Genomic DNA, 112865 nt, shown 5'->3' with positions numbered 1-112865 from the left:
GCTGCGAGGTCTGCAAGCCGGCGGTGGCGTCGGTCATCGCGTCCCTGGCTCCGACGATCGGCGCGAGCGGCTACGTCCTGGACGGCGAACAGGCGGCGCTCCAGGACAGCAACGACCACTTCCTCGCCAACCTCCAGAAGAACGGCTCGTACTCGGTCGTCCCGCGCATCCCCGGCGGTGAGATCACCCCCGAGGGCCTGATCACGATCGGTGAGATCGCCCGCGACTTCGGCCTCTACACGAAGATCACCGGCGGTCAGCGGATCGACATGTTCGGCGCGCGGGTCGAGCAACTCCCCTTGATCTGGATGCGCTTGGTGGACGCCGGCTTCGAGTCCGGGCACGCCTACGGAAAGGCCCTGCGGACCGTCAAGTCCTGTGTGGGCTCGACCTGGTGCCGGTACGGCGTCCAGGACTCGGTCCGGATGGCGATCGACCTGGAGCTGCGCTACCGGGGCCTGCGCTCCCCCCACAAACTCAAGTCGGCGGTGTCGGGCTGCGCCCGCGAGTGCGCGGAGGCCCAGTCGAAGGACTTCGGCGTCATCGCCACCGCGGCCGGCTGGAACCTGTACGTCGGCGGCAACGGCGGCGCGACCCCGCGCCACGCGGACCTGCTCGCCCAGGATCTCTCCGACACCGAACTGGTCCGTCTGATCGACCGTTTCCTGATGTTCTACATCCGTACGGCCGACCGCCTGGAGCGCACGTCGACCTGGCTGGAGCGGATCCCGGGCGGCCTGGACCACGTCCGTGACGTGGTGGTCGAGGACTCCCTGGGCATCTGCGAGGAGCTGGAGTCGCTGATGGCGGCACACGTGGCCGGCTACGCCGACGAGTGGGCGACCACCATCAACAACCCCGACAAGCTGGCCCGTTTCGTGTCCTTCGTCAATGCCCCCGACACCCCCGACCCGGTCGTCGGCTTCGTCCCGGAGCGCGACCAGATGAAGCCCGACCTGCCGCTGCTGTCCATCGGCATGCGTCCCGCCGAAGACCTTCTGGAAGGAAGCGCCCAGCGATGACCCTGGCACCCGAGACCACCGACCTGAAGGTCCAGCTCCAGCTGGCGGACAGCTGGTTCACGGCCTGTGACCTGAACCTGCTGACCCCCGGCCGGGGCGTGGCCGTACTGCTCCCGGACGGCGGCCAGGTCGCCGTCTTCCGCGACCGCACCGACCGCCTCTACGCCATCGACAACCGCGACCCGTTCGGCGGCGCGGCCGTCCTCTCCCGCGGTCTGACCGGCACCCATCAGGGCCGCCCGTTCGTGGCCTCCCCGCTCCTGAAGCAGCGCTTCGACCTGGAGACCGGCGAGTGCCTGGACGACGAGACGGTACGGGTGACGACGTACGAGGTCCGGACGGCCTGACCCGCCCAAGGGCCCCGGCCGGACGCGTGGGGTGCCGGTAGGGTGCCGGGATGATCGGCATTCCAGAGGCGCTGGTGCGGGGCACGATCGACCGCGAGGGTGACCGCGGAGCGGCATGGATCGCGGAACTCCCGTCGATCGTGGAGGACTTGCTGGAGCGCTGGGACTGCACACCCGACGGCGCGGTGACGCACGGCGGGGTGGGGGTGATCGTCCCCGTCCGGCATCGGCCCACCGCCCGCCTGTGCGTCGTCAAGGTGTCCTTCCCGCACCCCGGCAACGTCCACGAACCGGACGCGTTCGAGGCGTGGGCGGGGCGGGGCGCGGTCCGCCTGCACCGGCGCGACGACGCCCGCTTCGCCCTCCTCCTGGAACGGGCCCGTGTCTCGACCCTGGCGGCGCTGGAGCCCGACGACGAGACGGTGATGGCGGTCGCGGGCCGCCTGAACCACCGCCTCGCCGTCCCGGCCCCGCCCGGCCTGCCCCGGCTCCGGGACCGCGCCGACGAGTGGGCGGCGGAGCTGCGGAAGGACGCCGCCGGCCTGTCCCACGCACTGCCGTCCCGGGCGCTGGACGCGGCCCTCGCCACCACCCGCGAACTGGGCCGGGTCCAGCCGGACACCCTCGTCCACGGCGACCTGCACGCCCGCAACATCCTGCGCGCGGACCGGGAGCCGTGGCTGGCGGTCGACCCGAAGGGCTACGCGGGAGACCCGGCGTACGACGGCGGCACGCTCCTCAAGTCCCGTGCCCTGAACCTCATGGCGGCCGACGACCTGCCGAGGACGGCCCGCCGCCTCCTGGACGTCTTCGCCGAGGCCGCCCAGCTCGACCGCGAACGCGTGCGCCGCTGGGCCCAGTTACACGCCGTCCAGGCGGCGTTCTGGGGCCGCAGGCACGGCTTCCGCATCGCACGCGGCGGCCCCCGCCTGGACCGCGTCACGCAGTTCGCCGACAGACTGGCCGAGTCACTGGCCGGCTAGCACGGACGGTACGACCGCGCCGGGCGCCCACCCCGTCACCGCCGCCCGCCGAACTCCCAGTCGTGCGCCTCGACATGCGCGTACCGGACCGGCGCCAGAACGTCCGTGGCCCGGTCCCGGTCCGCGGCCCGGACCAGCGCCGCCGTACCGACCCAGGTGGTGCCGTCGTCGGAGAGCAGCGGCCCGAAGGCGATCAGGTCGTCGTGGCCGCCGCCGGGCGGCAGGCCGGGCTGCACGGCACCGTCGGCCGCTCGCACCGGCCCCAGACCGAGCACCAGGTAGCGGTTGCCGCCGCTTCGGCCGCCGGGGAACTCCCACATGGTGCGCCCGAGCAGATTGCGCCACCGCCGCAGCAGCACGTCCCGGTACACACCCGCCTGGTAGTTCGGCTCGTCGAAGGCGAACGCCCGCGCAGCGGCGGGGCCGGGCAGGTCGACGATGTGCACGCTCCCGGTGGCCGCCTCCCCGCCCGCCTCGAACGTCGGCCCCCGGCCGATCAGCTCGTCCTCGTACCCGTCCATGTAGGCCCAGTGCCGCTCCACCGACTCCGCCCGCAGCACCTCGGAGCCGGCCCGGTCACGGTGATAACAGAAGAACTCCATGAAGACCTCCTACGGCCGCAACGCCACGTCGACCGCCACGTGCAGCCTGTTCTTGAAGTCCGCGCGGTCGGTGACGCGGTGTTTCCAGCCCTCGCCCGCCGCCTGGAGGACCTCGGCGATCTGGCGGGGGGTGACCCCGCCGGCCGCCGGGCGGGTGGGGGCGGAGTCCGCGATGGCCGCCGCCAGGGTGCCGAGGAAGGCGTTGCGGTGGTCGTCGTACATGTCGTGGAGCTGCGCGGTCCCGTGCTCCAGCAGTTCGTCGACGCCCTCGTTGAGGTGGGTGCCGACGTAGCGGCCCAGGTTCGCGTCGAGCGCGGCCACCAGGCGGGTGCCGAGGTCCGTGTCGGGCGACGCCAGTGCGGTGCGGACGTCCGCCAGCGCCCGGTCCAGTTCCTGCCGCACGGTCTCGCGGAACAGCTCCTCCTTGCCGGAGAAGAGGAAGTACAGGCCGGGGCGCGAGATGTCGGCGGCCCGGGCCACCGCGTCCATCGACGTCTTGCGGTAGCCGAACGTGGCGAAGACGGTCAGCGCCGCCGCGAGCACCTGCTCACGGCGCCGGCCGTCCCCTCGGGTCGCGGTCATGTGCGCACCATACCGACCGGGCGTGCTGTACATGCTCTGTCGATCCTGTTCAGCCGAGAGGCCGACGAGACTCCGCCGAGTCCCGGCCGGCACCGGCCGACAGCACGACCGGGCTGGTCACGGCACGACCGGGCTGGTCACAGCACCCGGCGCAGCGCCTCCGGGGTGAGGTCGGCGAGCGTCGGGTAGCCGTCCACGGCCATGATCAGGTCGGTCTCGGCGAGCAGCGCCCGCAGGACGTGGACGAGTCCGGGTTCACCGCCGTGGGCGAGGCCGTACGCGTAGGGACGGCCGACGCCCACGGCGGTGGCGCCCAGTGCGACCGCCTTGACGATGTCGGCGCCCGTCCGGACACCGGAGTCGAACAGGACGGGCAGGCCGTCGGCGGCCTCGACCACCCCCGGCAGCGCGTCGAGGGCGGGCAGGCCGCCGTTGGCCTGGCGGCCGCCGTGGTTGGAGCAGTAGACGCCGTCCACGCCGGCGTCCCTGGCGCGCCGGACGTCCTCGGGGTGGCAGACGCCCTTGAGGATCAGCGGCAGGTCGGTGAGCGACCGCAGCCAGGGCAGGTCGTCCCAGGTGAGCGGGTTGCCGAAGATCCCCGCCCAGAGCGCGACGACGGCCTGCGGGTCGTCCTGCGGGTTCTTGCCGAGACGGGCCCGGAAGACCGGGTCGCTGGTGTAGTTGGCCAGGCAGTTCCCGCGCAGCTGCGGGAAGTTGCTGACGCTCAGGTCGCGCGGCCGCCAGCCGGTGATCCAGGTGTCCAGGGTGACCACGATCCCCTTGAACCCGGCCCTCTCGGCCCGGTGCACCAGGCTCTCGGCCAGTTCGCGGTCGGTGGGGGTGTAGAGCTGGAAGAAGCCGGGCGTGTCGCCGAACTCGCCGGCCACCTGCTCCAGCGGGTCGACGGTCAGCGTGGAGGCGACCATCGGTACGCCGGTACGGGCGGCGGCCCGCGCGACGGCGAGGTCACCGTGACCGTCCTGCGCGCACAGCCCGATCACCCCGACCGGCGCCATGAACAGCGGCGAGGGCAGCCGCAGTCCGAACAGGTCGACGGACAGGTCCCGTCGCGTGGCGCCCACCAGCATGCGCGGCACCAGCCCCCAGTGCTCGAACGCGCTGACATTGGCCCGCTGCGTCCGCTCGTCGCCTGCACCGCCCGCGACGTACGAGCGCACCGAAGGGGCCATCGCGGCCTGGGCCAGCGGCTCCAGATCGTCGTACGACATCGGGAAGCGCGGCACCACTCCGCCGAGCCCGTCGAGGTAGATCTCGTTCTGGTAGTCGGCGAACGCCATGACCCGGCCCTTCCTCACGACTGCGCCCGCGGGGTACGGGCCCCTCGAAGTACACCAGGGGGAGAGTGGCGTACACCGGCTTCGGGACGCAGGGTGCCGGCTCGTACGAAGGCGGACGCAGGATACCCGCCCCGAGCCCCGGCACCGCGGACCGGGTCGTCACCCCGCGCCGGGACAAGCCCCTGGGCCGCCTCCCGGGCTGCCGTAGAGTGCGCCGTGGTGGGGAAGCGACATCCGTTCGAGGGGGAGCCTGCCATGGACGCGCCGCACAGGATCCGGGCCGGTCTGGCACCGGCGAGTCCCGAGCAGATGATCGCGGAGGCGCGGAAGGCGTTCTTCGTGATGTTCGGCCTGCTCGCGGTCGTCTGGCTCGTGCAGCTCGCCAACTGGGCCGACCACTACGCCCTCTCGCGGGACTACGCGGTGGTCTCCGGCGACGTCGCCACCCTGCCCGACGTCCTGGCCGCGCCGCTGCTGCACTGGAGCTGGGCGCACATCGAGAGCAACTCGGGCCCGCTGTTCGTCTTCGGATTCCTCGCCGCCTACCGGGGCGTGCTGCGGTTCCTCGGACTGACCCTGCTGATCGCGCTGAGCAGCGGCCTGGTGGTCTGGTTCTTCGAGCGCGACGACGTGGCGACGGTCGGCGCCAGCGGCCTGATCTTCGGATACTTCGGCTACGTGGTCGTGCGGGGACTCTTCGACCGGCACCTGATCGACACGCTGGTCGGGATCGTCATGGGCGCGTCCTTCGCCTACCTCCTCACCGTGGCCGTGCCCGGCACACCGGGGGTGAGCTGGCTGGGCCATCTGGGCGGGCTGCTGGGGGGCCTGGTCGGAGCGTGGCTCCTGCGGGACCGGCGCGCGCGGCCGGGCACCGCCGCCGGCGTCACCGGCGGCACCGCTGCGGCCACGACCGACGGCGCTCCGCGGACCCTCCCGGGCTCCCCCCGCTCCGACCTCTACCAGGAGCTCGACGACCTCGGCCTGCTCTGACAGCCGACCGGGGCCGCGCACCACTCCTCTACCACCACACCGCGGACCTGCCGCGGGTGGCCGTCGAAGCCACCGCTAGGCGGCCTTGGACCGCCCCGCACGCATGCCCGGGGCGGGCTCCTGAGCATCCTCCGACCAGAGGATCTCGTCTTCTCCGAAGTCCGGGGCCTGGAAGGGGTCCGTCGTCGGGGGCGGCGACACCGCGGTGGAACGGCGGGGTTGCCCTTCCAGGGCGGAGAACAGCGAGGTCGAGTCGATGAGAGTTCTGCCTTTCGTCACAGGCCCCCGACGGGGCCTGGTGTGCCGTGACCGGGCACAGCGGTTCTAGAGCTTGGTCATCTTGGCGTACGGGCTCAGGATCCGCATCTGCGTTGAGCCGAAATCCACGAGCGCCGCGATTCCGTCCTCGATGCCGATGACCCGGCCGAGACCGTACACGTCATGTGTGACCTGATCGCCCATCGCGAAGTGCTTGGGAGCCGGGGGGACCGGGGCTTTGAAGGGGCTGGTGGGCAGATGACGCTTCGATGCCGCGGGCTTAGTCATGACTCAGTATGAGCCCACGTTGCACCCCGTCGGCTGTGGCCGTCGGCACAGATCTGCCGGCAAACATCAGTGCCACGCCCCTGACCTGGCATTTCGAGACCGGACAAAGCCCAGACAACTGACACGGTTGTGTCACGAACCCCAGCTGACAACAGCGGGCCACCGGGCGATCACCCACGGTACCCGCGAACGACGCACGAAGGGGCGGCACCCCCGCACAGGGTGCCGCCCCTCTTCTTGCGTGCCGGGGCCGCCGGCCGTCGGTTTCGAGGGTCGGGGACGGACGGCGGGCCCGGGGTCCGGAGGTGGTGTGGCTCAGCGGTGGTCGCTGCCGGTGGACTGGGTCGCCGCGCGGCCCGCTTCCAGGCGGGCCACCGGGATCCGGAACGGGCTGCAGGAGACGTAGTCCAGGCCTACCTCGTGGAAGAAGTGGACCGACTCCGGGTCGCCGCCGTGCTCGCCGCAGACGCCCAGTTTCAGGTCCGGGCGGGTGGCGCGGCCGGCCTTCGCCGCCGCCGCGACCAGGGAGCCGACGCCGTCCCGGTCGATCGTCTCGAAGGGGGAGACGCCGAAGATGCCCCGCTCCAGGTAGGCGGTGAAGAAGGAGGCTTCGACGTCGTCGCGGCTGAAGCCCCAGACCGTCTGGGTCAGGTCGTTCGTGCCGAACGAGAAGAACTCGGCCGCTTCCGCGATCTGACCGGCCGTCAGGGCCGCCCGCGGGAGTTCGATCATCGTGCCGATGGAGAGCTTGAGATTCGTGCCCGTCGCCGCTTCCACCTCCGCGATGACCTGGTCGGCCTCCTCGCGGACGATCTCCAGCTCCTGGACCGTGCCGACCAGCGGGATCATGATCTCGGCGCGCGGGTCGCCCTTGGCGTTCCTGCGTTCGGCGGCGGCCTCGGCGATCGCGCGGACCTGCATGGTGAACAGGCCGGGGATGACCAGGCCGAGGCGTACCCCGCGCAGGCCCAGCATCGGGTTCTGCTCGTGCAGCCGGTGGACGGCCTGGAGGAGGCGGAGTTCGTTCTCGTGGGGTTCCTGGCGGGATTCCGCGAGGGCCACGCGGACGGAGAGTTCCGTGATGTCCGGGAGGAACTCGTGCAGCGGGGGGTCGAGGAGGCGGACCGTGACCGGGAGGCCGTCCATCGCCGAGAAGAGTTCGACGAAGTCCTTCTTCTGGAGCGGGAGAAGGGCCCGCAGGGACTCCTCCCGGTCTTCCTCGGTGTCCGCCAGGATCAGGCGTTCCACCAGTTCGCGGCGGTCGCCGAGGAACATGTGCTCGGTGCGGCACAGTCCGATGCCCTGGGCGCCGAACCGGCGGGCGCGCAGGGCGTCCTCGGCGTTGTCGGCGTTGGCGCGCACCCGCAGGCGGCGCTTGCGGTCCGCGAAGGCCATGATGCGGTGGACGGCCTCGACCAGTTCGCCGGCGTCCTGGGCGCCCGCGTGCATCCGGCCCTCGAAGTACTCGACGACCGGGGACGGTACGACCGGGACCTCGCCCAGGTAGACCTTGCCGGAGGAGCCGTCGATGGAGATGACGTCGCCCTCCTCGACGACGTGGCCGCCGGGGACGGTCATCCGGCGGCGCTTGGTGTCGACCTCCAGGTCCTCGGCGCCGCAGACACAGGTCTTGCCCATGCCGCGGGCGACGACGGCCGCGTGGGAGGTCTTGCCGCCGCGGGAGGTGAGGATGCCCTCGGCGGCGATCATGCCGTCCAGGTCGTCGGGGTTCGTCTCGCGGCGGACCAGGATGACCTTCTCGCCGGAGCGGGACCACTTCACCGCGGTGTACGAGTCGAAGACCGCCTTGCCGACCGCCGCGCCCGGCGAGGCCGCGATGCCGCGGCCGACGGGCTGGGCCTTCGCCTGCTCGTCGAAGCGGGGGAACATCAGCTGGGCGAGCTGGGCGCCGGTCACGCGCTGGAGCGCCTCGGTCTCGTCGATCAGGCCCTGGTCCACCAGCTGGGTCGCGATCCGGAAGGCGGCGCCCGCCGTGCGCTTGCCGACGCGGGTCTGGAGCATCCACAGCTGACCGCGCTCGATGGTGAACTCGATGTCGCAGAGGTCCTTGTAGTGGTTCTCCAGCGTCTCCATGATCTGCATCAGCTGGTCGTACGACTTCTTGTCGATGTTCTCCAGCTCGGCCAGCGGGACCGTGTTGCGGATGCCCGCGACCACGTCCTCGCCCTGGGCGTTCTGGAGGTAGTCGCCGTAGACGCCCTGGTGGCCGGAGGCGGGGTCGCGGGTGAAGGCGACACCGGTGCCGGAGTCGGGGCCGAGGTTGCCGAAGACCATCGAGCAGACGTTGACCGCGGTACCGAGGTCGCCGGGGATGCGCTCCTGGCGGCGGTAGAGCTTGGCCCGGTCGGTGTTCCAGGACTCGAAGACCGCCTTGATGGCGAGGTCCATCTGCTCGCGCGGGTCCTGCGGGAAGTCCCGGCCGGCCTCGGCCTTGACGATCCTCTTGAACCTGGTGACCAGCTTCTTGAGGTCGGCGGCCTCCAGGTCGGTGTCGACGGTGACCTTCTTGGCCTCCTTCGCCGCGTCCAGGGCCTCCTCGAAGAGGTCGCCGTCGACGCCGAGGACCGTCTTGCCGAACATCTGGATGAGGCGGCGGTAGGAGTCCCAGGCGAAGCGGTCGTCCCCGGCCTGCTTGGCGAGGCCCTGCACGGACTTGTCGGAGAGGCCGATGTTCAGGACCGTGTCCATCATGCCGGGCATGGAGAACTTGGCGCCGGAGCGGACCGAGACCAGGAGCGGGTCGTCGGCCTGGCCGAGCTTCTTGCCCATCCGCTCTTCGAGGGCGTCGAGGTGCGCACTGACCTCGTCACGCAGTGCCACCGGCTCCGCGCCGCTGTCGAGGTAGACCTTGCAGGCTTCCGTCGTGATCGTGAAGCCAGGGGGAACGGGGAGCCCCAGGTTGGTCATCTCGGCGAGGTTCGCGCCCTTGCCACCCAGGAGGTCCTTGAGGTCCTTGTTTCCCTCGGTGAAGTCGTAAACGAACTTCGCTGCATGGAGATCTTTGTTTTCCGACACGGGTCTCGACTCCCTCGAGGACTCGGTGGCTGCCCTGACGGCCAGGAACATACCCAGATCGAAGGCGCCTGGGTACGTCTACTTGCGTGTCATGCGCCCGTAACCAGTCGTCCGCCACCGGATCGAAAGTCAAAGCTTGGCAAGCGAAGACCGGGCCATGTTTTCACCTCTTGAACGCAGGACCGCTCAACACCACACCTTTCCGCTCAGATGAGCGGGCATCCTGCACGTTTGATTTCGATCGATGAACGATCAAGGGGTGGCACCCAGTGCCACCCCTTGGAGAAGTGCAGTCGCCCATGATCCGCTCATCTGAGCGCAACCCTTATCAAGGGTGGCGAGAATCACGCTGCCACAGACCGCCCGGGTTCACCATGCGGACGCGGGGACGGACACCAGAACCCGTTGGAAACGCGCCGGTCACACGCCCGGCGGCCGGTCAGACCCCCAGCGCCAGCAACCGCTCCTCCGCCCGCTGCGGCGCGTACAGGTGCTCCACGACCAGCGCGCCCGCCCCGATCAGCCCGGCCCGCTCCCCCAGCCGCGACGTCACGACGTCCAGATGAGCGGTGGAGCGGGGCAGCGCCCGCTGGTAGAGCAGTTCGCGGACGCCGGTGAGGAACGGAGTGCCCGCCAGGTCGCCCGCGATCATCAGGACGCCCGGGTTGAGCAGGGTCACGACCGTGGCCAGCACGTCCCCGACCATGCGGCCGGCCTCCCGGGCCAGGGCGGCCGCCTGCGGATGCCCCGAGGCGAGCAGGTCGCGCACGTCCGACCCGGACGCCGCCGGCACCCCGGCCTCCGCCAGTCGCCGGGCCACGGCGCCACCGCTGGCGACGGCGGCGAGGCAGCCGTACGAACCGCACCGGCACTGCGCCTCCGCGCCCACCCGGATATGGCCGATGTCCCCGGCGCCGCCGTCCACGCCCCGGTAGATCGAGCCGTCCACCACGACCCCGGCGCCTATACCCGTCGAGACCTTCACCAGGACGAACGCCGAACAGTCCGGGTACCCGGTGCGCTGCTCGCCGTACGCCAGCAGGTTCGCGTCGTTGTCCACCAGGACCGGGACGGCCGGCGCGCCCGTGTGCTCGGTGAACGCCCTGGCCAGCCGGCCCCTTATGTCGTAGCCGTCCCAGCCCGGCATGATCGGCGGCTGCACCACCCGGCCGGTCTCCGAGTCGACCGGGCCCGGCACCGCGAGGCCGATCCCGCACACCTCCGTCGCGCGGTGGCCCGCCTTCTCCAGCAACTCGGCGAACCAGTGGCCGAGTTCGCCGAGCACGGCCTCCGGTCCGTCCTGGATGACCAGGGTGCCGGAGTGCTCGGCGAGGAGTTCGCCGGTGAGCGAGAGCACGGCCGCGCGGGCGTGCCGGGTCTCCAGGTCGGCGGCGAGGACGACGGCGTGCGAGTCGTCGAATTCGAGGGTGATGGAGGGGCGGCCGCCCAGCGGGGACTCGACCGGGCCGCCGGCGCCCTCGCGCAGCCAGCCCGCGCGGAACAGGCGGTCCAGGCGGTGGCCGACGGTCGCGCGGGAGAGTCCGGTGGCCTGCTGGAGCGCTCCGCGGGTCACGGCCCGCCCGTTGCGCACCAGTTCGAGCAGATCGCCGGCGCTCGCCTGTCCGCCGCCCTTGCCGGTCCTCCCGGGACGTCCGGTCATGCGCACCCCCTTGTGTTTCTCAAGCTTGCATTACATATTGAGTTTTGCGTGTTAAATAGACGTAACCCTACGGTAGCCACTGCCGAACCCGGCCGGCCGAACGTCTTCGGGGAGTCCCGAGTGGATCGCACTGCCCAGCTCACCACCCCTGCGCTCGATCGCGGTATTGCATACGATCCGCCGTCCGTCCGCGCCGCCGGAACCGGCACCGCCGCGCCCACGGGAGCGGGCGCGAGGCGGTCCCTGCACGTCAGAGCCGCACAGGTGCTCGAAGACAACTGGACCGGCAGCTCCACCGTGCCCTCCCGGAGCCTGTATCCGCACCAGTGGTCGTGGGACTCGGCGTTCATCGCGATCGGCCTCAGGCACCTCTCGCCGCTGCGCGCGCAGACGGAGCTGGAGACGCTGCTGGCCGCCCAGTGGGGCGACGGGCGGATCCCGCACATCGTGTTCAACCCCTCCGTGCCCCTCGACGCGTACTTCCCGAGCCCCGACTTCTGGCGCTCCTCGACCGCGGGGCGCGCTGCGGGCGCCCCGCGCACCGTACAGACCTCCGGGATCGTGCAGCCACCGGTGCACGCGCTGGCGGCCTGGCTGGTGCATCTCGCCGACCCGGGCCTGTCCCGGGCCCGCGGCTTCCTGGCCGGTGCCTACCCACGGCTCGCCGCCTGGCACCGCTATCTGCTGCACCGGCGCGACCTGGGCGGCGGCGGGCTGGCCTCCGTCGTCCACCCCTGGGAGCAGGGCATGGACAACAGCCCGTGCTGGGACGCCCCGCTGGCCCGGGTCACCCCGGCGCCCGCGCGCTCCTTCCGCCGGGCCGACCTGGACCACGGCGCCGCCGAGGACCGGCCGACCGACCTGGACTACGGGCGGTACGTGCGGCTGGCGGCCGACTACCGCGACGCCGGATACGCGGACCGGACCAGGGACTTCGCCGTCGAGGACCCCGCGTTCAACGCGCTGCTGATCGCCTCCGAGCACGCCCTCGCCCGGATCGCCGCGGAGCTGGGCGCGACCGGCACGGCCCGGCACACGCGGGCGGAGCGGCTGACGGCGGCGCTGGTGGACCGGCTGTGGGACCCGGAGCGGGAGATCTTCCTCTGCCGGGACCTGCGGGGCGGCGAGGGCGACGAGAGCGGCAAGGGCGGCAAGGGCGGCGGACGTGACAGGGGAGGCCGGCTGATCCCCGAGCGCGGGGTCTCCGGGCTGGTCCCGCTGCTCCTGCCCGAGCTGCCGCGGGAGATCGCCGCCGCGCTCGTCCGCACCCTGGACGGCCCGCACTTCGGCACCGGCACCCGCCTGGTGCCCAGTTACGACCTGCTCGGCGAGGCCTTCGACCCGCACCGCTACTGGCGCGGGCCGGCCTGGTTCAACACCGGCTGGCTGCTGGAGCGGGGGCTGCGCGAGCACGGCGAGGTGGACCGGGCGGACGCACTCGCCGAGGCGGTCGTACGGACCGCCGACGCGAGCGAATTCGCCGAGTACGTCGACCCGTTCACCGGGGCGGCGTGCGGTGCGACCGGGTTCGGCTGGACGGCGGCGCTCGCGCTGGATCTGCACCACCGGCAAAGCGCGACACCGCGCGAAGCACCACACAACGAACGTCAAAACCTGGACAAGAGCTGACAAAACGCGGTGTCCTGGGCGGATACCGCACGTTCGACCTGAGGACGAAGGAGGGGACCGGGAATGACGGACCGGCATCATCTGCTCGTGCGCGGCGCGACGTTCGCGGCCGTGGACGACCGTGGCGACATCAGCGGCGTGAGGGGCGGCGGTTCCCCGGACGGGTTATTCGTACGGGACGCCCGGCACCTCAGCCGCTGGCAGCTGACGGTCGACGGGGCACTGCCCGAGGTGCTCACACCGGTCACCGACGGGGACGGCGCGCACTGCGTGCTGGTCCCGCGCGGCGGCCGCCAGGAACCGCCCGCGCACACGCTCTTCCGTGAACAGGCCGTCGGCGACAACTCGTTCGCCGAGTCCCTGCGGGTCACCAGCAACCGCCCGGTGCCGACCACGATCCGGCTCGCGATCACCGCCGACGCCGACTTCACCGACCAGTTCGAACTCCGCGCCGACCACCGCACGTACACCAAGTCCGGCGCCGTCCGCTCCCGCCATGTCCTCGACGACGGGCTGGAGTTCGGCTACCGCCGGGGCGAGTGGCGGTCCTGTACGACGATCACCGCCGAACCCGCCCCCGACGGCGTGGAGGAGACCGGGACCGGCGCCCGGCGGATGGTGTGGACGCTGGAACTCGAACCGCACGGCACCGTCGAGCTGCTGGTCCGGGTGATGGCGCGGCCGCACGGCGACCGGCGGGCGCTGCGGGTGCCCCGCGACCCGGCCGCGCTGAACGAACAACTCCTCGCGCTGGAGGGCGAGTTCGTGGAGGGCGTGGCCTTCCCGACGGGCTGGCCGGAGCTGGCGGCGGCCTGCGCCCGCGGTCTCTCCGACCTCGCCACCCTCCAGGTGCCGGCCACCGGCCCGGACGGCGAGGAGCTCAAGGTCCCAGCGGCCGGGGCCCCTTGGTTCCTCACCCTGCTCGGCCGCGACGCCCTCCTCACCTCCCTCTTCGCCCTCCCCTACCGCCCGCACCTGGCCGCCGCCACCCTGCCCGCGCTCGCCGCCACCCAGGCCACCGAGACCGGCGCGCACTCCGTGGCCCAGCCCGGGAAGATCGTCCACGAGGTACGGCACGGCGAGCTGGCCCACTTCGGGCAGGTGCCGTACGGGCGTTACTACGGATCGGTCGACGCGACACCGCTGTTCCTGATCCTGCTCGGCGCGTATGCGGAGCAGACCGGGGACACGGCACTCGCCCGGCGCCTCGAACGCAATGCGCGGGCGGCCGTCGGCTGGATGCTCGACCACGGCGGACTGACCTCGCGCGGCTACCTCGTCTACCGCGCGGACAAGGGCGGCCTCGCCAACCAGAACTGGAAGGACTCCCCCGGCGCGATCTGCTCCGCCGACGGCAGCAGGCCGATGGGGACCGTGATGGCGGCGGGGGCACAGGGGTACGCGTACGACGCGCTGCGCCGGACGGCGTGGCTGGCGCGGACGGTGTGGGCCGACGAGACGTACGCGGCCCTCCTCGAACAGGCCGCCGGTGATCTGCGGGACCGGTTCCAGCAGGACTTCTGGATGCGGGACGCGGCCTTCCCCGCGCTGGCCCTGGACGGGGAGGGGCGGCAGGTCGACGCGCTCGCCTCGGACGCCGGGCATCTGCTGTGGTCCGGGCTGCTGGACAAGGAGTACGGGGAAGTGGTCGGGCGGCGGCTGCTGGAGCCGGACTTCTTCTCGGGGTGGGGGGTGCGGACGCTGGCCGCGGGGCAGGCGGCGTACCACCCGCTGTCGTACCACCGCGGGTCGGTGTGGCCGCACGACAACGCGCTGATCGCGCTGGGGCTGGCGCGGTACGGGCTGCACGACGAGGCGCGGGCGGTGGCGCACGGGCTGGTGGACGCGGCGACGGCGGGCGGCCACCGGTTGCCGGAGGTGCTGGCCGGGTACGGCAGGGACTCGCATCCGGAGCCGGTGCCGTATCCGCACGCGTGCGTACGGGAATCGCGGTCGGCGGCGGCGCCACTGGCGTTGTTGACCGCGGTGGGGGGTGCGTAGGGTTGCGTTCCGGCCGCGGGTCGGTGGCGGTTCCCCGCGCACCTTCGGGGCGTCGGCTTGGGACGCAGGTTGGTATCGGTTTGCCCGGTGTTTGCCGAAGGCCCTGAACAGGGGCCTTGTGTGAGCCGTACGGAAAGTTGTCGGGTCCAGGCATCCCCCAGCGTCGACCCGCAGTTTCCGTTTCACGGGTCTCGCATGGAAGGACCTTCGGGTTGCCTCAGCACACGAGCACACGCCAGTCATCCAGTACGGACGGGGAGACCGAGGCTGAGGAGACCGAGAAGGCCTCGGAGAGCAAGGCGGTTTCCGGCGAGGCCGGCCAGACTGCCGTCGCCGACGAGGGCCCGGCCGCACCGAAGGAAGCGGCCGGGGCGGACGAGGCCGCCGGCACCGAGGAAACGACCGTCCCTCGGCAACCGACCGCCGCCGACTCGGAGCCGGGGGCCGAACCGGGAGCGGAAGCCGCGGCGGGAGCGGAAGCCGCGGCGGAGGTGGGACCCGAGTCTGAGCCGGGAGCCGAGGCTCAGTCTGAGGCGATAGCCGAGCCTGAGGCGGAGACCGACCCCAAGGCGATAGCCGAGGCCGAGTCTGAGGCGATAGCCGAGCCCGAAGCGGAAACCGGGCCCAAGGCGATAGCCAAGTCCCCGGCCGAAGCCGAGGCTCAGGCGGAAGCCGAGGCCGACACTGCGTCGGCCACCGAGGACAAGACCAGCACCACGTCGGCTTCTGGAGCCGAGGCCGAGGCCGCGTCGGCCACCGAGGACAAGACCGGCACCACGTCGGCCCCCGCAGCCAAGGGCGACACCGCGTCGGCCACCGAGGACAAGACCGGCACCGCACCGACCTCCGCAGCCGAAGGCGACACCACGTCGGCTGCCGAGGACAAGACCGGCACCACGTCGGCCCCCGCAGCCCAGAGCGACCCCGGACCGGCTTCCGAAGGCGGGGCCGGCACCGCCTCGGCTTCCGCAGCCGAGGCCGGCACCCCGTCAACCTCCGAGGGCGAGGCCGACCCCGCACCGACCTCCGAAGCCGACCCCGCGTCGGCCCCCGAAGCCGAAGGCAACCCCGCACCGGCCCCCGGAGCCGAAGGCGACCCCGCTCGGCGGCGTGGGATCTGGCGGCGCTGGCGCAGGGCGCACCCCGCCGCGGCTCGTGTGCTCTCCATCGCGCTCACCACGCTCTCCGCCGTTCTCGTCTACGCCTGTCTGCTGATGCCGAACACGCTCAGCGGGCTGAAGGCGGTCACGTTCGTGCGGATCCCGGCCGAGGCGATCATGGGCGCGGTGGTGCTGCTGAGCCTGCCGCGGCGGGCCCGGCTGGTGCTGTCGGCGCTGGCGGGCGCGGTGGTCGGGGCGCTGACCGTCATCGACTTCTTCAACATGGGCTTCGTCGACTACCTGGGCCGGCCCTTCAACATCATCCTGGACTGGTCGCTGCTGCCCGACGCCCGCAGCTACCTGAAGGACACCCTGGGCGGGACCGCCGAGCTGGGGATCACCGCGGGTGCGGTGCTGCTGATCTTCCTGCTGATCGGGCTGGTCGCGCTGGCCACCGTACGGGTCGCCAACGAGCTCGCCCGGGTCCGGACGCGTGCCACCCGGACCACCCTGATCATCGGTGTCGTCTGGATCACCTGCAGCGCCCTCGGACTGCAGATCGCCGGGTCGCCGCTCGCCGCGCAGAAGGCGACCGCCGCGCTGAAGACGCAGGTGCGGTCCGTCCGGGAGACGCTGAAGGACGAGGCGGACTTCCGCAAGGTGGCCAAGGTGGACGCCTTCGGGAACACCCCGGGCAGCCAGCTGGTGCCGGCCCTGCGCGGCAAGGACGTCGTCTTCACGTTCATCGAGAGCTACGGCCGCAGTGCGATCGAGGACCCGATCGAGGCGCCCGGGGTCGACAAGACGCTCGACGCGCAGACCGCGATGCTGAAGAAGGCCGGTTACGCCGCGAAGAGCGGCTGGCTGACGTCGGCGACGTACGGCGGCAGCAGCTGGCTCGGCCACTCCACGACGATGTCGGGGCTGTGGGTGAGCAACCAGCAGCGCTACCGCACGGTCATGGCCAGCGACCACCTGAGCCTGACCAAGGCCTTCAAGAAGACCGGTGACTTCGACACCGTCGGTGTGATGCCGGGCATCCAGAAGGGCTGGCCCGAGCAGAGCTTCTACGGCCTCGACAAGGTCTACAACGCCTTCCAGCTCGGCTACAAGGGACCGAAGTTCAGCTGGTCGACGATGCCCGACCAGTACGCGCTCGAACAGTTCCAGGAGCGGGTGCACAGCAAGAAGCCGGCCGACGGCAAGTCCCGGATGTCGTTCCTGATCCTGACCTCCAGCCACCAGCCGTGGGCGCCGATCCCGAAGATGGTGCCGTGGGACCAGCTGGGCGACGGTTCGATCTTCGACGCCATCCAGAAGGCCGGCAACAAGGCGTCCGACGTCATCGCGGACACCACCAAGTCCCGCCAGGAGTACGGCAAGTCGGTGCAGTACACGGTGACCGCGCTCACCCAGTGGCTGCAGCGCTACGGCAACGACAACACGGTGCTGGTCTTCCTCGGCGACCACCAGCCGATCGCCCGGGTCAGCGGCAACCACGCCAGCCGTGACGTGCCGATCTCGATCGTCGCCAAGGACCCGAAGGTGCTTGACGCGATCAACTCCTGGAACTGGACCGACGGTCTGCGCCCGGCGCACGACGCGCCGGTGTGGAAGATGAGCTCGTTCCGCGACAGGTTCCTGACGGCGTACGGCTCGACCCCGCACCCGAAGACGAACTGAGCGCTCACCGGAAAGGCCCCGAAGGCGCCGCCGTTCATCCGCGGCGCCTTCGGGGCGCTCAGCCCCCGGACGTGTCCAGTTCCGCGTCCTCGCCGATGCCCGCGCAGTCGTACGGGTCCTTCAGCCAGCCGTCCGGCAACACCACCCGGTTGTTGCCGGACGTACGGCCGCGGGGCCCGTCGGCGCCGGTGGGCCAGGGCTGGTCCAGGTCCAGTTCGTCGAGACCCGCGCGGAGTTCGGCCAGGGACGACGTGACGGCGAGGCGCCCCCGCATCTCACTGCCGACCGCGAAGCCCTTCAGGTACCAGGCGACGTGCTTGCGGAAGTCGACGACGCCCTTGGACTCGTCGCCGAGCCACTCGCCGAGCAGGGTGGCGTGCCGGACCATGATGTCGGCGACCTGCCGGAGCGAGGGCTTGAGGATCTCCTGCTCCCGGCCTTCGAAGGCGGCGACCAGGTCCGCGAACAGCCACGGCCGGCCCAGGCAGCCGCGCCCGACCACGACCCCGTCGCAGCCCGTCTCGCGCACCATCCGCAGCGCGTCCTGCGCCGACCAGATGTCGCCGTTGCCGAGGACCGGGATCTCGGGCACGTGCTCCTTGAGCCGGGCGATGGCCTCCCAGTCGGCGGTGCCGCCGTAGTGCTGGGCGGCGGTGCGGCCGTGCAGCGCGATCGACGTGACGCCCTCCTCGACGGCGATCCGGCCGGCGTCGAGGTAGGTGATGTGGTCGTCGTCGATGCCCTTGCGCATCTTCATGGTGACCGGGAGGTCGCCGGCGCCGCTCACCGCCTCCCGGAGGATGGCGCGGAGCAGGTGCCGCTTGTACGGGAGGGCCGACCCGCCGCCCTTCCTGGTGACCTTCGGCACCGGGCAGCCGAAGTTCAGGTCGATGTGGTCGGCCAGGCCCTCCTCCGCGATCATGCGGACGGCCTTGCCGACGGTGGCCGGGTCGACGCCGTACAGCTGGATGGACCGGGGCTTCTCGGTCTCGTCGAAGCGGATCAGCTGCATGGTCTTCTCGTTGCGCTCGACCAGCGCCCGGGTCGTGATCATCTCGCTGACGAACAGGCCTTTGCCCCCGCTGAACTCGCGGCACAGGGTCCGGAAGGGCGCGTTGGTGATCCCCGCCATGGGGGCGAGGACGACCGGCGGCCGGACGGTGTGCGGGCCGACCTGGAGGGGGGAGACGGGCTCGGGCATTCCCCCATTGTCCCGTACTCCGCGCGGTGCTCGTCCGGTGCTCGTCCGGTGCTCGTCGCACCTGTGGACAACCGCCCCATCGGTACCCTCCGTCACGATCATGTAGCACTCATTAGTTAGACGCACTATCGAAATGGGCGTACGATGAGAGCCATGCCCGAGCTGAGCCCCCGCCGACGCATGTTCGTCCTCGCGATCTGCTGCATGAGCCTGCTGATCGTGAGCCTCGACACCACCGCCCTGAACGTCGGCCTGCCGTCCATGCAGCGCGAACTGCACGCCTCGACCGCGGGTCTGCAGTGGACGATCGACGCGTACACCCTGGTCCTGGCCTCGCTGCTGATGCTCGCGGGGTCGACGGGCGACCGGGTCGGCCGCAGGAAGGTCTTCATGACGGGCCTGGTCGTCTTCTCGATCGGCTCGCTGCTCTGCTCGCTGGCGCCGAACCTCGACTCGCTGATCGCGTTCCGCATGGTCCAGGCGGTGGGCGGTTCGATGCTCAACCCCGTCGCCATGTCGATCATCACCAACACCTTCACCGACCCGCGTGAGCGGGCCCGCGCGATCGGGGTGTGGGGTGCGGTGGTCGGCATATCCATGGCCGCCGGTCCGCTGGTCGGCGGCCTGCTGGTGGAGTCAGTGGGCTGGCGCGCGATCTTCTGGGTCAACATCCCGGTGGGCCTCGCGGCCGTACTGCTGACGCTGCGCTTCGTGCCGGAGTCCCGGGCGCCGAAGGCCCGCCGCCCCGACCCGGTCGGCCAGGTCCTGGTCATCGCCCTGTTCGGCTCCCTCACCTACGCGATCATCGAGGCACCGACGGCGGGCACCGGTACCGTCCTCCCCTTCGCCGCGGTGGCCCTCGGCGCGCTGCTGGCCCTCCTGTGGTACGAGCCGCGACGCGACGAACCCCTCATCGACCTGCGGTTCTTCCGCTCCGCTCCGTTCAGCGGTGCGACGGTGGTCGCGATCAGCGCGTTCGCGTCGCTGGGCGGCTTCCTGTTCCTCTCCACGCTCTACCTGCAGAACGTGCGCGGCCTGGACGCGCTGCACGCCGGCCTGTGGATGCTGCCGATGGCGGTCCCGATGTTCCTGTGCGCCCCACTGGCGGGCCGCCTGGTCGGCAGCCGGGGGCCGCGGCTGCCGCTGGTGATCGCCGGTGTCGCGATGACCGCCAGCGCCGTCCTGTTCGCCGCGTTCGAGGCGGAGACCTCGGACACCACCCTCTTCGTCGGCTACGTCCTGTTCGGCATCGGCTTCGGCTTCGTGAACGCCCCGATCACCAACACGGCGGTGTCGGGCATGCCGAGGTCCCAGGCCGGGGTCGCCGCCGCGGTCGCCTCCACCAGCCGCCAGCTCGGCCAGACCCTCGGCGTCGCGGTGGTCGGCGCGGTGCTGGCCTCCGGGATCGGCTCGTCGTCGTACACCGGCAGGTTCGTGTCCGCCGCCCGCCCCGGCTGGTGGATCCTCGCCGCCTGCGGCCTCGCGGTCCTGGTCCTGGGCGCGCTGACCAACGGCCGCTGGGCCCGCGCCACCGCCGAGCGGGCGGCGCAGCGGCTGGAGTCACCGGAGATCCGCGCGGCCGTGGGAGCGGCGGAGCGGGTCTAGCGCGGAACGTAGCCGCGTCGCACCGGTTCCCTCGCGTAGGTGGTCCTGCCCCGCTCCCGGAAGCCCGCACGTCAGCACCACCGTGCACGGTCGCCGCGTCACGGAGCCAGGTGTCGTTGTCGTCAGCAGGAGCGGAGGGAGCGGCGGTGCCGGGCCAGGACGGCCTGTCGCAGGGCGCCCAGGGCCAGGGACTGGAGCAGCGCCGAGGCGACGACCGTGCCGACGAAGAACCAGTTCGGGGTGTCCGGGCGCCAGGCCGTCCGGCAGAGCGCCGAGAGCAGCGGGTACACCGGGAAGGTGACCAGGGGCGGCCAGAGCCAGGCGTAGTCGGAACCGTGCTCGTCCGCGTGGGCGGAGTCGACGGCGGCCTTGGCGATGACGACGGCGACCAGGCCGAGGTAGGCCAACGAGAGGCGGTTGGTGAGCATCAGCCGGACTAGGGTGCGGACTGGGCCGGATTCCATCGTCGTCTCCCCCGTGGCCGGTCGGCGAGTGTGCTCTCCCTCACTGCATCGTCGGGGCATGACCGTGCCGCGGTCCTGAGTACGCGTACTCAAGTTGCTCGAACGAATTCCCGTACTCCGGTCAGGAGTTCGCTGCCTCCGCCCGCGCCAGGTCGTACAGCCGGGCCAGGCGCTCGCGTGAGTCGTCGTCCGCCGGGACGTAGGTGACCAGCCGCGCCCCGGATCCCGGGTTCAGGAACAGGTCCGTGTGGTCCAGGGTGAGGAGGCCGACGTACGGGTTGCGGAACTGCTTGGTCCGGTTGCGCTGCTCCACCACCTCGTAGCGCTCCCAGTTCTCCCGGAACTCCGGGGACTCCGCGGTCAGCCGCTTGACCAGCATCTTCCAGGCGGGCTCGGCGAGATGGCCGGCCATGGACGCGCGGAGTTTCGCCGCCATCAGACGGCGGGACTCCTCCAGGTGCACCATCGAACGGCGCCACTCGGGATTGGTGTACACGAGGATCATGCAGTTGCGGTCCTCGGCCGGGACCGCGTCGAGGTCGCCCATCAGGCGGGCGTAGGTCCGGTTGTAGGCGAGGATGTCGTAACGGCTGTTCTGGATGCAGGCCGGCAGGGGTTCCAGGGCGCGGAGCACGTCGTACAGGGCCGGCGTCACGCCCGTGCAGCTGGCGGCGGGGGTCGGGTCGACGGCTTCGGCCAGCTGGAAGAGGTGGGCGCGCTCGCTGCCGTCGAGCCGCAGGGTGCGGGCGAGGGCGTCCAGCACCTGGACGGAGACCTGGATGTCCCTCGCCTGTTCGAGCCAGGTGTACCAGGTCACGCCGACCGCGGAGAGCTGCGCGACCTCCTCGCGGCGCAGGCCGGGGGTGCGGCGGCGGGTACCGCGCGGCAGGCCCACCTCCTCCGGGGTGATCCGCTCCCGCCGGCTGCGCAGGAACGCGGCCAGCTCGTGCCGCCGGATGTCGGCATCCCGGGCCGGGGCGGGGGCCGCGGTCCGCCGAAGGGGCGTCGTCTCCTGCGCGGTGGTCGTCATGGGTCCAGCCTGCCGCGTCGCCGATCCTGTTGCCAGGTACTTCTCCTACCAGGACAAGGAGACTCTGGTACCAGTCTCGGCACGGCCGCAGGCTCGGTGCATGACCGAAACCGTCACCACCGCGACCGTACGGTCCCCGTCCGCGCCGGCGGCGCTCGGCGGGCCCGGACTGTTCACCGTCCTGCTGGCCGCCGCCCTTCCCCTGGTCGACTTCTTCATCGTCAACGTCGCGCTGCCCACCATCGGAGCCGACCTGCACGCGGGCGAGGCGGTCCTGGAACTCGTCGTCGCCGGGTACGGCGTCGCCTACGCCGTGCTGCTGGTGCTCGGCGGCCGGCTCGGCGACCTGTTCGGGCGCCGCCGGCTCTTCCTCGGCGGCATGGCCGCGTTCGGGCTGACCTCGCTGGCCTGCGGACTCGCGCCCGGCGCCTGGACCCTGGTGGCGGCCCGGGTCGCCCAGGGCGCCGCGTCCGCCGCGATGCTCCCGCAGGTCCTCGCCACCATCCAGGCCGCCACCGCCGGCGGCCGCCGCGCCCGGGCCATGAGCCTGTACGGCGCCACCGCCGGCCTCTCCATGGTGGCCGGGCAGATCCTCGGCGGGGTGCTGGTCGCCGCCGACATCGCGGGCACCGGCTGGCGTTCCGTGTTCCTGGTCAACGTGCCGGTCGTGATCGCCGGGCTGGTGCTCGGCGCCCGGTTCGTACCGGAGACGAAGTCGCAGCGGCCCGAACCCGTCGACGGGCCGGGGACGTTGCTGCTGGCCGCCTCCCTCCTCACCCTCCTCGCCCCGCTCACCGAGGGCCGGGCGGCGGGCTGGCCGCTGTGGACCTGGCTGTCGCTGGCCGCCTTCCCGGGGGTGGCCGTCGCCTTCTACGCCGTGGAGCGCCGCGCCGACCGGGCCGGCCGCACCCCGCTGGTGCCGCCCAGCCTGTTCGCGCTCGCCTCGCTGCGCAGCGGCCTGGTGATGATGGTGCCGTTCTCGATCGGGTTCAGCGGGTTCATGTTCGTGATCGCCGTGGCCCTGCAGAGCGGGGAGCACCTGGGTCCGGTCCCGGCGGGGCTGGCGCTCGCGCCGATGGCGGTCGCCTTCCTGTTCGTCTCGCTCGCCGGGCCGCGGCTGATCGCCCGGTACGGCAGCCGGGTGGTCACCGCCGGGTCCGTGATCCAGGCGGTCGGCATCGTCCTCATCGTGCTCGCCGCCCGGCGGGACTGGCCGCACCTGGACCTCGTCGGGCTGCTGCCCGGGGTCGCGGTCGCCGGTGCCGGTCAGGCCCTCCAACTCCCCAACGTGCTGCGGCTGGTGATGTCGGAGGTGCCGCCCGCACGGGCCGGGGTGGGCAGCGGCGTGATGGTCACCACCCAGCAGTCCGCCCTCGCCCTCGGCGTGGCCACCCTGGGCACCCTGTTCCTCTCCCTGGTCCCGCACCAGGGCGTGCGGGACGCCCTGCTGATCACACTGCTGGTGCAGCTGGGCCTGGTGGCACTGACCGGCCTGCTCAGCCTGCGCCTGCCCCGCACGGTGAACTGACCGCCGCCCCACAGGGGCGCGGGGAACTGCGCGACCGGCCACGACGGCGCCGCGGACGAACGACGGCCCCTCCCGGCGCCACCGGCGGCGCCGGCGGCACGCTCACCCGCCCAGCTCGAACCACACGATCTTGCCGGTGCCCAGCCGGGTCGTGCCCCACCTCCGCGCCAGCCGGTGCACCAGATAGAGTCCGCGGCCGTGTTCGTCGGTCGCCTTGGCCTGCCGCACCCTCGGCAGCTGCGGCACGTCGTCGCCGACCTCGCAGCGCAGCACGTCCGTGCGCAGCAGCCGCAGGCTGATCGGGCGGGAGGCGTGCCGTACGGCGTTGGTGACGATCTCGCTGACCAGCAGCTCGGCGGTGTCCCCGAGCTCCTCCAGGCCCCAGCCCGCCAGGGCCTGCCGGGTGAGCCGGCGGGCCCGGCCGGGGGCACCGACCTCCGGCTCCAGGGTCCAGTACGCCACGTCGCTCGGCGCGATGCCGTCGAAGCGGGCGGCGAGCAGCGCGATGTCGTCGTCCCGGTCGCCCGGCCCGAGCATGTCGAGCACCTCGTCGCACAGGGCTTCCAGCGGCGGGGGCCGGTCCGGCCCGGTCAGCTGGGCGGTGGCGGCGAGCTTCTCGCGCAGCTGCTCGATACCGGTCCACACGTCCCGCAGCCGGGACTCGACCAGCCCGTCGGTGTACAACAACAGCGTCGCCCCGGTGGGGGCGTCCAGCTCCACCGCCTCGAAGTCGATGCCGCCGACCCCGATCGGGGCGCCCGGCGGCACCGCGAGGACCTCCGTCTTGCCGCCCGGGTAGAGCAGGATGGGCGGCGGATGGCCGGCGTTGGCGACGGTCATGCGGTGCGAGACCGGGTCGTACACGATGTACAGGCAGGTCGCCATGCGGTCGGTGCCGAGCCGCTGGGCCTGTTCGTCGAGGTGGTGCAGGACCTCCTGCGGAGGCAGGTCGAGGCCGGCCAGGGTCAGCGCGGTGGTGCGCAGCTGGCCCATGACGGCGGCCGAGGTCATGGAGTGGCCCATGACGTCCCCGACGACCAGCGCCACCCGGCTGCCGGGCAGCGGGATGGCGTCGTACCAGTCGCCGCCGACCCGCGCGGTCTCGGCGGCCGGGAGGTAGCGCACCGCCAGCCGGACGCCGGTGGGCCGGGGCAGGGAGTGCGGCAGCATGGCGCGCTGGAGCCGGTCGGCGATGAAGGCCTCCCTGCTGTACAGGACGGCCTTGTCGACGCCGAGCGCGGTGTGGGTGGCGAGCTGGGCGGCGACCAGCAGGTCGGCCGGCTCGAACGCCGGGCGTTCGGGACGGCGCAGGAAGACCACCGCGCCGGTGACCCGGCGGCGGCCGCGCAGCGGGGCGAGGATCGCGTGCGAGCCGACCCAGTCGTTCAACGCGCTGTCCGGGCCGACGAGTTCGCCCAGCGCGGCACGGCTCGGCGGGGTGTCCGCGAACACCGGCCGGACCCCGCGCAGCACCTCGGCGAGGGCACCGCCGGGCACCACCTCGCTCCAGTCGGAGGCGTCCAGGTCGTCCTGCTCGTCGTCCACCGTCTCGGCCGGCCAGACCAGGCCCTCGGCGCCGGGGCCCTTCATCCGGTCGGTGCGGCGCAGCCGCAGCACGGCCGGGCCGCTGGGGCGTTCGTCGCCGACCGGCAGCGGGTCGCGCAGGTAGACGAGGGCCGCGTCGGAGTACGTCGGTACGGCGGCCCGGCACAGGCCGAGCACGATCTCGTCGGTGTCGAAGCCGCGGGCGATCCGCCGGGTGGCCGCGCCGACGTAACGCAGCCGGTCCTCGTCCGGGGCCTTCGGCGCGGCGGGCGGTCCGGAGCCGAGGGCGTCCTCGCGCACTCCGAGCGCCGTCTGCGCCGACAGCGCGTCGGCCAGGGCGATGTCGTCGTCCACGAAGTCCTCCCGGTCCGGGCGCCGCAGGAACACCGCGACGCCCACGACGGCGTCGGGGGCGCGCAGCGGGGCGAGCAGGACCCGGTTGCCCTGCGGGAGCCGGACCACCGTCCCGAGGAGTTCTCCGAGGGCCTCGTCCACCTCGTCCGGGCCCCGGCCGCGCGCTCTGCCGCACCGCAGGAGCGCGGCGAGCGCGCCGTCGGGTGCCACGGGTCTCGACGGCGGGGGCGTTCCGCCCATGGCGCCGCCGAGTTCGGGGGGCGCCCCGTCCAGCCGGAGGAGCTCCGGTTCGGACCGGCCGGGTGGGCTGTCGCCGAGGTAGACGAACATGCCGTCCGCCAGGTCCGGGACCGTCACGCGGTACAGCTCACGGACGGCCTGCTCCGCGCCCTCGGCGCGGGCGATCCGGCGGCCGGCAACGGCCAGGAAACGTTGAGGATCCGGCAGCATCGCCTCTCCGTGCCGGTGGCCGCTTCACAAGGTCGCTTTCATCTTGAGCCAGGGTCAATTCCCTGTCCAGGGTTTCCGCCGGTACACCAAGTCCGGCTCATGATCCGGAGGTTGGGACAGAGGGGTGCACAAGGGGCCTTGTGCGGGTGTGAACTCCGGGGTCGTCCTCGCTAAAACCCGGTGAAGAAGTCCCCGTTGATGTTGGTCTTGCTGCACACTCCTTGCCGTCGGCCCGCCGTCGACACGTGCCGGACAGCGGATCGGGCACAGACTCCGGAGGCGTCATGTCGCAGATCGACGAGAGCAAGGTCAGCCGCTGGGACCGGCACGGCCGGGAACACGTGGTCCGGGTGCGGCGCACGGGGGTGCAGCGCACGATCAGGTGCGACACCTGCGGCTGGCGCAAGGGCGCGCAGTTCCTGCCCTGGCTGAAGGCGGAGGAACACCTGGCCGAGGCCCACCAGGCCACGGTGGACCCGGCGGGCGCCCAGCCCTCACGATGACCTGCCGCCGACGGGAGCAGTGCCGCCGACGACCACCGGCCACCCGCCGCGCCCCCACCACAGCCGCACCTGCCGCTCCCTGAGGGGCCGGGGCCCGGTCGGCGGTGTCGCCGTGCGTGGCGGCCCGGTCGCAGGTACGGTCGCGGGGCTCATGGTCCGGCCGGTCGGACCCGGCCCGGTGCCGGCTTCGTCGGTGCGGGCCTCCGCGGGTCGCCGCCGCACGTGCGCGTTACGCCGTTCGGGTGAGCATCCGGGGCGGAAGCACGAGGTCAGGGCGCCCGTCGCCACCTGCGGACTTTACCGAGCCGAGAGGCGGCGCCCACCCGCGCCCGGAACCGCTCGGGTCGCCGCCGGGCGCGACCCGGCCAACCCTTGTCGAGTCCCCCCGTCACTCGACAGGAGTACGTCCATGCACACCACCCAGCGCCAGATCTCCCGCGCCCTCGCCGCCGGTGCGCTCTCCGTGGCCCTGCTGTCGGCCGGTACCGCCGGGGCCGTCGCCACCGAGGCCAGGCCGGCCCCGTCGCCCACCATGACCGCCAGGCCCCACCCGAAGCCGAGCCCGTCCACCATGCCCTCGATCTCGGTCAGGGCGAGCACGACCTCGATCCACGTCGGCGACTCGGTGACCTTCACCGGCCGTACCCAGGGGCTCAGGGTGGGCTGGCCGCTGGTGCTCCAGCACGAGAAGAACGGCAAGTGGATCCCGCTCAGGGCGAACGCGAAGGTCAAGAACGGCAGCTCCTACGCGCTGACCGCCAAGATCAACAACCCGGGCGCCGAACACCTGCGGGTCGCCGCGGTCGGCAAGAAGGTCTACTCCCCGACCGTGACGGTCAACGTGAGCTGAGGCCCCGCAGCAGCAGCTCCACCAGCGCCCCGAAGTCCGCCTCGGCCTCCGGCCGCTCCCACTCACGGGCATAGCCCGGGTCGTGGAAGCGGCCGGTGGCGTGGAAGACGCTCCGGGCCGCGGCCGCCGGGTCGGGCACGGTGAAGACACCCGTCCCGGCCCCGTCCCGGATGATCCCGGTCAGCTGCCCGATCAGGTCGGCGATGTGCCCGCTGACCGCCGGGCCGCTCTCGTCGGCCAGCACCATGTAGGTGGCGAACAGCTCCGGGTCGGCGCCCGCCTTGCGCCGCTTCGCGTCGAACAGGGCCCGCAGCCAGTCGCGCAGCCGGGCCTCCGGGTCCCCTGCCCCGGCCGCGATCCCGGACAGCAGCTCCGAGGTCCGGTCCAGCCAGCGCTTCGTCACGGCCTCCCGCAGCGCCGCCTTGGTCCGGAAGTGCCGGTAGACACTGCCGTGGCTGACGCCGAGCGCGCGGGCCACGTCCACCACGGTGGCCTTGGCCGGACCGTGCCGGCGCAGCACCTCCTCGGTCGCTTCGAGGATGCGCTCGGCGGTCAGGGCCGGGGCCGGGGTCGGGGACGTCGCTGCCATGACCTAGACGGTACCTGGCGCCGCGGTCAGTGCTCGGTGCCGAGATGGCTCATCTGCGCGGCCGGGTAGCGGGTTCCCGCCGCCGCGTCCGCCGGTACGGCCTCCTCGATCGCCGCCAGGTCGGCCGCGTCCAGCGTGACGTCCAGCGCGCCCAGCGACTCGGCGAGCCGCTCACGGGTGCGGGCGCCGACGAGCGGCACGATGTCCTCGCCCCGGGACAGCACCCAGGCGATGGCGATCTGCGCGACGGTCACGCCCTTCTCGTCGGCGATCTTGCGGAGCGCCTCGACGAGGTCGAGGTTGTGCCGGAGGTTGTCGCCCTGGAAGCGCGGCGAGAGGGCCCGGAAGTCGCCCGCGCCGAGCTGTCGGTCACGGGTGAAGTGGCCGGAGATCAGGCCCCGGGAGAGAACCCCGTACGCGGTGATGCCGATGCCCAGCTCACGGGTGGTCGGCAGGATCTCCCGCTCGATGTCGCGGGTGATGATCGCGTACTCGATCTGCAGGTCGGCGATGGGCGCGGTGGCGGCGGCCCGCCGGATGTTCGCGGCGCTCGCCTCGCTGAGGCCGATGTGCCGGACGTGCCCCTTCTCGACCAGTTCGGCGATGGCTCCGACCGTCTCCTCGATCGGCACGCCGGGGTCGACGCGGGCGATCCGGTAGACGTCGATGTGGTCGACGCCGAGGCGCTGGAGGGAGTAGGCGGCGAAGTTCCGCACCGCGGCGGGGCGGCCGTCGTAGCCGCTCCAGCCGCCGTCCGGGTCGCGCAGGGCTCCGAACTTGACGCTGGTCAGCGCCTTTTCGCGGAGGGCGGCGGGGGCCGTGCGCAGGGCCTCGCCGATCAGCATCTCGTTGTGGCCCATGGCGTAGAAGTCGCCGGTGTCGAGCAGGGTCACGCCCGCGTCGAGGGCGGCGTGGACGGTGGCGATCGACTCGGCGCGGTCGACCTCGCCGTACAGCGGGGACATGCCCATGCAGCCGAGGCCGAGCGCGGAGACCTGGGGGCCGGTGGATCCGAGGGAGCGGGTGTGCGTCGTCATGGCCCCACCTTGGCATGACAGCTGACAGATTTCAATATCTGTCATTCCATAGTTGTCCCCGCATGTTCCGCCGCCCGCTGCGGCTGCTCGCCGCCGGCCTCACCACGGCGTGGTGCAGGGTTGCCGGGAGAACCGGGACGGCTCGGAGAACTGGACGTGCGGCGGCAACGTGAAGTCCCTCCAGCGGTGTTGAGCCCGATCGGTCCCGGGGCGCCCTCCGTTCGACAGGCGCCGTCCGGGCTCCGAGAATGGAACTGCCGGCGAGCAGTCACCGGCGGCGCCTGCCACCGGCCGTTCCGGGTGGTGCTGTCGCGCCGCCGAGGAGGCCCGCCATGACCATCCGCATCGCCACGTTCAACATGGAGAACCTGTTCCGCCGGCCCACGGCATTCCGTCTGGAGAACCCGGCCGACCGGGAGAAGGTCCTCGCGGACTTCGCCAAGTTGGTCGCCGTCCTCGACCTGCCGACGTATTCGGACGCCGACAAGGCGGAGATCCTCCGGATCGTCAAGGCGTACCGGGCGTACGAGGTCGACGACCCGCGGCACCCGGACCCGAAGGGCCCGCCGCCGATCGTCGTCAACCAGTCCCGCCCGGGGAAGCTCACCGGGCTGTTCGAGACGTCCGGGCCACCGAAGACCCCGCACATCGAGATCACCGCCACCGGCCGGGGCTCGTGGACCGGCTGGGCCGAACTCGGGCAGGACGACCTCGACATGAGCATGGTGCGGAACACCGGGCGGGTGGTCGCCGAGGTCGACGCCGACATCCTGCTGACCGTGGAGGTGGAGGACCGGCTCACCCTGGAGCGCTTCAACACCCAGGTCCTGGCGGACGCGCTGGGCAGACGGCCGTACCCGTACAACCTGCTGATCGACGGCAACGACCCCCGGGGCATCGACATCGGGATCCTCAGCCGGCACCCGATCACGTCCGTCCGGTCCCACCTCTTCGACACCGACCCGGACCACCCGGCCGACCGGCTGTTCAGCCGCGACTGCCCCGAGTTCGAGATCCAGCTCGACGGAACGCCGCTGGTGATCCTGGGCAACCACCTCAAGAGCAAGTTCCGCGACGACCCCGAGCTGCGGCTGGCCCAGGCGAAGCGGGTCGCGGAGATCTACCGCGCGGCGGCGGAACGCACCCCGCACGTCATGGTCGCCGGGGACCTCAACGACGACCCGGAGAGCGAGGCGGCGGCGCAGTTGCTGGACACCGGTCTGCGCGATGTCATGAGCCACCCCTCCTACCACGGGGAACCCGGCACGCACGGGCAGTGCTCCCGGCTCCAGGACAAGCTCGACTACCTGCTGCTTCCGCCGCCGTTGTGGCACGAGGTCCAGCACGTGGGCCTTGAGACCCGCGGCATCTTCGCCGACGGCATCAAGTCCTTCGACACGGTGACGTCGAAACTCACGGAGGCGTCGGACCACGCGGCGCTGTACGCGGACCTGGACCTGTAGGGAAGCAGGACGCCCCGCCTCTCCTGCCGCAACGGCGATCGGCCCACAGCGGCGGATGCCGGCGGTGCCGGACACCGGCCGGTGGATCTCCGCGGCCGGCTGCCCTCCCCGGTACCCGAAACGCCCACCCTCCGGCCGACGAGTCGGGTGGGAGGGTGGGCGAGAAAGGCGGAAGGGCCGCGGGCCTAGCAGCCCAGCAGGCGTCCCGCGAGGTAGCCCTCGATCTGGTCCAGGGAGACCCGCTCCTGCTTCATCGAGTCGCGCTCGCGGACCGTGACGGCGTTGTCCTCAAGGGTGTCGAAGTCAACGGTCACGCAGTACGGCGTACCGATCTCGTCCTGGCGGCGGTAGCGGCGCCCGATCGCACCGGCGTCGTCGAACTCGATGTTCCAGTGCCCGCGCAGCGCCTGGGCGAGGCCCTTGGCCTTCGGGGACAGCTCGGGGTTGCGGGACAGCGGAAGGACCGCGACCTTGACCGGGGCCAGTCGGTGGTCCAGGCGCAGCACCGTGCGCTTCTCCAGCTTGCCCTTGGCGTTCGGCGCCTCGTCCTCGACGTACGCGTCGAGCAGGAACGCCAGCATCGCGCGGCCGACACCGGCCGCGGGCTCGATGACGTACGGCGTCCAGCGCTCCTGGGCCTCCTGGTCGAAGTAGACGAGGTCCTGGCCGGAGGCCTTGGAGTGGGCGCTCAGGTCGTAGTCGGTGCGGTTGGCGACGCCTTCCAGCTCGCCCCACTCGTTGCCGCCGAACTGGAAGCGGTACTCGATGTCAGCGGTGCGCTTGGAGTAGTGGGAGAGCTTCTCCTTGGGGTGGTCGTACCACCGCATGTTCTCCTCGCGCAGGCCGAGGCCGGTGTACCAGTTCCAGCGCTGCTCCATCCAGTACTCCTGCCACTTCTCGTCCTCGCCCGGCTTGACGAAGAACTCCATCTCCATCTGCTCGAACTCGCGGGTGCGGAAGATGAAGTTGCCGGGCGTGATCTCGTTGCGGAAGGACTTGCCCATCTGCGCGATGCCGAACGGCGGCTTCTTGCGCGAAGTGGTCTGCACCTGGGCGAAGTTGGTGAAGATGCCCTGCGCGGTCTCGGGACGCAGGTAGGCGACGGAGCCGCTGTCCTGGGTCGGGCCGAGGTGGGTGGAGAGCAGGCCCGAGAACTGCTTGGGCTCGGTGAACTGGCCCTTGTTGCCGCAGTTGGGGCAGTTCACGTCGGCCAGGCCGTTCTCCGGGAGGCGGCCGTGCTTGGCCTCGTAGTGCTCCTCCAGGTGGTCCGCGCGGAACCGCTTGTGGCAGGCGGTGCACTCGGTCAGCGGGTCCGTGAAGGTGGCGACGTGACCGGAGGCCACCCAGACCTCGGGGGCCAGGATGACGGACGAGTCGATACCGACCACGTCCTCGCGCGACGTCACCATGTAGCGCCACCACTGGCGCTTCAGGTTCTCCTTGAGCTCGACACCCAGCGGTCCGTAGTCCCAGGCGGCCTTCTGGCCGCCGTAGATCTCACTGCACGGGAATACGAAGCCACGGCGCTTGCTCAGGCTGACGATGGTGTCGATCTTGTCGGCGGCCACGGTGCTCTCTTCATTACGACGACGGGCGACGAAGCGAGAATGCTTCAGAGCGAATGCTTCAGGTTACCGGCGGGGGCTCCCCCTCGACCAAATCGGTATCGCTTACCGGCCTCTCACCCAGGCTTGTTGACAACGGTTTCCATGTTTGTTGAAAATGACTCTCATGAACGTACGACGAGGCCTCATACCCGCGGCCGCCGCGACCACCGTCACCGCACTCGGCATAGCCACCCTCACGGCCTGCGGCGGCAACGCCACGGCGGCCCAGACCGGCAAGTTCGACGTCGTCGCGTCGTTCTACCCGATGGCCTACCTCGCCGATCGGATCGGCGGCAGCCACGTCCACGTCACCAGCCTCACCCAGCCCGGCCAGGAGCCGCACGACCTGGAGATCAGCGCCCGGCAGACGGCGATGCTCCAGCAGTCCGACGCGGTGCTCTACCTGAAGAACCTGCAGCCCTCCGTGGACGACGCGGTCGCCCAGTCCGGGCTGAAGACGAAGATCGACGCCGCCTCCCTGACCACGCTGGAGAAGCACGGCAACGAGGTCGGCGGGCACGCCGCCTCGCACGACACCTCCAAGAACGAGGAGCTGTCCGGCCTCGACCCCCACATCTGGCTCGACCCGGTGCGCTACGCCCAGGTCGCCGAGGGCGTCGGCAAGGCCTTCGAGAAGGCCGACCCGGACCACGCGGCCGACTACAAGAAGAACACCGCGGCCCTGGTGAAGAAGCTCGACGACCTGAACACGCAGTTCAAGGACGGCCTCGCGGACACGAAGTCCAAGGTCTTCATCACCACCCACGCCGCCTTCGGCTACCTCGCCGAGCGCTACGGCCTGACCGAGGAGGCCATCAACGGCCTCGACCCCGAGTCGGAACCGAGCGCGGCCCGCGTCAAGGACCTCGAGACCATGGCCAAGGCCGACGGCGTCACCACCGTGTTCTACGAGACGCTCGTCAGCGACAGGACCGCCAAGACCATCGCCGCCGACGCCGGGCTGCGGACGGACGTCCTCGACCCGATCGAGGGCATCACGGCCAAGTCCCGCGGCCGGGACTACTTCGCGGTCCAGGAGGCCAACCTCAAGGCCCTGCGGCAGGCGCTGGGCGCCGCATGACGAAAGACGACGAGATGACGACCGGCGAACCCGTCCTGGCGATGCGCGGGGTCCGCGCCGAACTGGGCGGCCGCCCGGTGCTGCGCGGCATCGACCTCACCGTGCGCCGCGGCGAGGTGGTCGCGCTGCTCGGCGCGAACGGCTCCGGCAAGTCGACGGCGATCCGGTCGGTCATCGGACAGGTACCGGTGAGCGCCGGCGAGATCGAGCTGTTCGGCGCCGAGCGCAGGGCGTTCCGGGACTGGTGGCGGATCGGGTACGTCCCGCAGCGCACCACGGCCGCGGGCGGCGTCCCGGCGACCGTGACCGAGATCGTCTCCTCGGGCCGCCTGTCCCGCACCCGGTTCGGCCTCTTCCGCAAGGCCGACCACGCGGCCGTACGGCACGCCCTGGAACTGGTCGGCATGGCGGACCGGGCCAGGGACAACGTCGAGGCGCTCTCGGGCGGCCAGCACCAGCGGGTGCTGATCGCCCGCGCGCTGGTCGCCGAACCCGAACTGCTGGTCATGGACGAGCCGATGGCCGGCGTCGACCTGGCCAGTCAGGAGATCCTCGCCGCCACCCTGCGCGAACAGGTCGCCCAGGGCGCCACGGTCCTGCTGGTCCTGCACGAACTGGGCCCGCTGGAGCCCCTGATCGACCGCGCGGTGGTCCTCCGCGACGGCTGCGTCCTGCACGACGGGCCGCCCCCGCGGGCCGTGGGCCAGCACGCCCTCCCCGGCCACGACCACGTGCACCCGCACGAGCACACCCCCCAGCGCACGGGACTGCTGAACTGATGGAACTCCTCGACTTCGCCTTCATGCAGCGGGCGCTCGTCGCCGCCGTCCTGGTCGGCGTCACCGCCCCCGCGATCGGCATCTACCTGGTCCAGCGCCGCCAGCCCCTGATGGGCGACGGCATCGGGCACGTGGCGATGACCGGCGTCGGCCTCGGCTTCCTGCTGAACACCTCGCCGGTGTGGATGGCGACCGCGGTCTCCGTACTCGGCTCGGTCCTCATGGAACTGATCCGCTGGTACGGCAGGACCCGCGGCGACATCGCCCTCGCCATGCTCTTCTACGGCGGCATGGCCGGCGGCGTGATGTTCGTGAACCTCGCCCCGGGCGGCTCCAACGCCAACCTGAGCTCGTATCTCTTCGGCTCGCTCTCGACGGTGTCCCCGTCCGACGTGACCGCGATCTCGATCCTGGCCGCGTTCGTGGTCGTGGTCACCCTCGGCCTGCGCCGGCAGCTCTTCGCGGTGAGCCAGGACGAGGAGTTCGCCCGGGTCACCGGCCTGCCGGTGCGCGCGCTGAACCTGCTCACCGCGGTGACGGCGGCGGTCACCGTGACCGTGGCCATGCGGGTCGTGGGGCTGATCCTGGTGTCGGCGCTGATGGTGGTGCCGGTGGCGGCCGCCCAGCAGCTGACCCGGAGCTTCACCGCGACGCTCGCGATCGCGACGGCGCTGGGCGTGACGGTGACGATCAGCGGCACGGTGACGTCGTACTACCAGGACGTGCCGCCCGGTGCGACCATCGTGCTGCTGACCATCGCCGCGTTCCTCCTGCTGACCGCGCTGGCCGCGCCGCTGGCCCGCCGACGCGCCCGCGCGGCCGCCGCGCGGCGGCCCGCCGGGGACCCGCCCGAGTGCGCGATTCCGGCCACCCGGGGGGCCGCCGACGAGGTCGGCGTCTGACCGCCCCCGATCCGGGCTGGCACAATGGCCCGGCAGAGGCAGTGACGTGAGGAGGCAACCGGTGACGACCGCTGGACCGCCCGTGAAGGGCCGCTCGACCCGCCAGCGGGCAGCCGTGGCGGCGGCCCTGGACGAGGTCGAGGAGTTCCGCAGCGCGCAGGAACTGCACGACATGCTCAAGCACAAGGGCGACTCGGTCGGCCTCACGACCGTCTACCGCACCCTCCAGTCCCTCGCCGACGCCGGCGAGGTCGACGTCCTGCGCACGTCCGAGGGCGAGTCGGTGTACCGGCGGTGCTCCACGGGGGAGCACCATCACCACCTGGTCTGCCGGGTGTGCGGCAAGGCGGTGGAGGTCGAGGGCCCCGCCGTCGAGAAGTGGGCGGAGGCGATCGCCGCCGAGCACGGCTACGTCAATGTCGCCCACACCGTGGAGATCTTCGGTACGTGCGCGGAGTGCGCCGCGGGCTGAGCCGGTTCTTCGGCCGCGCCCCGGTGGGGGCTGGTCGCGCAGTTCCCCGCGCCCCTGACGGGGCGCTGCCCCGCCGCATCCTCCCAGCTGCGGGCAGGCGTGCCGCAGGGCGATGGGGGTCCCCCCGGTCGAGCGAAGCCGAGAGTGGGGGAGGGTGGGCGCGGCGGCACCCTGCAAGCGCCGGTAAGCGTCCCCACCCCGCCCCCCGCCCGGTTCAGCTTCGGTCGAAGCAGCGCTCCAACTCGTTCAGGTCGTAGAACCTGCTGCCCTTCGAGACGGGCTTGCAGCCCGTCTTGAACGCGATCTCCTTCTCGTTGTAGAGCATGCGGACGAGGTAGTCGTCGCCCTTCCTGTAGACGTCCCACTGGATATTGGAGGCGAGGGAGGCGACCTCGGCGCCGCGCCACGGGTTGTTCGCGTACGTGTACGTCCCGCCCGGCGTCGCCGCCTTCTCGCTGCCCGGCAGCCCCATCAGCGCGGCCAGCGGGATGATCTCCTCGGCGTGGGTGAAGCGGAGTTCGGCGCCGAGGGTGCTGGTGCCGTCGCGCTTGGCCTCGACCTGCTTGAAGAGGTCGTCGAGGAGGGGCTGGGCCATCTTGTAGGTGATGTCGCTGTCGGAGAAGCTCGGGCCCTTCTCGTAGAAGTCCTCGGCGTCGCTGAGGTAGCCGAACCAGGCCGCGTCGCGCGGGGCGAGGTAGCGGCCGAAGTCCCAGCCCCTGCCGTCCGGGCTCTCCTCGCTCATGGCGGGCGCGATGGCGTAGAGGTTGTAGACGGCGGTGGCGGCGGTGATGTCGTCGGCGGTGGCGGCGAACTCGCCGTTCACGATGCGCTGGACGAACGCCGGCTTGAAGATCCTGCCGAGGACCCGGGCCGCCGCCCTGTGCGAGGCCGGCTGGTCGGTGACCGCCTTCAGGGTCGAGGCGAGGCGCTCGTCGTTCGCCAGCCACTTCTGGTAGTCGGCGCCGCCGGCCGACTTGTGGAAGTAGAGCAGGTTCTTGTCGACGCGCGCGGTGCCGAGCGAGGCCTTCAGCGCCGGGTCGGCGTCGGTGAGGGCGGTGGCGAAGACCGTACCGCTGTCGACCGCGCGGCCCTGGCCGGAGCTGACGACGTCGATCTTCTCGCCGTTCGCGGCGATCGAGGAGAACAGACCCGGCAGGCGCTTCTCCAGGCGGACGGCGGTGGCCCGGAGTTCGTCCTTGCCGCGGCCGCTGAGGTTGCCGTAGCCGACGGCGCTCATGGCCGCTTCGAGGGCCTCTACGTCCGGGCCGAACTTCCTGCCGCGGGCGGTGAGTTGGCCGTCGGCCGCGGCCTGGTTCCAGAGCGCGAGGATCGTGTCGCCGTCCTCGCCGTCGGTGGCGGAGCGGGAGCCGTGCCGGGAGACGTTCTCGGTGAAGACTGCGGTGTAACCGGCGGGCGGCTGCTGGTAGGTCCGCGGGTTCTGTCCGGGGGCGTAGACGGCCTTGGTGCCGTAGCTGTCGCGGTGGCCGGGCCCGGAGTCCGTGGCGTGCGCGGGCAGCGCGGTCAGGAGCAGGGCGCCGAGGGAGACAACAGGGATGACGCGCTTCATGAGGACCGTTCCAGAGGCGGGAGACCGGGGGGTGGCCAGGATGGATCTTCCGCATCCTCGACGGCCCTCATGAACGGCGGGTGGCGGTCAGTTGCCCTCCTGGTTGCCCTCCATGGCCAGTAGCTCCTCGTTGGGGACGGCCCCGCCGAACCGCCGGTCGCGGGAGGCGTATTCGACGCACGCGCGCCACAGGTCGCGGCGGTCGAAGTCGGGCCACAGCACGTCCTGGAAGACCATCTCGGCGTAGGCGCTCTGCCAGATCAGGTAGTTGGAGGTGCGCTGCTCGCCGCTGGGCCGCAGGAACATGTCCACATCGGGCATGTCCCCGTAGTAGAGGTGCTTCTGGATGGTCTTCTCGCTGATCTTCGACGGGTCGAGCCGGCCCGCCCTGACCTCCTCGGCGATCGACTGCACCGCGTCGGTGATCTCGGCCCGGCCGCCGTAGTTCATGCAGAAGTACAGGGTGAGCCGGTCGTTGTCCTTGGTCTGCTCCTGGGCGACCTGCAGCTCCTTGGCGACCGACTTCCACAGCCGGGGCATCCGGCCCGCCCAGCGCACCCGGACGCCGAGTCCGTCGAGCTGGTCGCGGGACTTGCGGATGAAGTCGCGGTTGAAGTTCATCAGGAAGCGGACCTCGTCGGGCGAGCGCTTCCAGTTCTCGGTGGAGAAGGCGTAGAGCGAGATGGTGCGGACGCCGATCTCGATGGCGCCCTGCAGCACGTCCAGCACCTGCTCGGCGCCGACCTTGTGGCCCTCGGTGCGCGGCAGCCCGCGCTCCTTCGCCCAGCGGCCGTTGCCGTCCATGACGATGGCCACATGGCCCGGGACCAGCTCGCCCGGGAGCTTCGGCGGGCGGGCTCCGGACGGGTGCGGCTCCGGCGCCTGGTACTCACGCCGCTGGCGCCCCAGGATCCCGCGTACGACCATGTGCTTCTCGTCTCCCTCTAGCTCTTCTCTACATACCTGAGCGAGCGCAGCCCGCGCTCCAGATGCCAGTGCAGATAGGCGGACACCAGCCCGCTGCCCTCCCGGACGTACCGTGCCTCGGCCGCGTCCGCGGTCTCCCAGTCTCCCGTAAGGAGCGCGCCGAGCAGAACCAGGGTCTGCGGCGAGGGCACGACGCTGCCGGGCACCCGGCAGTCGACGCAGACCGTGCCCCCGGAGCCGACCGAGAAGAAGCGGTTCGGGCCGGGCATGCCGCACCTGGCGCAGGCGTCGAAGCTGGGTGCGTAGCCGTTGACGGCGAGGGAGCGCAGCAGGAAGGCGTCGAGGACGAGATGCGGGGCGTGCTCGCCCCGGGCGAGCGTCCGCAGGGCTCCCACCAGCAGCAGGTACTGCTGCACCGCGGGCTCGCCCTCGTGGTCCGTGAACCGCTCGGCGGTCTCCAGCATCGCGGTCCCGGCGGTGTACCGCGTGTAGTCGGCGACGATCCCGCCGCCGTACGGCGCGATGGTCTCGCTCTGCGTGCACAGCGGCAGCCCGCGCCCGACCAGCTCGCTGCCGCGGGCGAAGAACTGCACGTCGACATGGGAGAAGGGCTCCAGCCGGGCCCCGAACTTCGACTTGGTCCGCCGCACCCCGCGGGCGACGGCCCGCACCCGCCCGTGTCCGCGGGTGAGCAGGGTGATGATGCGGTCCGCCTCACCGAGCTTCTGGGTCCGCAGGACGATGCCGTCGTCCCGGAAGAGACTCATCGCGCACCCTCCCTGCCCGGCCGCGGCACGGTCCGGTCCGCCGCACCCGGTCTCCGGGTGCGCGGCACGCCGCCGTCGTCGCGGAACAGGCTCATGCGCCCATTCTGCCCTGCCGCCGCGGGGGGCCGTCGGGCGAGGGAGTCTCAGGGGGCCTCGCCGCGGCCGCGGGCGTCGGCGTGGGCGGTGGCCGCGCCGAGCCGCTCGGCCTGGGTGGCGGCGCGTACGGCGTCCGGGTGCGCGTCCCACTCCCGTCCTCCCCCGTACGGCCGCAACTGCACGTAGGGGCCCTCGTGGCCCATCACGATGCCCAGTTGTCCGGTACGGGTGTCGACGGCACAGGAGCCGATGGGGAGGTTCGTCGCGTTCACCCCACCTGGCTCCCCCGCCCCTGCAAGTTTCACGCTTCGCATCACCGATGTGGCGCTGCGTGCCTAGACTCGGCCGGAGTCTGTCCCCGGGCCCCGTGCGGCCGCTGCCCTCGGCTACGTCAGGCCCGCCGCCGCGAGGTACTTCGCCACGCACTCGGTCTCCTCCTGCGACAGCGGCACCTGGGGTTCGGCGGTGGCCGGGCAGTCGATCACCCCGCGCAGGTGCAGCGCCGCCTTGAACGCCCCGAGCGCCGCCGAACTGCCGCCCATCCGGGCCGGGTCCCCGGCCCCGGTCATCCGGAAGAGGCCGCACAGCCGCTCCTGCTCGGCCCGCGCCCGCTCCCAGTCGCCCGCCCGGCAGAGCCGGTCCAGGCGGACGTAGCCGTCCGGGTCGACGTTGGCCAGTCCCGGTACCGCCCCGTCGGCGCCCAGCGCGAGCGCCGCGTCGACGGTCAGCTCGGCCCCCGTCAGCGCGCTGAAGCCGGACAGGCCGCGGCTGCCGGTGACGACCTCGCGGAAGGCCGCCAGGTCGCCGCTGGAGTCCTTCAGCCCGGCCAGCACCCCGTCGGCGGCCAGCTCCAGGACCAGGCCGGCGGGGAGCTTGGTGTGGACGGCGACCGGGATGTCGTACGCGATCACGGGGACCGGCGACCGGCCCGCGACCAGGCGGAAGTGGCGGGCGATCTCGGCCGGGTGGGTACGGGTGTAGAAGGGGGCGGTGACCACGACGGCGTCGGCGCCGGCCGCGGTGACGGCCGTGACATGGTCCAGGACCCGGGGGGTCGTCATGTCGATGACGCCCGCCAGCACCGGGAGCCGGCCGGCCGCGTGGGAGACCACCGTCTCCGTGACCAGCCTGCGCTGCCGGTCCGTCAGGTAGGCCGCCTCCGACGTCGAGCCGAGCACGAACAGGCCGTCCACCCCGGCCGCCGCCAGATGGTCGACGAGCCTGCGCAGGGAGGGGACGTCCACCTCGCGGTCCGGCGTCAGGGGCGTGCAGACGGGCGGTACGACACCGGTCAGCGGGCTGGGCAGGGGCATCAGGTCTCCCTGGGCAGGCGGTGGTTCGGCTGGTCCTCCTCCAACGGATGGTGACAGCGGTAGCGGTGAGCGGGGCGTGACGCGGCCGTGAAGTCAGGCATGCGGACCGCACACGCGTCGTCCGCCCGCCAACAGCGGGTACGGAACGGGCACCCGGACGGCGGCCGGGTCGCCGACGGGACCGGCCCGGTCAGCGGGATGGGGTCGATCGGACGGAGCAGGCCGGGGGTGGCCGAGAACAGGGCCCGGGTGTACGGGTGCCGGGCGTGGTCGGTGACATCGGCGGCCGGGGTCTCCTCCACGATCCGGCCCAGGTACATGGTGATCACCCGGTCGCTCATCCGCCGTACCGTCTGGATGTCGTGGGAGACGAGGACCATGGCCAGGCCCAGGCGTTCGCGCAGGTCCGACAGGAGGTTGAGGATCTGGGCGCGGACCGAGACGTCCAGCGCGCTGGTCGGTTCGTCCGCGACCAGCAGGCCGGGGTCCAGGGCGAGGGCGCGGGCGATCGCGACGCGCTGGCGCTGGCCGCCGGAGAGCTGGCCGGGCAGCGCCTCGGCGAGCGCCCGGTCCAGGCCGACCAGGCTCATCAACTCCCTTACCCGTTCCTCCCGTTCGGGCTTCGTGCCGCGCGAGTGGACGTCCAGCGGGTCGCGCAGGATCCGGTGCACCGGCAGGCGGCGGTTGAGGGCCGTGGACGGGTCCTGGAAGACCATGCCGGTGCTCGCGCCGACGGTCGACCGGCGGTCGGCCGGCGACATCGCCCACAGGTCGCGGCCGTGGCAGGAGACCGTGCCGGCGGTCGGCCGCTCGACGCCGACCAGGACCTTCGCGAGCGTCGACTTCCCGCACCCCGACTCTCCGACCACCCCGACCGTCTCACCGGCCGCCACGGTGAGGTCGGCGCCGGTCAGCGCGTACACCCGGTCCCGGCCGAACAGGCCGCCGCCGCGGGCCCGGTGGACCACGTGAACGCCGGACAGCTGTACCGCGCTCATGTCACCGCCTCCGTGCCGACCAGGTCGACGGCCGGGTGGTGGCAGGCCGCGGTGTGGGTGGGGGTGCCGGCGAGGGCCGGTGGTGTCGTACGGCAGATCCCGCCCGCGGCCGGGCAGCGGTCGCTGAAGCGGCAGCCCGCCGGGAAGTCGGCCGGGGACGCCACCACGCCCGGGATCTGGGCGAGCCGCTCGGCCCCGGACTCCAGCGACAGCACGCTGCCGAGCAGGCCGCGTGTGTAGTGGTGGGCGGGGGCGCCGACCAGTTCGGCGGTGACCCCGGTCTCGACGAGCCGGCCGCCGTACATCACCACCACCCGGTCGGTGACGTCCGCGACCAGGGCGAGGTCGTGGGAGACGAGGATCAGCGCGAAGCCGAGTTCCTCGCGGAGGCGGAGGAGGAGTTCCATCACCTGGGCCTGCACGGTGACGTCGAGGGCGGTGGTCGGTTCGTCGGCGATGATCAGGCGGGGGTCGCGGGAGAGGGCCATCGCGATCAGGACGCGCTGGCGCTGGCCGCCGGAGAGTTCGTGGGGGTGGCGGCGGAGCGTGCCACCGGGGTCCAGGCCGACGAGGGCGAGGAGCTCGGCCGGGGTGTGGTGGCCGCCGCGTCTCACCAACTGTTTGAGCTGGGCGTCGACGGTCATGGAGGGGTTGAGGGAGGACAGGGCGTCCTGGTGGACCATCGCGATCTCGTGGCCGAGGAGGCGGCGGTGGGGGGTGGTGAGGTCGACGGGCGGCTGCGGGTGGGTGGGGGCTGGTCGCGCCCGCGCGGCGGTGGCCGCATGTTCGACAGGGCCCCGCGCCCCTTCGGGGGCGAACCAGATCTGCCCGCTGACCCGGGCCGTCTTCGGTTGCAGGCCCATGACCGTGAGGGCCGTGAGGGACTTTCCGCAGCCCGACTCCCCGACCAGGCCGAGGACTTCGCCGGGATACAGCTCGAAGCCGATGCCGTCCACGACGTTCACGCCCCGGTGGCGGTCGGCGAAGCCGATGGCCAGGTTCTCCACGGAGAGCAACGGTCGACCGTCCCGGGGCGGCAGCGGGCGGGCCATGGCTCGGAGCCGCTCCCCCGCCTCCGCCAGGCCCGGCAGCTCCAGGGCCTCTCCTCGTTCGACGGCCGCCACCGGATCGGCCCCCACCGGATCGGCCCCCACCGGCCCGGTCCCCTTCGGTGCCGGGGACGCCCACGCGTCCGAGACGCCCTCGGAGAGGATGTTCAGGGAGAGGACGGTGAGGAGGATCAGCAGGCCGGGGAAGACGGTCGCCCACCAGCCGCCCGTCAGGACCATGTTCTTGCCGTCCGCGATGACGCTGCCCCAGGACGGGTCGGGGGGCCGGACGCCCGCGCCGACGAAGGACAGGGACGCCTCGAAGACGATGGCCTCGGCGACCTGGACCGTGCAGAAGACCAGGACGGGGGCGGCGCAGTTGACGGCCACGTGGCGGAGCACGATGTGCGGGGTGCGGGCGCCGATCACGCGTTCCGCGGTGACGTAGTCCTCGCCGTACTGGTCGAGGACGTTCGCCCGGACCACCCGGGCCACCGGCGGGGTGAACAGGAAGGCGATCGCGCAGATCAGGACCGTGATGCCGCCGCCGAGGACGGCGACCAGGACGGCAGCCAGGGCGATGCCGGGGAACGCCATCACGACGTCCAGGCAGCGCATCAGCGTCTCGTCGACGGCCGGGCGGGAGGTGGCCGCGAGGACTCCGAGGAGGGCTCCGGCGACCAGCGCGAGGGCGGTCGCGCCGAGGCCGATCGCGAGGGACCAGCGGGCGCCGTACATCAGGCGGCTGAGGATGTCCCGGCCGAGGCTGTCCTGGCCCATCCAGTGGGCGGCGCAGGGATGGCCGGTGCCGTCGACGGGGGCCTGTTGGGCGAGGGGGTCGTCGGGGGCGAGGAGCGGGGCGAGCAGTGCCGCCAGGACGACCACGGCCAGGAAGGCGAGGGCCGCCTTGGACAGCGGGGACGGCCCGCGCGGTCGTACGCGGGGGCGGGCCGCCCGGGTGGACGTCGTCATGCGGCCTCCCTCAGGCGCGGGTTGACCAGGAGGTAGAGGATGTCGATGACGAGGTTGACGAGGACGAAGCCGGTCGCGGTGGTGAGGACGACGCCCTGGACCACGGCCGGGTCGCCGTTCTGCACGGCGTCGATCATCAGCTTGCCCATGCCGGGCAGGGCGAAGACGGTCTCGATGACGACGGCGCCGCCGAGCAGATAGCCGACCCGCAGGCCGAGCACGGTCAGAGGGTTCACGAGCGCGTTGCGCAGCACGTTGCGGCCGACCACTACGTGCGGCGGCAGGCCGTTGCCGATCGCGGTGCGGACGTAGTCCTTGTCGAGTTCCTCGACCACCGAGGTGCGGACGATCCGGGTGAGCTGGGCGGCCACCGGGAGGGAGAGCGCGAGGGCGGGCAGGGCCATGGTCCGCAGCCAGCCGGTGACGGAGTCCTCCGGGTTGATGTAGCCGCCGGAGGGGAACCAGCCCCGGTCCACGGCCAGGTACTGGATCATCAGCAGCGCCAGCCAGAAGGCGGGGGCGGCGACCCCGACCAGGGAGAGCACCCGGATCACCTGGTCGGCGGCCCGGTCCCGGTGGACGGCCGCGGTCACACCGCCGGCCAGCGCCAGGACGACGGCGATGCCGAGGCCGAGGAAGGTCAGCTGGAGGGTGAGCGGCAGTGCGGTGACGACCTGGTCGAGGACCGGGGTGCGGGTGAGGGCGCTGGTGCCGAGGTCGCCGTGGAGCAGGTCGCCGACGAAGTGGAGGTAGCGGACGGGAAGCGGGTCGAGGAGGCCGTTGCGCTCCCGGAAGGCGTGCAGTTGTCGCGGGGTGGGGTCGGCGCCCTGGAAGAACGCGGACGCCGGGTCGACGTCGGAGAAGCGCATCACCAGGAACACGAACAGGGCGATGCCGAGCAGCAGGGGCACCAGCAGGGCGGTGCGGCGCAGCAGGATGCGCAGGACGGTGGTCATGCGGTCAGGCCCACCGGGCGGTGAGGACGTTGATGCCGGGGTAGGGCTGGGCCCTCATGCCGGTGAGTCTGCGCGGGTCCCAGGCGGTGATCAGCTCGTTGTGGACGAGCGGGTAGAGGACGGCCTGTTCGGCGACGACGTCGATGTAGTCCTGGATCATCGTCTTCTTCTTGTCCGGGTCCGGTTCGCGGGTGGCCGCGTCCATGTCCCTGAAGAGCCGCTTCGCGACGGCGTCGCCGGACCAGCGGGCGTAGCCCGTCCAGAGGTTCTCGGGGCCGTAGTTGTAGTGCATGATCAGGTCGGCGTCGAGGCCGAACTGGTTGGGGTTCGAGGCGGCGGCGACGACCTGGTAGTCCTGTTTCTGGTCCATCTTGGTGAACACGGCCGTGGTCTCCTGCGGGGACAGGGTGGTGGCGACGCCGATCGCGTCCCAGGACGACTTGATGGTGGGCAGGCAGTCGACGAGCCAGCTCACGTTGACGGCGAGGATGTCGACGTGCAGCCCGCTGACTCCGGCGGCCCTGAGGAGCGCCTTCGCCCGGTCCGGGTCGTGGTCGTAGACCGTCCTGGCCCTGCGGTAGGCGGGGTTGGTCTCGTTCAGGAACGAACTCGCCGGTTTTCCGCGGCCCTTGAGGGCGACCTCGACGATCTTCCGTTTGTCGACGGCGTAGTGCAGGGCCTGGCGGACCCGGACGTCGTCGAAGGGCGGGTGCTGCGTGTTGAACATCAGGAACAGGTTGTTCATCCCGGCGCCGCCGCCGACCGACAGTCCGCCCTGTTCCAGGCGGGGGATGTTGGCGTAGGGGATGTTGTCGGAGATCTGGGCACCCGCGCCGGTCCCGGAGATCCGCGCGACGCGTGCGGCCGCGTCGACGATCGTCAGCCAGTTCATCTTCCGGAAGGCGGCTCTGCGGGGGCCGTTGTAGCCGTCGTACGCGGCGAAGGTGGTGTTCGACTTCGGGTGGTGCCCGGTCTGCCGGTACGGTCCCGAGCCGACCGCCAGTCCCCTGATCGCGTCGTCCCAGGCGCCGGGCCGGGCGAACACGTGCCTCGGCATGATCTTGGCGAGGGTGAGGCGGGCGATCCCGTCCGGGAACGGGAACCTGAGGACCAGGTCGACGGTCCGGGTGTCGACCTTGCGGGCCGCCCTGAGCCAGCTCGCGAAGAAGCCGCGGGCGAGGGTCGGGGTGCCGGGGTCGAGGATCCGGTCGAAGACGAAGACCACGTCGTCGGCGGTGACCGGCCTGCCGTCGTGGAAGGTGGCGCCCGGCCGCAGGGTGAACCGCCAGGTGGTGGCGTGGGCGTCGGCGGGCAGCCGGGTCGCCAGCGCCGGGTAGGGGGCGCGGGTGATCGGGTCGGTGTCGGCCAGGCCCTCGTAGATGTGGTTGTTGGCGGCCGTCGCGAACGCGGACGCCGTCTGGGTGGGGTCCCAGCTGCCGTCGTTGCCGTAGCCGATGACGGCGGTGAGGGTGCGGTCGGAGCCGTCCCCGCCGAGGTCGATCGTGGACCTGGGTCCGCATGCCGTCAGGGCGGCCGCCGCGCCCAGCGCGCCGGTGCGGGTCAGGAACGTCCTGCGGGCATGGGTCGCCGCGTCGCGCACGGTGCCTCCAGCGTGGGGGAACGGAGACGTCGGACATCCTGTGTAAACGCGACCATAAGAGGGTGTTCAGGGACGGTCAAGACAACGCGCGCGAATGGCGTACACCATCAGAGGCGGGACCAATCACACCACGGGCCGGACCCCATGACACCGCGCCCGTCCGGGAGTTGGCGCCGCCCGCCCGGGAGGGGCGGCCGCCTCCCGGGTCACCGGGACGTCCCGCGCCGGTCCGCTCGGGCCCTGCCGGACACGGCGCTGCGCGAGGCGGCCGCGGCACGCCGTCAGGCGATGCCGCCGTTCGCGTAGAGCACCTGGCCGTTGACCCAGCGGCCCGGACCGGCCAGGAAGGCGACGGTCTCGGCGATGTCCGCGGGGGTGCCCAGGCGCTCCAGCGGGGCCTGGGCCGCCAGCCGCCGCACCGTCTCCTCGTCCTTGCCGTCGAGGAAGAGCGGGGTGGCCGTGGGGCCGGGCGCGACCGCGTTGACGGTGACGTCACGGCCGCGCAGCTCACGGGCGAGGACGAGGGTCATCGCCTCGACGGCCCCCTTGCTCGCGGCGTAGGCGGCGTAACCGGGGGCGGCGAGCCGGGTCACGGAGGTCGAGAAGGTGATGATCGCCCCGCCGGCCCGGACCCGGCGCGCGGCCTGCTGGGCGACGACGAAGGTGCCGCGGATGTTGGTGCGGTGCATCCGGTCGAGGTCGGCGAGGCCGAACTCCACGACCGGCCCGAGGGTCATCACCCCCGCGGTGTGGACGACCACGTCGAGGCCGCCGAACTCCTTCTCGACCCGGTCGAACGCCTCGGCCATCTCACCCTCGTCGGCGACGTCGCCCCGGACGGCGACGGCGCGGCCGCCGGCCCGCTCGACCGCGGCCACCACCTCCTGCGCGGCCTCGGCGTTGCCGGCGTAGTGGACGCCGACCGCCGTGCCGTCCGCGGCCAGCCGCTCGGCGACGGCGCGGCCGATGCCGCCGGACGCTCCGGTGACCAGCGCGACACGGGCGATCCGGGCGCCCTGGGTGTCCTGGGTGTCCTCGGACATGGTGATTCCGCCTCTCCGGGAGGAGCAGTTAATGAACTCTGAGTCCATATAAGCAGATGGTGGACGCACCGTCCATATGTCACAGTGAGTGGTCGTCGGACACGGCCAGGAGGCAGCGCGGTGGAGCAGCGGACGGAAGGCACGCCGGTGCGGCGGGGGCGCGGGCGGCGGCCCGCGGACGAGGTGCGGGCGGACGTGCTCGGCGCCGCCGGGACCCTGCTCCTGCGGGACGGCATGGCCGCCTTCACCATCGAGCGGGTCGCCCAGGAGGCCGGGGTCAGCAAGACGACCATCCACAAATGGTGGCCCTCGCGCGGCACACTCGCACTCGACGGCTACTTCCACGCCGTCGAGTCCGCCCTCGCCTTCCCCGACACCGGCGACATCCGGGCCGACCTGACGGCACAGGTCCGCGCGTTCGTCCGGCTGCTCACCGGGACGCCGGCCGGCCGGGTCATCGCCGGGCTCATCGGCCAGGCCCAGACCGACCCCGACCTGCTGACCGCCCTCCGCAGGCGCTACTCGGGGCCCCGGCGCGAGCTGGCCGTGGCGGCGATGCGGCGCGCCCAGGACCGCGGCCAGCTACGCGCCGACGCCGATCCCCGGATCCTGGTCGACCAGCTCTGGGGGGCCTGCTACCACCGCCTGCTGCTGCCCGACGAGCCCCTCACCGAGGAGTTCGCGGACCGCCTGGTCGCCAACCTGCTGCACGGGGTCGGCACCGGCTGAGCCGGCCGCCGCCGCACCCGAGCGGCGGCCGTCGACCGGGGTGGGCGGAGCGGGCCCGGAAGACCCGCGGGTCCGCGGCGTGCCGTGCCGGACCCTCCTCAGGGCAGGGTCCGCTCGTACGACGTGTCCTGGTCGGAGTCGTAGACGAGCTTGCCCGTCGCGTCGTAGCCCTTCAGGTGCGGGGCCGCGGTGACCTGCTTGTGCAGGGTGCCGGTGGCGACGAACCAGCCGTGGTCGAGGACCACTTCGCCCGCGCCGCCGCCGTAGGAGACCGTCATCGTGGCCACCGAGGCACGGTAGCCGCCGATGATCCCCCAGCGGAACGGCAGTTTCCAGTTGCCCTTGTCGATGACCGACTCCTGGTACAGCTTGCCGCTGTTGATGTCCGGGGCCACGGGCGTCTTCACGCCGCCGAAGGGGTCGCCGATGCTGGTGTTCAGACCGGAGGCCGTGCCGTCCTTGACGGTGCAGATGAGCCGGGCCGGCACCGGCTTCTCCCGCACCGCGACCACGAAGCGGCCGTCGCCCGGGGCGTTGGAGTCGCCGGTGCTCCGCATCGCCAGCAGGATCCGGTAGTCGGCCGGCCTGCCCAGGTCGGTGTAGGCCGGGTCCTTGGAGAGGCGCTGCGCCTTGTTGTGCTCCAGGCACTTGCCGAGGTCCGCGGCGGCCTGGTCGAAGGTGATCCCGTCCAGCAGCTGGTCCGCCGGGGACGCCGGGCGTGCCGGGGCGGTCGGGGTGGCCGACGGTGCCGGGGGCGACCCGGTGGCCGGCCCGGTGGGTGACGCGCTGGCCGGCCCGGTGGCCGACCCCGTCGGTGCCGGGCGCTCGCTGACCGGCGCGGTGGGGCCGGGCCCGGCCGGGACGTTCGTGGTGGTGCCGCCGCCCAGCGCGTACGCGCCGACCGGCAGCGCCGCCAGCGCCGCCAGCGCCGCCCCGCCCACGGCCAGGCGCCGCCGTCGCTCCAGCACGCCCCGGCGGCGGATCTCCGGGTACGGCACCGACGACGGCCGGACCAGCGCCGCGTCCCCCGCCAGCAGCGCCCGCACCCGGGCCTCGAACTCCGGCTCGGCCGCCCCGCCCTGCTTCTCGCCGCTCACCTGCTGCCTCCTTGCACGGGCGCCGCGTGGCTCATGGCCTGCGCGAGTCCCGGAACCGTACGCAACTTGGCCAGGCCCTTGGACGCCTGGCTCTTGACCGTGCCCGGGGAGCAGCCGAGCACCTCGGCGACCTCGCCCTCGGACAGGTCCTCCCAGTACCGCAGCACCACCACCGCGCGCTGCCTGGGCGGCAGCCCGGCCAGGGCCGCGAGCAGCGTGCCGCGCTCGTCGGCCCGGGACACGGCGTCGTCGTGCCCCGCGCGCTCCGGCGGAGCTGCGGTCAGCGACTCGGTGACCCGGCGCTTGCGGAACCGGTCGCTGTTGCAGCTGACCAGCATGCGACGGACGTACGCCTCCGGATGGTCGGTCCGGGAGACGCGCCGCCAGGACCGGTAGGCCTTCGCCAGCGCGGTCTGCGTCAGGTCCTCCGCGTGGTGCGGGTCACCGGTGAGCAGATAGGCGGTGCGCACCAGATGCGACCACCGTGCTCTGACGAACTCCTGGAACTGGTCCTCTAGTTCGGCCTGCATCAGCCACCCCCTTGCCCTCCAGACCACCGGGTGCCCCGATTCGGTTGCCCGGCGGGCGGGCCGGGGCGGCGGGGCCGGGCGGGCCGGGCCGGGCCGGGTCAGCTCGGTGCGGGGGCGTTCCAGGGGCGGAGCTTGTCGGGGTTGCGGACCGCCCAGATGCGGGTGACCCGGCCGTCGGCGAGGTCGAAGGCGGCCACGGTCACGGTGACACCGGCGTGCCGGGCGACGAGGCCGGGGCGGCCGTTGACGGTCCGTTCGAGGAGGGTGAGGGCCGGGACGCGGTCGGCCATGCCGACCAGGTAGCGGGCGATGCGCTCGCCGCCCTCGACCGGGCGCGGAATGCTGCTCGCCAGGCCGCCGCCGTCGGCGGTCATGACGGCGTCGGGGGCGAGCAGGCCGACGAGCGCCTCGATGTCCCCGGCCTCCCACGCCTCGCGGAACCGCCGTACCAGCGCGGCCTGTCCGGCGGCGGGCCCGGCGGGGGCCCCGGCGGCCCGCACCCGGCGCCGGGCCGAGGCCGCCAGCTGCCGGCAGGCCGCCGGGGTCCGGCCGACGATCGCGGCGATCTCGGCGAAGGAGTAGCGGAAGACGTCGTGCAGGACGAAGGCCACCCGTTCGGCCGGCGTCATCGTCTCCAGGACGACGAGGAAGGCCATGCCGACCGACTCGTCGAGGGTGATCCGGTCGGCGGGGTCGTCCGGTCCGGCGCCGGGCCACTCGGTGCGGTCGGGAAGGGGTTCCGGTATCCATTCGCCGACGTAGCGTTCCCGCCGCATCCGCGCCGAGCCGAGCAGGTCCAGGCAGATCCGGCCGGTCACGGTGGTCAGCCAGGCGCCGGGCGACGCGATGTCCGCCCGGCGCCGCGGTGACAGCGCGTACCAGCGGGCGTAGGCCTCCTGCACGGCGTCCTCGGCCTCGGTGAGCGAACCGAGCAGCCGGTAGGCGAGACCGGTCAGCCGGCGTCGTTCCCCGGCCACCGGTCCCCGGTTCGCCGCGGTCCCGGCATCGCCGCCGGTTCCCGTCCTCGTCACTTCGGCCCCCCGTGACCGTCCGCGTCCGGTCCGCCGGGCCGCCTCACATTCCGCGGGGCTGCGTCGTCGGACTACCGAGACAGTACCGATCACCGCCGCGAGGCGGCGAAGGGAGACCGTGCCATGACCACCACACAGCCGGCGACGAAGCCGCACAGTCCCACGTTCGTGCAGGTCGCGATCGCCCTCCAGACTCTGGCGATATTCTTCCAGGCGGCCACCGCGGGGGTGCTGCTGGCCCACCACGGCGAGCTGCTGCACAGCGTCGGGGCGCGGGTGATGTACGGGGCGTCGATGCTGTACGTGCTCGCGGCGGTGCTGGCCTGGCGGCCGGGCGGCGCGAGCGCGCGTCCGGTCCTGTACGCGTCCGGCTTCCTCGCGCTCGCCTCGGCGCAGGTGGTGCTGGGCATACTGCGGGTGCCGTCGGTCCATGTTCCGCTGGGGGTGCTGATGTTCGGGCTGAGCGTGCTGGCACTGGGCCGGGCGCTGTCCGGACGTTCCGCCGCACGGGACGCCTGAGCGGGCGGCACCGGAGCGAAGAGGGGACGGGGATGGGAGCCGGGACGGATCCGGGGCCGGCCGGCTGAGCCGCCTGCGGCCCCGTGCGGCTGGGGGTGTCGTTCGGATCATGCCGGCGTCGCGGGGTCCGGCACGCACGGGTCGGCCGGTCCGCACCGTTCGTCACAGCCGGCCTGGTCCGGACGACACCCCCTGGTCGGGGCTCTGGATCCGCCGGAACTCGATGGTGTCGTACGCCGTCCTCGTGCCCGTCTCGTACAGCACGCCCACCGTGCTCCTGTTCACCTGCACCAGGTCCGAGTAGGCGGCCTTCTGGCCGGACAGGGTGCGGTACCTGGTGAAGGTGACGCCCTGGTCCGTGCTGGTCCACAGGGCCATGGCCTTGCGGGCCGTCGGGACCGAGGGGCCCGAGAAGAGCAACGAGCCCTCTTTGCCCCGGAGTTGGAGAACCGATCCCTCGACCACGGGGACCCTGGCGAGGGCGGGCTGGACGGTGAAGGCGGCGTCCAGGGTCTCGCCGCCGTCGCTCGACCAGGCCTCCAGGCGGTTGCCGGGGCTGGAGCCGTTCTGGTCGCGGGCGTTGAAGTAGAGCCGGCCGTCCGGGAGTTGGGCGGCGGTGGTCTCGTTGGCGTTGTCGTGGCCGGTGTAGGAGTCGTCGACGAAGCCGAGGTGCCAGCGCAGGCCGCCGTCGTCGCTGTAGATCGCGTGTCCGCCGTAGTACCGGGCCTCCCGGCCGGTGTCCGCGGAGCCGGCGCGCGGGGCGGCGGAGTGGTCGGCGGCCACGACCAGGCGGCCGCGGTGCGGTCCCCGGGTGAGCGCGACGGCGTGCCCGGGGCCGGTGGCGTACCAGCGCCAGCCGGCCGGTTTCACCTGGGCGGTGATCTCGTGCGGGCGGGTGAAGCGGCGGCCGTCGTCGCCGCTGCGCTGCACGTACACCCGGCGGCTCTGCGCCTCGGTGACCTGGCCGCGCATGATCTGCGCCTCGCTCACCGAGCCGTCGTTGTAGGAGGTCACCAGGACGACCTGGCCGCTCCTCGGGTCCACCACCGGCACCGGGTTGCCGCGGGTGTCCCCGTCGCCGTCGGCCACCACCTGGAGCGGGCCCCAGCTGCAGCCGCCGTCGGCGGAACGTCTCAGCACGACATCGATGTCGCCGCTGTCCCCGGTGGTGGTGTGCCGGCCCTCGGCGAAGGCGAGCAGCGTGCCGCGCGGGGTACGGACGACGGCCGGGATGCGGTACTGGGCGTAGCCGCCCTCGCCGGAGACGTACGGCACGGAGGACTCGCAGCCGGCCGCCGCCCAGGCCCTGGGCTCGACCGTGAACGCCCCGAGCAGCAGGGCGGCGGCGAGGGAGATCCGGCTCGCACAGGTCACAGGAGACACTTGGCTCACTCTTCCATGGTTCACCCGCCCGGCTTCACCGCACGCCCACAACGCCCAAACGGGTCACGCGGTTTGTCGTACCGTCAGGTGCGGCACGTCCGGCGCCGGACCGGGAGGACGGCACGGCCGCCGCACGTCGCCGGTGAACGGGCCCGGCGCGAGGCCCACTCGGCGGCCGCGGGCACCGTGGCGGCCGGACGGCACGCGACCGGGGAGCGGACGCCCGGGTGCCACCGGCGACGGCGGCACCGGTCCGCCGCGGCCACCACCCCCGCCACGCCCCGCAGGGCGGCGCTCAGGACGGCAGCCGTGCCGCCGCCAGCAGGCGGGTGACGTCGGTGGCGCAGATGGTGAGGGCCGCGCCGACCGTGCCGAGGACCTCGCGTTCGGCGTTGGTGTAGGGGCCGTCGGCGAGGGCGATCCGGGCGGCCTGGAGGAGGAGGGACTCGCGGCCCGCGGGGGCGAGGTGCGGGGCCAGCGGGTCGAGGGCCTCGTGGAGTTCTATCGCCAGGCTCGCGCGGTACGGCTGTTCGAAGACCCGCCCGGTGTCGGCGAGGAGTGCCTCGACCAGCGCGCCCAGCTGTTCCTCGGTGGCCTCCTCGAACCCGGCCGCGCGGACCGCTCCGGCCGCCGCCTCCAGGGCCGTACGGGAACAGGTGCCGCCCGCGGCGAGGACGGCCAGGGCGACGGTGTGCACGGCGTCGCGGAGCATCGCCGAGAAGCGGGACGTGGTGGGGTGGTCGAGGACCTCGGTGCCGTAGTGGTGGCGGCAGGCGGCGCACTCCACGACCGGCCCGGTGGTGCCGCGCGGCAGCACCGGCACGCCGAGCAGGGTGAAGCGGCGACGGCCGGTGAGCCGCTGGTAGTTGCGGTCGCCGCCGCAGCCGGGGCAGAAGAACTCGCCGTCGCCGACGGGTGTCCACGCGGTGCGGGTGCCCAGGATGCGGGCAGGCCTGACGTCTCGGCCGTCTCGTCCCCGTACTGGCAGCACGTCGCACCTCCGTAACGCCGTGGCAACATCGCCACCGCTGGCGTGATGTTAGCCACATGGAGGAGCCGGAGTCAGTACCTCGTACGAGACCTGTCCGTGACCTGCGCGTCGAGTTGGCCGGGAAACGACCTGGCCCCGACCGCCGGATGGGGCGATCGGGGCCGTGAACTCGCTGGTCAGAAGGGTCAGCGGGCGGCGCGGTTCACCGCGGAGACGACCGCCTTCAGCGACGCACGCGTCGTGTTCGCATCGATGCCGATCCCCCAGAGGATCTTGCCGTCGATCGCGCATTCGATGTAGGAGGCGGCCTGCGCGGAGGCACCCTCGCTCATCGTGTGCTCCTGGTAGTCCAGCAGGCGTACGTCGATGCCCAGGCCCTGCAGTGCGTCGAAGAACGCGGAGATCGGGCCGTTGCCGGAGCCGGTCAGGACGGTGTCCTCGCCGTCGACGGTGGCCTCGACGGTGAGGGTGTCCACGCCGTCGGTGTCGGTGGTCGACTGACCGGTGCGGACCTGGACGCGGCCCCAGGGGTTCTCCGGGTTCGGCAGGTACTCGTCCTGGAAGACCGACCAGATGTCGGCGCCGGTGATCTCGCCGCCCTCGGCGTCCGTTTTCGCCTGGATGATCTTCGAGAACTCGATCTGCATCCGGCGCGGCAGGTCCAGCTTGTGGTCGTTCTTCAGGACGTACGCGATACCGCCCTTGCCGGACTGCGAGTTGACCCGGATGACCGCCTCGTAGGAGCGGCCGACGTCCTTGGGGTCGATCGGCAGGTACGGCACCGCCCACTCGATGTCGTCGACGGTGACGCCCTTGGCGGCCGCGTCGGCCTCCATGGCGTCGAAGCCCTTCTTGATGGCGTCCTGGTGGGAGCCGGAGAAGGACGTGTAGACCAGGTCGCCCACGTACGGGTGGCGCGGGTGGACCTCCATCTGGTTGCAGTACTCCCACACCCGGCGGATCTCGTCGATGTCGGAGAAGTCGATCTGCGGGTCGACGCCCTGGGAGAAGAGGTTCATGCCCAGGGTGACCAGGTCGACGTTGCCGGTGCGCTCGCCCTGCCCGAACAGGCAGCCCTCGACGCGGTCGGCGCCGGCCATCAGTGCCAGTTCGGCGGCGGCGACGGCGGTACCGCGGTCGTTGTGCGGGTGGACGGAGATGACGACGTGCTCGCGGCGGGAGATGTTGCGGCTCATCCACTCGAAGCGGTCCGCGTGCGTGGACGGGGTCGAACGCTCCACCGTGGCGGGCAGGTTGAGGATGATCTCGCGGCCCGGACCCGGCTGGTAGACGTCCATGACCGCCTCGCAGACCTCCAGCGCGAAGTCCAGCTCGGTGTCGGTGAAGATCTCCGGGCTGTACTGGTAGCCGAACTCGGTCTCGGGGCCCAGCAGCTTCTCGGCGTACTCCATCACCAGGCGGGTGCCGTCGATGGCGATCTGCTTGATGTCGTCCTTGGAGCCGCGGAAGACGACCCGGCGGAAGACCGGGGCGGTCGCGTTGTACAGGTGGACGGTGGCCCGCCGGGCGCCCTTCAGCGACTCGACCGTCCGCTCGATCAGGTCCTCGCGGGCCTGGGTCAGTACGGAGATGGTCACGTCGTCCGGGATCGCGCCCTCCTCCTCGATGATCGAGCGCACGAAGTCGAAGTCGGTCTGGCCGGAGGCGGGGAAGCCGACCTCGATCTCCTTGTAGCCCATCTTGACCAGCTGGTCGAACATCCGGCGCTTGCGCTCGGGCGACATCGGGTCGATCAGGGACTGGTTGCCGTCGCGCAGGTCGGTGGAGAGCCAGCGGGGAGCGGCGGTGATCCGGTTCTCCGGCCAGGTGCGGTCCGGGATGTCGACCTGCTCGTAGCGGCCGTACTTGTGGATCGGCATGGTGCTGGGCTGCTGGCGGTTCGCCATGATTGCGGGGCTCCTAGTGGGTGTCCGGAAGGACGGCCGACGACGCAACGCGAAGCTCCGCGGGGAGGGAGTCGACCTGGACTACAGGCCCTCGCCGCGGCAGCTAAGAAGAAGCAGCCCGAAACGCATGATGCTCCGCATGCTAGCCGAGCCCCTTCGGCGGCGGGGCGCCGTATCAGTATGCGGGACCGCAAGGACAAAAGGGACAGAAAGTGCGCTATACCACTTCCGCTCACAGAGCGTTGTCAATTGTCACGGTATTTCACTAATCATGGTTGCGGGTAGTGACAGTGAAGTGACTCAGTGCGAGGGTGCGGTGCATGACGACCAACGGGGGCTTTGAGCCCGTCATCCGCCGCACGCCCGTCTTCTGCGGGATCGTGCCGCCGCATATCCTCGACCACCTCGCCCAGCACGAGGACCAGGCACTCTCCGACTCCGCGCTGCGCACCCTCCAGCACGACTCCGCCGCCCGCACCCGCCGCCGCATCACCGCGGTCCGCACCCTCACCGCCGTCGCCGCCCCGGCGGCCCCCGACGCCGTCCCGCACCGCACGATCTACGACGCGGAGCACGGCACCGCCCTGCCCGGCACCGAGGTCCGCGCGGAGGGCAGCGAGCCCGGCCAGGACGCCACCGTCAACCGCGCCTACGCCGGCCTCGGCGCCACCTTCGAGCTGTACCTGAAGGCGTACGAGCGCAACTCCATCGACGGCAACGGGCTGCCGCTGAACGCCAGCGTCCACTACGACGTCAACTACGACAACGCCTTCTGGAACGGCGACCAGATGGTGTTCGGGGACGGCGACGGCGAGATCTTCACCGACTTCACCAGCTCCGTCGACGTCATCGGCCACGAACTCACGCACGGCGTCACCCAGTACACCGCCAACCTGGAGTACTACGGCCAGTCCGGCGCCCTCAACGAGTCGGTCTCCGACGTCTTCGGCTCGCTCATCAAGCAGTACTCCCTCGGCCAGAGCGCCGAGCAGGCCGACTGGCTGATCGGCGAGGGCCTGCTCGCCCCCGGCGTGCACGGTGTGGCGCTGCGCTCGATGAAGGCCCCGGGCACGGCGTACGACGACCCCCGCCTCGGCAAGGACCCGCAGCCGGCGACCATGCAGCACTACGTGCGCACCAGCCGGGACAACGGCGGGGTGCACATCAACTCCGGCATCCCCAACCACGCCTTCTACCTGCTCGCCACCGCCCTCGGCGGCAACGCCTGGGACCGGGCCGGGCAGATCTGGTACGACGTCCTCACCGGCGGCGAGCTGCAGTCGGACGCCGACTTCGCGGACTTCGCGAAACTCACGGTCGCCGCGGCCAAGGCCCGGTACCAGACGGGCGAGGAGAGCGAGGCGGCCCTCAAGGCCTGGGCCCAGGTGGGGGTGCAGGCCTCCTGACCGCCCGGGGGTGCACGGCACCCGATTCCGTACTACACAGGGACCCATGCGTATTCAGGTGAGGCGCACGGGCGGGTTCGCGGGCATCGAGCGCCGGGCCGAGGTGGACACCTCGGGCCGGCCCGACGCCCCCGAGTGGCAGGCCCTGGCCGAGGGCGCGCTCGCGGCCGGCCGGGGCACACCGCCGCCCGGGGTGCCGGACGGGTTCGCGTACGAGATCACGGTGGACGGACGGACGGTGTACGCGGCCGACCCGCGACTGTCCGAGGAGCAGCGCGAACTGATCTCACGCGTGTTGAAGGAAGGGGCGTGACCAGGTCCCGTAACGGGTAGTTCACGCCCGGGCGTTGACTTACGTTACCCGGGGTAAGGATGATCCCGGCCATGGCGACAGACGCGGTCCATCCGATGCACCCCCTCCCTCGGTTCCCCGACGGCTTCCTCTGGGGCGTCTCGACCTCGGCTCATCAGATCGAGGGCGCGGCCGACCTGCGGGAGCCGTCCGTGTGGGACGTGTTCGAGGCGGAGCCGGGCCGGATCAAGGACGGCTCCACGGCGGCAGTGGCCTGCGACCACTACCACCGCCACCGCGAGGACGTGGCGCTCCTGGCCGGCCTCGGCGTGGACGCGTACCGCTTCTCGGTCTCCTGGCCGCGGGTGCGCGCGGCGGGCGGCCTGGACTTCTACGACCGGCTGGTGGACGAGCTGTGCGCGGCGGGCGTCCGCCCGGTCCCGACCCTCTTCCACTGGGACCTGCCGGTCGCCCTTCAGGAGAAGGGCGGCTGGCTGGACCGGGACACGGCGGCGCACTTCGCCGAGTACGTCTCGGCCGTCGCGGACCGGCTCGGCGACCGGGTCAAGAAGTGGATCACGCTCAACGAGCCCGCCGAACAGACCCTGTTCGGATACGCCCTGGGCGCCCACGCGCCGGGCCGGCAGCTGATGTTCGACGCCCTCCCGGTCGCCCACCACCAGCTCCTCGCGCACGGTCTGGCGGTCCGGGCGCTGCGCGCGGCCGGCGCGGCCGACATCGGCATCGCCAACTCCCACGGCCCGACCTGGCCGGCCTCGAACGCTCCGGCCGACCTGGAGGCTGCCGCCTTCTACGACCTGCTCCTCAACCGCCTGTTCGCCGAACCGGTCCTGCTGGGCGAGTACCCGGACGGCATGGGCGACCTGATGCCCGGGGACGTCGCGGCCGACCTGAAGGTGATCGCCGAGCCGCTCGACTGGTACGGCGTCAACTACTACGCCCCCACGAAGGTCGGCGCCCCGCAGGGCACCGAGATCGAGTTCGGCGGGCTCACCCTCCCCGCCGAACTCCCCTTCTCCGTCCAGGACATCGAGGACGTCCCGGTGACGGACTTCGGCTGGCCGGTCGTCCCGGAGGGCCTCACCGAACTCCTCACCGGCTTCCGGGACCGCTACGGCGACCGGCTCCCGCCGGTGGTCATCACCGAGAACGGCTGCTCCTACGAGGGCGTCGACGACCAGGACCGCATCGCCTACCTGGACGGCCACGTCCGGGCGCTGCACAGGGCGGTCGAGGCCGGCGTCGACGTGCGCGGCTACTTCGTCTGGTCGCTCCTCGACAACTTCGAGTGGGCGGAGGGGTACGCGCGCCGCTTCGGCCTGGTCCACGTCGACTACGCGACCCTGGCGAGGACGCCGAAGTCGTCGTACGCCTGGTACCGGGACGTCCTGCGGGCGCAGAGATGACGACGCTCGGGGAACCCGCCGCCGCCCTGGCCGAGCCGGTCGAGCGGGTCGGGCGGGGCTGGGCCTCGGCGCTCTCCCTCGCCAACGGCGCGATCTGGGTGGGCTGGTACGGGCCCCTGCAGATCCTGCTCGCCTCCCAGGCCAAGGACTTCGCGCCCGGCTCCGGGATGTCGAAGGAGACGATGCTGGCGTGGGTGACCGGCGTCGGCGCGGTGGCGTCGCTGGTGGCGAACCCGGTCTTCGGCGCGCTGTCGGACCGTACGGCGTCCCGCTGGGGCCGCCGTACGCCGTGGATCGTCGCCGGTACGGCGGGCGGGGCGCTGTCCCTGCTGCTGCTCGCGGGCGCCCGCGGGATGTGGACGATGATGCTGGGCTGGTGCCTGGTCCAGCTCACCCTGAACGCGGCCTTCGCTGCGGTCACCGCGGCGGTGCCGGACCGGGTGCCGAGGCTCCAGCGGGGTTCGGTGGGCGGCTGGCTGGGGGCCGCGCAGATCCTCGGCGTGGTCGGCGGCACCGGGCTGGCGACGGCCGCCGGCGGCGTCGGTGCGGGCTATGTCGCGTGCGCGGTGTTCACGGCGCTGGGCGTCCTGCCGTACGTGCTCCGGTACCCGGACCTGCGGCTGGCGGCCGAGGACCGGCCGCCCTGGTCCTGGCGGGGCTTCCTGGCCGGTTTCTGGCTGAGCCCGCGCCGGTACCCGGACCTCGGCTGGGCCTGGCTGACCCGCTTCCTGATCAACCTCAGCAACGCGCTGGTGCTGCTGTACCTCCTCTACTACCTCCGTGACCGCCTCCACTACCACGACCCCGACCAGGGGGTGCTGATCCTCACGGCCGTGAACGGGCTGACGCTGATGGCGACCGTCGTGGTCGGCGGGGTCTGGTCGGACCGGGCGGGCCGCCGCAAGCCGTTCGTGATCTGGTCCGGGATGCTGATGGCGGTGGCGACGGCGCTGCTGTCGGTGTGGCAGACCTGGCCGGGGGCGATCGTGGCCGCGGCGGTGCTGGGCATCGGCTTCGGGGTGTTCACCTCCGTGGACTTCGCGCTGATGACCGACGTCCTGCCGAAGGCGGTGGACCGGGGCAAGGACCTCGGCGTCATCAACGTCGCCAACGCCCTGCCCCAGGTCGCGGCCCCCGCCCTGGCCGCACCACTGGTCACCTACCTCGGCGGCTACCGGGTCCTGTACCTGGTGGCGGCGGTGATCGGCCTGGCGGGGGCGTGGCTGGTGCGGCGGATACGGGGCGTCGACTGAACACGTCCGGCGCCGGCAACGCGCCCCGTAAGGGGCGCGGGGCTGTACCTGATGTGCGGCTCCGCCGCGTGGGCGCGACCAGCCACGACGGCGCCGCAGACGACCGACGACGCATCGCGGCCTCCGGCGAGCCGCGCCCGACTCGCTCCTACAGCGCCCCGGCGTCCCGGGCCGTCCAGGCGCTCGGGTAGATCGGCCGGAAACCGAGATCCCGGCGGATCTTCCGGTTCGACATGATCCCGTGCCAGGGATCGCGGTCGGTATCGGTACGGGTGGACAGGTCCTCGGGCGGCTCGACGCCGGCCAGCCGGTACAGCTCCACGGTCGTGACGGGCGCGTCGTCGGCGATGTTGTAGACCGGGCCGTTCACCGCGGGGGCGTACAGCAGCCGCAGCAGCCCCTGCCCGACGTCCGCGTGGTGGGCCATCTGGAGCCGCTGCTCGGGGGCCCAGCGCGCGGCCCAGGGCAGCGCGTTCGCGATGTGCGGGTCCCCTTCGCCGTAGACGAACGGCAGCCGCCCGATCCGCACCTCCATGCCGCCCGCCAGGGCGAGCAGCTCCCGCTCGGCGGCCGCCTTGGACTCGGGGTACGCGCCCCACAGCGCGCCGCCGGGCCGGCTCTCGTCGTCCTCGGTGAGCGGGCGGCCGCGCCCGGACCCGTACACGTTCCCGGTGCTGACCTGTACGAACCGGCGTACACCGGCGCTCAGCGCGGCCCGCCCGAGGGCCACCGCCGCGTCCCGGTTGACCGCCCAGGCCTCCTCGTCCGGCACCCCGCGGAAGGCCGCGGCGACGTTCACGACCGCGTCCGCCCCGACGACGGCCTTGCTGAGCGCCTCCTCGTCCCGCAGGTCGCCGACGACGACCTCGGCACCCAGCGCGGCGAACGGCTCCCCACGGGCCGCGTCCCGCACCAGCACCCTCACCCGCTCGTCCCCTTCGGCCTGGGTGATCAGCCGCGGCACGAACCGCCGCCCGACCTGCCCGGTCGTCCCGGTGACAAGAGTGATCATGACCTTCTCCTTCGCTCTGGTCCCACCACCCTCGCCCCGGTCCCCCGCCACCGGGAGAGACCTCCCGATCGGGGGACCGGCGGTCCCTGGATAAGCCGGGCGCCGCGGGTCACCCTGGAGACGTGGACCGACCCGAACTCGCCGACTTCCTGCGCCGCGCCCGAGCCCGCCTGGACCCCTCCGACGTGGGCCTGCCGCCGGGCGCCCGGCGCCGCACCCCGGGGCTGCGGCGCGAGGAGGTGGCCGCGCTGGCCGGCATGTCCGCCGACTACTACACGCGCCTCGAACAGTCCCGGGGCCCGCGCCCGTCCCGCCAGATGCTGACGGCGCTGGCCCGCGCGCTGCGCCTGACGGAGGACGAACGGGACCACCTGTTCCACCTGGCCGGCGAGGAGGCCCCGCGGCGGGAGGCGACCAGCACCCACGTCGGTCCGGGGCTGCTGCTGGTCCTGGACCGGCTGCACGACACCCCGGCGCTGGTGACCACCGACTGCGGTGAGGTCCTGGCGCAGAACGCGTTGTCGCGGGCGCTGAGCGGCGACGTCCTGGCCCGCCCGCCGCGCGAACGCAACCTGGTCCGCCGCTACTTCCTGGACCCGTCGACGCACGGCCCCTTCCCGCCGGAGGACCGTCCGGCGCGGGCCCGGGAGCAGGTGGCGAACCTGCGCGCGGTGGCGGCGGCCCGCCCCACCGACCCGGTCCCCGCCGCCCTGGTGGCCGAACTCCTCGCCGGCAGCGAGGAGTTCGCCCGCCTGTGGGCCGAACACGAGGTGGCGGTACGCCGGGTGAGCACCAAGCGCTTCCTGCACCCCGCCGTCGGCCTCCTGGAACTGGACTGCGAGGTCCTGGTCAACGCCGACACCCACCAGCACCTCGTCGTCCACACCGCCCGTCCGGGCACGGAGTCGTACGAACGGCTGCAGCTGCTGAGGGTGGTGGGGATGCAGGACATGAGCGCGGCCGCGCCGGGTCACCAGGTGTGAGCCACGTCCACCACGAGATGGTCGGCCGTCTGGAAGACCCGGAACGGCAGCCGGGCGCGGACGCCCAGGCCCGCCTGCGTGTAGCCCTCGGAGCCGCCGGTGACCTTGAACTCCCGGAAGGTCCGGTACCCGGTGACGTCGACGGCCGGCAGCGCCGGGTAGGGCTGTCCGGTCGCCGGGTCGTAGCGCGGGGCGAACAGCGAGATCTCCAGAATGGCGCCGCCCTTGATCGGGACGACGACGTCGGACGGGTCCTGGTGCAGTTCGTCGACGTAGCGGACGCTGTAGCCGACCGGGTCGGCCGAGGTGCCCTGGGCGTCGAAGACCAGCCGGTCGTAGCACTCGTGCTGTCCGGCGCGCACGTCGGTCAGCCGCCTGCCGGTGACAGCGTCACCGGTCTTGTCCAGGCTTCCCCAGGTCACGGCGCAGTCCGCGGTCACGGCCGTCGGCGCGGCCACCGCCGGAACCGTGCCGGCCAGCAGGCCGCCGCCCGCGAGCGTCATCGCTGCCAGTGCAGTACCTATTCGTCGCATGACTACCCCCCGGTAGTTCGCGCAGGTGTGTGCCTGTTCAGACCGGTGACCGTCCGGAAGGTTGTACACAGGAGAGCGGTCCATCGCGGCGCAGGGGCCCCTTCCGGCACCCGCGACGCCCCGTGGCACCGCGGTTTCACGCGAGGGCGCTAGAAGCCCAGCCGCCGCAGCTGCTTGGGGTCCCGCTGCCAGTCCTTGGCGACCTTCACATGCAGGTCGAGGAAGACGGGCGTGCCCAGCAGCGCCTCGATCTGCTTGCGGCTCTTGATGCCGACCTCCTTCAGGCGCTTGCCCTGGGGGCCGATGATGATGCCCTTCTGGCTGGGGCGCTCGATGAAAAGGTTGGCGTGGATGTCCAGGAGGGGCTTGTCGGCGGGGCGGTCCTCGCGCGGGAGCATCTCCTCCACGACGACCGCGATGGAGTGCGGGAGTTCGTCGCGGACACCCTCCAGGGCGGCCTCGCGGATCAGCTCGGCGATCATGACCTGTTCGGGCTCGTCGGTCAGGTCGCCCTCGGGGTAGAGCGCCGGCCCCTCCGGGAGCAGCGGCACCAGCAGGTCGGCCAGCAGCTGCACCTGCTGGTCCCCGACCGCCGAGACCGGGACGATCTCGGCCCACTCGAAGCCGAGCTCCCTGCCCAGCTGGTCGATGGCGATCAGCTGCTCGGCGAGGGTCTTGGAGTCCACGAGGTCCGTCTTGGTGACGACGGCGACCTTGGGGGTCTTCCGGATCCCCGCCAGCTCCTTGGCGATGAAACGGTCACCCGGACCGATCTTCTCGTTCGCCGGGAGGCAGAAGCCGATCACGTCCACCTCGGCCCACGTCGTGCGGACCACGTCGTTGAGCCGCTCGCCGAGCAGGGTGCGCGGCTTGTGCAGGCCGGGGGTGTCGACCAGGATCAGCTGGGCGTCCTCCCGGTGCACGATCCCCCGTACCGTGTGCCGCGTCGTCTGCGGCTGGTTCGCGGTGATCGCCACCTTCTGCCCGACCAGAGCGTTCGTGAGGGTGGACTTGCCCGCGTTGGGGCGCCCGACGAAACAGGCGAAGCCCGCCCGGTGGGCGTCCTTCGACGATTCCGACGGCTCGGTTGACTGGCTGCGAACGCTCATGGCCCCCATTCTCCCTGATCCACGAGGCCCCGCCGCACCGTGAGATTTCGGTAACCCCGACGCAACGAAACGTCACGGAAACACCGCCGCATGCAACCGGAAACCGGGACCGGTGACCCTCTGACGAGCCCCGACCGACGTTGGAGACGCCCGTGTTCCTCTCCGCCGCGCACGCAGACACCGGCGACACCGCCTGGCTGCTCGCCGCCACCGCCCTGGTTCTGCTGATGACCCCGGGGCTGGCCCTGTTCTACGGCGGCATGGTCCGCACGAAGAGCGTCCTCAACATGCTGATGATGAGTTTCGTGTCGATCGCCCTGGTCACGGTGGTGTGGCTGGCGGGCGGATACACGCTCGCCTTCGGGGACGACCTCGGGGCCGGGCTCCTCGGCGGCCTCTCCCACGCGGGCATGCGCGGCCTCGGCCCGGACAGCGTCCAGGGCACCGTCCCGACCCTCCTGTTCGCCACCTTCCAGCTGACCTTCGCGATCGTCACGGCCGCGCTGATCAGCGGCGCGATCGCGGACCGGGCGAAATTCGGGGCCTGGCTGGTGTTCGTCCCCGTCTGGGCGCTGCTCGTATACGTTCCGGTCGCGCACTGGGTGTGGGGCCCGGGTGGCTGGATCGCGCACCACCTCGGCGCCCTCGACTTCGCCGGCGGGCTGCCCGTCGAGATCACCTCCGGCGCTTCCGGTCTCGCCCTGTGCCTGGTCCTCGGCCCACGGCTCGGTTTCAGGAAGGACGCCATGCGGCCGCACAACCTGCCGATGGTGATCCTGGGCGCCGGTCTGCTCTGGTTCGGCTGGTTCGGCTTCAACGCCGGCTCGGCGATGGGCGCGAACGGGCTCGCCGCCGCCGTCTTCCTGAACACCCTCGCCGCCGGCTGCACCGGCCTGCTCGGCTGGCTCTTCGTCGAGCAGAAGCGCGACGGCCACCCCACCACCCTGGGCGCGGCCTCCGGCGCGGTCGCCGGCCTGGTCGCCGTCACCCCGTCCTGCGGCTCGGTCTCGCTGCTCGGCGCGCTGGTCGTCGGCCTCGCCGCGGGCGTGGTCTGCTCCTACGCGGTCGGCTGGAAGTTCAAGCTGGACTACGACGACTCGCTGGACGTCGTCGGCGTTCACCTGGTCGGCGGAATCATCGGCACCCTCCTGATCGGCCTGTTCGCCGAGAAGGCGATGACCGGCGGCGCCGAGGGCCTCTTCTACGGCGGCGGGCTCGCCCAGCTCGGCAGGCAGGCGGTGGCGGTGGTGGCCGTCGCGGCGTACGCGTTCGCGGTGACGTACGGCATCGGCAGGCTGCTCGACCGGGTGATGGGTTTCCGGGCGGCCGAGGACCAGGAGCACACCGGCCTGGACCTTACGGTGCACGCCGAGACGGCTTACGATCACGGGGTCCTGGGCCACGGCGCCCCGGTCGCCCACTCCGTCCTCCCCACCGCCCAGAAGGTCAAGAGCCAGCCATGAAGCTCATCACCGCCGTCGTCAAGCCCTACCGTCTCGACGCGGTGAAGACCGCGCTCCAGGAGCTCGGTGTGCACGGTCTGACCGTGACCGAGGCCAGCGGGTACGGCAGGCAGCACGGCCACACCGAGGTGTACCGGGGCGCCGAGTACCGCGTCGACCTGGTCCCCAAGGTCCGGATCGAGGTCGTCGTCGAGGACGCCGACGCCGAGCCCGTGATCGAGGCGGTCGTCAAGGCCGCGCAGACGGGGAAGATCGGGGACGGGAAGGTGTGGGCGGTGCCGGTGGAGACGGTCGTACGGGTGCGGACGGGCGAGCGCGGTCCCGACGCCCTCTGAGCAGCGGCGGCAGACCCCGGCCGCCCCGGCGGGTCCGGGCGAACAGCGCGCCGCCCGCCGCCCCGGCGACGAAGACCAGCAGCACCACCAGCCACGGCAGGGCGAGGAACGACGTGCTCGCCGACTCCTCGGTGCCGGTCGCGCTGACCGTCAACGTCACCTTCCCCCAGTCGAGCTGGGGTGCGCTCGGCCAGCGCGCGGTGAGCTTGACCCGCTCCCCCGGCAGCAGCTGGGAGGGGATCTCGGTGAGGTCGCGGCTGAGCAGCGTCCGGCCGAACAGGCCCTCCGCCCGCAACCGCACCTTCGGGTCGAGGGTGACGTTCCCGGTGTTGTGCAGGGTGTAGGAGATCGTCGCGGTGCTGGCGCCGAGGCCGGGCACGAGCGGCTGGTGATGGCTGAGGTGCACGTTCTCGACGGCCAGGGCCGGCAGCGTGGGCCCGCTCACCCGCAGGTAGACACGGGCGCCGACCGCCCGCTGCACGCCGAGGGCCAGCGACCCGGCGCCCGGGTCGACCTTCTCGTCCAGCGCGACGATCGCCCCGGGATGGTCACCGGGCTCGGCCCCCTTGGGCACCCGCAGGGTGAAGGGAACGGTGACCGTCCGGTGCGGCGGGACGGTGACCCGGGCCTTCCCGATCTTCGCCCAGGCCCCCACCCCCCGCATCCTCTCCTTCACGGTCCGGACGGCGAAGCCGCCGTCCCGCGCGGTGTTGTAGGCGTCGGCCGCGTACAGCCGGAAGGTGAGCGGCTTGCCGGTCTTGTTGGCGACGGCCACCTTGTCGGTGATCGTCTGCCCGGGATCGAGGGAGAGATAGAAGTACGGCCGCGCCGCGATCTTCGAGGCGACCGGGTACACGGACCAGCTGCCGTTGTCGGCGGCGCGCGCGGGACCCGCCGTGCACAGGACGCCGAGGATCAGGCTCAGGAGGAGGACATACGGCTTGGCGCGACGCATGGGTGCGGACCCCCGGTCGGAAGCGGGTCGGTGACGACCGGGTCTTTCACTGCTCGAAAGCCCGGTCGTCACAAGGGAGTTGAGTTGGCAGTCGGCTCAGGTGAGCGTCAGGGTCAGGACTCCGGAGTACGACCCCGGAGGCGTGAACGCCGGTACGTCCAGGGAGAGTCCGGCGTCGACCGTGAACTCACCGCCGGCGAGCGTGGCGTCCGGGGTCGACGCGAGGGTCGCTCCGGAACTGCCGACGGTGCCCGCGGAACCGGCCGCACAGGTGCTGGGGCTGCCCGACTTGGTCGCGCAGCTCGGGGTCCAGCTCAGCTTCCCGGCATCGATCTTGGCGCCGGGACCGGTGAAGTCGGTGACCTTGCCGGTGAGCGACCAGCCGGCCGGCCCGCCACGGAAGTCCTTGACGGTGACGGTCTGCAGGTTGCCCGTGGACGCCCCGCCCTGCCCGAAGTCGACCGCCGACAGCGCGACGGAGTCCCCGGCCTGGGACATGGACAGGGTCCCCGCCTTGACGGTGGTCGTCAGCTTCTGGCTCCCGTCGGGAATCGGCGTGGTGTCGTTGACGACGTAGGCGGCAGGTCCCGCCCCCGTGTCAGCGCTCCACGCGCTCCCCTCGTAGGCCACGATCCCGGTCGTCGTCTTGTCGTTGACGGTGATCGGAGCGCTGAAGGAGCCGTCGGAGCCCGCGGTGGCCGTCGCCGTGTCCGCGGTCTGGGTGTCCCCGGACCGCCCGGCGAGGGTCACGGTCGCCCCCGGCGTGAAGTTCTTCCCGCTGACGGTCACGCTGTCACCGGGGTTGCCGGAGGCCTTGTCCAGGCTGATGGCACGGCTGTTGACCGGAGTGGTCGAGGTCGCCGTGACGGTCTGCGACACCGGGGCGGGCGGGTTGGTGACCGTGCACGGGGTGTCCAGCTCCAGGATGTAGCTGGTGTGGATGTTGTAGTCGCTGGGCGAGAGCGTGATGGCGCCCGGCGAGGTGACCGTGAACGTCCCGGTCATGGAGAACGACGGGAAGACGCCGTACCCCGGCACCGGATCGTTCTTCTGCGGCCCGGTCACCGTCACGTCACCGGTCTGCGCCCCGCCGAGCGTGACCTTCCCCGTCGGCGTCATGATGTCGGCCGGCAGGGCGAGCGCGGTGGGGTTGTTGGCGGCGGGCGTGACCACGGTGTAGGTCACGGTGACCGTGTCGCCGACCTTGGGGGTGGTGTTGTCCACCGAGATGTTGGCGGTGGTGGTGCCGTCGATCGGCGGGAGGCCCGCGATGGCCGGCGGGATGCAGTGCGTGGCGAAGTCGACGTTCGTCCCGGCGGCACCGGCCGGACAGGCCAGCGCGCCGCCCGCCGTGACCGCGAGCGCGGTCGCCCCGAACAGTGAGATCCAGCGCCACCGTCGGGATCTTCGTGATCTTGGGGGTGAACCCATGGAAGCCCCCTCCTGAGGGTTGCGGGCGCAGCGGCTCCTCTGCGCCGACAGGGGGCCATTGATGTGGAGGGCGCGTGAGAAGTCAATGGAGATGCCGCAGAAACCTGACGACTCATCAGGTCCTGCGGCATCCGGAAGGAACCGCTCACCCTACGACTAGGGGTACGTGGTGAAGACGAACGGTCCGGGCGACTGGGCGGCGCTGGACGTACAGGTGACGGTGATGCCGAAGACGACCATCTTCAGCGAGCCCTTGTAGAAGTCCAGGCTGTCGCCGACGGCCACGGTGCCGGGGAGCGGACCGATGTCCACCGGGGCACCGGCGGCCATGGCCGGGTTCACGGTCCCGCTGAAGACCCGGTCGGAGCCGGTCGAGTTCTTCATGGTGAGTGTGGAGGTGATGCTGTTCGCCGACAGCGCGAGCGGGGTGGTGATCGCGCTGGAGGTGAGTTCGATGGTGGCCGTGGTGTTGCTGGTCTGAACCGCGGTGAGGGTGGCCGTGCCGCCGCCGAAGAGGCCGCAGCTGGCGGTGATGGTGGCGGAGGTCGGGGTGACGGCGGCGGATGCCGTGGGTGCGAAGGCCAGCGCCGTGGCGGCGAGGGCCCCCGCCGCGAGTGCCGCACCGGTGGCTATTCGTTTCATGGGGATCGGGCTCCCTTCCCGTTGCGCGGGAATGCCATGTAGGGATGGCGACCCCGGGCCGGGTGGGTGCGGACACACCGCGGGGCCGAATCTGACGGTCCGTCGGAACTTACGGTCCCATTGATGCGCGAGCGACACGGACCGACAAGGTTGAAATCTGGCCGACTGCGGAAGGGTGCGCCGACCGGGGGGCCGGGGCGCGTCGACAGCCGCGGGTGCGTGGGCGGCTGGTCGCGCAGTTCCCCGCGCCCCTTTCAGGTGGGACCAGCGCAGGCGCCTCGAAGGGGCGCGGGGAACTGCGCGCGCAACCCCCACACCCCCGCACCCGTCGACGCACCCCGGCCGCTCCGAGTCAACTCGCCCGGGTTCTCTCCCGACGGAGTCAGAGAAGGCCTCGCTGCTCGGCGGAGCGAGTCGGATGGGCGGGTGGGCGAGGTCAGGCGGGGACGGTGCGGCGTACCTCTCCGTCCGGCCCCGCCAGCAGCACCGGCGTCCCCGGCCCCCCGAGATCCCGCACCGCGGCGAGGTCCTGCGCCGAAACCCCCTCGGCCCCCGACACCACCGCCGCCGCCTCCAGCGACTCCGCCCCCGACGCCACCGCCATCGCGACCGCCGTCCGCAGCGCGCTCAGCTTCAGCGAGGCCAGTTCCACGGTCCCCGCCACATAGGTACGGCCCGTCGAGTCCCGTACCGCCGCCCCCTCGGGCACCCCGTTGCGGGCCCGGGCCGAGCGGGCCAGGGTGACGATCTTGCGGTCCTCGGGGTCAAGCGCGTTGCTGTCGGTCATGCCCCCGAGCATACGAACAACCCGCCCCGGCACCGCTCTCCTCCCCCTGTCCCCGGACTGAGTCAGTCTGTCCCCGGACTGGGTCAGTCGAGGGTCTGGACGATCTGACTCCGGCCGGCCGTGTGCAGCACCCGCCCGCGCGCGCCGTTCACCAGCGGCAGGAACGGCGGTACATGCCCGCACTCCACGTCCGCGACGACCGGCACCCCGAGCGGCCCGAGCGCGTCGAGCACGGCCTCGTGCTGGCTGAGACTCGGGCTGTCCGGCGCCCTGGTCCGCCCGACCAGCACGGCGGCCGCCCGGTCGAAGAACCCGGCGAGCCGCATGCCGTGCAGGTTCCGGCAGATGGTGAACGCGTTGTCCTCGCACGCCTCGACATAGACCAGCAGCGGTTCGTCCCCGGCGAAGCCGGCGGTGTCCAGGTACGGCGTCCCGGCGAGGTTGGCGAGGGTCTCGGTGCAGCCGCCGATCAGCCGGCCCTCGACGTCCACGTCCCCGTGCCCGTCGAGCCGGGTCCAGCCGCCCTCGCCGTCCAGGGTGAGGTCCCGGATGCCGGGCTCCCCGATCCAGTCGTCCCGCCCCGCGACCCGGTACCGCCCCGGCGGGGTCTGGGCGAACGGCTTGCCCTGCGGCGCGGCCACCACGTCCAGCCAGGACAGCAGCCCGTCCGGCGGCAGGTAGGGCGTCTCCATCAGGCAGTTGCCGTGCACGGTCGCGACCCCGGTGCGCAGGGTCAGCGGGGTGATGAGGGTCGACAGGTCCGAGTAGCCGACGACCCAGGTCGGTTCGGCCCGCCCGAGGGCCTCGAAGTCCAGCAGCGGGAGGAGGTCGATCCCCGTCTCACCGCCCCACGGGGGTACGACGGCCCGGACCGTCGGGTCGGTCAGCATCGCGGTGAGCTCGGCGGCGCGCTCGGCGGCCGGTGCGCTGAGGTGCGTGGCGCCGTCCATGCACCGGCCGGTCACCACCTCGTACCCGCGCTCCTCGACCGTGCGGACCGCCGCGTCGAGCCGTCCGCGAAGCACCTCGGGCACCCCGCTGGACGGGGAGGTCACACCGACACGGTCACCGGGGCGCAGCGGGCGCGGGTATCTGATGCTCATACGGCACATCCGACCGCTCGAGGGCCGCCACGGGCAACCGGGTTTACGGCCGGTCCAGGCGCAGCCGCTCCGCTCTCGGCAGGCCGGCGACGACGAGGTCGTACGAGTCCTCGATCAGTTCCCTGACGAGCCGCTCGGGCAGGTCGCCGTCCACGGTCACGGTGTTCCAGTGCCGCTTGTTCATGTGGTACCCCGGCGCGATCGCCCCCTCGTGCTCACCGCGGAGCCGGATCGCGTCCTCGGGGTCGCACTTGAGGTTGACCTTGAGGGGCTCGGCGTCCATCCAGCTGAGCGCGAACATCTTGCCGAGCACCTTGAAGACCGAGATGTCCGGATTGAAGGGGAAGTCCTCCTCGGCCGCGTTGAAGGAGAGGCAGAACGCACGCAGCTGGTCCGGGGTCACTGCGCGTCGTCCTCCGGTTCGTCGGGCACCGGCACCGGCTCCACCAGCACCGTCACGATCTTGTTGCGGCGGCCGGCGGCGGACTCGGCGGTGAGCGCCAGACTGCGGCCGTCGGGGAGTTCGACCTGGGCGGCGGCACCGGCGATCGGCACCCTGCCGAGGGCCTTCGCGAGCAGGCCGCCGACGGTCTCCACGTCCTCGTCGTCGTACTCCTCCAGGCCGTACAGCTCGCCGAGGTCCGTGATGTCGAGGCGGGCGGTGACCCGGTAGCGGTCGTCGCCGAGGTCGGTGACGGGCGGGAGCTCACGGTCGTACTCGTCGGTGATCTCGCCGACGATCTCCTCCAGGATGTCCTCGATGGTGACGATCCCGGCCGTGCCGCCGTACTCGTCGATGACGACGGCGACGTGGTTGCGTTCCTTCTGCATCTCGCGCAGCAGGTCGCCGGCGTTCTTGGTGTCGGGCACGAAGAACGCGGGCCGCATCGCGGTGGAGACCAGGTCGGACTCGGCGTCCCGGCTGATGTGCGTCTTGCGGACCAGGTCCTTCAGATACACGATCCCGACGATGTCGTCCTCGCTCTCCCCGGTGACCGGGATCCGGGAGAAGCCCGAGCGCAGCGCGAGGGTCAGGGCGTGCCGGATCGTCTTGTACCGCTCGATGACGACGAGGTCGGTACGCGGCACCATGACCTCCCGGACGAGGGTGTCGCCGAGCTCGAAGACCGAGTGCACCATCCGGCGCTCCTCGTCCTCGATCAGGGACTCCTTCTCGGCGAGGTCGACCAGGGCGCGCAGTTCGGCCTCGGAGGCGAACGGGCCGCGCCTGAAGCCCTTGCCCGGGGTGAGCGCGTTGCCGAGGAGGATGAGGAGGTAGGGGATCGGCCCCATGATCCTCGCCAGCGGCAGCAGCACGTACGCGGCGGCCGTCGCGGTGTTCAGCGGGTGCTGGCGGCCGATGGTGCGCGGGGAGACGCCGACGGCGACGTACGACACGAGCACCATCACGCCGATCGCGGCGAGCAGCGCCTGCCAGGTGGCCGGGATCTCCTGGAGGCAGGCGTAGGTGACCAGGGCCGCGGCCGCCATCTCGCAGGCGACGCGGACCAGCAGCGCCACGTTCAGGTAGCGGGTGGGGTCGGCGGCGACCTGGGCGAGCTTGGCGCTGCCGCGCCGCCCGGACTTCACCGCCTCCTCGGCCCGGAAGCTGGAGACGCGGGCGATACCGGCCTCGGCGCAGGCGGCCAGCCAGCCGACGACGACCAGCACGACCGCGCCGAGGACGATCTGCGCACTCATACGACGACGACCCCGCCTACGAGACCGTCGGCGCCGGCGAGGGCCCGGTCAGGCCCTGCTCCCCGCGCCAGCCGTCCACGATGGCCGCCTGCAGGCCGAACATCTCGGCCTTCTCGTCGGGCTCCTCGTGGTCGTAGCCGAGCAGGTGCAGCACGCCGTGGACGGTGAGCAGCTGGAGCTCCTCGTCCATGGAGTGCTGGGTCTCGGCCTCGGCACCCTGCTTGGCGGCGACCTCCGGGCAGAGCACGATGTCGCCGAGCAGCCCCTGCGGCGGCTCGTCGTCGTCCTTCGACGGCGGCCGCAGCTCGTCCATCGGGAAGGACATGACATCGGTCGGGCCGGGCAGGTCCATCCACTGGATGTGCAGCTGCTCCATGGCGTCGGCGTCCACGACGATCACCGAGAGCTCGGAGAGCGGGTGGATGCGCATCCGTGCGAGCGCGTAGCGGGCGATGTCGAGGATCGCCTGCTCGTCGACCTCGGTTCCGGACTCGTTGTTGACGTCGATCGACATGACGCTGTGCTTGTCTACTTCCCCTTGTGCCCGGACTTCGAGCGGCCGCCCTGGGGCGTGCCGTTCTCCGTGCCGTGCTTGCTGTCGTACTTCTCGTACGCGTCGACGATACGGCCCACCAGCTTGTGCCGTACGACATCGTGGGACGTGAGACGGGAGAAGTGCACGTCCTCCAGGCCCTCCAGGATGTCCTGCACCTGGCGCAGACCGGACTTGGTGCCGCTCGGCAGGTCGACCTGGGTGACGTCGCCCGTGATCACGATCTTCGACTCGAAGCCGAGCCGGGTGAGGAACATCTTCATCTGTTCGGGAGAGGTGTTCTGGGCCTCGTCGAGGATGATGAAGGCGTCGTTGAGGGTGCGGCCGCGCATGTACGCGAGCGGCGCCACCTCGATCGTCCCGGCGGCCATCAGGCGCGGGATCGAGTCCGGGTCGAGCATGTCGTGCAGCGCGTCGTACAGCGGGCGCAGGTAGGGGTCGATCTTCTCGTAGAGCGTGCCGGGCAGGAAGCCCAGCCGCTCCCCCGCCTCCACCGCCGGCCGGGTCAGGATGATGCGGTTGACCTGCTTGGACTGCAGGGCCTGCACCGCCTTGGCCATGGCCAGATAGGTCTTTCCGGTACCGGCCGGTCCGATGCCGAAGACCACGGTGTGCTTGTCGATCGCGTCGACGTACCGCTTCTGGTTCAGGGTCTTGGGGCGGATGGTGCGGCCGCGCGAGGACAGGATGTTCTGCGTCAGAACCTGGGCCGGGGTCTCCTCCGGGCCCTCCCCGTTCTCACTCGCCCGCAGCATGGCGATCGAGCGTTCCACTGCGTCCTCCGTCATCGGCTGCCCGGTGCGGAGCACCAGCATCATCTCGTCGAACAGGCGCTGGACGAGGGCGACTTCATGGGCCTCGCCGACCGCGCTGATCTCATTGCCCCGGACGTGTATGTCGGCCGCCGGGAAGGCCTTCTCGATCACGCGCAGCAGGGAGTCGCCGGATCCCAGCACGGTCACCATCGGGTGCTGGGCGGGAACCTCGAACTGAGCTCGGGCCTGCTGCTGCGCGGGAGTGTGAGCTGTGGGTGTCTGAGTCATGGGCCGGCGCTTAAGGCCTGCGGTTCCTCCTCGTCACGGCCGCGTAGCTGAGGGCGGCCTCGCGGTATCAAGCGTACGACGCGGGGCTGACAACGCCGTAGGGCTTTTCACCGGGAAAGGCGCCCCCGCTGTTTCCGTGAGCCCTGCATGCGCTCCCGCACGCCGGGGCAGAATCCGTGCCGTCACTGCCATCACGTGGTCGGGGGGCCGCGTCCGCTCCACGCCACCTGTCCGCACAGAAAGCAGGTAGCCGTGCAGCTGCGTCTGCCCACGTCGGTGTCCGAGGCCCGGGAATGTCTGGCCGAGGGGGCGATACCCGTCGGCGGAGCGACCCTGATCTGGGCCGCGTGGCAGCGGGACGGCTTCCCGGAACAGGCGGTGTCCCTGCGGAAGGTGCCGGAGGCGACGGCGATCGGGGACGGCGTGCTCGGGGGCGCGGTCCTTCTCCACCAGGTGCTGGACGACCGGGTCCCGGAGGTGCTGCGGCAGGCGGCGAAGGGGGTCGGCACGGGGGCGGTGCGCCGGGCGGCGACGGTCGGCGGGAACATCGCCGGGTCGACGCTGCGGGACCTGCTGCCGGCGGCGATCGTGCTGGACGCGTGGGCCGACGTGCTCACGGCGGACGGGGTGGACCAGGTGGACCTGGCCGAGGTGCAGGCCAAGTCACCGGTGCTGTTGGCGCTGCGCTGGCGGGAGCCGGTGCGGGGCGCGTTCGCGAAGGTGGCGGATCCGGCGGGCGGGGAGGTGCCGACGATCGCCGCCGCGGCGGTGGACACGGAGGGTGTGCTGAGGGTCGCGGTGCGGGAGGGGTATGCGGTGAGCGGCGGTGAGGTGGGCGCCGACGGCGGCGGGGTGGAGGAACTGTTCGCCGGGGCGTTGTCCGGGGTGTCGGAGACGGGGCGGTCGCTGGTGCTTCAGCAGGTCGCCAAGGTGCGGGGAGAGTAGGCCGGGGCCGCACGGTCTCGTCGTCGGCCGCGGGCCGGTGCGGGCTTGTCGCGCAGTTCCCCGCGCCCCTTACGGGGCGCTGCAGTCGCCGCGTCTCCCCAGCCGCGGGCAGGCGTGCCGCAGGGCGATGGGGGTCCCCCCGCTCGAGCGAAGCCGAGAGTGGGGGAGGGTGGGCGCGGCGGCACCCTGTCGGCGCCGGTAGGCGAAACCCCGCCCCAGCCCCGACGCACCTGCACCCGCTCACCCCGCCCGGCCGAACCCGATCGTCGGTACCGCCCTCCGCAAGGGCCACGGCCGTACCTGGTCCTCCTCCGGTACCAGGCTCTCCAGGAACGCGTAGCGCCGCAGCGCCGCCGGGTCCTGGCCCTCGACCGACTGCACCTTGCGCCACCACGCCCCGATCTCCGACCACCCGGGGGCCGAGAGGGAGCCGCCGAACTCCTGGACGGACAGTGCCGCCGTGAGGCCCGCGAAGGCGAGGCGGTCGGCCAGCGGCCAGTCGGCGAGCGTGCCGGTGACGAAGCCCGCGACGAAGACATCGCCCGCGCCGGTCGGGTCGAGGGCCTCCACGGCGATCGCCGGGACCTCCGCGGACTCCCCGGTCCGCCCGTCGACGGCGTACGCGCCCTCCGACCCGAGGGTGACGACGGCGAGCGGCACGTGCTCGGTGAGGGCGTGCGCCGCGGCCCGCGGGCAGTCCGCGCCGGTGTACCGCCGCGCCTCCTCCGCGTTCGGCAGGAACGCCTCGCAGTGCTCCAGGTCGGCCAGGCCCGCCAGGTCCCACGCCCCGGTGTCGTCCCAGCCGACGTCGGCGAAGATCCGGGTCCCCTCGGCGGCCGCCTTCGCGATCCAGGGGTTGCGTTTGCCGGGCGTGAGGGAGGCGACGGCGGCGCGTGCGCGGGCCGGGTGGCCGGGCGCGTTCTGCTGGCGGAACAGCGTGTCGGCGGGCGGCTCGTGCCCGTGCGACACCATGGTCCGCTCCCCCTCGTACGCCATGGACACGGTGACCGGCGAGTGCCAGCCGCGTACCTTCCGGGACGGGGAGAGGTCGATGCCCTCGCCCTGGGCGAGGGCGTCCCAGCAGTACTCGCCGTAGTGGTCGTCGCCGAACGCGGCCGCGAGGGAGGTCTTCAGGCCGAGGCGGGCGAGGGCGGTGGCCATGTTGGCGACGCCGCCGGGGCTGGAGCCCATGCCCCGGGCCCAGGACTCGGTGCCGCGCACCGGCGCGGAGCCGAGGCCGGTGAAGACGATGTCGAGGAAGACGGTGCCGGTGAGGTAGACGTCCCAGGGCGGATCGTCCGGCGTGCGCAGCGCGGCCAGCGGGTCGACCTGCGCGGCGCAGTACGGTGCTGTTGCTCCCCTGTCGTCGTCGAGGTACTCCGGTTCCTCTCCGGCGAACGCGTCGGACGCGGTCACGGTGTGCTCCCTGGCGTGGTGCGGATCCGCACAGTGTGCACCATGGGGGGAGCGGAGGCGGCCGCTGTCGTCGTACGACCGCCCGAACGAGCACTCCTACCAGCGCGGTACCGCCGGTGCGGTCCACCCCGGCTCGGCCACCCGCATGGCCGCCGCGTCGTCGCGGTCGCGCAGCGTCCCGTCGTCGTCCAGCCACCGCCGGTGCAGCCGTCGCAGCCGCTCCCGGTCGAGTTCGACGCCCAGTCCCGGCGCGTCGGGGACGGCGAGCCGGCCGCCCTCGAAGACGAGCCGTTCGGTGAGGACGTCCTCGGACTGCCAGGGGTAGTGGGAGTCGCAGGCGTGGTGGAGGCCGGGGACGGTCGCGGCCACGTGGGTCATCGCGGCGAGGCTGATCCCGAGGTGGGTGTTGGAGTGCATGGAGACGCCGACGCCGAAGGTCCGGCAGACGGCGGCGAGTTGCCGGGTGTTGCGCAGCCCGCCCCAGTAGTGGTGGTCGGAGAGGATCACCTGGACGGCCCCGCGCGTGAACGCCTCCTCGATCTCGCCGAAGGTCGTCACGCACATGTTGGTGGCCAGCGGCACCCCCGTGCCCGCCGCCACCTCCGCCATCGCCGGGGTGCCGAGCGCCGGGTCCTCCAGGTACTCGAGGACGTCCCCGAGTTCCCTCGCGACCTTCAGCGAGGTCGCCACCGACCAGGCGCCGTTCGGGTCGAGGCGCAGCGGGTGGCCGGGGAACGCCTCGGCCAGCGCGCGTACGGCCGCGATCTCCTCCTCCGGCGGGAAGACCCCGCCCTTGAGCTTGAAGGAGGTGAAGCCGTGGCGCTCCGTGAAGCGGCGGGCCTGCGCCACGACCCCGGCCGGGTCGAGGGCGGCGCCCCAGTCGTCGGTCTCGGCCGGCACGCCCGCCGGATGCGCGGCCCACCGGTAGAACAGGTAGGCGCTGTACTCGACCGAGTCGCGCACCTTGCCGCCGAGCAGCGCGTGCACCGGCAGGCCGAGCGCCCTGCCGAGCGCGTCCAGGCAGGCCACCTCGAAGCCGGAGACCACGGACAGCCGCAGCTTGTCGGCGGTCTGCACGCCGCGCAGCCCGCCGACGTCGGTCTGCCCCAAGACCCGGGCCGCGTCCACGGCGACCTCGTCGGCGACCGTGAACAGCCCGTTCAGATCACTGACCTGCCGTCCCCGCAGCCGCTCGGCGAACGGCCGGGCCAGCTCCAGGTACTTGGTGTCCCCGTAGGTCTCCCCGACCCCGACCACCCCGTCCGCGGTCTCCACCTCGACGATCAGCCGGGGGGTGTACGGCTGGTGCACGCCCTGGGTGTTCAGCAGCGGCGGGTCGGCGACCAGGACGGGGGTGAGGCGGACGTCGGTGATCGTGAGGTTCACAGGGACGCTCCCACCAGGTCGAGTCCGGCGCCGAGCAGTGCCCGGAGGTCGGCCAGGTCGGCGGTGGACGGGTCGGTGAGCGGGGCGCGCACCGGACCCACCGGCCGGCCGCGCAGCCGGGCCGCCGCCTTCACCAGCGACACCGCGTATCCGGGCACCCGGTCGCGCAGTTCGGCGAACGGCACGTAGAAGCCGCGCAGCAGCTTGTCGGCGGTGCCCTGGTCGCCGCCCCGGAGGGCGGCGAAGAAGGCGTCGGCGATCTCCGGGGCGAAGGCGTGCACGGCGGAGGAGTAGGCGGGGACGCCGACGGCGGCGTAGGCGCGGGCCTGGATCTCGGCGGTGGCGGCGCCGTTGAAGAAGAGGAAGCCGTCCGGGGCGGCGAGGGTGAGCCGCTGCAGCCGGTCGAGGTCGCTGTGCCCGTCCTTGAGCCCGATGACACCGGGGACGCGGGCGATCCGCGCCAACGAGTCGGCCGTGTAGGTGACCTGGCCGCGCTGGTAGACGACGAGCGGCAGCCCGGTCCGGCCCGCGATCGCCTCGACCTGCGCGACGAGCCCGTCCTGCGGGGCGCCGACGAGGTAGTGCGGCAGCACGAGCAGGGCGTCGGCCCCGGCGTCCTCGGCGATGCGCGCGAAGCGGACGGCCTGCGCCCAGCCGTAGCCCGCCCCCGCGACCACGGGCACCCGCCCACCGGCCTCCTCGACCGCCATGCTCACGACCTGCCGGTACTCCTCCTCGTCCAGCGAGAAGAACTCCCCGGTGCCGCAGGCCGGAAAGAGCGCGCCGGGTCCGGCCGCCAGCTGCCCGGCGACGTACGCCCGGAACCCGTCCGCGTCGAGGGACCCGTCGGCACGGAACGAGGTGAGCGGGAACGACAGCACCCCGCCCGCCATGCCGTCCCGCAGCCTCCGCACCACATGCTCCGCCTGTCCGGCCACTCCAGCCATCTCCCCATGTAGATGTCATCCATGTACTGGAACCGAGACTAGGTATGCGAACGCGCCCCGTCAACGGCGCCCCGCCGCCTTAGGATCTGCACATGTCCGAGACAGCAGGCGTCCGCGAGGTGAAGTCCGCGGCGCGCACGGTGGAGCTGCTGGAACTCCTCGCGGCCCGCGGTGACCGCCCGGCCCGCCTCCAGGAGCTGGCGGACGAACTCGGCGTCCCGCGCAGCTCGATGTACGCCCTGCTCCAGACGCTGATCACCCGGGGCTGGGTCCGCACCGACACCACCGGCTCCCTCTACGGCGTCGGCATCCGCACCCTGCTGACCGGAACGAGCTACCTGGACTCCGACCCGCGCGTCCGCCTGGTACGCCCCTACCTCGACGAGGCCTCGGAGGCGCTCGGCGAGACGATCCACCTGGCCCGCCTGGACGGCCCGGACGTGGCGTACCTGGCGACCCGGGAGTCCCACGAGTACCTGCGCACGATCAGCAGGGTGGGCCGCCGCTTCCCGGCCCACGCGGGCGCACTGGGCAAGGCGCTGCTGGCGGAACGCCCGGACGCCGACCTCCCCGAGGGCCCCTGGCCGGCCCTCACCCCGCACACCCGCACCACTCCGGACGCCCTCGCCGCCGACCTGGCCGGGATCCGCGCCCGCGGCTACTCGACCGACCGCGAGGAAGGCGTCCTCGGCATCACCGGCTTCGGCTTCGCCCTGCGCTACGACACCCCGCCCCAGGACGCGATCAGCTGCTCGGTACCGACGGACCGCCTGACCCCGGAACACGAGGACCGGATCATCACGGTGATGGACGACATCCGCACCCGCATCGGATCAGCGACAACGGGCGGCACGGTCAACTGGCGCTGAGCAGCCGACCGCAGGACCGTGCGGGGGCCCCTGGAGGAGCTGACACGAGCGCCCGCGGCCGGGAAGAAGCGACGGATGCGGCGCCCCGCCAGGGGCGCGGGGAACCGCGCGAGCAACCCCCGCCCACCCGCACCCGCGACACCACCGAACCCCCACGGCGCGCGGCGCCGCTACCCGCTCCCCCGCTTCCAAAACCCCACCGTGCCCCACATCACACCCCCCGCCCTTCTTCCCTCCCCCCGCCCTTGATACAAATTCTCCGCGCGTTCCCGTCCCCCGACGGCCTACGCCCAACCCCCTTCTTGAGCCGCTCCTTTCGCATGCCCTGGGAACGCCCGTGTCCGCCCCCCGCACCACCCCCTGGCCCCTCGTCGCCCTCTTCACGGCCGGGTACCTGGCCCCGTACCTCCTCCCGACCACCGTCGGCAGGCTCGCATCGGGGCTCCCCCTCTCCGCCATCCAGGCAGGCGCCGTCGGCAGTGCCCTGCTGCTGAGTTCGGCGACGGCCGGCTTCCTCCTCGCCGCCCGGGTGGACCGCGCCGGCCCCCGCCCCCTCGCCCGCCTCGGCCTCCTCCTCGCGGTCCTCGGCTACGGCGGCGCGGCCCTGACCACCGCCGTCCCCGCGGTCGTCGCCGGCGCGGCCATCGGCGGATTCGGCTCCGGCACGATCACCGCGGTCGCCGCCACCGGCATCGCCGCCCTGGGGGTCCCCCCGCGCGAGGGTGTTCGAGCGTGGGGGAGCGACCCCCACCGCACCACCACCCTCGGCCTGCTCGGCGTCTCCGCCCTCGCGGGCGCCGTCTACCTGACGGTCCCGCACCTCGGCCCCGGCCACGCGCAGCCCCTCGCCGCGATCGCGCTCACCGCGCTCGCGGTCTGGCCGCTCACCGCCCGCCTGTCCCCCCGAACCGCCCCGGCGGCCGCCCGCACCGCCGCCGGCTCCCGGCTGCCCCACCTCCGCTCGGGCCTGCTGCTGGCCGCCGCGATGCCCTGCTGGTCCGCCGTGCAGAACTCGCTGTGGGGGGTCAGCGGCCGGATCGGCCTGACGCAGGCGCATCTCAGCGAGGCGACCGTCGGCGCGGTGTTCGCGGTGGCGCTCGGCACCGGCCTGCTCGGCGTGATCGGCGCGGGCGCCCTCGGCCCGCGGCTCGGCCGGGCCCTGCCCATCGGTCTCGGCACCGTGCTGATCGCGGGCTGTATCGCGCTCAGCGCGTCCGCCACCGACCTCACGTCCTTCGCGACCGGCGAGATCGCCTGGAACCTGCTCTACCCGGTCGTCCTGTCGTACGTCATCGGCCTCGCCGCCGCCCTCGACCCGCGGGGCCGCTGGGCGGTGCTGGTCGGGTCGGCGTCGTCGCTGGGGACGGCCGTCGGCCCGATGACCGGCAGCCTGCTGGCGGCGCGGGCCGGTTTCCCGGCGATGGGCACGGTCCTCGCGGTGGCCCTGCTGGCGGTCGCGGTGCCGCTGACGGCGGTGGCGCTGCGGCGCAGGACCACCACCGTCGCGACCGGCCCGGCACTCACCGACGGCACCGCGGTACGGCTGGACGTCGCGGCCTGAGCCGGCCCGGCGCGGTCCGCCGCGGACGGCGGACCGCGGCGCCTCCGGCGCTGTGCTCAGCCGTGGGCCTGCCCGAACTCGAACGCGTCGACCTCCGCGAGGTAACGCGCCCGCAGTTCCTCGTCGTCCTCCAGGAAGGACGCGAGGAAGGAGTTGCGGGCCAGTTCCCGCATCTGCTCCCTGGACAGACCCAGGGCGTCGCGCACGGCGTGGTAGTTGTCGGCGACGTAGCCGCCGAAGTAGGCCGGGTCGTCGGAGTTGACCGTGCACAGCAGCCCGGCATCGATCATGGCCGGAAGTGGGTGCTCGGCGAGCACGTCGACCGCGCGCAGCCGGACGTTCGACAGCGGACACAGCGTCAGCGGGATCCGCTCCCGCACCAGTCGGGCGACCAGTTCCGGGTCCTCCATGCAGCGCAGCCCGTGGTCGACGCGCTCGACGCCGAGCAGGTCCAGCGCCTCGGTGATGTACTCCGGCGGCCCCTCCTCCCCCGCATGGGCCACCCGGCGCAGCCCCAGCGCGGCCGCGGCCTCGTACACCGCACGGAACTTGACCGGCGGGTGCCCGACCTCGGCGGAGTCCAGCCCGATGCCGGTGATCCGGTCCAGGTACGGCTTCGCGGCGTCCAGCGTCCGCATCGCCGACTCGGCGGACTCGTCCCGCAGGAAGCACATGATCAGACGGGTGGAGACCCCGTGGTTCTCGACGCTGCTGCCGAGCGCCCGCCACAGGCCCCCGACGACCGTCCCCATGCCGACGCCCCGCGCGAGGTGCGCCTGCGGGTCGAAGAAGATCTCGGCGTGCCGCACGCCCTGCGCGGCGGCGCGTTCGAGGTAGGCGTTGGCGAGGTCCTCGAAGTCCTGCTCGGTGCGCAGGACGGCCATCAGCTGGTAGTAGAGGTCCAGGAAGGACTGGAGATCCTCGAACCGGTACGCCTTGCGCAGTTCGTCGGTGTCCGCGTACGGCAGCTCGACGCCGTTGCGTGCGGCGAGCCGGAACGCCAGCTCGGGCTCCAGGGTGCCTTCGATGTGGAGGTGCAGTTCTGCTTTGGGGAGGGGCATCAAAGCATGGTACGGCCGCTTCACCTGCGCTTCGGAACCGGCACTCGGAGCAGGTCGTAGGCGACGGTCAGCTCGCCCTCGTAGCCGGCGGCCCGCGCCTGCCGCTCGAAGTCCTCGGAGCCGGGGTAGCGCTGGCTGAAGTGGGTCAGCACGAGGTGCCGTACCCCCGCGTCCCGGGCGACGGCCGCCGCCTGTCCGGCGGTCAGATGGCCGTGTTCCGCGGCGAGCCGGGCGTCCTCGTCGAGGAACGTGGACTCGATGACCAGCAGGTCGCAGCCCTCGGCCAGCGCGTGCACGCCGTCGCACAGCCGGGTGTCCATCACGAACGCGCAGCGCTGGCCGCGCCGTACCTCGCTGACCTCGCCGAGGGTGACGTCCCCGAGGACACCGGTGCGCTGGAGGCGGCCGACGTCGGGGCCGGTGATGCCGTGCGCGGCGAGCCGTTCGGGCAGCATACGGCGGCCGTCGGGCTCGACGAGCCGGTAGCCGTACGACTCGACGGGGTGCGAGAGCCTCCTCGCCTCCAGCGTGTAGGACGGAGTGACCGCGAGGTCGCCGTCCGCATCGACCGGGGCCTCGGTGATGCCGACGGTCTCGCGGTAGGCGGTGGCGTACCGGAGCCGGTCGAAGAAGCGCTGTCCGGACCTCGGGTAGTGCGCGGTGACCGGGTGCGGGACCTGGTCGAGGTTGATGCGCTGGATGACCCCGGCGAGGCCGAGGCTGTGGTCGCCGTGGAAGTGGGTGACGCAGATCCGGTTCAGGTCGTGCGCGGCGACCCCGGCCCGCAGCATCTGCCGCTGGGTGCCCTCGCCGGGGTCGAAGAGGATGCCCTCGCCGTCCCAGCGCAGCAGGTAGCCGTTGTGGTTGCGGTGCCGGGTGGGAACCTGGCTGGCTGTGCCGAGGACCACCAACTCACGTACGGACACGGCAGGTCATCCGGGCGGCCACTGGAGGCCGCGGCCGCCGATGACATGGGCGTGGGTGTGCCAGACGGTCTGGCCGGCGCCGCTGCCGGTGTTGAAGACGACGCGGTAGCTCTCCAGCTTGTCCTCGTCGGCGACGGCCTGGGCCTCACGCAGTATGTCGGCGGCGATCGCGGGTTCGCCCGCGGCGAGCTCGGCCGCGTTCCTGTAGTGGACCTTGGGGATCACCAGGACGTGGGTGGGTGCCTGGGGGTTGATGTCCCGGAAGGCGACGGTGGTGTCGGTCTCGCGGACGATGGTCGCGGGGACGTGACCTGCGACGATCTTGCAGAAGAGGCAGTCGTCCTGGGGTTCCCCTGGCATGTTTTCTCCTCGCCCGGTGATCGGTTCCGGGGGCATCGTAGTCGGTTTGGCCACAGGCCGGTGGGGGCTGGTCGCGCCGCTCCCCGCGCCCCTGGGCGGGACCGGGCGCCGCTCCCTACATCGGCAACGCCGGCGGAACCTTCGCAGGCGTCGTCTCCAGTGCCTCAAGCGCGAGCCGGATGGCCTCGTCCAGCTGGGGGTCCCTGCCCGCGCCCCAGTCCTGCGGGGTCTGCACGACCTCCACGTCCGGGTCGACGCCGTGGTTCTCCACGCCCCAGCCGTAGCCCTCCAGCCAGAACGCGTACTTCGGCTGGGTGACCAGGGTGCCGTCGACCAGGCGGTAGCGGCTGTCGATGCCGATCACGCCGCCCCAGGTGCGGGTGCCGACCACCGGGCCGATGCCCAGTGCCTTGATCGCCGCGTTGACGATGTCGCCGTCCGAACCGGAGAACTCGTTCGCGACGACCACCACCGGTCCGCGGGGGGCGTCCCGCGGGTAGCTGTGCGGGCGCATGCCGCGCGGCAGGTCCCAGCCGACGATGCGCCGGGCCAGCTTCTCCACCACCAGTTGGGAGGTGTGCCCGCCGCGGTTCTCGCGGACGTCCACCACGATGCCCTCGCGGGCCATCTCCACGTTCAGGTCGCGGTGGATCTGGGCCCAGCCGGGCGCCTGCATGTCGGGGACGTGCAGGTAGCCGAGGCGGCCGCCGGACGCCGTGTGCACATGGGCCCGGCGGTCGGCGACCCAGGCGTGGTAGCGCAGCGGCTCCTCGTCCGCGACCGGGACGACGACCGGGTGGCGCAGCTCGCCGCCGCCGGCCGGGGACACGGTCAGTTCGATCGCCTTGCCGGCGGTGCCGACCAGCAGTGGGCCGGGGCCGGTCACCGGGTCCACGGGGCGGCCGGCCACGGCCACGATCGCGTCGCCGGGGCGTACCGCGACGCCGGGTGCGGCGAGCGGGGAGCGGGCGCCGGGGTCGGAGGTCTCGGTGGGCAGGATGCGGTCGATGCGCCAGCTGCCGTCCTCGTGCCGGGAGATGTCGGCACCGAGCAGGCCCTGGCGGGCGCCGCCGCCGTGGCCGCCGCGCGGGGTGACGTAGGCGTGCGAGGTGCCGAGTTCGCCCTGGACCTCCCAGAGCAGGTCGACGAGGTCGTCGTGGGTGGCGACCCGGTCGACGAGCGGGCGGTAGCGGTCGAGGACACCGTCCCAGTCGACGCCGCCGAGGTCCGGGCGCCAGAACTGGTCGCGCATGATGCGGCCGGTCTCGTCGAACATCTGCCGCCACTCGGCGGCCGGGTCGACGGTCTGCCGGACCCGGGCCAGGTCGACGGTGATGTTGGTGTCGCTGTCCTCGTCGCCCGAGGCGCGGCGGTCGCTGGGCACCACCCTGAGCTTGCTGTCGGCCCAGAGCAGGACGCGTTTGCCGTCGCCGCTGACCTCGAAGTGGTCGGCGTCGGAGGATAGGTACTCGATGCGCTGCTGGGCGAGGTCGTAGCGCTCCAGCTCGGTCTTGGGCGCCGGGTCCTCGGGGTGGGCGCGGGAGGCGCCGAGCACACCGCGCACCGGGTGGCGCAGCCAGAGCACGCCGTCCTTGGCGGCCCGGAGGGTGGAGTAGCGGCCGGCCTCGACGGGGAAGGGCACGATCCGGTCGGCGAGGCCTTCGAGGTCGATACGGGTGGCGGGGGTGCCCTCGGCGTCCGGGGTCTCGTCCTTGTCGGGGGTCTCGAAGGGGCGGCCGTGCCGCTGCGGGCCGAACGGCGAGGGGGTGGCGGCGGCGAGGGTGATCAGGTGCGGGCGGTCGCCGACCACGAAGGCCAGGTCGAAGACGTGCTCGTCGTAGACCGGGTCGAAGGAGCGGGTGGAGAGGAAGGCGAGGTGTTTGCCGTCGCGGGTGAAGGCGGGGTCGTAGTCCCGGAACCGCAGCGGGGTCGCCTCGGTGACGGTGAGGTCGGTGGTATGGGCGATGCGGAGCTGGCAGAGCCCGCCGGCGCCGGGGTGGGACCAGGCGAGCCAGCCGGAGTCGGGTGAGAAGGCGAGGCCCGAGACGTCGCCGTCCTCGCTGCGGTCGACCTCGCGGACCTCGCCCGTCTCCCGCTCGACGAGGAGCAGCCGGCCGTCGTGGGCGGCGACGGCGACCCGGCCGCCGTCCGGGGCGACGGCGAGTTCCAGGACCCGGCCGAGCCGTCCGGCGGCGATCCGGCGCGCGGTGGCGCCGGGTTCCAGGCCGGTGGCGGGGGCGAACTCCAGGGCGTCGTCGCCCTCGGCGTCCGTCACCCAGGTCACCCACTCCTCGGCGTCCACCCGGAAGGTGACGGGCAGCCGGGCCCGCACCCCGGGCCGGGCGACGAGCGCCCGCGCCGGACCCGAGCGGTGGGTCACCCAGTGCACGCCGCCGCGCACCAGGACGGCGCTGCCGCGCGCGGTGTGGTCGGGCGAGGCGTGGCTGAACCAGCGGGCCGCGTTGACGGGGTACGGCTGGCGGTCCACCCGGGACCCGCCGAGCCGGATGTCCAGGCGGCGCGGCTCGGCGCCCTCCAGGTCGTCCAGGAGCCAGAGTTCACCGGCCGAGGCGTAGACGACACGGCTGCCGTCGCTCGTCGCGTGCCGGGCGTAGAAACCGTCGAGGGGGGTGTGGCGGCGCAGGTCGGAGCCGTCGGCGAGGGAGGAGTACAGCGCGCCGGTGCCCTCGTGGTCGGAGAGGAACGCGATCCGCTCGCCGGCCCAGCAGGGGTACTCCAGGTTGCCGTCCAGCTCGGCGTGCAGCCGTACGAACCCGCCGTCGCCCTCGCCGTCCGTCCCGTCCGGCACGCCCCGGTCGATCCACAGCTTGCCCGCCGTGCCGCCCCGGTACCGCTTCCACCAGGCCGCCTCCCGTCCCATCGGCGCGGACAGCAGCACGGTGGCCGGCCCGAAGGCGACATCGCCGACGGGGCCGTACGGCAGGACGGTGGACGGGCCGCCGTCGAGCGGGACGGTGTGGGCCCAGCTGCGCCGGAGGCTGGCCTGTCCGTGGGTGGTGATCGCGAGGACCTGGCCGTCGGCGGTCCAGCCGCGCACCTGGGTGCGGGCGCTGCCCCAGTGGGTCAGGCGGGTCGAGGAGCCGCCGTCGACGGGGGCGGTGTGGATCTCGGGGGCGCCGTCGCGGGTGGAGGTCCAGGCCACCGTGGTCCCGTCGGGCGAGATACGGGGCAGGGTCACGGGGACGTTGTCGGCGCTGACCCGCCAGGCCCGGCCGCCGTCCAGGGGCGCGAGCCACACGTCGTCCTCGGCGGTGAAGGCGACCAGGTCGCCGTGGACGTGCGGAAATCGGAGGTAGGACCGCGGTCCTGTCGCTGCACCCTGAGTCACTCGCTCAGCCTATGCATCGCGGCGTGTTCCCGGTGACCGATTTCGATCACTTGCCCTGCACCGGCCAGCACTTGGGGTCGCCCTGGCACCAGACGGTCTTCGTGACGGTCACGGTGGGGCCGGGCCGCTGTCCGTAGGTGGGCGGCCGGTAGGTGCTGTACGTCGGTCCGGGCGTGGCGTCGCAGTCGCCCAGCCCGTTCACCCGGAACCACTCCTTGCCGCCGACCTCGGCGACGAGGCTGCCGCGCACACAGGCCCCGCTGACGGCCTTGGTCACCCGGCCGGTGACGGTGATGCTCCGGCCGTCCTTGGTCCGGCCCTGGCAGTCGACGGAGACGACGGTGGTGGCGGTGGCCGACGGTGTCCTCGTGGCCTTGGCGGTCTTCGTGCTCGCCGTGCTCGCCGTGCTCGCCGTGGCCTTCGGCGCCGAGCCGTAGGAGCCGGTGCAGGTGAGCCAGTTGACGTCGACGTGCTGGCGTTTCAGCTCGGCGGTGGCGGTCACGTCGGTGGTGTAGGCGACCGTCGCGGAGTTCAGATCGCTCGGCCGGCAGGCCGCCGCACCACCCACGGCGATCAGCGCGAGCCCTGTCACGGCCGCCACCCTGGTCCCGCGCGGCCGGCGCCAAATCCGCCTCAATGCCCCCATGGAGGGCAGCCTGCCACTGTCTCGCCGGTGGCGGTAGGGGACATACGGCCACTCACGTGTTCGGAGAGGTCCCCGTGCGGGTGGCCCGGCCCTCAGGTGCGCAGCAGCAGCCACTCCTGCAGTTCCACCAGGTTCCCCTCCGGGTCCTTGAGGTGGGCGACCCGCATGCGTTCCGTCATCGGCGCCGGCCCGTGCACCAGGACCGCGCCCCGTCCGACGATCTGCTCGCAGTAGCCGTCGAGGTCGTCGACGCGCAGCACCACCAGCGAACGGTGCCCGCTCGCCGCGTCCCCCAACTCACCCAGTATCGCGGCCATCATGGCCCGGTCCTGGAGGGCGATCCCCGCCGACCCGGCGTGCGGGCTGAACTTCTCGTACGGCCCCTCGCTCGCCCCCGACTGCGGCCTCAGCCCGAGCACCTCGGCGTAGAACCGGTAGCAGGCGGCGAAGTCGGCGACGAGGAGCCGGACTTGGGCGAGTTCCACGGTATGTCCCCCAGGGTGGTGCGGTCGGTTCAGGACCACCGGCCGGTGCGCCCCAGCAGCAGGGCCGCGGCCGCCGTTCCGGCGGTGGACGTGCGCATCACGGTAGGTCCCAGGGTGTACGCCTTGGCGCCCGCCTCCTCGAAAAGCGCCACCTCGTCCCGGGCGACGCCCCCTTCGGGCCCGACGACCAGCACGATCTCGCCCTCGGTGGGCAGCGGGACCTGCGCGAGGGGCTCGCTGCCGTGCTCGAAGTCGGAGTGCAGGACGGCGGCGAGGTCGGCCCCGGCGAGAAGTGCGGCCACCTGCTTGGTCGTCGCGGCGTCCGCGACCTGCGGGAAACGCACCCGGCGGGACTGCTTGCCGGCCTCGCGGGCGGTGGCCCGCCACTTGCCGAGGGCCTTCAGTCCCCGGTCGCCCTTCCACTGGGTGATGCAGCGGGCGGCCTGCCAGGGCACGATCACGTCGACGCCGACCTCGGTCATGGTCTCCACGGCCACCTCCCCCCGGTCCCCCTTGGGAAGCGCCTGGACGACGGTGATCCGGGGCCGCGGCGGGGGCTCCTCGTGAACGCTCTGCAGGCCCGTCACCACCAGCCGGTCCTTGCCCTCGGCGGCCCGCACGACGCCCTCCGCCCAACGCCCGCGGCCGTCGGTGAGGATGACGTCCTCGCCGGGCCGCAGCCGCTTCACGGAGACGGCGTGCCGCCCCTCGGGCCCGTCCAGGACGACCTCCCCACCGGAGAAGTCGGGCACCACCAGCGGATCCAGCACGAACACGGGAGCGGTCATGCCTGCTCGCCCTCCCCCTTGATCGACAACGCTGTCGACGCGGCGGCGAGTTCCTCCGCGAGGGTCTCCACCAGCTGTCCGGCGGGCAGCTCGCGGGCCATCCGGTGCCCCTGTCCGGCCCACAGGGCCATGCCCTGCGCGTCCCCGGCCCGCGCGGCGGCCTTGCGCAGCGGGGAGGTGAGGTGGTGGACCTCCGGGTAGGCGGCGGGCGCGTACGGGCCGTGCTCGCGCATGAACCGGTTGACCAGGCCGCGGGCGGGCCGCCCGGAGAACGCCCGGGTCAGCGCGGTCCGGGTGAACAGCGGGTCGGTGAGCGCCTGCTTGTGCAGGTCGGCGGCGCCGGACTCGGGGGTGGCCAGGAAGGCCGTGCCCAGCTGCGCGGCGCTCGCCCCCGCGGCCAGCACGGCCGCGATCTGGCTGCCGTGCATGATGCCGCCGGCGGCGACGACCGGGATGGCGACGCTCTCCCGTACCTGCGCGACCAGCGACAGCAGCCCGATCCCGGACCCGTCGTTCTCCGGCACGTCCCGGTGGGTGCCCTGATGGCCGCCGGCCTCCACGCCCTGCGCGATCACCGCGTCGGCCCCGGCCCGCTCGACGGCCAGGGCCTCCTCGGCGGTGGTGGCGGTGACCAGGGTGAACGTCCCGGCGCGGCGCAGCGAGTCCAGCGCCTCGGGACTCGGCACGCCGAAGTGGAAGGAGACGACGGCGACCGGGTTGTCGAGCAGCACGGCCAGCTTGGCCTCGTAGCCGTCGTCCCGGCCGCTGTCCGGGTCACCGAGCTCGGTCTCGTACCAGGCGGCCTCACCGGCCAGCTGATGCGCGTAGACCTCCACGGCCCCGGACTCGGCGTACTCCGGCTGCGGCATGAACAGATTCACGCCGAAGGGACGCCCGGTCAGCCCCCGCAGTTGCTTGATCTCCTGGTACATCCCGTCGGCGGTCTTGTACCCGGCAGCGACGAACCCCAGCCCGCCCGCCTCGGACACGGCAGCGGCGAGCTGCGGCACGGAGACCCCGCCTGCCATGGGGGCCTGCACGATCGGAAGGGGGAAGAGATCGGTCAGTGCGGAGGACATGACGGCATGTTGTCACGTCCTCCGAACAAGACCGAATCGGCCCGCCCCCTGTACCCACCCCCACCTCACAGCCGACCGAACCGAGGACGAACCTCGCCTCTCCATCGACCGAGCCGAGGGTGAACCTCGCCTCTTCATCGGCCGAGCCGAGGGGCGGGCTCGCCTCTTCATCGGCCGAGTCGGGTGGTGGGTGGGCAGGGGTCCCGGGGGTCCAGGGGGCGGAGCCCCCTGGTGGGGTCGAAGGGGCGAAGCCCCTTCACGGCGCCCCGTCAACGCCCGTTGAACGCGTCCTTCAACCGGCTGAACAGCCCTTGCTGGCCGGGCTGGAACTGCCCCGTCGGTCGCTCCTCACCCCGCAGCTTCGCCAGCTCCCGCAACAACCGCTCCTGCTCGGGATCCAACTTCGTCGGCGTCATGACCTCGACATGCACGATCAGGTCACCCCGCCCGCCGCCCCGCAGATGCGTCACCCCACGCCCGTGCAGCGGAATCGACTGCCCGGACTGGGTGCCCGGCCGGATGTCGACCTCCTCCAGCCCGTCCAGCGTCTCCAGCGGCACCTTCGTACCGAGCGACGCCGCCGTCATCGGGATCGTCACCGTGCAGTGCAGATCGTCCCCGCGCCGCTGGAACGTGGAGTGCGGCAGCTCGTGGATCTCGACGTACAGATCACCCGCGGGACCGCCGCCCGGCCCGACCTCGCCCTCACCGGCGAGCTGGATCCGCGTGCCGTTGTCGACACCGGCCGGGATCTTCACGGTCAGCGTCCGCCGCGACCGTACCCGCCCGTCACCCGCGCACTCGGGGCACGGCGTCGGCACGACCGTCCCGAAGCCCTGGCACTGCGGACACGGCCGCGAGGTCATGACCTGCCCGAGGAAGGACCGCGTCACCTGCGAGACCTCGCCCCGGCCCCGGCACATGTCACACGTCTGGGCGGAGGTGCCCGGCGCCGCGCCCTCACCGTTGCAGGTGTTGCAGACGACCGCCGTGTCGACCTGGATGTCCTTGGTCGTACCGAAGGCCGCCTCGTCGAGCTCGACCTCGATCCGGATCATCGCGTCCTGGCCGCGCCGCGTCCGCGACCTCGGCCCGCGCTGGGACGCCGTACCGAAGAACGCGTCCATGATGTCCGAGAAGTTCCCGAACCCACCGGCCCCGAAGCCGCCCGCGCCCGCGCCGCCGCTCTGCGACAGCGGATCCCCGCCGAGGTCGTAGACCTGCTTCTTCTGCGGGTCGGAGAGCACCTCGTAGGCGGCGTTGATCTCCTTGAACCGCTCCTGGGTCTTCGGATCCGGGTTGACGTCCGGGTGCAGCTCGCGTGCGAGCCGACGGAAGGCCTTCTTGATCTCTTCCTGCGACGCGTCGCGGCGCACGCCGAGAACGGCGTAGTAGTCCGTGGCCACTTACGACTCCGCCAGGATCTGTCCGACGTACCGTGCCACCGCTCGTACCGCTCCCATCGTTCCCGGGTAATCCATGCGGGTCGGTCCGACCACGCCGAGTTTGGCGACTGCCTCGCCGCCCGAACCGTAGCCGACCGACACCACTGACGTGGAGTTGAGTCCCTCGTAGGCGTTCTCGTGACCGATGCGTACGGTCATGCCCGAATCCCCCGCCTCGCCCATGAGTTTGAGGAGAACGACATGTTCCTCCAGGGCTTCCAGGACGGGCCGGATCATGAGGGGAAAGTCATGTCCGAAGCGGGTGAGATTGGCGGTGCCGCCGATCATCAACCGCTCCTCGTTCTCCTCGACGAGCGTCTCCAGCAGGGTGGAGAGCACCGCCGAGACCGCGCCGCGGTCCTCTGCCTCGAAGGCCTCCGGCAGATCCTCCACCAGCCGGGGCACGTCCGAGAACCGGCGCCCCGCGACCCGGCTGTTCAGCCGTGCCCGCAGATCCGCCAGAGACGTCTCCCCGAACGGCGCCGGGCAGTCGACCATCCGCTGCTCGACCCGCCCGGTGTCGGTGATCAGCACCAGCATCAGCCGGGCCGGAGCCAGCGAGAGCAGTTCCACGTGCCGCACGGTGGACCGCGTCAGCGACGGGTACTGCACGACCGCCACCTGCCGGGTCAGCTGCGCCAGCAGCCGCACGGTCCGCGCCACCACGTCGTCGAGGTCGACGGCGCCGTCGAGGAAGTTCTGGATGGCCCGCCGCTCGGGCGCGCTCATCGGTTTGACACCGGCCAGCTTGTCGACGAACAGCCGGTAGCCCTTGTCGGTGGGGATCCGCCCGGCACTGGTGTGCGGCTGGGCGATGAATCCCTCGTCCTCCAGGGCGGCCATGTCGTTGCGCACGGTCGCCGGGGAGACCCCGAGGTTGTGCCGCTCGGTCAGCGCCTTCGAACCCACCGGTTCCTCGGTGCCGACATAGTCCTGGACGATGGCGCGCAACACCTGAAGCCTGCGTTCACTCAGCATCTCGCGCCACACCTCCAGAAAGTCGTCCCCGTGGCCTTTCGGGTCCTTCGGGCCTTTCGTCTGGCACTCGGCGAGCGCGAGTGCCAGCATCCCCGGCCCAGTGTACGGCCGTGGGGTACTGACTGGGCAAGGTCGGTCGGGACCTACGGCGTTCTACGGCTAGCGTCGCGGCATGACGGTGACTTGGGAAGAGCTGGGCTGGGAGCAGCTGGCCGAAGGGGTCGGCCGCTGTCGGCTGCCGGGCTGGGACTGCACGGCGGGGCTGGTCCTCGGCGCGGGCACGGCCCTGATGGTGGACGCCGGGTCGAGCCTGGCGGAGGGCGCGCGGTTGCGCATGGAGGCGCAGGCGCTGGCCGACCGCCGTGTGACCCATCTCGCGCTCACCCATCCGCACTTCGACCACGTCTTCGGGGCCGCCGCCTTCGCAGGCGCGAACCTGTACGCGGCGGTGGGCACGGACGCCGTCCTCGCGTACGACCGCGAGGAACTCCGTCTGGACGCGATCCGCAACGGCCTGCCGGCCCCGGAGGCCGAGGAGGCGGCGGACGCCCTCCCCCTCCCCCGCCGCCTGGTCTGCGGCGAGTGGACCCTCGACCTCGGCGACGGCCGCCAGGCCCTGCTGGCCGACGTGGGCCCCGGCCACACCCCCCACGATCTCGCCGTCCTCGTCCCCGGCGACCCCGAGGTGGTCTTCTGCGGCGACCTGGTCGAGGAGTCCGGCGACCCGCAGGCCGGCCCCGACGCCGTACCGTCGCGGTGGCCCGCCGCCCTGGACCGCCTGCTGGCGCTCGGCGGCGATCGCGCCCGGTACGTTCCCGGTCACGGAGCGGTGGTGGACGCGGCGTTCGTCCGGGCACAGCGCGACGCCCTGGCGGCCCGCTTCGGCGTGTCGTAGGCGGACCGGATCGGCTTCTCCTATCGTCATCCGAATGCGCCAGTACTCCGCCGATCTGACCCCGCCGTGGAAGAAGCCGAAGCCGGTGCCCGAGGTGGCCGCCGAACCCGGTCTGGTGGTCGAGGAGCCCGGTACCGGCTTCTGCGGCGCGGTGATCCGCTGCGAGGCGGGCACGGTCACCCTGGAGGACCGTTTCGGCAAGCACCGCGTCTTCCCGCTGGAGCCGCGCGGTTTCCTCCTGGAGGGCCGCGTCGTCACCCTCGTACGCCCCACGTCCGCGGGGCCGGTGCGCCCCTCGCGCACCGCTTCCGGCTCGGTCGCCGTCCCCGGCGCACGCGCGCGTGTCGCCCGCGCGGGCCGCATCTACGTGGAGGGCCGGCACGACGCGGAACTGGTCGAGAAGGTCTGGGGCGACGACCTGCGCATCGAGGGCGTGGTCGTGGAGTACCTGGAGGGCGTCGACGACCTCCCCGCGATCGTCGCCGAGTTCGCCCCCGGCCCCGACGCCCGTCTCGGCGTCCTCGTCGACCACCTGCTGCCCGGCACCAAGGAGTGGCGCATCGCCGGGTCGGTCACCAGCGACCACGCCCTGGTCGTCGGCCACCCCTACATCGACATCTGGGAGGCGGTGAAGCCGTCCTGCCTGGGCATCGACTCCTGGCCCCGCGTCCCGCACGGCCAGGACTGGAAGACGGGCGTCTGCCGCGCCCTGGGCTGGCCCACGGACAACACCGGCGCCGTATGGCAGGCGATCCTCGCCCGCGTGAACTCCTACAAGGACCTGGAGCCGGAGCTGCTGGGATGTGTCGAGCGTCTCATCGACCATGTGACCGTGCCCTGAATGATGCCGAGCCGTTGATCCTCCGGGACCGGTGCACTGCTCTCCGCCCGCGCGGAGGTGGTCCGTCGATCAGTTCGTCCACACGGCCGAGCACGTCATGCTCCCCGCTGTCGCGGGGGTGACCCTTCAGTCCACCAGGTCCCGCACCACCGCGTCCGCCAGCAACCGCCCCCGCAGCGTCAGCACGGCCCGGCCCTCCTCGTAAGGGCCTTTCTCCAGCAGCTCGTCCGCGAGCGCCCGGCGTGCAGCCTTCAGGCCCTCCTCCCGCAGGAGCGAGAGCGGCACCCCCTCCCGCAGCCGCAGCTCCAGCAGGATCCGCTCCACCCGCCGGTCCTCGTCCGTCAGGACCTCGCGCCCGGCCCCCGGCGACCGCCCCGACGCCAGCGCCGCCGCGTACGCCCCCGGATGCTTCACGTTCCACCAGCGCACCCCGCCCACGTGCGAGTGCGCCCCCGGCCCGGCGCCCCACCAGTCGGCGCCCCGCCAGTACAGCTCGTTGTGCAGGCAGCGGCCCGCCTGCGAGGTCGCCCAGTTGGACACCTCGTACCAGTCGAAGCCCGCCCCGGCCAGCACCGAGTCGGCGATCAGGTAGCGGTCGGCGTGGACGTCGTCGTCGGTCATCGGGACCTCGCCCCGCCGGATCCGCCGGGCCAGCTGGGTGCCCTCCTCGATGATCAGCGCGTACGCCGACACATGGTCCGGCCCGGCCCCGATCGCCGCGTCCAGCGAGGCCCGCCAGTCGTCGTCGGACTCGCCCGGGGTGCCGTAGATCAGGTCCAGGTTCACGTGCTCGAAGCCGGCCGCGCGGGCCTCCGCGACGCACGCCTCGGGGCGTCCGGGGGTGTGCGTCCGGTCGAGCACCCGCAGCACGTGCTGCCTCGCGCTCTGCATGCCGAAGGAGATCCGGTTGAAGCCGCCCTCGCGCAGCGCCGCCAGGTACGCCGGGTCGACGGACTCCGGGTTCGCCTCCGTCGTGACCTCCGCGTCGGCCGCGAGCCCGAACTCGTCGCGGATCGCGCCCAGCATCCGTACGAGATCGGCGGCGGCCAGCAGCGTCGGCGTACCGCCCCCGACGAACACGGTCCGCACCTCGCGCGGATCGTCGCCCAGGACCTTCCGCGCCAGCCTGACCTCGTCGATCAGCGTGTCCGCGTAGTTGTCCCGGGAGGCGAGGACACCGCCGGTGCCGCGCAGCTCGGTCGCCGTGTACGTGTTGAAGTCGCAGTAACCGCAGCGGGTCGCGCAGTAGGGGACGTGCAGGTAGAACCCGAGGGGGCGGGCGGCGGCACCGGCGAGCGCGGACGCGGGGAGCGTGCCGTCGTCGGGAACGGGCTCGCCGTCGGGGAGTGCGGAAGGCATGTCCTCCATTGTCCCGCACCGCTGTCCCCCACCTGTCCGGTCACTCCGCCTGGAGCACCAGCAGCGCCAGGTCGTCCTCCGGCTGGCCGCCGCCGAACTCGTGGACGAGCCGCCTGATGCGTTCGGCGATCAGGTCGGCGCTCAGCCCCGCACACCCGGCGTACGCCCGCGCGAGCCCGTCGCCGTCGTCGAACTGGCGGCTGCCGGAGCGGCGCTCGGTGACCCCGTCGGTCACGCACAGCAGGCTGTCGCCGGGCGCGAGCTCGATCGTCTCGCTGGTGTACGTCTCGTCCTCGACGACCCCGAGGAGGGTCTGCGGACGGGCGGCGGTGCGGACCTCGCCGTCGGGACCGAGGACCAGCGGCAGCGGGTGCCCCGCGGAGGCGAGGGTGCAGCGGATGCCACCGCCGTCCAGGGGCGTGAGCTCGCCGAACAGCAGGGAGAGGAAACGGGTCTGCGGGCCGTCGCCGGGCGGCAGGGTGCGGCCGCCGGCGGCGACCAGGGCGCGGGCCGCGGCGTCGGCGGCCTCGGTGGCGTCGTCGAGGAGGAGCTGGTTGAGCCGGTCCAGGACGTCGGCCACCCGGTACCCCTCGCGGGCGAGGAGCCGCAGCCAGGGCCGGGCGAGGCCGATCACGACGGCGGCCTCGGGGCCCTTGCCCTGGACGTCGCCGACGGCGAAGCACCAGCGGCCGTCACCGGCCGGGAAGAGGTCGTAGAAGTCACCACTGGGACCGCCCTTGTCACAGGGCTCGTAGACGAGCGCGCTGCGCACACCCGGGATCTCCGCGACCGCGCCGGGCAGCAGCCCGCGCTGGAGCACGGCGCTGATGGTGGCCTGGCGGGCGTACTGGCGGGCCGCGCCGATGGCCAGGGCGACCCGGCGGCCGAAGTCCTCCACCAGCCCGGTGATCTCGTCGGGGAAGCCGTCCGGGCCCGAACGGCCGATGACGAGCGTGCCGAGCGGACGGCCGCCCGCGATCAGCCGGTAGGCGAGCGCCGACCCGAGGACGCCCTGCGGACCGAGCGCCGCGCCGGGCCAGGCATACGGCTCGGGCCCGGACCGTAAGCCGCCCGTCGCGCTCGGCGGGTCCTTCTCCAGGGCTCGGCGCAGCTCCTCGATGCGGTTCTCGCTGCCGTGCCAGACCCGGGCCAGCCGCGGGCCGCCCGCACCCGCCGCATCGCCCCAGCCGCCCCCGCGGACGGTGGCCTCGTCCTCCAGCCACACAGCGCACCAGTCGGCGAGCCGCGGCACGATCAGCTGGCCGGTGAGCGCGGCCACCAGGTTCTCGTCCAGCTGCCCGGCGAGCAGGTCGGAGGCCTCGGCGAGGAAGGACAGCGCGCCCCGGTTGAGCCAGTCCCGGTCACGCTCGGGGCGATGGGAGCAGCCCCCGCCCTCCCCGCCGGCCGCGTGCGGGGGCGGCTCGGGCGCGAGGATCTCGGCGACCTTCAGCTGCTGCTCGTCGGGGAGCGTGCCGCCGCGGCCGGTCAGCCGCGCCCACACCGACTTCGCGCCGGTGCGGTACGTCACCCCCCAGGACTCGGCGAGCGAGGCCACCAGCCGCAGCCCGCGCCCGAACTCCGGGGTCTCGTACGGCGTCTCGCCCGGGTGGTCGCGGGGCGCGCGGGAGGGATGGTGGTCGGTGACCTCGACGACGAACGCCGTCTCCTCCCCGTCCTCCAGCCACCAGTCGACCTCGACCTCCGTGCCGGCGCGCACGACGGCGTTGGTGACGAGTTCGCTGACGACGACCATGGCGTCCTCCGCGACCCGCCGCTGCTCCGGGCAGAGGAGTCCGCGGTCGGTCCACTCCTCGAAGGAGGCGCGCACCAGGGCGCGGGCGGAACCGGGCGCGAGGGGGCTTCCGGGCAGGGTCGCGCGCCCCTGCGCACTCGGGCCCGCTATGTCGTGCGCGGGCGCCGCGTCGTGCGCAGGCGCCTCACGGACCCGGGAGACGATCTCCCGTTGCGTGGGTATGGCCCCCATGTCCAGCTCCCCGGGCAGTTCGGACGAATACATCCCGATCGTTGCGGACAGAGTGACAGACTGACTGCGCCCATAAGCACCGAGTTACCGAAGTGGGCAGCCATGGGTGAGAACAGTGCTACGCGTGTGCTCGAAGACGGACAGAAAACGCAACAACTCCGAGCATCTGGTCGACGGCACGCAGGACAACCCGACGGCACTGAAGGCCGTTTCCGGGATCGGCGGGTCCTCGTCGTAGCAACGCTTAAGAGAAGAAGCCGGGGAGCTGAGCAGAGCTGAGCGGTCCGACGAAAGGGCGTGGGGAGCCGCTCGACCAGCTCCCCACGCCCCGCACCCGACGACGAACCTCTAGGCCTCCCGCGTCCCCGCGTACATCTCGTCGATGAGGTGCTTGTACTCCCGCTCCACGACCGGCCTCTTCAGCTTCAGACTCGGCGTGATCTCGCCGTGCTCCACGTCCAGGTCCCGGGGCAGCAGCCGGAACTTCTTGATGGTCTGCCACTTCTGCAGGCCCTCGTTGAGCTGCTTGACGTACGCCTCGACCATCGCGACGGTCACCGGCGCGGCCACCACGTCGGCATAGGGTTTGCCGTCCAGGCCGTTCTCCTTGGCCCATTCCAGGATCGCGGCCTCGTCGAGGGCGATCAGGGCGGTGCAGAAGTTCCGGTCGGCACCGTGCACGAGGATGTTGGAGACGTAGGGGCAGACCGCCTTGAACTGTCCCTCGACCTCGGCGGGCGCGATGTACTTGCCGCCGGACGTCTTGATGAGGTCCTTCTTGCGGTCGGTGATCCGCAGATAGCCGTCGGGAGACAGTTCGCCGATGTCACCAGTGTGGAACCACCCGTCGGCCTCCAGGACCTCCGCCGTCTTCTCGGGCAGCCCGTGGTAGCCCTGCATGATGCCGGGGCCGCGCAGCAGGATCTCCCCGTCGTCGGCGATCCGCACCTCGCAGCCGGGCAGCGGCTTGCCGACCGTACCGGTGCGGTAGGCCTCGCCGGGGTTCACGAAGGACGCGGCGGAGGACTCGGTGAGCCCGTAGCCCTCCAGGATGTGCACGCCGGCGCCGGCGAAGAAGTAGCCGATCTCGGGCGCCAGGGCGGCCGACCCGGAGACACAGGCCCGCAGCCGCCCGCCGAAGGCCTCCCGCAGCTTGGAGTAGACGAGCCCGTCGGCGACCTTGTGCTTGGCGGCGAGCCCGAAGGGCGCGGTCGCGGCACCGGTGCGGCGGAAGTTGTCCTGGGTGACCTTGGCGTACTCGCGGGCGACCTCCGCCGCCCACTGGAAGATCTTGTACTTGGCGGCACCGCCCGCGCGGGCCTTCGCGGCCACGCCGTTGTAGACCTTCTCGAAGATGCGCGGCACGGCGGCCATGTACGTCGGCTGCACGACCGGCAGATTTTCGATGATCTTGTCGACGCGGCCGTCGACGGCGGTGACGTGGCCGACCTCGATCTGCCCGGAGGTGAGCACCTTGCCGAAGACGTGGGCGAGCGGCAGCCACAGGTACTGCACGTCCTCGGCGCTGATCAGCCCGGTCGCGGCGATCGCCTTCGCCATGTACGACCAGTTGTCCTGCGGCAGCCGTACGCCCTTGGGACGGCCGGTGGTGCCGGAGGTGTAGATGAGGGTGGCGAGCTGGTCCTTGGTGATCGCGCCGACCCGCTCCTTGATCAGCTCGGGGTGCTTCTCCAGGTGCTTGGCGCCGCGCTGCTCCAGTTCGGCGAGCGTGATCACCCAGTCGCCGGTCTCGACGCCGGCCGGGTCGATGACGACGACCTGGGTGAGCTCGGGCAGCTCGGCGCGCTTCTCGACGGCCTTGGCGACCTGCGCCGCGTCCTCCGCGATCAGGACCCGGCTCGCGGAGTCGGAGAGGATGAACGCCGACTCCTCGGCGTTGGTCTGCGGGTAGACGGTCGTGGTGGCCGCTCCCGCGCACAGGATGCCGAGGTCGGCGAGGATCCACTCGACGCGGGTGGAGGCGGCGAGGGCGACCCGCTGTTCGGGCTCGATGCCGAGTTCGATGAGGCCGGCCGCGATCGCGTAGACCCGCTCGGCCGCCTGCGCCCAGCTGAGCGACCTCCAGTCGTCCGGACCCTGACCGGAGGCCGCGGGCACCGGGTAGCGGTAGGCCTCGGCGTCCGGTGTGGCCGCCACGCGATCCAGGAAGAGGGCCGCCACGGACGGCGGTCGGTTCTCGATCAGTGTCTGTGTGTCGGTCACGACATCCTCCGGGGCCCGCGACAGTGCGGCTGGCTCAGTGCGGCTGGGATTTACTCACGGTGGGGTTCGCGCTGGTCGTTCTGGTTGTTTAACTCGCGAGTAACTAGCGAGCAGGGATCAGACTAAGCCGCGACCGGCCCGTACGTAAGGGGCATCGGCCTGTCTGTTTCTCCGCATGACACACGCAGAGCGACGCTACCCACGCGTAGGGGTCCGCCGCACTTTCGTACGGCAGACCCCCGTTGCGGCCGATTTACGGCAGTAACCGATTGTTACCCGTGGTTACTTCTTGCTCTTGGCCGATCCCGCGCTGTCATCGCTGGAGAGCACCGCGATGAAGGCCTCCTGCGGAACCTCCACGGAACCCACCATCTTCATCCGCTTCTTGCCTTCCTTCTGCTTCTCCAGCAGCTTCCGCTTACGCGAGATGTCACCGCCGTAGCACTTGGCGAGGACGTCCTTGCGGATCGCGCGGATGGTCTCGCGGGCGATCACCCGGGAGCCGATGGCGGCCTGGATGGGCACCTCGAAGGCCTGCCGCGGGATCAGCTCGCGCAGCTTGGCGACCAGCCGTACGCCGTACGCGTAGGCCGCATCCTTGTGGGTGATCGCCGAGAACGCGTCGACCTTGTCGCCGTGCAGCAGGATGTCGACCTTGACCAGGCTGGAGGTCTGCTCGCCGGTGGGCTCGTAGTCCAGCGAGGCGTAACCGCGGGTCTTCGACTTCAGTTGGTCGAAGAAGTCGAAGACGATCTCCGCGAGGGGGAGCGTGTAGCGGATCTCCACCCGGTCCTCGGACAGGTAGTCCATCCCGAGCAGGGTGCCGCGCCGGGTCTGGCACAGTTCCATGATCGAACCGATGAACTCCGTCGGCGCGAGGATCGTGGCCCGCACGACGGGCTCGTACACCTCGTTGATCTTCCCCTCGGGGAATTCGCTCGGGTTGGTGACCGTGAACTCGGTCCGGTCCTCCATGACCACGCGGTAGACCACGTTCGGCGCGGTGGCGATGAGGTCCAGCCCGAACTCGCGCTCCAGCCGCTCCCGGATCACGTCCAGGTGCAGCAGACCGAGGAAACCGACCCGGAAACCGAAGCCGAGCGCGGCGGAGGTCTCCGGCTCGTAGACGAGCGCGGCGTCGTTGAGCTGGAGCTTGTCGAGGGCCTCGCGCAGCTCGGGGTAGTCGGAGCCGTCCAGCGGATACAGACCGGAGAAGACCATCGGCTTCGGGTCCTTGTAACCGCCGAGAGCCTCGGTGGCGCCCTTGTTCTGGCTGGTGACGGTGTCACCGACCTTGGACTGCCGGACGTCCTTCACACCCGTGATCAGGTAACCCACCTCGCCGACGCCGAGTCCGTCGGCGGACAGCATCTCCGGCGAGTTGGTACCGATCTCCAGCAGTTCGTGGGTGGCGCCCGTCGACATCATCTTGATGCGCTCGCGCTTGTTGAGCTGGCCGTCGATGACACGGACGTACGTCACGACACCGCGGTAGGAGTCGTAGACCGAGTCGAAGATCATGGCACGCGCGGGCGCGTCGGCGACGCCGACCGGCGCCGGGATCTCCTTGACGACCTTGTTCAGCAGGGCGTCCACACCGAGGCCGGTCTTGGCGGAGACCCGCAGCACGTCCTCCGGCTCGCAGCCGACCAGGTTCGCCAGTTCCTCGGCGAACTTCTCCGGCTGCGCGGCCGGCAGGTCGATCTTGTTGAGCACGGGGATGATCGTGAGCTCGTTCTCCATCGCCAGGTAGAGGTTGGCGAGGGTCTGCGCCTCGATGCCCTGGGCGGCGTCGACGAGGAGCACGGTCCCCTCGCAGGCCGCCAGCGACCGCGAGACCTCGTACGTGAAGTCGACGTGCCCCGGGGTGTCGATCATGTTGAGGATGTGCGTGCTGCCCTGGTCCGGGCCCTCCGTCGGGGCCCAGGGCAGACGCACCGCCTGGGACTTGATCGTGATGCCGCGCTCGCGCTCGATGTCCATCCGGTCGAGGTACTGAGCACGCATCTGCCGCTGCTCGACCACACCGGTCAGCTGGAGCATCCGGTCGGCGAGAGTGGACTTGCCGTGGTCGATGTGCGCGATGATGCAGAAATTGCGGATCAGAGCCGGGGCGGTACGGCTCGGCTCGGGCACATTGTTAGGGGTCGCGGGCACGCAGGGTCCTGTCTCTTGAGGCGCCTTATGCCTCGGGTCGGATCAATACGTAGTCTCCATGGTCCCATGGCGGGCGACCGGAGACCGGTTTGGGCCGTGGTGCTGCTCGCTGGTAACGTGGGCGGCTGTGTCTCATACCCTCTCAGCGCGAGGCACGTCTTCAAGAAATCATCGGCACGGGACCTTCACGGCCCCGCGCCAGAACCTGAAAAGGCTCTTTCGTGGCGAACATCAAGTCCCAGATCAAGCGGATCAAGACCAACGAGAAGGCTCGGCTGCGCAACAAGGCCGTCAAGTCCTCCCTGAAGACCGCGGTCCGCAAGGCCCGTGAGGCCGCTGCCGCGGGTGACGTCGAGAAGGCCACCGAGCTGCAGCGCGCTGCCGCGCGTGCGCTCGACAAGGCCGTCTCGAAGGGCGTCATCCACAAGAACCAGGCCGCCAACAAGAAGTCGGCGCTTGCTTCCAAGGTTGCTTCCCTCAACGGCTGACACTTGATTTGACGCCGGCAGGACCCGGGCGGGCCCTCTCTCATCCGCCCCCGGCCGGCATCCCAGGATCGACGCGCGGCCTGCGTTCGCCACGCGGGCGTCGATCGACAGCCTGAACCGAGAGCCCCGGCGCCTCCCTTCCCCAGGGCGGACGCCGGGGCTCTCGGCATGCCCGGGCACCCCCGCTTCCCCGGCCGGGCGGCCCCTGCTCCCCGCCGCCGCCCGTTACCCCCGCCCTCGCGACCGCGCCGCCAGCGCGATCGTCACCACGGCCTTCTCCAGGGCGTACTCGGGGTCGTCCCCGCCGCCCTTCACGCCCGCGTCCGCCTCGGCGACCGCCCGCAGCGCCACCGCGACCCCGTCCGGCGTCCACCCGCGCATCTGCTGCCGTACCCGGTCGATCTTCCACGGCGGCATCCCGAGCTCCCGCGCGAGATCGGCGGGCCGCCCGCCCCGCGCCCCCGCCAGCTTGCCGATCGCCCGTACGCCCTGTGCGAGCGCGCTCGTGATCATCACCGGGGCGACGCCTGTCGCCAGCGACCAGCGCAGCGCCTCCAGCGCCTCCGCGGTACGGCCCTCCACGGCCCGGTCGGCCACGGTGAAGCTCGACGCCTCGGCCCGCCCGGTGTAGTACCGCCCGACGACGGCCTCGTCGATGGTGCCCTCGACGTCCGCGGCGAGCTGGGTCACCGCCGACGCGAGCTCGCGCAGATCGCTGCCGATGGCGTCGACGAGCGCCTGGCAGGCCTCGGGCGTGGCGGACCGCCCGAGCACCCGGAACTCGCTCCGCACGAAGGCGAGCCGGTCCGCCGGCTTGGTCATCTTCGGGCAGGCGACCTCCCGCGCCCCCGCCTTGCGCGCCGCGTCCAGCAGCCCCTTGCCCTTGACCCCGCCCGCGTGCAGCAGCACGAGGGTGATCTCCTCGGCGGGCGTCCCGAGGTACGCCTTCACGTCCTTGACGGTGTCGGCGGACAGGTCCTGCGCGTTGCGTACGACCACCACCTTGCGCTCCGCGAAGAGCGACGGGCTGGTCAGCTCGGCGAGGGTGCCGGGCTGCAACTGGTCGGGATTCAGGTCCCGTACGTCCGTGTCGGCGTCGGCGGCCCGTGCGGCGGCCACCACCTGCTGCACGGCACGGTCGAGCAGCAGGTCCTCCTGGCCCACGGCCAGCGTCACCGGGGCGAGCGGATCATCATCAGCAGTCTTCTTGGCCATCGCGCCAAGCATCCCACGGCCCACTGACAACGCGGCCGGCCGCGCGCGCCCCGCCCCGGGCCGCCCGCGCTCCTACGGTTCCTCCCGCCACCCGTCCCACTCCCCCGCGAACTCGTCCAGCTCCGCCGGGTCCAGCCGCCCCTGCTCGTCCCGGAGCAGCACCAGCCACTGGGCGTCCTCCGCGTCGTCCTCCCCCGCGAGCGCGTCCCGCACCAGGCGCGGTTCCTCGTCGACCCCGAACCGCTCCCCGAGGGCCTCCGAGGCCTCCTCCGCCGCGTCCCGGTCCGGCAGCACCAGCACATGTCTCACATCGCTCACGGCCCCATTCTCGGGCACCGCCGGCCACCGCGACCGAGGGGGTAAGGGCCGGTGCGGCCGGTTCAGCCCTTCGGGACGATCTGCACGTCCAGGTCGACGCGGATGCTGGGCCCGACCACCGCGATCCCGCGGGCCAGCATGGTCTGCCAGCTCACGGTGAAGTCGTCCCGGTGGAGTTCGGTGGTGGCCCGGCAGGCGGCTCGCACCTCGCCCTCCATGCCGTTGCCGAGCCCGAGGTACTCCGTGTCGAGGGTGACCGTGCGCGTCACGCCGTGCAGGGACAGCGCCCCGGTGACGGCCCACCTGGCGCCGCCCCTGTGCACGAACCGTTCGCTGTAGAACTCCAGCGTCGGAAACCGCTGCACGTCCAGGAAGTCAGCCGACCGCAGATGGTCGTCGCGCATCCGCACGCCCGTGTCGATGGTCGCCGCGTCGATCACCACGTGCATGGCGGACCGCTCCATCTGCTCGGCGATCCGCACCGCGCCCGCGAACGAGTTGAACCGCCCGTGGATCCGGGCCAGTCCGATGTGCCGGGCGGTGAAACCGATCGAGGAATGCGTCTGCTCGATCTCCCAGTCCCCCGGCGCCGGCAGCTCCGGCGGCTGGGCGACCTGGAGGGTCACGTCACCGAGCGAGGCGAGGCTGTTCTCGCCGACCTGCGCGGTGGCCCGGTACGGCGTGAACCCCTCGGCGGACACCGCCAGCCGGTACTCCCCGGCCGGCACGGTCGTCACGAAGGACCCGTAGGGATCCGTGCCCCCGCTGACCACCGTGCGCCCCATGGTGTCGCTGACCGCGAACTCCGCGTTCGTCACCGGTTCGCTGACCGGGTCGAGCACCCGGCAGCTCAGCACCCCCGCGTCGGGCGGAGTCTGCACCGCCGCGAGGGGGCTCGTCCGCTGCACCCGGTTCGTTCGGTTTCCTGCCAAGCGGCCGAACATCCTCGCCACCCCTGTACGCCTCGTCACCGTCCGTTGCCGAAGAAACATTCGATCACTGATGCGGCTTTCGAGGCAACACGGGCCCACATCGCGGGAATCCAGCGCATGCGCCGGAACTACCCATGAGTAGCACGCTACGCGCCAGTAGAACCGTGTTCTCCCACGGCACCCAATTCAGCCATTCTGGCTTCTTTACCCCGGCTTTCGCACAGTCGGCACACGGTCCAGCCCGATCCCGAACCGCTCCCGGTAGACCCCGAGCACCTCCGCGTCCCCTTCCAACTCCCGCACCGCCCGTGCCCCGTCGGCCGCCGTCTCCGTCAGCGTCCGCCCGCCGAGCGTGATCCGCCCGCCGTCCTCGGTGACCCGGGAACAGACCAGCGACTGTGTGAAGTGCGACGACGGCGAGGTGCTGTGCCACCACGCCCCGGCCGTGAAGTCCCCGAGCACCCTCGGCCGGACCTCCAGGCGGTACTGCGGCAGCCCGTCACGCAACACGTCCAGGTCCCCGGCCGACACGCTCTCCTCGCCCCGCGCACCCGCTCCCGCTCCCGCTCCCGCTCCCGCCGCGTCCGGGCCGGCTTCCGTGATCCGGAACGTCCCACCGGGATCGGCCTGTTCACCCCGCTCCGCGAACGCCAGCGGGTAGTGGCTGTGCGTCCCGAACCCCACGTCGGCGAGCCACTCGTCACCGTCCACCGTCCGCACCCGCAGCGCGAGATGGTCGTACGGGATCCCGAGCCGCCCCTCCTCCCCGTACACCCGCGCCGCCAGCGGCGTCACCTCGAAACCCAGCTCCGTCAGCAACACCGAGAAGGCGCCGTTGAGTTCGTAGCAGAACCCGCCCCGGCCCGCACCCACCACCTTGTCCAGCAGCCGCTTCTCCTCCAGCACGATCTCCTCGCCGAGGTGGATCGACAGGTTCTCGAAGGGCACGCTCCGCAGATGCCGCAGATGCAGCTCACGCAGGGCCCCGGCGGTGGGTCGGTCCGGACGGGCCGCCCTGATCCGGCGGAGGTAGGCGTCGATCTGCGCGGGGTTCACGGAGTTCATGCCCTCAGTCTCGCGCCACGCGCAACTCCCCCGCCGCCCCGCCCCTGCCGCCGCCGGTCACGGCCAGCGCCCCGTCCCGGTCGGTGCGCAGCACCACCGCCCCCACGGCCCGCAGTTCGGCCACCGTGCCCGGTGCCGGATGCCCATAGGGGTTGTCCGCCCCGCACGAGATGAGTGCGACCCGCGGCGCCACCAGCCGCAACAACCCCGGATCCTGGTACGCGGACCCGTGATGGGCCACCTTCAGCACATCCACCCGGGACAGTGCGGCGGCGGCCGGTGATCTCAGCAGCTCCTGCTGCGCCGGGGGTTCGAGGTCCCCGAGCAGCAGTATCCGCAGTCCGGCCGAGCGGACCAGCAGGGCGACACTGGCATCGTTGGGTCCGTCCGGTTCGGGGGCCGGATCCGGAGGCGGCCACAGCACCCGCCAGTCCAGCGACCCGGTCCTGCGCCGCTCCCCGGCGACCGCCCGCGTGACCGGGACCCGGTGCTCGGCGGCCTGCCTCCTGACGAACTCTGCCTGGTCCGCGGGCTCCTCGAACCCGGTCGTCTCGATCTGCGCCACCTCACGCCCGCGCAGCACCCCGGGCAGCCCCGCGACATGGTCGGCATGGAAATGGGTCAGGACGACGAGCGGGATCCGGGTGATGCCGAGTTCCCGCAGACAGCGGTCGACCAGCGCCGGATCGGGCCCGGCGTCCACGACCACCCCGGTGCCCGCGCCCGCCGCGAGCACGGTCGCGTCACCCTGCCCGACGTCGCACATCGCCAGCCGCCAGCCGGGCGGCGGCCAGCCCGTGATCACCCGGGTCAGCGGCACCGGCCGCACCACCAGCAGCACGAGCAGCACCCCCAGCGCCCCGCACCACCACGGATGCCGCAGCAACCGGCGCCCCAGCAGGACGACGACCACCGTCACCCCGGCCAGCAGCAGCGCCCCCGTCCAGCTCCCGGGCCAGTCCACTCCCGCACCCGGCAGCCCGGCCCCGGTCCGGGCGATCCACGCGATCCACCCGGCCGGCCAACTCGCGCACCACGCCAGCACCTTGGCCACCGGCATCGCCACCGGAGCCGCCGCGAGCGCCCCGAACCCCAGGACCGTGGCCGGCGCGACCGCGATCTCCGCCAGCAGGTTGCAGGGCACCGCCACCAGACTCACCCGCGCGGACAGCACCGCGACCACCGGCCCGCACACCGCCTGCGCGGCCGCTGCCGCCGCCAGCCCCTCGGCCAGCCGCTCCGGGATCCCGCGCCGCCGCAGCGCCTCGCTCCACCCGGGCGCCAGCAGCAGCAGCGAACCGGTGGCCAGCACCGACAGCAGGAAGCCGTAACTGCGGGCCAGCCAAGGGTCGTACAGCACCAGCAGCAGGACCGCCGTCGCCAGCGCCGGGACCAGGGACCTGCGGCGGCCGGTCGCCAGGGCGAGCAGAGCGACCGCGCCACAGGCCGCGGCCCGCAGCACGCTGGGGTCCGGCCGGCACACGACGACGAAGGCGAGCGTGAGCGCCGACGCGAACAGTGCGGTCGCCCGCAGCGACAGCCCGAGACGCGGGGCGAGCCCCCGGCGTTCGGTCTGCTGGGCCAGCCCCGGCGGCCCGATGAGCAGGGCGAGCAGGATGGTGAGGTTGCTGCCCGACACCGCGAGGGTGTGCGCGAGGTCGGTCGCCTCGAACGCCTCGTCCAGTTCCGGAGTGATCCGTGAGGTGTCCCCGACGACCAGCCCGGGCAGCAGCGCCCGCGCGTCCTCGGGCAGCCCGTCGGTCGCCTCCCGCAGCCCGGCCCGCAGCCGCCCGGCCAGCCGCTGCGGCCCGCTCGGCTCCTCCACCACCGCCGGCGCGGGGCGCTCCCGCACCCGCAGCATCGCCGCCACCCGGTCCCCGCCGGTCGTGGCCGGCGCCAGCCGCCCGCTCACCCGCAGCCGCGTGGAGGGCAGCAGCCGGAGCCACCGCGCCCGGCCGCCACCACCGGGCGCCCGTACCCCCGTGTCCACGACCACCAGCACCGGAGAACGCGTCGTCAGCGCGGTCCCGTCGCCGCGCTCCACCCGCCGCACCTCGCCACGCACCAGCACGGCCGCCGAAGTGGCGTGGTCCCCCCGCACACGCGGCCCGGCGGTCCAGGGGTCGCCCGTCAGCTCCACCTCCGCGGTCACGGTGGCGTACTCGCGGGCCAGCGCGGGAACCGGGCCACGGCGCACGTCCGCCCCGTGCAGTCCCGCGGAGGCGGCCGCCCCGGCGACGCAGAGGAGGAGCGCGCCGACCGAGGCCCGCCGCCAGGCCGGCCGGGCGGACCCGACGCCGGCGGTGGGTGCCCCCGGTCGCGTACGCACCCGGCGGAGCCGCAGCAGGATCAACCCGGCGACCAGGCAGACGACGGCGGTCCCGGCCGTCCATCCCTGCGGCGCGTCCAGCGCCCACGCCGCCGTCGCCCAGACGGCCAGCGCGGGCGGCACCAGCCGCAGGTCGGCCCGCGCGTCCCGCCCGGCGTGCCCGTCCCCGGGCCGCCGCTCCGGGCCGGCGTGCACCGTCCGACGTTCGGCCACCGGTCCCGGTGCCGCACCGTCGGTGACGCGACTCATGGCCGGACCAGGTCCCGCAGGTCGGAGTAGCGGCGGTCGCCGATGCCCTTGACCTGACGCAGTTCGTCCACCGAGCGGAAACCGGCGTGCTGGGTGCGGAAGTCGATGATGTGCTGGGCCAGCACCGGGCCGACTCCGGGCAGGGCGTCGAGCTGTTCCACGGTCGCCGTGTTCAGGGAGACCGGGGCGGTCGGGCCCGCCCCCTGCACGACACCCCCCACGCCCTGGCCGGGTGCGGCCGGCGGGGCGGGGCCTCCGACGACGATCTGTTCCCCGTCCGTCAGGAAGCGGGCGCGGTTGAGTCCGTCGGTGTCCGTACCAGGCCGCACCCCGCCCGCCACCCGCAGGGCGTCGGTCACCCGGGACCCGGCCGGCAGCGTGTGGACCCCCGGGTCGCGGACCTTCCCGGTGACATCCACCACGATCTCCGCACCCGACCTGCCGGTTCCGCCGGACTCACCGGGCCCGCCGGAGCCGTTGTGCGCGCCGGGCGCCGCGGCGGTACCGGCTCCGGCGGCCGGGGCCTGCTCCCCTTCTCCGCTCTTCTCGTACGGTGCCTGCGCGCGCACCACCTCCGGGGCGCTCACGGACTCGGTCCGGCCTGTCCAGAAGTGCTGCACGGCCAGCGCCGTGGCCACGACGAGGACCACCCCGAGGGCGACCGCGCCCCGGCGCTCCAGCCCGCAGCGCGTCTGGAGCCACACCGGCATCCGCTCCCGTACGGCCAGCCCGACCCGGGACCGCAGCCCCGGCAGCGTCGGCTGGCGCCGTGCGGTGGCCTCGCCGGCCAGGACGCGGGCCGACGACATCACGGCCGCCGCCGTGGACAGCGCCGCCGCGGCGGTGCGCACTCCGGCGCCGGCCGTGCGCACCGCGGTGGTGGCCGCGGTCAGTCCGGTCGCCGCACCGGTGCCGGTCACCGTTTCGGCGATGGGCGGCCCTTGTCCCGGCCCCGGCCTGGCGACGGCCCGTTCGCCGAAGAGGAGTTCCGCCCGGCGGCGCAGTTCGTCCGCCGGGGCGGGGCGGTGCCGGATACGGGGCCGGACCGGGGACCGCCGGTGCCGGGTCCGGCCGTCGGAGGTGGGGCCCCGGCCCGGGCCACTGGTCGCATGTGTCTGGTGTGAGCGTGATCGAAGTGCCATGCGACGAGGATCGGGCTTCCCGCCGATCCGCGATGATCTTGATCAGTTTCCGTGGACCGCGGCCGAGTTGTGGATAACTCCGCCACCCGCACGGGTGAGGATGCCGAGGCTCGCGCCCCCGGATCCACAGGTCAGCGCAGTGAGACGACCGCGCCGAGCAGCCCGGGGCCGGTGTGCGCCCCGATGACCGCGCCGACCTCGCTCACATGCAGCTCGGCGAGCCCTGGCACCCGCGCCCGCAGCCGGTCGGCGAGAGCCGCGGCACGGTCCGGGGCGGCGAGATGGTGTACGGCGATGTCCACCTCGGCGCCGCCCGCCCGCTCCGCGGTGAGCTCCTCGAGGCGTGCGATGGCCCGGGATGCCGTACGGACCTTCTCCAGGAGTTCGATCCGGCCGCCCTCCAGCTGGAGCAGGGGCTTCACGGCGAGCGCCGAACCCAGCAGGGCCTGGGCGGCGCCGATGCGGCCACCGCGGCGCAGGTAGTCGAGGGTGTCGACGTAGAAGTAGGCGGACGTGCCGGCGGCCCGTTTCTCCGCTGCCGTGACCGCCTCGTCGACGGTGCCGCCCGCCTCGGCGACCTCGGCCGCCGCGAGCGCGCAGAAACCGAGGGCCATCGCGACCATCCCGGTATCCACCACCCGCACCGGGACGGGTGCCTCACGGGCCGCGACGACCGCCGCGTCGTAGGTGCCCGACAGTTCGGCGGACAGGTGGAGCGAGACGATGCCGCAGGCCCCGGCCTCGGCGACCCTGCGGTAGGTTTCGGCGAACACCTCCGGGCTGGGCCGGGAGGTAGTGACGGGGCGCCGCTTCTGCAAGGCCTGGGCCAGGGAGCGGGTCGAGATCTCGGTGCCCTCTTCGAGCGCCCGGTCGCCGAGGACCACGGTCAGGGGGACCGCGGTGATGCCGTGGCGCTCCACCGTCCGCGGCGGCAGGTAGGCCGTTGAATCGGTGACGATCGCGACATGGCGGGACATGAGCTGGAGGTTACCTGGCGTAGCCCGGGCGCGGCAGCCCGCCCCCGGCCGCCCGGACCAGGACCGGCCGTGTCAAGTGGTGCTCTCCGGCCGGGGCTTCTTCTGCCAGGGATACGCCCGAGGCCGGCCGGGCGGGGTGATCGCGGGCTGCACCGGCTCGTCGGCCGCGGCGGACCGGGGTTGCCCGGGCCAGGTCTGACGGTCACCGGGGCCGGCGGCGGCCTCGGGCCACGGCGGGGTCTGCGTGACCGGGTCCGGCCGGGTCCAGTGCCGCAGGGCGTCCGCCTCGACGCCGATCTGGGTGCTCAAGGTGTCCAGATCGTCGTCGGCGAAACGGCGGGCCCGGTCGCGTGCGGCCCAGCGCAACGCGTCCGCGGACTCCGTGATGCGCTCGGTGCGGCGGCGCAGCTCGGGCAGGCGCGTGGCGAGGGTGGCCCGGTCCGGTTCGGACTCCAGACGCCTGAGTTCGCCGTCCAGTTCCTGGCCGTGTGCGCTCAGGCGCTGGAAGAGGCCGAGGGACTCCTTCAGCGACTCGTCGTCGGCCACGCCCGCGTGCAACGCGTCCTGGGTGGCCCGCATCGAGGTGCGCAGGGTGAGCCGGAGCTGGGCGATCTCGCCCGCCGGGCCGATCTGGACCATGGACTTGGCGCGCAGCGTGTGGTCCTCGACCGTGCGCCGGGCCTGGGTGATCGTACGGTCCACCCCGCGCTTGGCGGCGCCGACCGCCTTGAAGGTGACGTACGCCCCACCGGCGACGAAGAGCAGGAAGAGCACGGCGAACACGGCGATCACTGTTTCCACGGTGCTCCTCCTCGCTGCCCACCACCCCGGCCGTCTCCGGGCACGGCGTGGGTGGCCGTGTCCTCAACGGTAAACGCAAAGGGCAGGCCCGGAGTTCCGGAAAAACCCCGAACCTGCCCGTAGGGGACCACCCGGAGACGGTCGGCGATGTCACGCCGTGACGATGTTCACCAGCTTCGGCGCACGCACGATCACCTTGCGGATCCCGGCACCGCCCAGCGCCGCCACGACCTTCTCGTCGGCCAGCGCCGCCTTCTCCAGCTCCTCCTCGGAGATGGCCGGCGGCACCTCCAGACGGGCCTTGACCTTGCCCTTGATCTGTACGACGCAGGTCACGGTCTCGTCGACGACGTAGTTCGGGTCGGCGACCGGGAAGTCCCGGTGTACGACCGAGTCGGTGTGGCCCAGCTTGCGCCACAGCTCCTCGGCGATGTGCGGGGCCAGCGGCGCGATCATCAGCACCAGCGGTTCGGCGACCGGACGCGACACCGCGCCGCCCGTCTTCGTCAGGTGGTTGTTCAGCTCGGTGACCTTGGCAATGGCCGTGTTGAAGCGCAGGCCCTCCAGGTCCTGGCGGACACCGTCGATCGCCTTGTGCAGGGCTCGCAGCGTCTCCTCGTCCGGCTCGGCGTCGGTGACGGTGATCTCACCCGTGGCCTCGTCGACGATGTTGCGCCACAGCCGCTGCAGCAGCCGGAACTGGCCAACCACCGCGCGCGTGTCCCACGGCCGGGAGACGTCCAGCGGTCCCATCGCCGTCTCGTACAGGCGCAGCGTGTCGGCACCGTACTCGGCGCAGATCTCGTCCGGAGTGACCGCGTTCTTCAGGGACTTGCCCATCTTGCCCAGCAGCCGGGTGACCTTCTCGCCCTGGTGGTAGTACTCGCCGCCCAGCTCCTCGACCTCGGCGGCGGGCACCGGGAAGCCGCGACCGTCGCGGTAGACGTAGGCCTGGATCATGCCCTGGTTGAACAGCTTGTGGAACGGCTCGGCGGACGAGACGTGTCCCAGGTCGTACAGGACCTTCGACCAGAAACGGGCGTACAGCAGGTGCAGCACGGCGTGCTCGGCGCCGCCGACGTACAGGTCGACACCGCCGTGCGGCATACCCTCGCGCGGGCCCATCCAGTACTGCTCGATCTGCGGGTCGACCAGTTGCTCACTGTTGTGCGGGTCCAGGTAGCGCAGCTCGTACCAGCAGGAACCGGCCCAGTTGGGCATGGTGTTGGTCTCGCGGCGGTACTTCTTCGGCCCGTCGCCCAGGTCCAGGGTGACGTTGACCCAGTCCTCGTCGCGCGACAGCGGCGTCTCGGGCCGGGTGTCGGCGTCCTCCGGGTCGAAGGTGCGCGGCGAGTAGTCGTCGACCTCGGGCAGTTCCAGCGGCAGCATCGACTCGGGCAGCGCGTGGGCGACGCCGTCCTCGTCGTAGACGATCGGGAAGGGCTCGCCCCAGTAGCGCTGGCGGCTGAACAGCCAGTCGCGCAGCCGGAAGTTGACGGTGCCCTCGCCGATGCCCTTGCGGGCCAGCCACTCGGTGATGCGGGCCTTGGCCTCGGCGACCGGCAGGCCGTCCAGTTTGACGTCGTCGTTGGAGGAGTTGACGATCTTCGCGTCGTACGAGGCGAAGGCGTCCTCCCACGTCGACGTGTCGGTGCCGCGGCCGTCGGTCGGCTCGACGATGCAGACGATCGGCAGCTCGAAGGCGCGCGCGAACTCGAAGTCACGCTGGTCGCCGGCCGGGACGGCCATGATCGCGCCGGTGCCGTAGCCCATCAGCACGTAGTCGGCGATGAACACCGGGACCTTGTCGCCGTTGACCGGGTTGGTCGCGTACGCGCCGGTGAACACACCGGTCTTGTCCTTGGCCTCGGCCTGCCGTTCCACGTCGGACTTGGCTCCGGCCTGCGCACGGTACGCGGCGACGGCCTCGGCGGGCGTGGCGTGGCCGCCGGTCCACACGTCGTGGGTGGCCTCGGGCCAGGCATCCGGGACGAACCGGTCGACCAGCGGGTGCTCAGGAGCCAGCACCATGTAGGTCGCGCCGAACAGGGTGTCCGGGCGGGTGGTGAAGACGGTGATCTTCTCGCCGTCGATCGGGAAGTCGACACGCGCGCCCTCGCTGCGGCCGATCCAGTTGCGCTGCTGCAGCTTGATGGCCTCGGGCCAGTCCAGCTCGTCCAGGTCGTCCAGCAGCCGGTCTGCGTAGGCGGTGATGCGCATGTTCCACTGGCGCAGCTTGGCCTTGAAGACGGGGAAGTTGCCGCGCTCGGAGCGTCCGTCGGCGGTGACCTCCTCGTTGGCCAGCACGGTGCCCAGGCCGGGGCACCAGTTGACCGGCGCGTCGGAGGCGTAGGCCAGGCGGAACTCGCCCAGGACGTCGCCGCGCTCGGCGGCGGTCAGCTCGTTCCACGCGCGCGTGTGGCCCGGTACGGCGCGCTCACCGGACTCGAACTGGGCGATCAGCCCGGAGATCGGGCGGGCCTTCTTCGCCTCGTCGTCGTACCAGGAGTTGAAGATCTGCAGGAAGATCCACTGGGTCCACTTGTAGTAGTCCGGGTCGATCGTGGCGAACGACCGGCGCTTGTCGTGGCCCAGGCCCAGCCGGCGCAGCTGGACCTTCATGTTCTCGATGTTGGCCTCGGTGGAGACGCGCGGGTGCGTGCCGGTCTGCACGGCGTACTGCTCGGCGGGCAGGCCGAAGGCGTCGAAGCCCAGGGTGTGCAGGACGTTGTGGCCGTTCATCCGCTGGAAGCGGGCGAAGACGTCGGTGGCGATGTAGCCCAGCGGGTGGCCGACGTGCAGGCCCGCACCGGACGGGTACGGGAACATGTCCATGATGAACTTCTTGGGCCTGGCGACCAGCGCGGGGTCACCGGCCAGGTCGCCCGTGGGGTTCGGCGCCGCGTAGGTGCCGTCCGCGTCCCAGAAGTCCTGCCAGCGTGCCTCGATGTCGGCCGCCAGAGCGGCCGTGTAGCGGTGCGGCGCTGTCTCCGCCGAGATGGCGGTGGCAGCGGGGTTCGTCTCGCTCATGATCCTCAAAGCTCCATCGGTCGTCTCTGCCAGCGGCTGCGAACGTTCTAGAAACGAAAAATCCCCTCACACAGGAGGGGACGCCGCGCCGATGCCGACCTGCCGTTTCCTCCGGCGGTCGGGACTGATCAGCGCGGCCCGCTAAGCAGAAGGCGTACGGCACGCATGGCGTCA

General features: G+C 72.3%; 98 protein-coding genes (1 of these 98 cut by a window edge). 31 read left to right on the top strand and 67 right to left on the bottom strand.

What is annotated here, in order from left to right:
* The 3 genes in view from nirB to IEZ11_RS06405 are tightly spaced (at most 50 nt apart) and all read left to right on the top strand, a layout consistent with a single transcriptional unit that may run on beyond the window.
* Positions 1–1022 carry the final stretch of a nitrite reductase large subunit NirB gene (gene nirB, locus IEZ11_RS06415; protein WP_189261584.1) on the top strand. Its footprint begins 1588 nt before the window's first position, so only the last 1022 of its 2610 coding nucleotides appear in the window; the start codon falls outside the window, past its left edge; the stop codon is at positions 1020–1022.
* Positions 1019–1369 (top strand): nitrite reductase small subunit NirD, encoded by a 351-nt coding sequence (gene nirD / locus IEZ11_RS06410; RefSeq protein WP_189261583.1) that lies wholly within the window; start codon positions 1019–1021, stop codon positions 1367–1369. Before nirB ends, nirD begins: the two co-directional genes overlap by 4 nt.
* 50 nt (positions 1370–1419) lie before the next feature.
* On the top strand, positions 1420–2352 hold the full coding sequence (locus IEZ11_RS06405; RefSeq protein ID WP_189261582.1) for an aminoglycoside phosphotransferase family protein: 933 nt from the start codon (positions 1420–1422) through the stop codon (positions 2350–2352).
* A gap of 35 nt (positions 2353–2387) precedes the next feature.
* On the opposite strand, the gene IEZ11_RS06400 is transcribed toward IEZ11_RS06405, so the two are convergent.
* The 3 genes from IEZ11_RS06400 to IEZ11_RS06390 all read right to left on the bottom strand — a co-directional run bounded on the left by IEZ11_RS06400 (position 2388) and on the right by IEZ11_RS06390 (position 4834).
* Entirely contained in the window at positions 2388–2954 is a 567-nt protein-coding gene (locus IEZ11_RS06400; protein ID WP_189261581.1) for a YciI family protein, read from the bottom strand.
* Between the two features lie 9 nt (positions 2955–2963).
* Positions 2964–3536 carry a TetR/AcrR family transcriptional regulator gene (locus IEZ11_RS06395; protein ID WP_229712823.1) on the bottom strand — a complete coding sequence of 191 codons (573 nt, stop codon included), beginning with the start codon at positions 3534–3536 and terminating at the stop codon, positions 2964–2966.
* A 137-nt stretch (positions 3537–3673) separates the two neighbouring features.
* A complete protein-coding gene (locus IEZ11_RS06390; RefSeq protein ID WP_189261580.1) occupies positions 3674–4834 on the bottom strand; it encodes a lactate 2-monooxygenase in 1161 nt (386 codons plus the stop codon).
* Positions 4835–5089: 255 nt separating this feature from the next.
* Here IEZ11_RS06390 and IEZ11_RS06385 point away from each other — a divergent pair, with 255 nt between their 5' ends.
* Positions 5090–5827: a rhomboid family intramembrane serine protease gene (locus tag IEZ11_RS06385; RefSeq protein WP_189261579.1), complete on the top strand. Its 738-nt coding sequence runs from the start codon at positions 5090–5092 to the stop codon at positions 5825–5827.
* 324 nt (positions 5828–6151) lie between these two features.
* Here the strand turns inward: IEZ11_RS06385 and IEZ11_RS06380 are convergent, their stop codons facing one another.
* The 3 genes from IEZ11_RS06380 to IEZ11_RS06370 all read right to left on the bottom strand — a co-directional run bounded on the left by IEZ11_RS06380 (position 6152) and on the right by IEZ11_RS06370 (position 11069).
* On the bottom strand, positions 6152–6373 hold the full coding sequence (locus IEZ11_RS06380; RefSeq protein WP_189261578.1) for a hypothetical protein: 222 nt from the start codon (positions 6371–6373) through the stop codon (positions 6152–6154).
* A 315-nt stretch (positions 6374–6688) separates the two neighbouring features.
* Positions 6689–9409: a pyruvate, phosphate dikinase gene (gene ppdK / locus IEZ11_RS06375; RefSeq protein ID WP_189261577.1), complete on the bottom strand. Its 2721-nt coding sequence runs from the start codon at positions 9407–9409 to the stop codon at positions 6689–6691.
* Between the two features lie 439 nt (positions 9410–9848).
* Positions 9849–11069 (bottom strand): ROK family transcriptional regulator, encoded by a 1221-nt coding sequence (locus IEZ11_RS06370; RefSeq protein WP_189261576.1) that lies wholly within the window; start codon positions 11067–11069, stop codon positions 9849–9851.
* A 120-nt stretch (positions 11070–11189) separates the two neighbouring features.
* Here IEZ11_RS06370 and IEZ11_RS06365 point away from each other — a divergent pair, with 120 nt between their 5' ends.
* From IEZ11_RS06365 to IEZ11_RS06355, 3 genes are all read left to right on the top strand, one after another.
* Complete coding sequence (locus tag IEZ11_RS06365) at positions 11190–12698, top strand: MGH1-like glycoside hydrolase domain-containing protein (protein WP_189261575.1); 1509 nt, start codon at positions 11190–11192, stop codon at positions 12696–12698.
* A gap of 63 nt (positions 12699–12761) precedes the next feature.
* Entirely contained in the window at positions 12762–14699 is a 1938-nt protein-coding gene (locus tag IEZ11_RS06360) for an amylo-alpha-1,6-glucosidase (protein ID WP_189261574.1), read from the top strand.
* Between the two features lie 1214 nt (positions 14700–15913).
* Positions 15914–17482: a sulfatase-like hydrolase/transferase gene (locus IEZ11_RS06355; protein ID WP_308426460.1), complete on the top strand. Its 1569-nt coding sequence runs from the start codon at positions 15914–15916 to the stop codon at positions 17480–17482.
* 58 nt (positions 17483–17540) lie between these two features.
* On the opposite strand, the gene dusB is transcribed toward IEZ11_RS06355, so the two are convergent.
* A complete protein-coding gene (gene dusB, locus IEZ11_RS06350; protein WP_189261573.1) occupies positions 17541–18683 on the bottom strand; it encodes a tRNA dihydrouridine synthase DusB in 1143 nt (380 codons plus the stop codon).
* A 153-nt stretch (positions 18684–18836) separates the two neighbouring features.
* Between dusB and IEZ11_RS06345 the strand changes: the two genes are divergently transcribed.
* Entirely contained in the window at positions 18837–20288 is a 1452-nt protein-coding gene (locus tag IEZ11_RS06345) for an MFS transporter (protein WP_189261572.1), read from the top strand.
* A 122-nt stretch (positions 20289–20410) separates the two neighbouring features.
* On the opposite strand, the gene IEZ11_RS06340 is transcribed toward IEZ11_RS06345, so the two are convergent.
* Together IEZ11_RS06340 and IEZ11_RS06335 are read right to left on the bottom strand one after the other, a co-directional pair.
* Positions 20411–20752, bottom strand: a complete 342-nt coding sequence (locus tag IEZ11_RS06340; protein ID WP_189261571.1) for an SCO4225 family membrane protein — start codon at positions 20750–20752, stop codon at positions 20411–20413.
* Between the two features lie 121 nt (positions 20753–20873).
* Positions 20874–21782, bottom strand: coding sequence for a helix-turn-helix transcriptional regulator (locus tag IEZ11_RS06335; protein WP_189261570.1), 909 nt, complete (start codon positions 21780–21782; stop codon positions 20874–20876).
* 100 nt (positions 21783–21882) lie between these two features.
* On the opposite strand from IEZ11_RS06335, the gene IEZ11_RS06330 reads away from it, so the two are divergent.
* Positions 21883–23310, top strand: coding sequence for an MFS transporter (locus tag IEZ11_RS06330; protein ID WP_189261569.1), 1428 nt, complete (start codon positions 21883–21885; stop codon positions 23308–23310).
* A 102-nt stretch (positions 23311–23412) separates the two neighbouring features.
* Here IEZ11_RS06330 and IEZ11_RS06325 read toward each other — a convergent pair whose 3' ends face one another.
* Entirely contained in the window at positions 23413–25659 is a 2247-nt protein-coding gene (locus IEZ11_RS06325; protein WP_229712822.1) for a SpoIIE family protein phosphatase, read from the bottom strand.
* A gap of 284 nt (positions 25660–25943) precedes the next feature.
* Here IEZ11_RS06325 and IEZ11_RS06320 point away from each other — a divergent pair, with 284 nt between their 5' ends.
* Positions 25944–26162 carry a hypothetical protein gene (locus IEZ11_RS06320; protein ID WP_189261568.1) on the top strand — a complete coding sequence of 73 codons (219 nt, stop codon included), beginning with the start codon at positions 25944–25946 and terminating at the stop codon, positions 26160–26162.
* Positions 26163–26571: 409 nt separating this feature from the next.
* Positions 26572–27012 carry a hypothetical protein gene (locus IEZ11_RS06315; protein WP_189261567.1) on the top strand — a complete coding sequence of 147 codons (441 nt, stop codon included), beginning with the start codon at positions 26572–26574 and terminating at the stop codon, positions 27010–27012.
* On the opposite strand, the gene IEZ11_RS06310 is transcribed toward IEZ11_RS06315, so the two are convergent.
* Both IEZ11_RS06310 and IEZ11_RS06305 read right to left on the bottom strand, forming a co-directional pair.
* A complete protein-coding gene (locus IEZ11_RS06310; protein ID WP_189261566.1) occupies positions 26999–27601 on the bottom strand; it encodes a TetR/AcrR family transcriptional regulator in 603 nt (200 codons plus the stop codon). The two genes, IEZ11_RS06315 and IEZ11_RS06310, sit on opposite strands and share 14 nt — an antisense overlap.
* A 26-nt stretch (positions 27602–27627) precedes the next feature.
* The gene (locus IEZ11_RS06305; protein ID WP_189261565.1) at positions 27628–28638 is read right to left on the bottom strand and encodes an aldo/keto reductase; all 1011 of its coding nucleotides are present in this window, start codon (positions 28636–28638) and stop codon (positions 27628–27630) included.
* A 332-nt stretch (positions 28639–28970) separates the two neighbouring features.
* On the opposite strand from IEZ11_RS06305, the gene IEZ11_RS06300 reads away from it, so the two are divergent.
* Positions 28971–30101 carry an endonuclease/exonuclease/phosphatase family protein gene (locus IEZ11_RS06300; protein ID WP_189261564.1) on the top strand — a complete coding sequence of 377 codons (1131 nt, stop codon included), beginning with the start codon at positions 28971–28973 and terminating at the stop codon, positions 30099–30101.
* A gap of 185 nt (positions 30102–30286) precedes the next feature.
* Here the strand turns inward: IEZ11_RS06300 and IEZ11_RS06295 are convergent, their stop codons facing one another.
* Positions 30287–31669 (bottom strand): glycine--tRNA ligase, encoded by a 1383-nt coding sequence (locus tag IEZ11_RS06295; protein WP_189261563.1) that lies wholly within the window; start codon positions 31667–31669, stop codon positions 30287–30289.
* Positions 31670–31832: 163 nt separating this feature from the next.
* Here IEZ11_RS06295 and IEZ11_RS06290 point away from each other — a divergent pair, with 163 nt between their 5' ends.
* From IEZ11_RS06290 to IEZ11_RS06275, 4 genes are all read left to right on the top strand, one after another.
* On the top strand, positions 31833–32789 hold the full coding sequence (locus tag IEZ11_RS06290; RefSeq protein WP_189261562.1) for a metal ABC transporter substrate-binding protein: 957 nt from the start codon (positions 31833–31835) through the stop codon (positions 32787–32789).
* Positions 32786–33568, top strand: coding sequence for a metal ABC transporter ATP-binding protein (locus tag IEZ11_RS06285; RefSeq protein ID WP_189261561.1), 783 nt, complete (start codon positions 32786–32788; stop codon positions 33566–33568). Before IEZ11_RS06290 ends, IEZ11_RS06285 begins: the two co-directional genes overlap by 4 nt.
* Positions 33568–34470 (top strand): metal ABC transporter permease, encoded by a 903-nt coding sequence (locus IEZ11_RS06280; RefSeq protein ID WP_189261560.1) that lies wholly within the window; start codon positions 33568–33570, stop codon positions 34468–34470. Before IEZ11_RS06285 ends, IEZ11_RS06280 begins: the two co-directional genes overlap by 1 nt.
* Positions 34471–34531: 61 nt before the next feature.
* Positions 34532–34942 (top strand): Fur family transcriptional regulator, encoded by a 411-nt coding sequence (locus IEZ11_RS06275; RefSeq protein ID WP_189261559.1) that lies wholly within the window; start codon positions 34532–34534, stop codon positions 34940–34942.
* A gap of 214 nt (positions 34943–35156) precedes the next feature.
* On the opposite strand, the gene IEZ11_RS06270 is transcribed toward IEZ11_RS06275, so the two are convergent.
* The 10 genes from IEZ11_RS06270 to IEZ11_RS06225 all read right to left on the bottom strand — a co-directional run bounded on the left by IEZ11_RS06270 (position 35157) and on the right by IEZ11_RS06225 (position 46230).
* Entirely contained in the window at positions 35157–36509 is a 1353-nt protein-coding gene (locus tag IEZ11_RS06270; protein WP_189261558.1) for a histidine-type phosphatase, read from the bottom strand.
* An 87-nt stretch (positions 36510–36596) separates the two neighbouring features.
* Positions 36597–37436, bottom strand: coding sequence for an isoprenyl transferase (locus IEZ11_RS06265; RefSeq protein WP_189261557.1), 840 nt, complete (start codon positions 37434–37436; stop codon positions 36597–36599).
* Positions 37437–37453: 17 nt separating this feature from the next.
* On the bottom strand, positions 37454–38203 hold the full coding sequence (gene recO, locus IEZ11_RS06260) for a DNA repair protein RecO (RefSeq protein ID WP_189261556.1): 750 nt from the start codon (positions 38201–38203) through the stop codon (positions 37454–37456).
* Positions 38204–38346: 143 nt separating this feature from the next.
* On the bottom strand, positions 38347–38571 hold the full coding sequence (locus IEZ11_RS06255) for a hypothetical protein (RefSeq protein ID WP_229712849.1): 225 nt from the start codon (positions 38569–38571) through the stop codon (positions 38347–38349).
* Between the two features lie 114 nt (positions 38572–38685).
* A complete protein-coding gene (locus IEZ11_RS06250; RefSeq protein ID WP_189261554.1) occupies positions 38686–39612 on the bottom strand; it encodes a dihydrodipicolinate synthase family protein in 927 nt (308 codons plus the stop codon).
* Positions 39612–40610, bottom strand: a complete 999-nt coding sequence (locus tag IEZ11_RS06245) for an oligopeptide/dipeptide ABC transporter ATP-binding protein (RefSeq protein WP_189261553.1) — start codon at positions 40608–40610, stop codon at positions 39612–39614. Before IEZ11_RS06245 ends, IEZ11_RS06250 begins: the two co-directional genes overlap by 1 nt.
* A complete protein-coding gene (locus IEZ11_RS06240; protein ID WP_189261552.1) occupies positions 40607–42631 on the bottom strand; it encodes a dipeptide/oligopeptide/nickel ABC transporter permease/ATP-binding protein in 2025 nt (674 codons plus the stop codon). Before IEZ11_RS06240 ends, IEZ11_RS06245 begins: the two co-directional genes overlap by 4 nt.
* On the bottom strand, positions 42628–43587 hold the full coding sequence (locus IEZ11_RS06235) for an ABC transporter permease (RefSeq protein WP_189261551.1): 960 nt from the start codon (positions 43585–43587) through the stop codon (positions 42628–42630). Before IEZ11_RS06235 ends, IEZ11_RS06240 begins: the two co-directional genes overlap by 4 nt.
* Positions 43588–43591: 4 nt before the next feature.
* Positions 43592–45187: an ABC transporter substrate-binding protein gene (locus IEZ11_RS06230; protein ID WP_189261550.1), complete on the bottom strand. Its 1596-nt coding sequence runs from the start codon at positions 45185–45187 to the stop codon at positions 43592–43594.
* 281 nt (positions 45188–45468) lie between these two features.
* Positions 45469–46230, bottom strand: a complete 762-nt coding sequence (locus IEZ11_RS06225) for an SDR family oxidoreductase (RefSeq protein ID WP_189261549.1) — start codon at positions 46228–46230, stop codon at positions 45469–45471.
* Positions 46231–46350: 120 nt separating this feature from the next.
* On the opposite strand from IEZ11_RS06225, the gene IEZ11_RS06220 reads away from it, so the two are divergent.
* Positions 46351–46959: a TetR/AcrR family transcriptional regulator gene (locus tag IEZ11_RS06220; protein WP_189261548.1), complete on the top strand. Its 609-nt coding sequence runs from the start codon at positions 46351–46353 to the stop codon at positions 46957–46959.
* 98 nt (positions 46960–47057) lie between these two features.
* Here IEZ11_RS06220 and IEZ11_RS06215 read toward each other — a convergent pair whose 3' ends face one another.
* The 3 genes from IEZ11_RS06215 to sigJ form a co-directional block, all read right to left on the bottom strand.
* Positions 47058–48056: a hypothetical protein gene (locus IEZ11_RS06215; protein ID WP_189261547.1), complete on the bottom strand. Its 999-nt coding sequence runs from the start codon at positions 48054–48056 to the stop codon at positions 47058–47060.
* A complete protein-coding gene (locus tag IEZ11_RS06210) occupies positions 48053–48586 on the bottom strand; it encodes a SigE family RNA polymerase sigma factor (protein WP_189261546.1) in 534 nt (177 codons plus the stop codon). Before IEZ11_RS06210 ends, IEZ11_RS06215 begins: the two co-directional genes overlap by 4 nt.
* Before the next feature lie 98 nt (positions 48587–48684).
* Positions 48685–49617 carry an RNA polymerase sigma factor SigJ gene (gene sigJ, locus IEZ11_RS06205; protein WP_189261545.1) on the bottom strand — a complete coding sequence of 311 codons (933 nt, stop codon included), beginning with the start codon at positions 49615–49617 and terminating at the stop codon, positions 48685–48687.
* Between the two features lie 123 nt (positions 49618–49740).
* Between sigJ and IEZ11_RS06200 the strand changes: the two genes are divergently transcribed.
* Positions 49741–50136 (top strand): hypothetical protein, encoded by a 396-nt coding sequence (locus IEZ11_RS06200; protein ID WP_189261544.1) that lies wholly within the window; start codon positions 49741–49743, stop codon positions 50134–50136.
* 162 nt (positions 50137–50298) lie between these two features.
* Here the strand turns inward: IEZ11_RS06200 and IEZ11_RS06195 are convergent, their stop codons facing one another.
* The 3 genes from IEZ11_RS06195 to leuA form a co-directional block, all read right to left on the bottom strand.
* Complete coding sequence (locus tag IEZ11_RS06195) at positions 50299–51510, bottom strand: sialidase family protein (protein ID WP_189261750.1); 1212 nt, start codon at positions 51508–51510, stop codon at positions 50299–50301.
* Between the two features lie 304 nt (positions 51511–51814).
* Complete coding sequence (locus IEZ11_RS06190; protein WP_189261543.1) at positions 51815–52510, bottom strand: TerB family tellurite resistance protein; 696 nt, start codon at positions 52508–52510, stop codon at positions 51815–51817.
* Positions 52511–52695: 185 nt separating this feature from the next.
* Positions 52696–54417: a 2-isopropylmalate synthase gene (leuA, locus tag IEZ11_RS06185; protein ID WP_189261542.1), complete on the bottom strand. Its 1722-nt coding sequence runs from the start codon at positions 54415–54417 to the stop codon at positions 52696–52698.
* A gap of 320 nt (positions 54418–54737) precedes the next feature.
* Between leuA and IEZ11_RS06180 the strand changes: the two genes are divergently transcribed.
* From IEZ11_RS06180 to IEZ11_RS06165, 4 genes are all read left to right on the top strand, one after another.
* Complete coding sequence (locus IEZ11_RS06180; protein ID WP_189261541.1) at positions 54738–55823, top strand: M4 family metallopeptidase; 1086 nt, start codon at positions 54738–54740, stop codon at positions 55821–55823.
* A gap of 46 nt (positions 55824–55869) precedes the next feature.
* Positions 55870–56136 (top strand): protealysin inhibitor emfourin, encoded by a 267-nt coding sequence (locus IEZ11_RS06175; RefSeq protein WP_189261540.1) that lies wholly within the window; start codon positions 55870–55872, stop codon positions 56134–56136.
* A 71-nt stretch (positions 56137–56207) separates the two neighbouring features.
* Positions 56208–57542 (top strand): GH1 family beta-glucosidase, encoded by a 1335-nt coding sequence (locus IEZ11_RS06170; protein WP_189261539.1) that lies wholly within the window; start codon positions 56208–56210, stop codon positions 57540–57542.
* Positions 57539–58795 carry an MFS transporter gene (locus tag IEZ11_RS06165; protein ID WP_189261538.1) on the top strand — a complete coding sequence of 419 codons (1257 nt, stop codon included), beginning with the start codon at positions 57539–57541 and terminating at the stop codon, positions 58793–58795. The genes IEZ11_RS06170 and IEZ11_RS06165 overlap by 4 nt, the downstream gene beginning before the upstream one ends.
* Positions 58796–58943: 148 nt before the next feature.
* On the opposite strand, the gene IEZ11_RS06160 is transcribed toward IEZ11_RS06165, so the two are convergent.
* Positions 58944–59807, bottom strand: coding sequence for an NAD-dependent epimerase/dehydratase family protein (locus IEZ11_RS06160; RefSeq protein ID WP_189261537.1), 864 nt, complete (start codon positions 59805–59807; stop codon positions 58944–58946).
* A 122-nt stretch (positions 59808–59929) separates the two neighbouring features.
* On the opposite strand from IEZ11_RS06160, the gene IEZ11_RS06155 reads away from it, so the two are divergent.
* Positions 59930–60790 (top strand): helix-turn-helix transcriptional regulator, encoded by an 861-nt coding sequence (locus IEZ11_RS06155; RefSeq protein ID WP_189261536.1) that lies wholly within the window; start codon positions 59930–59932, stop codon positions 60788–60790.
* On the opposite strand, the gene IEZ11_RS06150 is transcribed toward IEZ11_RS06155, so the two are convergent.
* On the bottom strand, positions 60778–61323 hold the full coding sequence (locus IEZ11_RS06150) for an AMIN-like domain-containing (lipo)protein (protein ID WP_189261535.1): 546 nt from the start codon (positions 61321–61323) through the stop codon (positions 60778–60780). The two genes, IEZ11_RS06155 and IEZ11_RS06150, sit on opposite strands and share 13 nt — an antisense overlap.
* Before the next feature lie 149 nt (positions 61324–61472).
* A complete protein-coding gene (era, locus tag IEZ11_RS06145) occupies positions 61473–62441 on the bottom strand; it encodes a GTPase Era (RefSeq protein ID WP_189261534.1) in 969 nt (322 codons plus the stop codon).
* Positions 62442–62584: 143 nt separating this feature from the next.
* On the opposite strand from era, the gene IEZ11_RS06140 reads away from it, so the two are divergent.
* Both IEZ11_RS06140 and IEZ11_RS06135 read left to right on the top strand, forming a co-directional pair.
* A complete protein-coding gene (locus tag IEZ11_RS06140; protein WP_189261533.1) occupies positions 62585–63895 on the top strand; it encodes an ammonium transporter in 1311 nt (436 codons plus the stop codon).
* The gene (locus IEZ11_RS06135; protein WP_089106759.1) at positions 63892–64230 is read left to right on the top strand and encodes a P-II family nitrogen regulator; all 339 of its coding nucleotides are present in this window, start codon (positions 63892–63894) and stop codon (positions 64228–64230) included. The genes IEZ11_RS06140 and IEZ11_RS06135 overlap by 4 nt, the downstream gene beginning before the upstream one ends.
* Here the strand turns inward: IEZ11_RS06135 and IEZ11_RS06130 are convergent.
* The 9 genes from IEZ11_RS06130 to IEZ11_RS06090 all read right to left on the bottom strand — a co-directional run bounded on the left by IEZ11_RS06130 (position 64124) and on the right by IEZ11_RS06090 (position 72445).
* The gene (locus IEZ11_RS06130; protein WP_189261532.1) at positions 64124–65185 is read right to left on the bottom strand and encodes a WxL protein peptidoglycan domain-containing protein; all 1062 of its coding nucleotides are present in this window, start codon (positions 65183–65185) and stop codon (positions 64124–64126) included. The two genes, IEZ11_RS06135 and IEZ11_RS06130, sit on opposite strands and share 107 nt — an antisense overlap.
* A 96-nt stretch (positions 65186–65281) precedes the next feature.
* Entirely contained in the window at positions 65282–66616 is a 1335-nt protein-coding gene (locus IEZ11_RS06125) for a beta-xylosidase (protein WP_189261531.1), read from the bottom strand.
* A 156-nt stretch (positions 66617–66772) separates the two neighbouring features.
* On the bottom strand, positions 66773–67258 hold the full coding sequence (locus IEZ11_RS06120; RefSeq protein WP_373294836.1) for a hypothetical protein: 486 nt from the start codon (positions 67256–67258) through the stop codon (positions 66773–66775).
* Positions 67259–67694: 436 nt separating this feature from the next.
* A complete protein-coding gene (locus tag IEZ11_RS06115; protein WP_189261530.1) occupies positions 67695–68045 on the bottom strand; it encodes a cytidine deaminase in 351 nt (116 codons plus the stop codon).
* Between the two features lie 83 nt (positions 68046–68128).
* Positions 68129–69148, bottom strand: coding sequence for a S66 family peptidase (locus IEZ11_RS06110; RefSeq protein WP_189261529.1), 1020 nt, complete (start codon positions 69146–69148; stop codon positions 68129–68131).
* A gap of 43 nt (positions 69149–69191) precedes the next feature.
* Positions 69192–69551, bottom strand: a complete 360-nt coding sequence (locus IEZ11_RS06105) for an MmcQ/YjbR family DNA-binding protein (protein ID WP_189261528.1) — start codon at positions 69549–69551, stop codon at positions 69192–69194.
* Positions 69548–70849, bottom strand: coding sequence for a hemolysin family protein (locus IEZ11_RS06100; protein WP_189261527.1), 1302 nt, complete (start codon positions 70847–70849; stop codon positions 69548–69550). The genes IEZ11_RS06105 and IEZ11_RS06100 overlap by 4 nt, the downstream gene beginning before the upstream one ends.
* 16 nt (positions 70850–70865) lie before the next feature.
* The gene (gene ybeY, locus IEZ11_RS06095) at positions 70866–71363 is read right to left on the bottom strand and encodes an rRNA maturation RNase YbeY (protein WP_189261526.1); all 498 of its coding nucleotides are present in this window, start codon (positions 71361–71363) and stop codon (positions 70866–70868) included.
* Between the two features lie 14 nt (positions 71364–71377).
* Positions 71378–72445: a PhoH family protein gene (locus IEZ11_RS06090; RefSeq protein ID WP_189261525.1), complete on the bottom strand. Its 1068-nt coding sequence runs from the start codon at positions 72443–72445 to the stop codon at positions 71378–71380.
* A gap of 252 nt (positions 72446–72697) precedes the next feature.
* Between IEZ11_RS06090 and IEZ11_RS06085 the strand changes: the two genes are divergently transcribed.
* A complete protein-coding gene (locus IEZ11_RS06085) occupies positions 72698–73390 on the top strand; it encodes an FAD binding domain-containing protein (protein WP_189261524.1) in 693 nt (230 codons plus the stop codon).
* A 240-nt stretch (positions 73391–73630) separates the two neighbouring features.
* On the opposite strand, the gene IEZ11_RS06080 is transcribed toward IEZ11_RS06085, so the two are convergent.
* From IEZ11_RS06080 to IEZ11_RS06070, 3 genes are all read right to left on the bottom strand, one after another.
* Positions 73631–74806 carry a carbohydrate kinase family protein gene (locus IEZ11_RS06080; protein WP_189261523.1) on the bottom strand — a complete coding sequence of 392 codons (1176 nt, stop codon included), beginning with the start codon at positions 74804–74806 and terminating at the stop codon, positions 73631–73633.
* 96 nt (positions 74807–74902) lie between these two features.
* On the bottom strand, positions 74903–76192 hold the full coding sequence (locus tag IEZ11_RS06075) for a glucarate dehydratase family protein (protein ID WP_189261522.1): 1290 nt from the start codon (positions 76190–76192) through the stop codon (positions 74903–74905).
* Positions 76189–77139 carry a 5-dehydro-4-deoxyglucarate dehydratase gene (locus tag IEZ11_RS06070; RefSeq protein ID WP_189261521.1) on the bottom strand — a complete coding sequence of 317 codons (951 nt, stop codon included), beginning with the start codon at positions 77137–77139 and terminating at the stop codon, positions 76189–76191. Before IEZ11_RS06070 ends, IEZ11_RS06075 begins: the two co-directional genes overlap by 4 nt.
* 92 nt (positions 77140–77231) lie before the next feature.
* Between IEZ11_RS06070 and IEZ11_RS06065 the strand changes: the two genes are divergently transcribed.
* Positions 77232–78008, top strand: coding sequence for an IclR family transcriptional regulator (locus IEZ11_RS06065; RefSeq protein ID WP_189261520.1), 777 nt, complete (start codon positions 77232–77234; stop codon positions 78006–78008).
* A gap of 337 nt (positions 78009–78345) precedes the next feature.
* On the top strand, positions 78346–79569 hold the full coding sequence (locus IEZ11_RS06060) for an MFS transporter (RefSeq protein ID WP_229712820.1): 1224 nt from the start codon (positions 78346–78348) through the stop codon (positions 79567–79569).
* Between the two features lie 56 nt (positions 79570–79625).
* On the opposite strand, the gene IEZ11_RS06055 is transcribed toward IEZ11_RS06060, so the two are convergent.
* The 10 genes from IEZ11_RS06055 to hrcA all read right to left on the bottom strand — a co-directional run bounded on the left by IEZ11_RS06055 (position 79626) and on the right by hrcA (position 90686).
* Entirely contained in the window at positions 79626–80630 is a 1005-nt protein-coding gene (locus IEZ11_RS06055; RefSeq protein WP_189261519.1) for an adenosine deaminase, read from the bottom strand.
* Positions 80631–80650: 20 nt separating this feature from the next.
* Positions 80651–81556 carry a ribonuclease Z gene (locus IEZ11_RS06050; RefSeq protein WP_189261518.1) on the bottom strand — a complete coding sequence of 302 codons (906 nt, stop codon included), beginning with the start codon at positions 81554–81556 and terminating at the stop codon, positions 80651–80653.
* Between the two features lie 6 nt (positions 81557–81562).
* Positions 81563–81916 (bottom strand): histidine triad nucleotide-binding protein, encoded by a 354-nt coding sequence (locus IEZ11_RS06045; RefSeq protein WP_189261517.1) that lies wholly within the window; start codon positions 81914–81916, stop codon positions 81563–81565.
* 115 nt (positions 81917–82031) lie between these two features.
* Positions 82032–85265: a S41 family peptidase gene (locus IEZ11_RS06040; RefSeq protein WP_189261516.1), complete on the bottom strand. Its 3234-nt coding sequence runs from the start codon at positions 85263–85265 to the stop codon at positions 82032–82034.
* Between the two features lie 46 nt (positions 85266–85311).
* Positions 85312–85911, bottom strand: a complete 600-nt coding sequence (locus IEZ11_RS06035) for a hypothetical protein (RefSeq protein WP_189261515.1) — start codon at positions 85909–85911, stop codon at positions 85312–85314.
* Positions 85912–86003: 92 nt separating this feature from the next.
* Positions 86004–86396, bottom strand: a complete 393-nt coding sequence (locus IEZ11_RS06030; protein WP_189261514.1) for a VOC family protein — start codon at positions 86394–86396, stop codon at positions 86004–86006.
* Positions 86397–86425: 29 nt separating this feature from the next.
* A complete protein-coding gene (locus IEZ11_RS06025) occupies positions 86426–87184 on the bottom strand; it encodes a 16S rRNA (uracil(1498)-N(3))-methyltransferase (RefSeq protein ID WP_189261513.1) in 759 nt (252 codons plus the stop codon).
* Complete coding sequence (locus IEZ11_RS06020) at positions 87181–88263, bottom strand: nitronate monooxygenase (RefSeq protein ID WP_189261512.1); 1083 nt, start codon at positions 88261–88263, stop codon at positions 87181–87183. The genes IEZ11_RS06025 and IEZ11_RS06020 overlap by 4 nt, the downstream gene beginning before the upstream one ends.
* 269 nt (positions 88264–88532) lie before the next feature.
* Positions 88533–89669, bottom strand: a complete 1137-nt coding sequence (gene dnaJ / locus IEZ11_RS06015) for a molecular chaperone DnaJ (RefSeq protein ID WP_189261511.1) — start codon at positions 89667–89669, stop codon at positions 88533–88535.
* Positions 89670–90686 carry a heat-inducible transcriptional repressor HrcA gene (hrcA, locus tag IEZ11_RS06010; protein ID WP_189261748.1) on the bottom strand — a complete coding sequence of 339 codons (1017 nt, stop codon included), beginning with the start codon at positions 90684–90686 and terminating at the stop codon, positions 89670–89672.
* Between the two features lie 172 nt (positions 90687–90858).
* Between hrcA and IEZ11_RS06005 the strand changes: the two genes are divergently transcribed.
* Together IEZ11_RS06005 and IEZ11_RS06000 are read left to right on the top strand one after the other, a co-directional pair.
* A complete protein-coding gene (locus tag IEZ11_RS06005; RefSeq protein WP_189261510.1) occupies positions 90859–91581 on the top strand; it encodes an MBL fold metallo-hydrolase in 723 nt (240 codons plus the stop codon).
* A gap of 34 nt (positions 91582–91615) precedes the next feature.
* On the top strand, positions 91616–92422 hold the full coding sequence (locus tag IEZ11_RS06000) for a DUF3097 domain-containing protein (protein WP_189261509.1): 807 nt from the start codon (positions 91616–91618) through the stop codon (positions 92420–92422).
* Between the two features lie 126 nt (positions 92423–92548).
* Here the strand turns inward: IEZ11_RS06000 and hemW are convergent, their stop codons facing one another.
* The 4 genes from hemW to lepA all read right to left on the bottom strand — a co-directional run bounded on the left by hemW (position 92549) and on the right by lepA (position 100145).
* Positions 92549–93781, bottom strand: coding sequence for a radical SAM family heme chaperone HemW (gene hemW / locus IEZ11_RS05995; RefSeq protein ID WP_189261508.1), 1233 nt, complete (start codon positions 93779–93781; stop codon positions 92549–92551).
* A 40-nt stretch (positions 93782–93821) separates the two neighbouring features.
* Positions 93822–95765, bottom strand: coding sequence for a SpoIIE family protein phosphatase (locus IEZ11_RS05990; protein ID WP_189261507.1), 1944 nt, complete (start codon positions 95763–95765; stop codon positions 93822–93824).
* Positions 95766–96113: 348 nt separating this feature from the next.
* Positions 96114–97988, bottom strand: a complete 1875-nt coding sequence (locus IEZ11_RS05985; protein WP_189261506.1) for an AMP-dependent synthetase/ligase — start codon at positions 97986–97988, stop codon at positions 96114–96116.
* A 282-nt stretch (positions 97989–98270) separates the two neighbouring features.
* Positions 98271–100145 (bottom strand): translation elongation factor 4, encoded by a 1875-nt coding sequence (gene lepA / locus IEZ11_RS05980; protein ID WP_189261505.1) that lies wholly within the window; start codon positions 100143–100145, stop codon positions 98271–98273.
* 221 nt (positions 100146–100366) lie between these two features.
* Between lepA and rpsT the strand changes: the two genes are divergently transcribed.
* The gene (gene rpsT / locus IEZ11_RS05975; protein ID WP_189261504.1) at positions 100367–100633 is read left to right on the top strand and encodes a 30S ribosomal protein S20; all 267 of its coding nucleotides are present in this window, start codon (positions 100367–100369) and stop codon (positions 100631–100633) included.
* 225 nt (positions 100634–100858) lie between these two features.
* On the opposite strand, the gene holA is transcribed toward rpsT, so the two are convergent.
* The 9 genes from holA to leuS form a co-directional block, all read right to left on the bottom strand.
* On the bottom strand, positions 100859–101848 hold the full coding sequence (gene holA / locus IEZ11_RS05970) for a DNA polymerase III subunit delta (RefSeq protein WP_189261503.1): 990 nt from the start codon (positions 101846–101848) through the stop codon (positions 100859–100861).
* Positions 101849–101920: 72 nt separating this feature from the next.
* The gene (locus IEZ11_RS05965; RefSeq protein ID WP_189261502.1) at positions 101921–102166 is read right to left on the bottom strand and encodes a hypothetical protein; all 246 of its coding nucleotides are present in this window, start codon (positions 102164–102166) and stop codon (positions 101921–101923) included.
* A gap of 62 nt (positions 102167–102228) precedes the next feature.
* Positions 102229–103110, bottom strand: a complete 882-nt coding sequence (locus IEZ11_RS05960) for a YceI family protein (protein WP_189261501.1) — start codon at positions 103108–103110, stop codon at positions 102229–102231.
* A 192-nt stretch (positions 103111–103302) separates the two neighbouring features.
* Entirely contained in the window at positions 103303–104154 is an 852-nt protein-coding gene (locus IEZ11_RS05955) for an arylamine N-acetyltransferase family protein (RefSeq protein ID WP_189261747.1), read from the bottom strand.
* Between the two features lie 13 nt (positions 104155–104167).
* A complete protein-coding gene (locus IEZ11_RS05950; protein ID WP_189261500.1) occupies positions 104168–106741 on the bottom strand; it encodes a ComEC/Rec2 family competence protein in 2574 nt (857 codons plus the stop codon).
* The gene (locus tag IEZ11_RS05945; protein WP_189261499.1) at positions 106738–107883 is read right to left on the bottom strand and encodes a ComEA family DNA-binding protein; all 1146 of its coding nucleotides are present in this window, start codon (positions 107881–107883) and stop codon (positions 106738–106740) included. The genes IEZ11_RS05950 and IEZ11_RS05945 overlap by 4 nt, the downstream gene beginning before the upstream one ends.
* A 131-nt stretch (positions 107884–108014) precedes the next feature.
* Positions 108015–108860: a DegV family protein gene (locus tag IEZ11_RS05940; protein WP_189261498.1), complete on the bottom strand. Its 846-nt coding sequence runs from the start codon at positions 108858–108860 to the stop codon at positions 108015–108017.
* 72 nt (positions 108861–108932) lie between these two features.
* Complete coding sequence (locus IEZ11_RS05935) at positions 108933–109661, bottom strand: hypothetical protein (RefSeq protein WP_189261497.1); 729 nt, start codon at positions 109659–109661, stop codon at positions 108933–108935.
* Between the two features lie 150 nt (positions 109662–109811).
* Positions 109812–112691 (bottom strand): leucine--tRNA ligase, encoded by a 2880-nt coding sequence (leuS, locus tag IEZ11_RS05930; protein WP_189261496.1) that lies wholly within the window; start codon positions 112689–112691, stop codon positions 109812–109814.
* Between the last annotated feature and the right edge of the window lie 174 nt (positions 112692–112865).

It is taken from the genome of Streptomyces fuscichromogenes (genome assembly GCF_014645815.1).
GTDB classification, from domain to species: domain Bacteria; phylum Actinomycetota; class Actinomycetes; order Streptomycetales; family Streptomycetaceae; genus Streptomyces; species Streptomyces fuscichromogenes.
This window is presented reverse-complemented; position numbering and strand designations above follow the sequence as displayed.

What these genes read in the sequence shown, in the direction of transcription:
- IEZ11_RS06315 (WP_189261567.1), top strand. Translation starts at nt 26,572, where the DNA reads ATGCACACCACCCAGCGCCAGATCTCCCGCGCCCTCGCCGCCGGTGCG.
- IEZ11_RS06135 (WP_089106759.1), top strand. Translation starts at nt 63,892, where the DNA reads ATGAAGCTCATCACCGCCGTCGTCAAGCCCTACCGTCTCGACGCGGTG.
- IEZ11_RS05990 (WP_189261507.1), bottom strand. Translation starts at nt 95,765, where the DNA reads ATGGGGGCCATACCCACGCAACGGGAGATCGTCTCCCGGGTCCGTGAG.
- IEZ11_RS06000 (WP_189261509.1), top strand. Translation starts at nt 91,616, where the DNA reads ATGCGCCAGTACTCCGCCGATCTGACCCCGCCGTGGAAGAAGCCGAAG.
- IEZ11_RS06150 (WP_189261535.1), bottom strand. Translation starts at nt 61,323, where the DNA reads ATGCGACGAATAGGTACTGCACTGGCAGCGATGACGCTCGCGGGCGGC.
- IEZ11_RS06335 (WP_189261570.1), bottom strand. Translation starts at nt 21,782, where the DNA reads ATGACGACCACCGCGCAGGAGACGACGCCCCTTCGGCGGACCGCGGCC.
- IEZ11_RS06165 (WP_189261538.1), top strand. Translation starts at nt 57,539, where the DNA reads ATGACGACGCTCGGGGAACCCGCCGCCGCCCTGGCCGAGCCGGTCGAG.
- IEZ11_RS06025 (WP_189261513.1), bottom strand. Translation starts at nt 87,184, where the DNA reads ATGACCGCTCCCGTGTTCGTGCTGGATCCGCTGGTGGTGCCCGACTTC.
- IEZ11_RS06370 (WP_189261576.1), bottom strand. Translation starts at nt 11,069, where the DNA reads ATGACCGGACGTCCCGGGAGGACCGGCAAGGGCGGCGGACAGGCGAGC.
- recO (WP_189261556.1), bottom strand. Translation starts at nt 38,203, where the DNA reads ATGAGTCTCTTCCGGGACGACGGCATCGTCCTGCGGACCCAGAAGCTC.
- IEZ11_RS05940 (WP_189261498.1), bottom strand. Translation starts at nt 108,860, where the DNA reads ATGTCCCGCCATGTCGCGATCGTCACCGATTCAACGGCCTACCTGCCG.
- IEZ11_RS05950 (WP_189261500.1), bottom strand. Translation starts at nt 106,741, where the DNA reads ATGAGTCGCGTCACCGACGGTGCGGCACCGGGACCGGTGGCCGAACGT.
- IEZ11_RS06265 (WP_189261557.1), bottom strand. Translation starts at nt 37,436, where the DNA reads ATGGTCGTACGCGGGATCCTGGGGCGCCAGCGGCGTGAGTACCAGGCG.
- dusB (WP_189261573.1), bottom strand. Translation starts at nt 18,683, where the DNA reads ATGCCCGAGCCCGTCTCCCCCCTCCAGGTCGGCCCGCACACCGTCCGG.
- holA (WP_189261503.1), bottom strand. Translation starts at nt 101,848, where the DNA reads ATGGCCAAGAAGACTGCTGATGATGATCCGCTCGCCCCGGTGACGCTG.
- leuS (WP_189261496.1), bottom strand. Translation starts at nt 112,691, where the DNA reads ATGAGCGAGACGAACCCCGCTGCCACCGCCATCTCGGCGGAGACAGCG.
- IEZ11_RS06110 (WP_189261529.1), bottom strand. Translation starts at nt 69,148, where the DNA reads ATGAGCATCAGATACCCGCGCCCGCTGCGCCCCGGTGACCGTGTCGGT.
- IEZ11_RS06330 (WP_189261569.1), top strand. Translation starts at nt 21,883, where the DNA reads ATGACCGAAACCGTCACCACCGCGACCGTACGGTCCCCGTCCGCGCCG.
- IEZ11_RS06320 (WP_189261568.1), top strand. Translation starts at nt 25,944, where the DNA reads ATGTCGCAGATCGACGAGAGCAAGGTCAGCCGCTGGGACCGGCACGGC.
- hrcA (WP_189261748.1), bottom strand. Translation starts at nt 90,686, where the DNA reads ATGCTGAGTGAACGCAGGCTTCAGGTGTTGCGCGCCATCGTCCAGGAC.
- IEZ11_RS06130 (WP_189261532.1), bottom strand. Translation starts at nt 65,185, where the DNA reads ATGCGTCGCGCCAAGCCGTATGTCCTCCTCCTGAGCCTGATCCTCGGC.
- leuA (WP_189261542.1), bottom strand. Translation starts at nt 54,417, where the DNA reads ATGGCGAACCGCCAGCAGCCCAGCACCATGCCGATCCACAAGTACGGC.
- IEZ11_RS06035 (WP_189261515.1), bottom strand. Translation starts at nt 85,911, where the DNA reads ATGGGGGCATTGAGGCGGATTTGGCGCCGGCCGCGCGGGACCAGGGTG.
- IEZ11_RS06390 (WP_189261580.1), bottom strand. Translation starts at nt 4,834, where the DNA reads ATGGCGTTCGCCGACTACCAGAACGAGATCTACCTCGACGGGCTCGGC.
- IEZ11_RS06180 (WP_189261541.1), top strand. Translation starts at nt 54,738, where the DNA reads ATGACGACCAACGGGGGCTTTGAGCCCGTCATCCGCCGCACGCCCGTC.
- IEZ11_RS06090 (WP_189261525.1), bottom strand. Translation starts at nt 72,445, where the DNA reads ATGACTCAGACACCCACAGCTCACACTCCCGCGCAGCAGCAGGCCCGA.
- IEZ11_RS06250 (WP_189261554.1), bottom strand. Translation starts at nt 39,612, where the DNA reads ATGCCCCTGCCCAGCCCGCTGACCGGTGTCGTACCGCCCGTCTGCACG.
- IEZ11_RS06270 (WP_189261558.1), bottom strand. Translation starts at nt 36,509, where the DNA reads ATGAAGCGCGTCATCCCTGTTGTCTCCCTCGGCGCCCTGCTCCTGACC.
- IEZ11_RS06045 (WP_189261517.1), bottom strand. Translation starts at nt 81,916, where the DNA reads ATGCCAGGGGAACCCCAGGACGACTGCCTCTTCTGCAAGATCGTCGCA.
- IEZ11_RS06300 (WP_189261564.1), top strand. Translation starts at nt 28,971, where the DNA reads ATGACCATCCGCATCGCCACGTTCAACATGGAGAACCTGTTCCGCCGG.
- IEZ11_RS06120 (WP_373294836.1), bottom strand. Translation starts at nt 67,258, where the DNA reads ATGAAACGAATAGCCACCGGTGCGGCACTCGCGGCGGGGGCCCTCGCC.
- IEZ11_RS06355 (WP_308426460.1), top strand. Translation starts at nt 15,914, where the DNA reads ATGCCGAACACGCTCAGCGGGCTGAAGGCGGTCACGTTCGTGCGGATC.
- IEZ11_RS06305 (WP_189261565.1), bottom strand. Translation starts at nt 28,638, where the DNA reads ATGACGACGCACACCCGCTCCCTCGGATCCACCGGCCCCCAGGTCTCC.
- nirD (WP_189261583.1), top strand. Translation starts at nt 1,019, where the DNA reads ATGACCCTGGCACCCGAGACCACCGACCTGAAGGTCCAGCTCCAGCTG.
- IEZ11_RS06380 (WP_189261578.1), bottom strand. Translation starts at nt 6,373, where the DNA reads ATGACTAAGCCCGCGGCATCGAAGCGTCATCTGCCCACCAGCCCCTTC.
- IEZ11_RS06240 (WP_189261552.1), bottom strand. Translation starts at nt 42,631, where the DNA reads ATGACGACGTCCACCCGGGCGGCCCGCCCCCGCGTACGACCGCGCGGG.
- IEZ11_RS06065 (WP_189261520.1), top strand. Translation starts at nt 77,232, where the DNA reads ATGTCCGAGACAGCAGGCGTCCGCGAGGTGAAGTCCGCGGCGCGCACG.
- IEZ11_RS06125 (WP_189261531.1), bottom strand. Translation starts at nt 66,616, where the DNA reads ATGGGTTCACCCCCAAGATCACGAAGATCCCGACGGTGGCGCTGGATC.
- IEZ11_RS06225 (WP_189261549.1), bottom strand. Translation starts at nt 46,230, where the DNA reads ATGTCCGAGGACACCCAGGACACCCAGGGCGCCCGGATCGCCCGTGTC.
- IEZ11_RS06310 (WP_189261566.1), bottom strand. Translation starts at nt 27,601, where the DNA reads ATGGCAGCGACGTCCCCGACCCCGGCCCCGGCCCTGACCGCCGAGCGC.
- IEZ11_RS06400 (WP_189261581.1), bottom strand. Translation starts at nt 2,954, where the DNA reads ATGGAGTTCTTCTGTTATCACCGTGACCGGGCCGGCTCCGAGGTGCTG.
- IEZ11_RS06280 (WP_189261560.1), top strand. Translation starts at nt 33,568, where the DNA reads ATGGAACTCCTCGACTTCGCCTTCATGCAGCGGGCGCTCGTCGCCGCC.
- IEZ11_RS06340 (WP_189261571.1), bottom strand. Translation starts at nt 20,752, where the DNA reads ATGGAATCCGGCCCAGTCCGCACCCTAGTCCGGCTGATGCTCACCAAC.
- IEZ11_RS06020 (WP_189261512.1), bottom strand. Translation starts at nt 88,263, where the DNA reads ATGTCCTCCGCACTGACCGATCTCTTCCCCCTTCCGATCGTGCAGGCC.
- IEZ11_RS06385 (WP_189261579.1), top strand. Translation starts at nt 5,090, where the DNA reads ATGGACGCGCCGCACAGGATCCGGGCCGGTCTGGCACCGGCGAGTCCC.
- IEZ11_RS06325 (WP_229712822.1), bottom strand. Translation starts at nt 25,659, where the DNA reads ATGCTGCCGGATCCTCAACGTTTCCTGGCCGTTGCCGGCCGCCGGATC.
- era (WP_189261534.1), bottom strand. Translation starts at nt 62,441, where the DNA reads ATGGGGGCCATGAGCGTTCGCAGCCAGTCAACCGAGCCGTCGGAATCG.
- hemW (WP_189261508.1), bottom strand. Translation starts at nt 93,781, where the DNA reads ATGCCTTCCGCACTCCCCGACGGCGAGCCCGTTCCCGACGACGGCACG.
- IEZ11_RS06170 (WP_189261539.1), top strand. Translation starts at nt 56,208, where the DNA reads ATGGCGACAGACGCGGTCCATCCGATGCACCCCCTCCCTCGGTTCCCC.
- ybeY (WP_189261526.1), bottom strand. Translation starts at nt 71,363, where the DNA reads ATGTCGATCGACGTCAACAACGAGTCCGGAACCGAGGTCGACGAGCAG.
- IEZ11_RS06345 (WP_189261572.1), top strand. Translation starts at nt 18,837, where the DNA reads ATGCCCGAGCTGAGCCCCCGCCGACGCATGTTCGTCCTCGCGATCTGC.
- IEZ11_RS06290 (WP_189261562.1), top strand. Translation starts at nt 31,833, where the DNA reads ATGAACGTACGACGAGGCCTCATACCCGCGGCCGCCGCGACCACCGTC.
- IEZ11_RS06055 (WP_189261519.1), bottom strand. Translation starts at nt 80,630, where the DNA reads ATGCCCCTCCCCAAAGCAGAACTGCACCTCCACATCGAAGGCACCCTG.
- IEZ11_RS06005 (WP_189261510.1), top strand. Translation starts at nt 90,859, where the DNA reads ATGACGGTGACTTGGGAAGAGCTGGGCTGGGAGCAGCTGGCCGAAGGG.
- IEZ11_RS06285 (WP_189261561.1), top strand. Translation starts at nt 32,786, where the DNA reads ATGACGAAAGACGACGAGATGACGACCGGCGAACCCGTCCTGGCGATG.
- IEZ11_RS06245 (WP_189261553.1), bottom strand. Translation starts at nt 40,610, where the DNA reads ATGAGCGCGGTACAGCTGTCCGGCGTTCACGTGGTCCACCGGGCCCGC.
- IEZ11_RS06210 (WP_189261546.1), bottom strand. Translation starts at nt 48,586, where the DNA reads ATGCAGGCCGAACTAGAGGACCAGTTCCAGGAGTTCGTCAGAGCACGG.
- IEZ11_RS06235 (WP_189261551.1), bottom strand. Translation starts at nt 43,587, where the DNA reads ATGACCACCGTCCTGCGCATCCTGCTGCGCCGCACCGCCCTGCTGGTG.
- IEZ11_RS05960 (WP_189261501.1), bottom strand. Translation starts at nt 103,110, where the DNA reads ATGTTCGGCCGCTTGGCAGGAAACCGAACGAACCGGGTGCAGCGGACG.
- IEZ11_RS06160 (WP_189261537.1), bottom strand. Translation starts at nt 59,807, where the DNA reads ATGATCACTCTTGTCACCGGGACGACCGGGCAGGTCGGGCGGCGGTTC.
- IEZ11_RS06405 (WP_189261582.1), top strand. Translation starts at nt 1,420, where the DNA reads ATGATCGGCATTCCAGAGGCGCTGGTGCGGGGCACGATCGACCGCGAG.
- IEZ11_RS06100 (WP_189261527.1), bottom strand. Translation starts at nt 70,849, where the DNA reads ATGAGTGCGCAGATCGTCCTCGGCGCGGTCGTGCTGGTCGTCGTCGGC.
- IEZ11_RS06200 (WP_189261544.1), top strand. Translation starts at nt 49,741, where the DNA reads ATGACCACCACACAGCCGGCGACGAAGCCGCACAGTCCCACGTTCGTG.
- IEZ11_RS06395 (WP_229712823.1), bottom strand. Translation starts at nt 3,536, where the DNA reads ATGACCGCGACCCGAGGGGACGGCCGGCGCCGTGAGCAGGTGCTCGCG.
- IEZ11_RS05945 (WP_189261499.1), bottom strand. Translation starts at nt 107,883, where the DNA reads ATGGCACTTCGATCACGCTCACACCAGACACATGCGACCAGTGGCCCG.
- IEZ11_RS06115 (WP_189261530.1), bottom strand. Translation starts at nt 68,045, where the DNA reads ATGACCGACAGCAACGCGCTTGACCCCGAGGACCGCAAGATCGTCACC.
- IEZ11_RS06070 (WP_189261521.1), bottom strand. Translation starts at nt 77,139, where the DNA reads ATGGCTGGAGTGGCCGGACAGGCGGAGCATGTGGTGCGGAGGCTGCGG.
- IEZ11_RS06360 (WP_189261574.1), top strand. Translation starts at nt 12,762, where the DNA reads ATGACGGACCGGCATCATCTGCTCGTGCGCGGCGCGACGTTCGCGGCC.
- IEZ11_RS06175 (WP_189261540.1), top strand. Translation starts at nt 55,870, where the DNA reads ATGCGTATTCAGGTGAGGCGCACGGGCGGGTTCGCGGGCATCGAGCGC.